Raw genomic sequence first — 115,343 nt, 5'->3', positions numbered from 1 at the left:
GCGCGGCGGACGCGGCCGGGTACCACGGCTCACCCGCCCGCAGCCGGGCGGTCTCCTGCCGGGTCTCGCCGCTGATGGCGATGCCGACGGCCCGGGTGCTGGGGGTGATCAGGGCGAGCCGGCCGACATGCTCCGGATGCCGGGCCACGTACTGGGCCGCCAGGTTGGCGCCGGCGCAGTGGGCGAGCAGGTCGATCCGCGGGAGCCCGAGGTGGGTGCGGAGCGCCTCGACGTCCTCGACCATGCGATCGCAGCGGTAGGAGGAGGGGTCGGCCGGCACCGCGGACCGGCCGGTGCCGCGCGGGTCCAGTACGAGCAGCCGGCGGTGCGCGGAGAGGCCGCCGAGCTCGCCGAGGTAGGCGGAGTCCGTGGGGCCGCCGGGGAGGCAGACGAGCGGCTCGCCCTCCCCGTGAACACGGTAGGAGAGCAGGGTGCCGTCGGGCGCGGAGAAGGTGGGCATGGCGTGGATCATGTCAGCGGCCTTCCCCGCCGGACAAGCGGATCCGGTCGGCGCCGTGTCCTATGCTGATCTCCGATTCAAGATCAACGGGGGATGTGCACGCCATGCTGACGAACTCTCTGCGCCGGACCATGCCACCGCTGGCCGCGCTCGCCGCGCTGGCCCTGGCACTGACCGGCTGCGGGCCGGACAACAACGAGCAGCCGGCCTCGAACGGGAAGGGCACGGGAACGTACGCCGACCCGTTCCCGTTGAAGTCGCCGGCCGACGCGACGGTGGCCGGGTACCTGAACGACAGGATCCAGGTGAGCGTCACCCCGGTCTCCGTCGTCAAGGGCGACAAGGCCGAGGTGGAGAAGCTCGGCATCGGGCTTCTCGCCGGAAAGACGCCGTACTACGTCACCGCCACCTACACCCACAAGGGCGGCCCGGAGGACATCGGCGCCTACGCCGCCAAGCTCTCACTGCACTCGGACGCCGAGCACGCCTACCAGAACGCGCCGGCCTGGGGTGCCGACTTCCCGCCCTGCCAGGAGGGCAGCGACGCCGCCCTCAAGCTGACCCCGGGCAAGACCGTCACGACCTGCGAGATCTTCCTCGTGCCGGAGACCGTCCAGCCGGTCTTCGTCGCCTACAAGGGCGACGAGAAGGCCGCGGCCGAGGTGGTCTGGAAGATCGGCTGACCGTCGGCCGTGCTTCCGTCGGCCGTGCTTCCCGTCGGCCGTGCCGCCCCGAGGTCGTTGCACGTGCCCTCGTCGGCGCCGGCGAAACCGATCGCGGATCGGAAAGTGGACGGGCCCGGCTCCACGGTGGAGACGCGAAAGCTCAGGGCAGCTCCTGCTCGGCCCAGATGGTCTTGCCCTGACGGGTGTAGCGGCTGCCCCAGCGGTTGGTGAGCTGGGCGACCAGGTAGAGGCCGCGGCCGCCCTCGTCGGTGAGGCGGGCGCGGCGCATACGGGGCTGGGTGGCGCTGGGGTCGGAGACCTCGCAGGTCAGGCACTCGGCGCGGATGAGGCGGACCTCGACCGGGCCCCCGGCGTAGCGGATCGCGTTGGTGACCAGCTCGCTGAGCACCAGTTCGGTGGTGAAGACCAGATCCTCCAGCCCCCAGGCGCGCAGCCGCTCCGTCGCCCGCTCGCGGACCAGGGCGACGGCGGCCGGGTCGGCGTCCACCGGCCAGGCGGCGGTGGCCTCCGCCGGCACCGCGCGGGTGCGGGCCAGCAGCAGGGTGACGTCGTCGGCGCGCGCGTTCGCGGGGCGGCCGGCGACGAGCGCCCGGCCCAGTTCGGGCAGCGGCGCGGTGACGGCGCCGGGGAGGGCGAGGCGGCGGCGCAGTTCGTCCATGCCGTCGTCGAGGTCGCCGCCGCGGCCGTGGATCAGTCCGTTGGTGTAGAGCGCGAGGAGGCTGCCGGGGGCCAGCTCGACCTCCGTCACCTCGAAAGGCAGACCGCCGACGCCCAGCGGCGGGCCCGGCTGTACGGGCACGTACTCGACGGTGCCGTCCGGGGCGGCGACGGCGGGCGGCGGGTGGCCGGCGGAGGCGATCGCGCACCGCCGCGACACCGGGTCGTAGACCGCGTACACGCAGGTCGCTCCGGAGGCGACGGCGCGGCGGTGGGCGGGCCACCCCTCGTCACCCGGCCTCCCGCCCGGTCTGTCGCCCGGCCTCGCGCCCGGCGTCTCGCCCGGGGGTCCGCCGGGGCTCCCGCCGTGCTCGTCGTCGGGGTCGGCGTCGGGGTCGGCGTCGGGTTCGTCGGTCTCGACCAGCAGCCGGGAGACCAGGTCGTCCAGGTGGACCAGCAGCTCGTCCGGTTCCAGGTCCAGGTCCGCTAGGGTGCGGACGGCGGTGCGCAGGCGCCCCATGGTGGCGCTGGCCTCCAGCCCGTGGCCGACGACGTCCCCCGTGACCAGCGCGACCCGGGCCGAGGAGAGCGGGATCACGTCGAACCAGTCGCCGCCGATGCCGGTGGCGGTGTCGGTGGGCAGGTAGACGCTGGCGGTGCTCACGGCGGCGGTCTCGGTCTGCGACGGCGGCAGCAGGCTGCGCTGGAGGCCGACGGCGGCGCGGCGCTCGCGGGTGTAGCGGCGGGCGTTGTCCAGGGCGAGGGCGGCGCGCGCGGTGATCTCGCGCAGGAGGTCCAGGTCGGCCGGCTCGTACGGAGGGCGGTGCGGGGCGCGCCGGACGGTCACCCGGCCGAGCAGGACGCCGCGGGCCCGGAGCGGGGCGGTCATGGCGGCGGGGGACAGGGCGGGGGAGAGGTCCGGGGGGAGGGCGGGGGCATCGGTGGCGGGGGGTTCGGCGGTCGGGGGTTCGGTGGTCGGGGGTTCGGTGGCGGGCGAGCCGGAGACCGGGCCACGCCGGTCCGGCTGCTCGGACGGGCCGGGCCGCCCGGGCGGGTCGAGCGCCTCGGACGGGTCGGACGGGTCGGGCGCGAGGTCATCGGGCCCGGTGGCGACGGCGGTCCGGCGGAGCGCGGGCCGGCCGTCGCGGTCGGGGGCGGATTCCTCGCCGCTGAACACCGCCTCGGCGATCTCGACCACGGCCAGGTCGGCCAGGCCGGGCGCGAGGACGGCGGCGAGTTCCTCGGCGGTGCCGGCGACGGAGAGCGAGCCGCCGACCGCCGCGGTGGCACGGTGCAGCACGGCCAGGCGTTCGCCCGAGCGGTGGAGTTCGGTGACGTCGGTGAACAGCGCGGTGACGCCGATCGTGTGCCCGTCGGGGGCCTGGAGCCGGAACGCGGAGACCGCCATCACCGCGCCGGTGCCCGGGTCCTCGATCGTCCGGACCACCTCCTCGGCCAGCACCAGCGGACGGCCGGTCTCCAGCACCTCGTGGAGGTGGCGTTCGACCGTCGCGGCGTCGTCGGGCTGGAGGAAGTCGCCCAGGCGGTGGCCGTTCAGGTTCGGCGGGAGGCCGGTGTAGGGGAGCAGGTGGGTGTTGGTCCTGACCAGCCGCAGCCGCTCGTCGAAGACGGCGAGGCCGACCCGGTCCTGGAGGAAGAGCTCCTGGGTGAAGGCCTGGTCCTGCCGCCACTGGGCCACCAGGCCGGCAGGGGCGGCGAGCACGAAGTACCGGGATGCGCCGTCGTCGCCGTTGTCGCTACTCCGGCCGTTGTCGTCGTTCGGACCGTTGTCGTCGTCGGGGCCGGTCCCGCTGGTCGGGCCGGTCCCGCTGGTCGGGCCGGTCCCGCCGTCCGCGAGCGGCAGCACCTGGAAGACGACCCTCAGCTCCTCGCCCCGCCCCGACCGCACCACGGCCCGCCCGGACCAGGCGTCGGCCGTCCGCCCCGCCAGCAGCGCGGGCCAGGTCGCCGGGTCGGCGAGCAGCTCCCGGGCCGGCCGGCCGCAGACCTCGTCGGCGCGCAGCGCGAGCAGTTGCTCGGCCGCCGGCGTCCAGCTGGTGATCCTGCCGTCCGCGGCGAGCAGGACCCCGGCCGCGCCGTCGACGAAGGGGAACCTCCGGCTGTCCATGTGCGCACCTCGGGTGTGTTCTCGCCGCCTCGGCCGTCGGCGGGCCTCTCACGTCCGCCCCCCGCCATCATCCCTCGGCCGTCATGACTCGGCCGGGCAGGGACGTCGGCCCCGGGCGGGTACGAGGTGCGGGTGCGGCGCGGGCACGGTGGGCGCGTGGCCGGGTGTGACCGAGTGCGAGGGGCGTGCGGGGCGGGCGTGCGCGAGGGCTTCTCGCCATGGAGCTCTTATTGTACTCTCCGTCTAATAAGCGGGGTCGGCGGGAACCCCGCGCAGGGCACGCACCTGGAGGCAGCCATGGCTCGGACCGGCGCGACGGGCTCGGCGACAGGAACCCACGGCCACCACAAGGCCCACCCCACCGAGGCCCACCCCACCGAGGCCCACACCACCAAGGCCCACGGCCACAGCCCGGCCGACGACGACGTCTCGCAGCGGCTGCTCGACTCGGCCGCGACCCTCTCCTACGACCCGGCGACCGAGATCGACTGGGACGCCCCGCTCCCCGCGGGCGAGTACGGGCTCAACCCCGAGTGGAGCACCCTCTACGGCACCCGGCTCTGGGACGAGATGACCGAGGAGCAGCGGGTCACCCTGACCCGGCACGAGGTCTGCTCGATCATGACCACCGGCATCTGGTTCGAGATGATCCTGCAGCAGATGGTGCTGCGCGACCAGTACCTGAAGAACCCGGCCGACGCCGGGTTCCGCTTCGCCCTCACCGAGATAGCCGACGAGTGCCGGCACTCGATCATGTTCGCCCGCGCCTGCGAGAAGATGGGCGTCCCGCAGTACCGGCCGAACAGCGTGATCGCGCAGGCCGGCCGACTCTTCAAGGCCACCGCCAAGGGCGAACTCGCCTACGGCGGCATCCTGGTGGCCGAGGAGGTGCTCGACGTCATGCAGCGCGACTGGATGCGGGGCGAGAACGTCCTCGACATCGTCCGCGGCACCTCCCGGATCCATGTGGTCGAGGAGTCCCGGCACATGAAGTTCGCCCGGCAGCAGATCCGTGAGCGGATGCGCCACGCATCGCCCGCACGCCGGCGGGCCGCCGCCACCGGTATCGCCGCCGGCGCCTTCGTCATCGTCAGCAGCATGGTGCACCCCGGCGTCTACACGGCCGCCGGCCTCGACCGCGAGCGGGCGGTCGCCGAGGTGCGCGCCAACGAGCACCGCAAGGCGATGATGCGCACCAGCTCGCGGCACCTGATGGCGTTCCTCGCCGAGTGCGGCCTGCTCACCAAGGCCTCCGCGGCGGTCTACCGCCGCGTCCACATGCTCTGACCTGCTCCCGACCGAACCCCCACGCAGCGAGGACCCCACCCCGGCCATGGCCTACGCGATCACCCAGACCTGCTGCAACGACGCCTCCTGCGTCTCCGTCTGCCCGGTCAACTGCATCCACCCCGCCCCCGGGGAGCCGGACTTCGGCAGCACCGACATGCTGTACATCGACCCGGCCGCCTGCATCGACTGCGGTGCCTGCGCCGACGCCTGCCCGGTCGACGCCGTCCACCCCGTCGACCGGCTCGCCGGGCCCGACGCCGTCTTCGGTGACCTCAACCGCGACTACTTCCGCGACCACCCGAACGACCACGCCTGGGGCGCGCCCGTCTTCCCCCGCAGCCTGCCGAACGGCCTCGGCACGCTGCGCATCGCCATCGTCGGGACCGGCCCCTCGGCGAGCTACACCGCCCAGTCGCTGCTGCGCACGACCGGCGCCGAGATCACCATGATCGACCGCCTGCCGGTCGCCGGCGGCCTGCTCCGGCACGGTGTCGCCCCCGACCACCAGGCCACCAAGCGGATCGCCGAGAGCTTCGCGTCCGTCTTCCACCACCCGCGCCTGACCGTCCACCTCAACGTCGAGATCGGCCGCGACCTCAGCCACGCCGAACTCGCCGCCCACCACCACGCGGTGGTCTACGCCGTCGGCGCCGCCGCCGACCGCCGGCTCGGCCTCCCCGGCGAGGACCTCCCCGGCAGCCTGCCCGCCACCACCCTCGTCGGCTGGTACAACGCCGACCCCACCCTGCCCGCCGACGCCGTCGACCTCACCGCCGAACGCGTCGTCGTCATCGGCAACGGCAACGTCGCCGTCGACGTCGCCCGGATCCTCGTCCTCGACCCCGGCACCCTCGCCGCCACCGACATCGCCGACCACGCCCTCGCTGCCCTGCGCGGCAGCCGGGTGCGCGAGGTGGTGCTGCTCGCCCGGCGCGGACCGGAGGACGCGGCCTGGACGCGGCCCGAGTTCCTCGCCCTCCGGTACCTCCCCGGCGTCGAGCTGGTCGTCGAGGACCACCCGGACGTCCGGGCCGCCATCGACGCCGCCGCCCCCGGCTCCAAGGCCGCGCTGCTCGCCGGGCTGCCCCTGGAGACCACCGACACCGGACGGCCGCCGCGCCCCGGCCGGCGGATCGTGCTGCGCTTCCTCGCCACGCCCACCGCGCTCGCCGGCGAGGACCGCGTGACGGGCGTCGAGACGGGCGGGACCACGATCGCCGCGGGCCTGGTCGTGCGGTGCATCGGTTACCGCGGTGTGCCCGTCCCCGGCCTGCCCTTCGACGAAGGCACTGCGGCCGTCCCGAGTCGCGACAGCCGCGTCCTCGACCCGTCCACCGGCCGCCCGCTGCCCGGCACCTACGTCGTCGGCTGGGCCAAGCGCGGCCCCTCCGGCGGCATCGGCGCCAACCGTGCCTGCGCCCGGGAGACCGTCGACGCCTTCCTCGACGACGCCACCGCCGGCACCCTCCCCGAACCCACCGGCACCGCCAAGGACTTCGCCCGCCTCGTCCGCACCCGCCGCCCGGACGCCATCGGCCTGCGGCAGCTCCGTGCCATCGACCGCGCCGAACGCAGCCTCGGCGAGGCCGCCGGCCGCCCCCGAGTCAAGTTCGCCACCGTGGCCGAGCTGCTGGCGGCGGCCCGCCGCTGAGCGCCGGCCCGGCCGGGCCGCAAGGGCTCGGACGCAGGACGCCGGGCCCCCGTGGCCGCCGCCGTGACCCTCGTGGCCGACACCATGACCCCCGTGCAGGGCGTCGACCCCGAGGCCACCGAGCAGGACCGGCAAGCAGTACCCGATGACCACCACCGGCGCGAAGGGGAGCAGCGCCGAAAGCCCCGCGCGGCTTCGACGGATCCCCCCGTCCCGCCACGCCCCCTGCCCACTCCGGCGGCACCGCTCTCCGGTGCCACGGAGATCGTGACAGTCCGGGGCCCGTTCGCACATTGCCAGGACCAGGCAATCTTGACGCCGTTATGACACCCGGGAACGCGCAGGGACTGCCGTGCGGACCGCCGGTCAGAGCGCCTGTTCGGGCCAGTTCAGCAGCCGGGCGCCCATCGCGGCGGTCTCCAGGGTGTACCGGTGCAGGGCGTCCGACGTGTCGTAGCCGGTCAGCGCCCGGATCCGCTCCAGCCGGTAGCCGAGCGTCCGCACACTCAGGCCCAGCCGGCGGGCGGCCTCCGCGTTGACGTACCCGGTCTCGGCCTGCACCGCGAGGGTGTCCAGCAGCGGCCGCGCCCCGCCCCGGGCCGAGGTCAGCGGGCCGAGCACGTTGCGCACCAGGTCGGCCATGGCTGCCCGGTCGCGCATCAGGACCGGGAAGACCAGCAGCTCCTCCGCCTTCAACTGCCGGGCGGGCAAGGCGAGCCGCTCCCCGTAGTCCAGCGCGCCGAGCGCCTCCTCGTAGCTGCGGGCCACACCGCCCGCGCCCGAGTGCCGGCGGCCGGTCGCCACCCGCAGCACCGGCCGGTAGCCGGGGCCGGGGCGCAGCGACAGCCCGGCGAAGGCCTCCAGGACGGCGCGGTCGTTGTCGGTCGCGATGCAGACCAGCCGACCGTCCTTGCTCGCCAGCAGCACGTCACGCTCGCCGAACCGGCCGACCAGCTCCCGTTCCACCCGGTGCACCAGCGGGTGGGCCTCCGGGTACGCCTCGTCGCCGACCGCCACGGCGACGGTGTACCCGCCGGCCAGCCGCAGCCCGAACCGCTCGGCGTGCTCGGCGAGCAGGCCGAGGTCGCTGCGCCCGTACAGCAGGTCGTCGATGAACTCCCGGCGGGCCGCCGCCTCCTGACGGGCGGCCGTCCGCTGCGCCCGCTCGTGCCCCTCTCCGAGCGCGGCGAGCGCGGCTTCGGCGGCGGCCAGCACGGCATCACCGGTGCGGCGCAGCTCGGTGACGGACGCGGCGGCGGTGACCCCGGGCAGGGTCTGCCAGGCCTGCCGGGTGACGCCGAGGCAGTACGCGACCAGTTCGCGCAGCCCGTGCCCGGCCTCGGCGCCGCGCTCGCCGAGCGCCCGCAGGCCCTCCAGCTCGGCGCGGCGCAGCAGCCGCCCGGTGCGGGAGACGTCGTCGAGCAGGTCGAGGCAGTGAAGGCCCAGTTCGGCGGGTATGCCCCGATCGTTCCCCGGATCGTTTCCCGTTGTCATGCCGATCTGCCCCGCCCCCGGTGATCATGGTGTTCCGGGGGCGGACTTTATCGGACTCATGACGCCGCGGATCGCCCGGGAGGCGGGGCGCGGGGCCACTCCGGCGGGTGCCGCCTGCCCGGCCGCCGAACGGCAGCAGTGGCGCCGGAGCTGCGGGGCCGGGCTGGGCTGCGGGACCGGGTGCCGGAGCTGCGGGGCCGGGCTGGGCGTGATCTTCGACAGCTGCCGCGCCCGACCGGGGCAGCCGTAGGGCGGTTCCGCCCGCGGCCGCGAAAGCCGTTCGCCCCGGGGTGCCCGGCACCGGCAGGCTGGATCCCCATGCAGCAGTCGAACCTTCGCGAGATCCGCGCCGACCACGACGCCGACACCATCGTCGTCTACCAGGCGTACGCCCCGGCCGTCGCCGCCGCCGCGCTCGCCGCCGGCCGCTTCGTGCCGCCGTTCTCCTTCGGGCGGATGACGTGGATCAAACCGTCGTTCCGCTGGCTCATGCACCGCAGCAACTGGGCGCAGAAGCCCGGCCAGGAGCGCGTCCTCGCCGTCCGGATCACCCGCGCCGGCTGGGAGGAGGCGCTCTCCCGCGCCGTCCTGACCACCGCGGACCCGGCCGCCGTCGCCCGCGCGGAGGTGCACGTCCAGTGGGACCCGGAACGCTCCCTGCGCGGCGCCGCGCTCAACCACTACAGCATCCAGGTCGGCGTCGGCCGCTCGCTGATCCGCGCCTACGCCGAGGAGTGGATCACCGGGATCATCGACCTCACCCCGCAGGTCCGGAAGATCGCCGCACTGGTGCAAGGCGGTCGGGCCGCCCAGGCCCAGCGCCTCCTGCCGCCCGAGCGCCCGTACTCCCTGCCGCCGGAGCTGGCCCGGCGGCTCGGCTGAGGGCCGCCCGGGGGCGCCTTACTGATCGTTTCAGAATGAGTTGAGCTGTGGGCGCATGCCAGCCGGTGAACGATGTCGGAAAGCCGTGTGAGCGAGAACTGCATGCACGGTTTGAAGCGGCGGGGACTGGAGACGGAGTATCAGCCACCGCGCCAGTCCCCGACCTACTGAGATGGTCACACCCACCTCCTGTTCGTGAACACAAGCCCAGCATGGGGTAGATCTGGAAGACTGCTGCACGGCGCGATCTGGCGTCAGGGCAGGGAAGCCAGAGGGGTGGGAGAGCCGCTGTGGAACCGATCATCATCGTTCTGATCATTCTGGTGGTGCTTGTCTTCATCGCCTTGATCAAAACGATCCAGATCGTTCCGGAGGCCAGCGCCGTAATTGTGGAGCGCTTCGGGCGTTACACCCGCACGCTCAACCCCGGTCTGAACATCGTCGTCCCGTTCATTAGCACCATCCGCTACCGGATCGACCTGCGTGAACAGGTCATGACGATTCCACAGCAGCAGGTGATCACGCAGGACAGGCTGGTCGTCGACATCGACACCGCCGTCTCCTACAAGGTGACCGATGCGAGGGCCGCCACCTACGACGTCGCCAGCTACACCCAGGCAATCGAGCAGCTCACCGTCGCCACGTTGCGCAGCATCGTCGACGACATGGACCTGGAACGGATCCTTACCTCCCGCGACGAGATCATTGCTGGCCTACGCGGTGTGCTCGACGAGAACACCGCCCGCTGGGGTATCCGCGTCCACCGCGTTGAGTGCAAGGTGGCGGCACCGCACACCTTCATCCAGGGCTCGATTGAGAAGCAGATGCACGCCGACCGGAACAGGCGCCCCGTCGTCCCGGCCGGCGGGACCGGAGGGACACGTAGCACACCGAAGCCGCTCGTTCAGGCTGGCCTCGCACCCGGACTCCGTCCGCTGCGGCAGGACGATCCTCGCCGTATCGGCCGGTACCGCCTGACGGCTCTGCTGGGTCAAGGGGGGATGGGCACGGTCTATCTCGGCAGGTCCCCCGGGCAGCGCCTGGTCGCGGTCAAAGTCATCCGGTCGGAGCTCGCAGCGGACCCAACCTTCCGGGCGCGGTTCATCCGCGAGATCGAAGCCGCAAGCCTTGTCGGCGGTTTCCACACCGCGCCAGTGGTCGATGCCGAGGCTCACGGCGACCCGCCCTGGCTGGCCACCGAGTACATCCCCGGCCCGTCGCTGCACGATGTCCTCGGACGGCAGGGTGCCCTGCCCCCAAGGACCCTGCACACCCTCGCTGTCGGCGTCGCCGAAGCACTTGAGCGCATCCATGCCTGCGGCATCATCCACCGCGACCTCAAACCCAGCAACGTCATCATCTCTAGCGCAGGTCCTCGCATCATCGACTTCGGAATCGCCCGAGCCCTCGACAGCACCGCACTCACCCGTACCAACTACGTCGTCGGCACGCAGGGGTTCCTCGCCCCGGAACAGCTCGCCGGCGCATCGATCACGCATGCCGCGGATCTCTACGCCTTCGGCATGGTGCTGTGCCATGCCGCTGGAGCCATGCCGCTCACGGACGGCGAATCCTTGGAGTCCGCGCTCAGCCTGTTGCCCTCTCGGTTCGTCGGCGTTATCACCCGGTGCCTTGACCCTGACCCGAGCGGCCGTCCGACGCCCGCTGAGGTACTCGAACTGCTTTCCCGGAACGACTCGTCGACCGAGAATTGGTTGCCGCCTCCCGTGCGCACAATGGTCGACCTCTACAACCCTCCTACTACCTAAGCACCTTGAGTCGCCTAACTGATCGTTTCAGAATGCCGCCCGGAGTCGTCGGAGGCAGATGATGCTGCAGGCGAGTTCGAGCAGGCCCTGGTGGAGGTCGGTGCGTCGCTCGTAGTGGGTGCGGAGTCGCTCCAACTGTTGCAGCCAGGCGAACGCGCGCTCTACCACCCAACGCACCTTCCCCAGTCCGGAACCGTGAGCGACGCCGCGTCGGACGATCAGCGGTTTGAGCCGGCCGACAGGCCCAGCAGCAGCTCGCGCAGCCGCCGCAGCGCAGCGCACGGAACGGCCGCCGGCAGCCCGATCACCAGCGTCGGCCCGCTCATGCCGGTCTGCTTCCGCCGGTGGCGAGCGCCTTGCCGTAGACGGTCGAGCTGCGCCGTACCGTCATCCCCACCCGCTGGTACAGCGACAGCGCGCCCGTCTCCGAGTGTGTCCACAGCGTGCACGTCTGCCGCCCGCGCCGGTGGAAGGCCCGGAAGGCCTCGTGCAGCAGCAGGCGGGCGATCCCCCGGTTGCGGTGGTCCCGCCGTACGGCGACCCGCTCGACGTAGCCCTCGCCGGTGTCCGGCAGGTCCAGCGACAGCACCGCGCCGACCATCTCGTCGCCCGCGAACGCCACCGGCGAGAGCGCGGGCGCGAACGTGTCCCGCCCGACCGTGTGCAGCGCCCACTCCTCGTACGGCTTGCGCCGCAGCTGCCACTCGTCGAACGCGTCCTCGGTGAGCCGGTACGCGGCGCGCTCGTCCCCGGGCCGGAACGGCCGCACGGTGACCCCGTCCGGGGGTGCGGGCACCCGGGCCGCGGCGGGCAGCGCGATCTCCAGCAGCCACTCGGTGACGAACGGCTCGTACCCGCGCGAGCGCAACAGCCCGGCGGCCGCCCGGTCGCCGTCCGGCAGCGTCTGCGAGAGCCGCTCGCTGCCGGCCTCCCGCGCCCGGCCCTCGGCCCAGTCGAGCAGTGCCCCGCCCAACCCCACGCCCCGGTGGGCCGGGTGGACGTCCACCTTGCTCCGCCGCCCGTACACCCACGCCCGCCCGACGACCTCGCCCGCCGCGTCCTCGACCAGCAACGTGTCGCGGGAAGGGTCCAGCCCGGGCAGTTCGAGGTCGGCGGCCACCGCGTCGGCCCCGCCCTCGGGCGCGCCTTCCAGCCCACCGAGCAGCTCCAGCGCCCGGGCGGCGACCAGCCGGTGGATCGCCGGAGCATCGGCAACGGTTGCTGCCCGGGCACGGTACCGGGCCGGGAGGGACACCAGAGGAGTACGAGGCATACCGCGACTCTGCGCCATCCACGCCCGCCCTGTCGACCTCCTTGCCCGACTTACCCGAAGCACGAGTTGGCGGCCGACCCACGCCGGAGTGGGAACGGGTCCGCGAATCCGGAACGCCACTCGCCCATCGTCACCGAGGAACTCCGCACTCGGCCGCGGCAAACGCATTTGACGTCCCATCAGCACGGGACGGGACGATACGCGCCCGCTCCGCCAGCCTGGGCGAAGCCGCCCCACCCGCCCAGGGCGGCAGCTCATCAGCGGAGCGGACGACCTCGACAGCACAGGGTCCTCGTTGCGACCTGGACCCGGTCCACAAGCCTGGACTTGCCACCTGTTTGCTGTGCACATCACGAGCCGCTGCTGCTGTCATGGCGGAATGGCCGGGCGGCGCCAGGGATGCACGGCGGACAAGCCACGCCCGAATAGCCCACTCGGAGCGCATGGCCAGTTGCCTGGAGTGAGCATGGATCTGTCGCCCCTTGCGTCGGGCGACTTCCTTCCCTCTCTCACAAAGGTGAGCTGATGAGTGAACGATCCAGGCGGGGCATATCCAGCCGGGTACGCCGTCAACGGCTTTGGGGTCTGGCCGGCGGAGTGACCATGGCAAGCGCCATTTTCGCGGGCACAGCAGGCGTAGGAGTGGCCAGCGCGGCAACGGGCGGGGCCAGCACCCCCGATGTGGCCGACCGGGCCCTGAACAGCCCGTGCCACGCGCGACCGCCTTGGTTTTGCGGCCCCGGAGACGGCACCTGGCTCCCCGGGCCCACGGGGCCCACGGGGCCCACGGGGCCGCAGGGCCCGACGGGTCCGACCGGCGCCACGGGTGCGACGGGCTCGACCGGTCCGACGGGACCCACGGGGGCCACCGGCCCGGCAGGGACTGACGGTGCCACGGGTGCCACGGGTGCGACGGGCTCGACCGGTCCGACGGGACCCACGGGGGCCACCGGCCCGGCAGGGACTGACGGTGCCACGGGTGCCACGGGTGCGACGGGCGCGACCGGTCCGACGGGACCCACGGGGGCCACCGGCCCGGCAGGGACTGACGGTGCCACGGGTGCCACGGGTGCGACGGGTCCGACCGGTCCGACGGGACCCACGGGGGCCACCGGCCCGGCAGGGACTGACGGTGCCACGGGTGCCACGGGTGCCACGGGTGCCACGGGTGCCACGGGTGCGACGGGTGCGACGGGTGCGACGGGCGCGACCGGCCCGACGGGACCCACCGGGGCCACCGGCCCGGCAGGGCCGACCACCACCCAGCAGATCGTGGGCACCCCCGCGACTGTGCAGCCTCTGCTCGGTCCGGTCACTGCTACCGCGACCTGCCCGACCGGAACTGTGCTCCTCGGCGGTGGATACACCCTTGGCGGTGCCGGTGTGCTACAGGTCACCGACTCGAGCAGGGATTCCGTCAACCTCAATCAGTGGAACGTGACGGCCTTCGTTGCCACCGGTGTTCTTTCCGGCACGGTAACGGCTGTCGCGGAATGCGCCCCCTGACGCGAAGGTACGACGCTGACATCCGCGTCCATTGAGTCTGCCGGCCTTGGCCTGAAGCCACCGCGCTTCGTGGCCGGGGCCGGCCCTTCCCGCACAACGAGGCCGCGTACTTGACCGCCTACGACAAAGCTGCTGACAGACCAGAATCGGGACCGGTGACAATATGAGGCCGTCGATCTGCCTGTGCATGATCGTCAAGAACGAGGCGGAGGTCATCGAGCGCTGCCTTGCCTCCGTGGCAGACCTGGTGGATACCTGGGTGATCTCCGACACCGGCTCCACCGACGGCACCCAACAGCTGATCCGCTCGGCGCTCGACGGCATTCCCGGCGAACTCCACGAAGAGCCCTGGGTCGACTTCGGCCACAACCGCACCGCGAACATCAAGCGTGCGCGGGGCAAAGCCGACTACCTGCTCCTGCTCGACGCCGACCTGGTGATTCGCCAGAACTCCGCCCTGCCCGTGCTGACCGCCGACGCATACATGCTGCGCCACGAGGGCTCCACGTCGTACCGCATCAAGCGCCTCGTCCGAGGCGATGTCTCCTGGCGCTACGAGGGTGTCACTCACGAATTCCTGACAACAGATCAGGTGACGGGGCAGGCGAACCTCGATTCTCTCGTGATCCAGGACTTCGCGGACGGCGGGTCGCGAGGCGACAAGTTCGAGCGCGACACGCGTTTGCTCACTGCGGAGCTGCGGCGGGATCCCGGCAACGCGCGGACCGTCTTCTATCTCGCGCAGACTCTGCGCGACATGGGGCGGACGGAAGAAGCGATCACCTTCTACGAGCAGCGCGCCCGCATGGGCGGCTGGGCCGAGGAGGTGTACTACGCGCTGTTGCAAGCCGGCATCCTCAAGGCGGAGGATGCCGACTGGCCGGGGGCCATGGACACGCTGGCTCGCGCGTGGGAGGTACGCCCGCAGCGCCTGGAGGCCTGCTACGAGCTGGTCTCCCGGCTGCGGACGATGGGCCGCCACCAAGCCGCGCACGCCCTCGTCTGTGCGGCGCTGGACAGGGACGAACCGGACGACCTGTTGTTCATCCAGCCCTGGGTGTACCGCTGGGGCTTGCTGTTCGAGTTCTCGATCACCGCGTACTGGACCGGCGACCTGAAGGCTTCCCTCCGGGCTTGCGACCGCCTCCTCGCCATGCCGGACCTCCCCGACCTCTACCGCCGCCAGACCCTGGCCAATCGCGGCTTCGCCGTTCGCGGCCTCGCCTCAGTGTCGGACGACCAACGTCCCGCTGTACGTATGAGCGTCGCCCCGTGACGTGGACACCCTGACACTTGGATCTTGTAGATCCAGGAAGGGAAGTCCAGGTGGGATGAAGTTCCACCCTGCGGTTGGACACTCTCCGTCTACGCCGCGAGGGTGTGACCTTGCCGATGCCGCTGGCGGATCTCGAGTGGCGTGAGGTAGCCCCACTCCGGGTGCTTGCGCAGGCGCCTGCGGTTATGGAAGGTCATCGCGAACATCCCGACGGCGAGCACGAGCCAGCGCCGCCGGTCGCCCTGTGAGTCGTCCATGCCGGGCAGCTCATCAGATGAATGAGGGATTCGGCAGAGCCGTCTGCCAGCCGGACGCCTGCGTGGTCATGGCTCACGTCCCCCGAGGCGTGGCCGGACGGCAGCATCCGCGTACACGCGGCGGCGCTGTCGGTTCCCGCCCCCGCCGGGCGTGCGGGCCCGGCGGGGGCGGAGCTCGGAAAGGGACCACCGGGGGGTCGGCAGCGGCTCGGCAGCGGGCCGGCCCGGAGCCGGGCGCGGGTCGCCGGGGGCTACGCCGCCATTCGCCGCGCCGGGTCGTAGGCCGCCCGCAGCCGCGCCTGCGCGGCGTCGCCCGCGCCGAGGTGGTCGAGGCCCAGCAGCGCCGCGCCCAGGACCGGCGGTGCGACGACGACGCGCGGCTCGGCGAGCGGGGCGGCCGCGGCCAGCCGGGCGGTCAGGTTGTCGAGCAGCAGCGGCTGCCGGGAGGAGAGCACGCCTCCGCCGAGCACCACCGGCGTGGGCTCGTCCAGCAGGTCGAGGCGGGCCAGCGCGACGACCGCGAGCCGGGTGATCTCGTCGGCCTGCCGGTCGACCAGCTCCAGGGCGACCGTGTCCCCGGTCTCCGCGACGGCGAAGAGCACCCGGGCGATCTCGTGCAGCCGGGCCCACGGCAGGTGCCCGAGGTGGATGGCCTCGGCGACCGCACCGGTGTTCGGCAGGCCGAAGTGCTCGGCGATGGCCCGGGCGAGGGCGGTGGGCCCGCCGCGGCCGTCCTCGGCGCGGACGGCGTGCCACATGCTGCTGAGGGCGAGGCCACTGCCGCCGCCCCAGTCGCCGGTGAGTTCGCCGAGGGCGGGGAAGCGGGCGGTGCGGCCGTCGGGGAGCAGGCCGACGCAGTTGATGCCGGCGCCGCAGACGACGGCGACGCCGCGCGGGCCGTCGGTGCCGGCCCGGAGGAGGCCGAAGGTGTCGTTGGCGACGGTGCTGGTGACGCCCCAGGGGTGGGATTCCAGGGCGGTGCGCAGGGCTTCCTCCTCCACCGGGAGATCGGCGTTGGCGAGGCAGGCGCTGACGTGGGTGGTGAGGACGCCACTGCGGAAGGAGAGGCCGGCCGCCGCGGCGGCCTCCTCGACGAGCGGGGCGAGCCCGGCGACCGCCGCCGCGCCGCCGACCTTCTGCGGGGCGAAGCCGCCGCCGCGGGCGGTGCCGCGGACGGTGCCGTCGGCGCCGATGAGGGCGACGTCGGTCTTGGAGTTGCCGGCGTCGATGGCGAGGACGCCGGGCAGGAGTGGTTCGGGCTGGTGGGTCATCTGGTCCCCGCGGCTCGTACGTGGCCCGGCCGTTGTCCCCGGCCGGGGATGGTCGGTCTCCTCGCGGCCCGGCCCGCCGGCGCCGACGGACGCGCGGCGGGCCGGACGCGGTGGGCGGGTCACGCCCAGGCGAGGTGCTCGCGGTTGTGGGCGAGCAGCCGGTCCGTGAGCCGGTCGGCGAGTTCGATCTGGCCGACCAGCGGGTGGGCGAGCAGGGCGTCGAAGACGCGGTCGCGGCCGCCGTGCAGGGCGGCGTCGAGGGCGAGGTGCTCGTAGGCGGTGACGCCCGCGATCAGGCCGGCGTAGAGCGGTTCGACGGGCCGCTGCGGCCGCGGGCGCACGCCGGCGGCGTCGACCTCGGCCGGGACCTCGATGACCGCGTCGTCGGGCAGGAACGGCAGCACGCCGTCGTTCCTCGTGTTCACCACCTGGACGGACGTGCTGCCGCCCGTCCCCAGCAGCGCGGCGATGAGCTGGACCGCGGCCTCGGAGTAGAACGCACCGCCGCGCTTGCCGAGCAGCTCCGGCTTGGTGTCCAGGGCGGGGTCGGCGTACAGCTCCAGCAGCTGCCGCTCGATCTCGGCGACCTCCGCGGCCCGCGAGCCCTTGGCCTTCAGCTCCTCGACCACCAGGTCGTGCTGGTAGAAGTACCGCAGGTAGTACGAGGGGACGACGCCGAGCCGCTCGATGACGCGCTGCGGCAGGCGCAGGTCCTCGGCGATCTCCTTGCCGAAGCCGGAGAGCAGCTCCGGCAGCACCTCGCGCCCGCCCGCCGCGCCGGGTGCGTCGAGCAGGGTGACGCCGCGCTCCCAGGTGAGGTGGTTGAGGCCGACGTGGTCGAGCCGGACCAGCTCGGGGTCGACGCCGAGGTGCCCCGCGAACCGCCGCTGGAACCCGATGGCGACGTTGCAGAGCCCGACGGCCTTGTGGCCCGCGGCCTGCAGGGCGCGGGTGACGATGCCGACCGGGTTGGTGAAGTCGACGATCCAGGCGTCGGGGTTGGTGCGGCGGACCTTCTCGGCGATGTCGAGCACCACCGGGACGGTGCGCAGCGCCTTGGCGAGGCCGCCCGCGCCGGTGGTCTCCTGGCCGACGCAGCCGCACTCCAGCGGCCAGGTCTCGTCCTGGTTGCGGGCGGCCTGGCCGCCGACCCGCAGTTGCAGCAGCACCGCGTCGGCGTCGGCGACGCCGGCCCCGACGTCGGTCGTCGTCGACACGACCGCGCCGTGCCCCTGCTTGGCGAAGATCCGCCGGGCCAGCCCGCCGATCAGCTCCAGCCGGTCGGCGGCCGGGTCGACGAGCACCAGTTCGCCGATCGGCAGGGTGTCCCGCAGCCGGGCGAAGCCGTCGACCAGCTCCGGGGTGTACGTCGAACCGCCGCCTACGATGGCCAGCTTGAGTGCGGACATCAGCCCTTGACCCCTGTCAGTGTCACGCCTTCGATGAAGGCCTTCTGTGCGAAGAAGAAGAGGATGATCACCGGAGCCATCACCAGCAGGGTGGCGGCCATGGTGAGGTTCCAGTTGGTGTGGTGGGCGCCCTTGAAGGACTCCAGGCCGTAGGAGAGCGTCCAGGCGCCCGGGTTCTCACTGGCGTAGATCTGCGGGCCGAAGTAGTCGTTCCAGGCGTAGAAGAACTGGAACAGGGCGACGGCGGCGATGGCCGGCCTGGCCATCGGCAGCACGACCTTGACCAGGGTGCGGAGGTCGCCGCAGCCGTCGATCCGGGCGGCCTCGATGTACTCCTTGGGGATGGTCAGCAGGAACTGGCGCAGCAGGAAGATCGAGAACGCGTCGCCGAAGGCCATCGGGATGATCAGCGGCCAGAGCGAGCCGGTGAGGTGCATCTGCTTCGACCAGAACAGGTACATCGGGATGACGGTGACCTGCGGCGGCAGCATCATCATCGCGATGACGGCCATCAGCGCCAGATTGCGGCCCCGGAAGCGGAACTTGGCGAGCGCGTACGCCACCGGGAGGCTGGAGGCGACGGTCAGCACGGTGCCGAGGCCGGCGTACAGCAGCGTGTTGCGCCACCAGGTGAGGAACCCGGGGGTGTCCCAGACCTTGGCGTAGTTGCCCCACTCCCAGGAGGCGGGCCAGTAGTCGGTGGTGAGGGCCTGGTTGTCCGTCATCACCGAGGTGAGGAAGGCGAAGACGAACGGCAGCAGGAAGAACAGCGTGGCGGCGATGGCCAGCGAGTGGACGGCCACCCAGTTGAGTGCGGCCCGCCGGCGGGCGGCCCGGGCGGCGGGGCTGCCGGGCCGGCCGGAGCCGGAGGTGCCGGACGTGCCCGCGGCGGCCTTGGTGAGCGTGGTGCTGAGAGTCATGATCGTGTCCTCACTGGTCCGCTAGTCGTCGCTCGCCATGAAGCCGGACTTGCGGCGCAGCAGGATCGAGGTGACGGCCATCGAGATGGCGAACAGCACCAGGGCGACGACGCAGGCCGCGCCGTAGTTGAAGCGCTGGAAGCCGAGGTTGTAGACCATCTGCGGCAGGGTCCAGGTGGAGCCCTGCGGGAAGCCGGGCTCGAACTGCTGACCGGAGTTGCCCGCGATGCCGCCGGCGACCTTTCCGGCGACGATCGCCTGCGTGTAGTACTGCATGGTCTGGATGACCCCGGTGACCACCGCGAACATGATGATCGGCGAGATGTTCGGCAGGGTGACGTACCGGAACCGCTGGAGCGGGCCGGCACCGTCGAGTTCGGCCGCCTCGTACTGCTCCCTCGGGACGTCCAGCAGGGACGCCATGAAGATGACCATCAGGTCGCCGATGCCCCACATGGCGAGCATGGTGAGCGCGGGCTTGGACCAGGTGGGGTCGGCGAACCAGCCGGGCTGGGGCAGGCCGATCTCGCCGAGGAAGTGGTTCACCGGACCGGTGCCGGGGTTGAGCAGGAAGGCGAAGGAGACGGTGGCGGCCACCGGCGGTGCCAGGTAGGGCAGGTAGAACGCGGTGCGGAAGAAGCCGGCGCCGGTCTTGACCTTGGTGATGAGCAGCCCGATGCCGAGGCCGAACGTCACCCGCAGCGCCACCATGACGACGACGAGCCAGAGCGTGTTGCGCAGGCCCTGCCAGAAGGACGGGTAGTCGTTGAAGACGTAGTCCCAGTTCTTCAGCCCGTTGAAGGTGGGGGCCGTGAAGCCGTTGTACTTCATCAGGGAGAAGTAGGCGGTGGAGATCAGCGGGTACAGGAAGAAGACGCCGAAGCCGATCAGCCAGGGGGAGAGGAAGGCGAGGGTGCGGGCCGCCTCCCGGCGGCGCTTCCGGCGCAGCAGGTGCTGCGTGGAGGGCGCCGCCGGGTCGGTCGATCCGGTGCCCTTGCGGGTGCCGAACGCGAGTGACATGGGAGCTCCGTGGGGCCCTGGCTACTTGGCCTGGGCGATGGCGGCGTCGATCTCCTTGGCGGTGGCCGCGAGGCCGCCCGCGAGATCCTTCTGCTGGCCGGACTCGTAGGCGTAGCCGAGGTTCTGCAGCGAGACGATGTAGGCGCCGCCGTTGACGCTCGCCGGGGTGGTGCCCGAGTTCGCGTTCTTGGCGATGTCCAGGAACGTCTTGAAGTTCGCGTCGCTGGTCAGCTTCGGCGAGTTGAGCGCCTCGAAGGTGCTCGGCACGTTGTGGATCGCGTTGGCGAAGCCGACCACCGCGTCGGTGTCGGTGGTCAGGTACTTGACCAGCTCCCAGGCGGCGGCCTGCTTCTTGCTGCTGCTGGCGATGCCGACGATGGTGCCGGTCTGGTAGCCGCGGCCCCAGGTGGCGGCCTGGTCGTCCGGCACCGGGAACGGTGCGGTGGCCCACTCGAAGTCGGGCTTGTTCTCGGCGAGCGAGGCGGTGCGCCACTCACCGTCGATGGCCATCGCGACCTGGCCGGTGTGGAAGGGGTTCTTGGCGCTGAACTCCTCGCCGAAGGCGGAGCGGAACCTGTCCAGCTTGTCGTAGCCGCCGAGCTTGTCGACCAGGCCCTTCTGCCAGGTCAGCATGGAGGCGACCTTGGGGTCGGTGGCGAGGCTCGACTTGCCGGAGCCGTCGAAGTAGGCGGGGCCGTACTGGCCGAGGAAATGCTCGGTGGTGGACTCGTAGCCGTGGTAGAGCGGCATGAAGCCGAGCTGCTTGTAGCCGTCGCCGTCGGCGATGGTCAGCCTGGCGGCGGCGTCGGCGAACTCGCTGAAGGTCTTCGGCGGGCTGGTGATGCCGGCGGCGGCGAAGGCGGCCTTGTTGTAGTACAGGCCGAAGGCGTCGCCGAGCAGCGGCAGGGAGCACTGGTTGCCCTGGTACTGCGTGTAGTCGAGCATCGCGGCCGGGAAGGTCTTGGCGGCGTCGATCTTGTCCTTCTCCAGGAAGGGCTTGAGGTCGGCGAAGGCCTTGGTCGAGCAGAACATGCCGACGTTGTTGGTGGTGAAGGAGGAGACCACGTCCGGGGCGTCGGCGCCGCCGGCCCGCAGGGCCTGGTTCACCTTGTCGTCGGCGATGTTGCCGACGGCCTTGACGTGGATGTTCGGGTGGGCCTTCTCGAAGGCGGCGATGTTGTCGTTGATCGCCTTCACCTCGGAGTCCTGGCTCCAGCCGTGCCAGAAGGTGATGGTGACGTCCTTGCCGCTCGCCGAGTCGTCGTTGCCGCCGGCGTCGTTGGTGCCGGTGCAGGCGGTGGCGAGCAGGGCCAGGACGGCGCTGCCGGTGACGGCGGCGAGCGTCCGGCGGCCTCTGCGGGAGGTGGTGGAGAGCACTTTCGAGGTCCTCCTGGGGGTGCGCGGGCAGGCGTCATTGCCTCTGGTCCCGCGTTGGGGGTTGGGGAGAGGTGTCAGGTGCGGTGCGGCGGGTGGTGCGCGGGGAGCGTCAGTGGGTGGAGAAGACCGCCTCGCGGGCGGCGGCCAGCGCGCGTTGCAGCGCGCCGGTCAGGACGGGCGAACCGGGCAGGGCACTGCTGCGGACTTCCGGCCGGGCGATCGAGATCTTGGCCAGCTCCTCCTCGACGAGTGCGCGCAGCCGTTCGCCGCCCGCACTCGGCACGCCGCCGGAGACCACCACGAGCTGTGGGTCGACGACGGCGACGATGACGGCCAGCCCGACGGCCAGCCGGCCGGCCAGCGCGGCGAGGAACTCGTCGCCGGCGCCCGGGGTCGCCAGGGCCTTCGCGAGCGACTCCTCCGCGGTGGGCGCGCCGAGCCCGTACTCCCGGGCCAGGGCGCGGACGGCGGGTGCGCCGACCAGCTCCTGGAACCCTCCCGAGTTGCGGCGGCGCACGTCCCGTACGACCGGTGAGCCGGGCACCGGCATGTAGCCGACCTCCCCGGCGCCGCCGGTGAACCCGCGGTGCAGCCGGCCGGCGATCACGATCGCGGCGCCGGTGCCCTCACCGGCCCAGAGCAGGACGAAGTCCTCGAACCCGCGCGCGGCGCCGGAGGCCTGCTCGGCGACGGCGGCGAGGTTCACGTCGTTCTCGATCGAGACCGGGGCGCCGACCGCCTCCGAGAGCTCCTGTACCAGCCGCGGCGAGTGCCAGCCGGGCAGGTGGGAGGCGTAGCGGAGCTTGCCGGTGACCGGGTCGGGCGCGCCGCCGACGCCGATCGCCACGGTGTGCAGGCTGCCCTCGGGGAGCCCGGCGGCGCGGACGGTCTCGGCGACCGCTGCGGCGACCCGGGAGACGGTTTCGGCGGCCGGCCAGCCCTTCGTGAGGGTGACGTGCTCGGCCAGCGTGGTGCCGGTGATGTCGGCGACGGCGACCCGGACGTGGCTGTTGGTGACGTCCAGTCCGGCGACGTGGCCGGCTGCCGGATTCACCTGGTACAGCTGCGCGTTGGGGCCCGGGCCGCCCGCGGTGGTGCCGACCGGCAGGACCAGCCCGGCCGCCTCCAGGCGGGCCAGCAGCTGGGATGCGGTGGGCTTGGAGAGCCCGGTCAGGGTGCCGATCTGGGTGCGGGAGAGCGGGCCGTTCTCCAGCAGCAGTTCGAGGGCGGCGCGGTCGTTGATGGCCCGCAGCAGGCTGGGGGTGCCGGCGAGGGGGGCCTTGGCGGTCGTCTTGGTCACGCGAAGATCCTCCTCTTCCTGCAGGTGGTGGCCGTCGCCGGGTGGGGCGCCGGCGGCCGCCGGGCGGGCCCGGCGCGAACTGTTAGGAAACTTTCCAGTCGCTTGAGACAGGACCGTACGGTCCTCGTCAGGAGGGTGTCAATGGTCGTCACGGCGGTGGATGCCGACTCGTTACCGGGCGGAACGAAGCCCCGCCCCCCGGGTGTCCGGGAGGCGGGGCTTTCATCCGTTTTAGGGTTGCTTCCCCGGCGGTCGGGGTGACCCGGGAGCGGCCGCCAGGGCGACTCGGCCCCGGCGTCAGGGCGACTCGGCCCGGCGGCCGGCGCGGTTTCGCCCCGGAGTCAGGGCGACTTGACTCCGGCGTCGTCGGCCGGCCTGACCGGTGCCGGTATCGGCGCCGTCGCCAGGTAGCGGGGCGAGGCAGGGTCGGCCAGCGCGGACGGCGGGGCGGCGTCGGTGGGTGCGGGCGCCGTGGCCGTTGTCAGGACCACCGCCGCCGCGGCCGTCCCGGCGGCCGCGCCCGCGGCGGCGCCGGCCGGCACGACCTCCTCCTTGACCTTGATCCCGGCCAGGTCGAACGCGGCCTTCAGCCGCTGCCGCAGCGCCCGCGCCACCGTCAGCGACTTGCCCGGCGCCGTCCGGGCCTCGACCCGCAGCACCACCGAGTCCGCCGCCACCGACTCCACGCCCAGGATCGACACGGGCGCCCAGACCAGCTCGTCGAACGGCGCCTCCTTGGCGAGCGTCTCCGCCGTCTCCTTGATCAGCGCCTCGACCCGGACGAGGTCCTCCTTGTAGCCGATCTGGACGTCCACCGAGGCGGTCGACCAGCCCTGGCTCATGTTGGCGATCCGCTTCACCTCGCCGTTGCGGATGTACCAGATCTCGCCGTTGGCCCCGCGCAGCTTGGTCACCCGCAGGCCGACCTCCAGCACCGTCCCGGTGGCCACCCCGGTGTCGATCTCGTCGCCCACGCCGTACTGGTCCTCCATGATCATGAAGACCCCGGAGAGGAAGTCGGTGACCAGGTTGCGGGCGCCGAAACCGATCGCCACACCGGCCACACCGGCGCTCGCCAGCAACGGGGCCAGGTTCACCCCGAGCGCCGCGAGCACCATCAGCGCGGCCGTGCCCAGGATGGTGAACGACGCGACGCTGCGCAGCACCGAGCCGATCGCCTCCGAGCGCTGCTGGCGCCGCTCGGGGTTGACCACGCCGGTGTTGGCCAGCAGCCCGCCGAGCCGGCCGGGCTCGTCCTCGCTCTCGTGCGGCCTGGTCATCCGCGCTATCAGCTGGGTGATCAGCTTGCGCACCACGGCCCGAAGCACCAGCGCCAGCACGATGATGAAGACGATCCGCACACCGCCGGCCAGCCACTCCTGCCAGTGCGAGTCGAACCAGCCGGCCGCCTGCCTGGTGGTGTCGCTGACCTCCTGCGCGCTGGTCGGGATTCTGAGGTCGAGCTGGGGCACTCCGGGGGCCGTCGGGCTCGGGGACGGGCTCGGGGGCGCGGCCGAGCCCGACGTGGCCGGGAGTGTCGTCGTGGACGTGAGCGTCGTGGACGCGTCGGCGAGGAGGCCGGCGGCACCGGACCAGAACACGTGCGGGACCTTCCTGCAGGGGGGTGTGGCACAGCCCGCCGGCGCGGAAGCACGCCCCTGGCCTGCGGACCGTCCGCCCCAGCCTATCGGCCGCCGGACCACCCGCCGGACACGCACGGGAGCCCCCGGGCCGGCGGGGAGGCGCCGCCGCCGGGCGTGCGGAAACCGTCCGGACGCCCCGTCAACGACCCGGCGCGCCCCCGATCCGCCCCCGAACCGCCCGCGCTTCGCCCCCGGCAAACGCCCCCGACCGGCGCCGCACCGCCCGCCGCTCCGGCTGCTCCGACCGGCCGAGCCGTCCCCCGGAAGGGCACCCGGGTGCAACCCGTCCGACGCCTGGGCATACCGGGTATGACAGAAACCACACCCGGAGTTCATCCCCGGTCCGTTACACAGGAGTGGTGGCGCCGTACAAAGGCGTAAGGCGACACTGGGGGAGATCACGCACCCGTTGCGTGGTCCAACCGCTCGTCCCGGCGCGAGCCACGCGCCGCAGGCGTCCAAGGAGGCATCCGTGCCGCATGTCCTGGTCCTCAACGCGTCCTACGAGCCACTCGGCGTCGTATCGATGCGCCGCGCACTCATCCTGGTCCTCAACCACAAGGCGGTCAGCCTGGAGGATTCGGGAGTCACTCTGCACAGCGCCACCAACGCCCTTCCGGCGCCGTCCGTCGTCCGTCTGACCCGCTTCGTCCGGGTCCCGTTCTGCGGGCCCGTCCCGCTCACCCGCCGGGCGCTGTTCGCCCGTGACCACGGCCGTTGCGTCTACTGCGGGGCCGCCGCCACCAGCGTCGACCACGTCATCCCGCGCAGCCGCGGCGGCCAGCACCGGTGGGACAACGTGGTGGCAGCCTGCCGCCGCTGCAACCACACCAAGGCCGACCGCCACCTGACCGAGCTCGGCTGGCGGATGAAGCGCCCACCGGCCCCGCCGAGCGGCCTGGCCTGGCGCATCATCGGCACCGGGATCAGGGACCCGCGCTGGCGGCCCTACCTGGAGCCGTACGGCGGCGGCGACCTGCTGCGCGCCCCGCAGTGGGGCGAGTACGAACATCACGACCATACCGAGGCCGGGCACACGGTGCCGCTCGGCCGGGCGCACGCCGCCCACCCAGCCCCCGTCCGCCGCGGTGAGCAGCCCGAACCGCTCTCCGCCTGACCCCGCTCCACAAGGGCTTGCCCGTCATCACCATCGGTACGCCTCATGGGCCGCCGCGCACCCCGCACCGGGGAGCGCGGCGGCCCGCCGTTCGTGGCCGGCCCGCTCGCCCCGGGACTGTGGTGCCCCGGGCGTCGCCGGGGCCAGCCTGCCGCCGAGCCGCGGGGCGTTACGGCTTCGGCGGCGTCGTGCCCGGTGCGGCCGGTGCGGTCGGCGGTGTGGCCGGGGCAGTGGCGGGCGGCGTGGACGGGGTGACCGGCGGCGGGGTCTGCCCGGCCGGCGGGGCCGCCGGGGTGACGGCGTACAGCTCGACGCCCCAGAGCGAGTAGCCGTACTTGGTGGCCCGGGCCACGCCCTGCACCCGCACGAACTTCGCCCCCGGCGCGTCGAAGCGCACCGTCTCGTTGCCGCCCTTGCCGTCCTCCACCGTCGCCACGGTGGTCCAGCCGACGCCGTCCGCCGAGGTCTGGATCTTGTACGCGGAGGCGTACGCCGCCTGCCAGTGCAGCACCGCCGAGCCCAGGTGCGCGGCCTGTGGCAGCTCCAGCCGGACCCAGGCGTCGTCCTTCGCCGGCGAGGACCAGCGGGTCTTCGGGTCGCCGTCGGCCACCGCCGAGGCGGGGAAGTTCGGCGTCTCGTCGGCCGAGGAGCTCGCCTGCGCGGTGGTGGCCAGGTCCGGCCCGCCGGTCGGCGGCACCACGTGCACCTGGAGCACCTGCCGGACGGTGGCCGACCCGGCCACGAACAGCACCGGCACCTGGTACGTCCCGGACGGCGTGTCCGGAGCGGCGCTGACCAGCAGCGGAACGCCGACCCGGCCGCCGCGCGGCACGTTCACCCCGGACACCGGGGCCACGGTCAGGCCCTTGGCGACGGCCGGCACCTCGGTGCGCAGCTCGCCGGTCACCCCCTCCGGGCGGCCCGCCTCGATCATCGCCCGGGCCTGCACCGGTGCGGTCGCTCCGGTCACCACGTCCACCGCCGCGTCGGCCAGGCTGAGCCGGGCCGCCGGGACGTCCGCGTACCAGGGGATCACCTGGTTGACCACCGGCGGCTCCCCGCCCGGCTTCCAGGCCAGCCGGAACGCGTCCGCGCTCTGGCCGCCGGCCGGCAGCTCGTTGTAGCCGGGCTGGACGGTGCCGATCTCCACCCAGGTGCCGTCCTCGCGGCGCAGCGCGACCGTGGCGGACGCCCGCACGTTCGGGTCGGTGAGGATGGTCAGCCGGTCCAGCGGCCGGGCCGCGCCCAGTTCGACGGTGAGCGGCTCGTCCGAGGCGGTCGGCGCGGTGGCCGCCCGGTAGGCGGTGTCCGGGTTGCCGTCCAGCACGGCGGTGGCCGAGGCGCCGGGCAGCGCGGCCGGACCGCCGGTGACGCTGGCCGGGGCCTCGTCGGGCGCGGTCACGGTGAACTCGCGCACCGCCACCGCGGTCTTCTGCGCGGCGGTGGCGCGCAGCCGCACCCCGCGGACCACCGTCCCGGCGGGCAGCTGGGCGGTGACGCTCTTCTGGTTCTTCACCTGCGTCAGCTGCTTCCAGCCGCCCTCGCCGGTGGTGTACTCCAGCACGCCGTCGCGGATGTAGTCGTCCACCGCGGTCCCGCCGTCCGGGCCGCTGCCCCAGGAGCCCATCAGCACGGTGACGCTGCCGACCGGGCGGCCGCCGCCGAGGTCCAGGCCGACCGAGTCGCCCGGCTGCGGCGGCGCCGAGCTCCAGTAGAACGTGTCGGCCACGCCGTCGGTCATCAGCGCCGGCAGGTGGTCGTGCGCGGTGCCGAGCGTGCTGGTCGCGGTGATCCCGCCGCCGACCACGCCGGCCCAGTTGTCGGCGGCCCGGACGGCGCGCTCCAGGAACGGGCCGAGCACGCCCGCGCCGACCGTCGCCGGGCTCTGGCCCAGCTGCTCACGCAGCTTGTTCAGCTCCACCCGGGCCTTCCAGGCGGCCGCGCCGTCGCCGCCGCGCTGCGCCAGCAGCATGTCCAGCGCGGCCTGGCCGGCGAGGCCGTAGTCGCGCAGCGGTGCCAGCCAGGGGCCGGCCTCGGCGGCCAGCGGCGCGGTGGCCGGGGTCGCGGCCAGGGTCTGCTGCGCGGCGGCCATCGCGGCGAAGGCGTCGCGCAGCGGGCCCGCCGCCTCTATCAGCTTGGCGAGGTCCGGCGCGGCCCCCGCGTTCGGCTCGGCGGTCGCCCAGAACCGCTCCAGCAGCGGGGCGATGTAGCCGGACTCCTGCTTGGACAGCGGCGAGGAGGAGCTGTTGCCGGCCAGCGCCGTGACGGCCGACAGCGCCGCCCCGGCCGGGGTGGTCGCCGCGCCGGTCGGACCGGCCAGCGACCGCAGCGCGGCCTGCCAGGACTCCTCCGGCTTGTACGCGGCGGGGTTCCAGGCGAAGTCTCCGGCGGTGGACAGCGCGATCCGGGAGGCGACGGGCTGCTGCATCGCGCCGGTCAGCATGACGGCCGACCTGGTGGCGACCTCCGCGTCCCGCCCGGTGTAGGCGCCGAGGAAGAGCCGGTCCGGGTCGGCGTCGTTGACCGGGTAGTTGTCCATGGTGACCAGCGGATGCCCGTACAGGCTGCCGGTGTCGGCGGTCTGAGCGCCCGTGATCTTCTCCGGGATCACGCCGACCCCGCTCCACGCCACCTGCACGCCCTCCGGCAGCGCCGCCGCCAGGGCCTTGCGGTACGGCGTGCTGCCCTGCTGGTGGTACTCGGTCGGCACCACGGAGAGCGGGGCCAGCACCGGGTTCCTGGCGATCAGCCGGTCGTGCACCTTGGCGACCAGCTCGGCCTGCGCCTTGGCGGCGGCGGCCGGCCCGGTGCCGTACTTGGACCGGTCCTCGCTGCAGTGCCACTCGTCGTAGGAGACGTCCAGGAACTGCAGCTGGAACGCGGTGAAGCCGAGCTTGCGCAGCCCGTCCAGCTTGGCGACCAGCGTGTCCGCGTCCTTGGCCGAGCTGTAGCAGAGCGACTGCCCCGGGTCGATCGCGTACCCGAGCCCCACGTGGTTCTTCCGGGCCCGGGCGGCCAGCGCCTTCAGCTCCTCGGCCCGTGCCTGCGGGTAGCCGTCCCGCCAGCGGGAGAGCCGGTACGGGTCGTCGCCCGGTGCGTACAGGTAGAAGTTCTGCTTCGACCGGCCGAGGAAGTCCAGCTGGTCCAGCCGCTGCTGCTGGCTCCACGGCGTGCCGTAGAACGCCTCCGCGGTGCCGCGCACCGGGGCGCCCGACGGCCAGTCGCGCAGCGTGATCCCCGGCAGCCCCAGGCCCGCCGCGCCCGGCGCCTGCCCCTGGCCGGCCGGCACCGCGGCCAGCAGCTGGCGCAGCGACTGCGCGGCGTAGAACGTGCCCGCCGCGTCCGTCCCGGCCAGCACCACCACGCCGTACGTCCCGCCGCCCTGCGCCGGCAGCTGGCCCGCCGACAGCACGTACCCGCCGGCCGGCATCCCGGCGGTGGACGGCGCGGCACCGTCCTTGCCGCCCGCGGCCGCGGTCAGCTCCCGCAGCACCCGGTCCACCTCGCCGCCCGCCCCCTCGGCGGGCCCGCCGATGTAGACCACCAACGACCCGGCGGCCGGCGTTCCGGCGTCCTCCTGCGGCGTCACCGACGTCGCCCCGGCCACGCCCAGCACCTCGTGGACGGCGTCCACCGCCCCGAGGTCCGCCTTCGGCGCGGGCACCAGCGTGACGGCGGCGGGCACCGCGACCGGCTTCCCGGCCACGCTCTGCTCCTGCGGCCGCGGGAACACCTGAGGGTTGGTGACACTCCCCAGCGGCGTCTGCGCCGCCGTGCTCACCACGTCCGGCCCCGGGCCGTACGCGTACGCCACCGGCCCGCTCACCAGCAGCCCCCCGACCACCGCGGCCGCCGACAGCGTCGCCGCGATCTGCAGCGTCCTGCGGCTGGGCGCCCCCGGCCGCTCGGCCAGCGCCCGCTCCGCCCGCACCGAGGCGAGCAGCGGCTGCGTCCCCTTGAGGTCGGCGATCAGCCGGTCGGCGGTCCTGGGGGCCAGTTGACGGCACGTCCGCGCCGTCAGCTGACGCGCCGCGATCGCGGCCGGGTGGTACAACACGTCGCGCAGCGCCGGGCTCTGCTCCAACTGCTGCCGCAACCGACGCCCTGCAGCGACGGACACTCGGGCTTGCACAGGAGCCTCCTCGCCAGGCAACGACCACATCGCGCCAAAGCCCACCAGTTGGCCCAGCCGGTGTCAACGCCGTCGACGGCTATGACTAGTTTGTCCGTTTTATTGCCGACTGAGGCCGCCACGCCCTATTCACGCGGCGGCCACCTGGTCACCACCGGGACCCCCGTCGTTCCGTCGTGGCCGCACACCCGGTACGAGGCCCGAAGCACTCCCGCCGTGCCGGTCCGGCGTCCCGGCCGCCCGCTGCCCGCGGCCGGCACCCCGCGGAGCCGTGGACCCGCACGCCGCCGCCCTCCTGATCCCGTACCGGTCCGCGTCGCAGCTCGCAGCCCCGCCGCCGGCCGCGCGCCCGGCCGCCCGTTCACCGTGTGTCGCGCGGGGTCACCGGGCCGTTACGCGGGTAGGACTGTGGCTGTTCTGACCGGGCTTTCCCGAGACATCGCAGGAGCCGCGAGTGGCCGCTTATCTCGACCGTGACGGAGCCGACGGCCTGGAGGTGCCCGCGCAGGACGCGCCGGCCCCTCCGGCCGAGCTGGTGGCGTTGGCGCAGGCGTACGGGGTGGACCAGGCGTATCAGCCGGGGGCACGGACGCTGGTGGCGGTGCTGGGTGCGTTGGGGGTGGAGGCGGGGACGCCGGAGGCGGCGCGGGCGGCGCTGGAGCGTCACCGGGCCGCGCAGCGGGCGCGGTTGCTGCCGCCGTGCGTCGTCGTGCGGCAGGGGCACAGGACGGCGCTGGACGCGCCGGCCGACGTGCGGTTGAGCGTCGAGCTGGAGGACGGCGGGGTCTGGGAGCTGCCGCGCGGGCACTCGCACTGGCTGCCGGCCGATCTGCCGCTGGGGCGGCACACCCTGAAAGCGGAGACAGCGGAGAAGGTGCAGCGCGCGCACCTGATCGTCGCCCCGGAGCGGCTGCCGCAGCTGCCCGGCCGCAGCTGGGGCTTCCTCGCACAGCTGTACTCCGTCCTCTCCGACCGCTCCTGGGGCATGGGCGACCTCGGCGACCTCGCCGAGCTGGCCCAGTGGGCCGGAGCGGGCCTCGGGGCCGGGTTCGTGCAGATCAACCCGCTCCACGCCGCCCTCCCCTCGACGCCCTCCGACCCGTCCCCCTACCGCCCCTCCTCCCGCCGCTTCGCCGACCCCGTCCACCTGCGGGTCGAAGCGGTGCCCGAGTACGCGTACCTGACGGGCGAGCAGCGCGCGGAGGCCGAGGAACTGGGCCGCCGGGCCGTGCGGCTGCGTGCCGAGGTGCTGGGCCACGACGGCCTGATCGACCGGGACGCGGTCTGGGCACTGAAGCGCCGTGCCCTGGAGCTGCTGCACGAGGTGCCGCGCGGCGCGGGCCGCCAGGCCGCGTACGACACCTATCGGGAGCGGGAGGGCGAGTGGCTGGAGCGGTACGCCCTCTGGAACGCCCTCGCCGAGGCGCACGGCGCCGACTGGCACGCCTGGCCGAAGGGGCTGCGCCACCCGGGGAGCCCGCACGTCACCCTCGCCGCCGAGGAGCACCGGGAGGCGGTCGAGTTCCACCGCTGGCTCGCCTGGCAGCTGGACCAGCAGCTCGCCCACGCCCAGCAGGCGGCCCGTACGGCCGGCATGCCGGTCGGCCTGATCCACGACCTCGCGGTCGGTGCGCACCCGGACGGCGCCGACGCCTGGGCGCTCCAGGACGTCCTCGCCACCGGTATCTCGGTCGGCGCCCCGCCGGACGCCTTCAACGCCCACGGCCAGGACTGGGGCCTGCCGCCCTGGCGTCCGGATGCGCTCGCCGCGGCCGGCTACGCCCCGTACGCCGAGCTGCTCCGGTCGGCCGCCCGGCACGCGGGGGCGATCAGGATCGACCACGTGATGGGCCTGTTCCGGCTCTGGTGGGTGCCGGAGGGCCATGCGCCGACCGAGGGCGCGTACGTCCGCTACGACGCGGAGGCGATGCTCGGCGTGCTGGCCCTGGAGGCGCACCGGGCGGGGACGGCGGTGATCGGCGAGGACCTGGGCACGGTGGAGCCGGGCGTCCGCGAGGAGTTGGCGGCGCGCGGCATCCTCGGTACGTCCGTGCTCTGGTTCGAGCGGGACTGGCAGGCCAAGGGCGAGATCCTCGCGCCGGAGCGGTGGCGGCCGGGCAGTCTGGCCACCCTGACCACCCATGACCTGCCGAGCACGGCGGCCCGGCTCTCCGGCGAGCACGTCGAGCTGCGGCACCGGCTCGGTCTGCTGGCGCGCTCGCTCGGCGAGGAGCAGGCGGAGGCGGCGGCCGACCTGGCCGACTGGCGGGCCGAGCTGGCCCGGCTGGGTCTGCTGGCCGAGGGCGAGCCGCTCTCCGTGCAGGCGCTGTACCGGTTCCTGCGGGCCACCCCGGCCGAGCTGGTGGGCGTCTGGCTGCCGGACCTGGTGGGCGATCCGCGCCCGCAGAACCTGCCCGGCACCTGGGACCAGTACCCGAACTGGCGGCTGCCGGTCGCCGACGGCGCGGGGTACCCGGTGACGCTGGACGCGATCGCCGCGGACCCGGCGGCGACTACGCTCGCCGCCGTGCTGGGGGAGCGTCCCGCGGGAGCAGCCCGAAAGGCCGACCCCGCCGCGCGCGGTGACGTAAGCGGCGGGTAAGTTGGGCGCCGTGGACAAGAGGAACGCTTTGCGAGCCGGTGCGGTCACCGCAACGGTCACGCTGATGATGCTGCTGTCGTCGCCCGCCATGGCCCTCACCCCGGACGACGGCGACGACCCGGGAGCCGGCCTGAGCGTCGCCCAGGTCCTCGGCCTGTACGTCTTCATCCCGATCGCGTCGTTCGTGATCATCGCGGCCCTGGCCGCGATGCCGTACGGCAGCAAGGGCGGCAAGAAGTAGCCGAGGGGGCTCTCTCCACCCACCCCGTACAACGCCCGAGGGGGCGCCGGACACCGTCCGGCGCCCCCTCGGGCGTTTCTCCGTGCCCCGGGGAGCGGGCGCGGGTACCGGGGGCCGCAGGCGGAACCCGCGCCCCCCGGCGGTGCGTCAGTGCCCCAGCTCCCGGGCGCCCGCCGCGCGGTCGGCCACCTGGGCCTTCAGCGCGCGCTCGATCCCGGCCCGCGCCTCGATGACCTGCCGCCGCAGCGCCGGCGCCGGCTCGGCCGAGGCCAGCCAGGCGTCGGTGGCGTCCAGCGTGGCCTGCTCGACCTGGACGGCCGGGTACAGGCCGACGATGATCTGCTGCGAGATCTCGTGGCTGCGGGTCTCCCAGATGCCCTTGACGGCCGCGAAGTACTTCGCGGTGAACGACGCCAGCAGCTCACGCTGGTCGGCCTGCTGGAAGCCGGCGATCACGGCCTCCTGGACGTAGTTGGTGAGATTGTCCGACTCCACCACGGAGGCCCAGGCCTCCGCCTTGGCCTCGGCGGTCGGCCGGGCGGCGCGGCAGGTGGCGGCGTGCTCCTGGCCGGCCGCCGTGTTGTCGCGCTCCAGCTCGGCCGCGACGGCGGCCTCGTCGGCGCGGCCGGTGGCGGAGAGCCGGCCCAGCAGCGTCCAGCGCAGCTCGGTGTCGACGGCCAGGCCCTTCAGCTCGACCGAGCCGTCCAGCAGGCCGGCGAGCAGGCCGAGCTGACCGTCGGTACGGGCGACCGAGGCCAGTGCGCGGGCCCAGGCCAGCTGGTGGTCGCTGCCGGGCTCGGCGGCGCGCAGCTGCGCCTCGGCGGCCTCGGCCCAGCGGGCCAGGCCCTGCTCGCGCCAGGCCGGGTCGGCGTAGGCGTCGAGGGCGAGCTTGACCTGGCGGTGCACCGACTGGACGACGCCGATGTCGGACTCCCGGCCGAGGCCGGAGACGGCGAGTGCCAGGTAGTCGCGGGTGGCGAGCTCGCCGTCGCGGGTCATGTCCCAGGCGGAGGCCCAGCACAGGGCGCGCGGCAGCGAGTCGGTGAAGCCGCCGAGGTGCTCGGTGACGACGGCCAGCGAGTCCTCGTCCAGACGGACCTTGGCGTACGAGAGGTCGTCGTCGTTGAGCAGGATGACGGCCGGGCGGTGCCGGCCGACCAGCTGCGGGACGTCGGTGCGCGGGCCGTCGACGTCCAGCTCGATCCGGTCGGTGCGGACCAGCGAGCCGTCCGTCAGCTCGTACAGGCCGATGGCGATCCGGTGCGGGCGGAGCACCGCCTCGCCCTTAGCACCGGCCGGCAGCGCGGGGGCCTCCTGGAGGACGGCGAAGGACTCGATCTCGCCGTCGGTGTTGAGGGTGAGCGCGGGGCGCAGCACGTTGATGCCGGCCGTCTCCAGCCAGGCCTTGGACCAGGCCTTGAGGTCGCGTCCGCTGGCCTTCTCCAGGGCGCCGAGCAGGTCGCTCAGGCGGGTGTTGCCCCAGGCGTGCTGCTTGAAGTAGGCCTGCACGCCCTGGAAGAAGGCGTCCTGGCCGACGTACGCCACCAGCTGCTTGAGCACCGAGGCGCCCTTGGCGTAGGTGATGCCGTCGAAGTTGACCTGGACGTCCTCCAGGTCGTTGATGTCGGCCATGATCGGGTGGGTGGACGGCAGCTGGTCCTGCCGGTACGCCCAGGTCTTCATCTGGTTGGCGAAGGTGGTCCAGGAGTGCGGCCACTGCGAACCGGGTGCCTCGGCCTGGCAGACGGCCTCGGCGAAGGTGGCGAACGACTCGTTGAGCCAGAGGTCGTTCCACCACTCCATGGTGACGAGGTCGCCGAACCACATGTGGGCGAGCTCGTGCAGGATGGTGGCGGCCCGCGCCTCGTACGCGGCGTCGGTCACCTTGGACCGGAACACGTACTGGTCGCGAAGGGTGACGGCGCCCGCGTTCTCCATCGCGCCGGCGTTGAACTCCGGGACGAACAGCTGGTCGTACTTGGCGAACGGGTACGGGTAGTCGAACTTCTCCTGGAAGTAGTCGAAACCCTGCTTGGTGACCGCGAAGATCGCCTCGGCGTCCAGGAACTCGCGCAGCGAGGGGCGGCAGTAGACGCCCAGCGGCACCTTCTGGTCGCCGTTCTCGTAGGTGTCGAAGACGCCGACGTAAGGGCCGGCGACGAGCGCGGTGATGTAGCTGGAGATCCGGCCGGTCGGCTCGAAGTTCCAGACCTGGGTGTCACCGTCGCCGACCGGGGCCGGGGTGGGGGAGTTGGAGACGACGACCCAGCCCTTGGGGGCGGTCACGGTGAAGGTGAACGCGGCCTTGAGGTCGGGCTGTTCGAAGGCGGCGAAGACCCGGCGGGCGTCCGGCACCTCGAACTGGGTGTACAGGTACGTCTCGCCGTCGACCGGGTCGACGAACCGGTGAAGGCCCTCACCGGTGTTGGTGTAGGCGCAGTCGGCGACGACGCGCAGCTCGTTCTCGGCGGCCAGGTTCGGCAGCGCGATCCGGCTGTCGGCGAAGTTGGCGTTGTCGAGTCGCTCGCCGTTGAGCGTGATCTCCTGGACGCTCGGGGCGACCAGGTCGATGAAGGTGGCCGCGCCGGGGGTGCGCGAGGTGAACCGGACCACCGTGGTGGACCGGAAGGTGCCTCCCTCGCGGGCCGAGCCGAGGTCGAGCTCGATGTCGTACGCGTCCACGTGCAGGAGGGCGGCCCGGGTGCGGGCCTCCTCACGCGTCAGGTTGGTGCCGGGCACTCGCAGGACTCCTTCGTCAGGCTTGATGCCTCGCATCCTCCCATGTCCGGTCGTCCGCGCCGGGGGAATTCCCGGGGGAACGCCACCGGGCGGGGCAGGGGCGGGCCGGTGGGCCCGCTCCCGCCCCGCCCGGCCGTGCCGACGGGTGGTCAGCCCCTCAGGGCCGGCGCGTCACTTCTTGACGAACTTGATCACCGGGCTGTCCGAGCCGGAGCTGCGGGAGAAGCCGTACAGCGAGCCGTCGGACTGCACCACGTACTCGGTGGAGCTGGCGTACATGCTGTCGGCGGCCTTGTTCTGGGTGAGGTTGCCGAGCTCGCTCACCGAACCGTCGGCCGGCGAGAGCGTCACCAGCTTGGAGTCCTTGTTGTAGCCCATGTCCAGCACGGCGCGGATCTTGCCGTCCTTGTCGGTGCCGGAGACCAGCCGGATGCCGTCGCTGGCACTGCCGGTGGACGACCAGAGCCGCTTGCCGCTGGTCAGGTCGTAGGCGTTGATGGCGGGCTTGCTCGGGTTGGTCTGGACGTACAGCGTGGTCCCGCTCACCACGCTCTGGGTGAACGCGTCGGCCTGGCCGGAGAGGCGCAGGCTGTCGGCGCCGGCCTCCTTGACCGACATCGGGTTCATCGGCTTGTTGCTCTTGTCGAACGGCAGGATGTAGTCGCCGTTCGGGCCGCTGGTGACCAGCAGCACCAGCGGCTGGTCCGAGACGACCTTGTCGACCCGCTCGATGCTGCCGGTCAGCGGGATCGGCGCGCCGCTGGTGGTCTTGCCGGTGTCCGTGTCGACCAGGACCAGCTGGGACTTGGTGGTGGTGTTGAGCCCGTAGCAGCGGTCGCTGACCGCGATCTGGGCGCCGGCCGCCTTGCCGTAGACGCTGCAGTCCTTCTCGCGCGGCTGGAACTGCCAGGCCGGCGAGCCGTCGCTGATGTTCACGGCGCCGACCATGTTGCCGCCGATGCCGATGACCTTCTCGGTGACGCTCAGGGTGGGCGAGGACATCCGGTCCTGGCTGACCTTGGCCGTCCAGAGCAGCTTGCCGGTGCTGACGTCGACCGCGCCGACGGTGGAGCAGTCGCTGTCACCGGTGTTGAGCGCGACCGCGGCGATGTGCTTGGAGTTCACGCCGTACGAGGCGGCGCAGAACTCCTTGCTGCCGGCCGGCGGGGCGATCGTCCACAGCTCCTTGCCGTCGGCCGAGTTGAGGCCGCGGATGCCGTAGCTGTCGGCGCGCACGATGGCCTTGTCGGCGCCCCAGATGCCGAGCATCTGCGAGCCGCTGGTCGCGTTGGCCGGCTTGGCGGCGGCCCAGGCGAGGTTGTAGGCGCCTGCCTTGCCCGCGGTACCACCGGTGGTACCGCCCGGGCCGTTCGCGGTGGTGGGGTCGGTGGTGTTGCCGCCGGTGACGCCGCCGGCACTGGTGGTGCTGCTGCCGCCGGGGTCGTCGGGGTTGCCCTGGAACAGCACGATCAGGCCGGCGACGATGGCGATCGCCAGCACACCGCCGATGATGCCGCCCCAGAGCATCACCGGGTTGCGCTGCTTGGGTGCCGGAGCCACCGGCGCACCCGGGTAGGTGTACCCGGCCTGCTGCTGCGGGTAGGCGTAGCCGGTCCCGCCGCCGTCGGTGGGCGGGGCGGTGTAGCCGTACTGCTGGCCGCTGTTGGGGGCGGCGAACGGGGGCTGGGCCGGGTCGTACGGGCCGACCGGTGCGCCGGGCGGGGGTGGCGGCGTGCCCTGCGCGGGGAAGGCTGCGGCGGTGGGCGCGTAGGCGTAGTCACTGCCCGGCGGCTGGGCCGGGGGCTGCCCCGGCGGCGTGCCGGGCGCGGCCCCCGGCCCAGCCGGTCCACCCTGCCCGGGGACCGGTGCCCCGTCGAGCTGTGTCATCTGGTCCGCCATGGCGGCCGGGTCGGGCGCGCCGCCGGGCGTGCGCCCGAGCGAGACGCCCCGGTTGTCCTGCGGACCGCTGCCGGTCGTGTCGCCTGCCCCCGGCGTAGGGTGATCCCCTGCCATCTGATGCCCCGTCATGTCTGGAAGCGTCCCCCGGCCGGTCACGTCCGAGGCCGGTGGGACGGGTGAGATTGGGCACCATCGTACGGGTGGCCCGTTTTGGCCCGGCTCCAGGAGCCCCGAACCCCGCGCACCGCACCCCTGAGCTGCCCGGCCTTCCCGCAGCCCACCGCCGCCCCCCGCCCCGGCGTGTCGAAGCCCCCCACCTCACCCGCACGGACACTGCGCCACCCCCTCACCTGCCCTCCCCGCCACGCGCGCCCCTCCCGACGCCCGTCGCCGCCTCCCCGACCCCCGCCGTCCGACCCCCGCCGCGCCCTGCCGTGCCGCCGCCGGCCGCGCCACCCGGACGCCCTCGCGCCGCCTCCCCGTCACCCGCCGTTCCACCCACGTCGCCCGTCGCCGCACCCCCGACCCCCTTCAGGGCCTAGGCTTCAGGAGTTGAAGGGATCGCCCGGCGGAGGGGTTCCCTCGCCCTTGGGAGGGTGGATCATGTCGACGGACACACCGGGCTCGCAGTCCTCACTGCACCGGGCGAACCTGGAGCGCGTGCTCCGGGCGGTACGGATGGCCGGCTCGCTGACCCAGGCCGAGATCGCCCGCGGCACCGGGCTCTCCGCGGCCACCGTGTCCAACATCGTCCGGGAACTCAAGGAGAGCGGCACCGTCGTGGTCGCCGACACCTCCTCCGGCGGCCGCCGCGCCCGCAGCGTCTCGCTCAGCGGCGACGCCGGCATCGTGGTGGGCATCGACTTCGGCCACACCCACCTCCGGGTCGCCGTCGGCAACCTCGCGCACCGGGTGCTCGCCGAGGAGAGCGCCCCGATCGACGTGGACGTCTCGGCCGCCCAGGGCTTCGACCGCGCCGAGGCGCTGGTGGAGCGGCTCCTGGCCCAGGCCGGGTTCCGCCCGGACAAGGTGATCGGGGTGGGGCTCGGGGTCCCCGGCCCGATCGACGTGGAGACCGGCGCGCTCGGCTCCACCGCGATCCTGCCGGGCTGGACGGGCATCGCCCCCGGCCGCGAGCTGGCCGAGCGCCTGGGCATGCCGGTGCACGTGGACAACGACGCCAACCTGGGCGCGCTGGGCGAGCTGGTCTGGGGTGCGGGCCGCGGCCTGAGCGACCTCGCCTACATCAAGGTGGCCAGCGGTGTCGGTGCCGGCCTGGTGGTCAACGGCCAGATCTACCGCGGCCCCGGCGGAACCGCCGGTGAGATCGGGCACATCACCCTGGACGAGGCCGGCCCGGTCTGCCGCTGCGGCAACCGCGGCTGTCTGGAGACCTTCGTCGGCTCCCGCTACCTGCTGGGCCTGCTCTCCACCACCCTCGGCCCGGACCTCTCGCTGCCCCGGGTGGTCGAGCTGGCGCACCAGGGCGATCTGGGCTGCCGCCGGGTGATCGCCGACGCGGGCCGGCAGATCGGCACCGGCGTCGCCACCCTCTGCAACCTGCTCAATCCCCGCCGGGTGATCCTCGGCGGCGACCTCGCCGACGCCGGTGAGCTGGTGCTGGCCCCGATCCGGGATTCGGTGGCCCGCTACGCCATCCCGAGCGCGGCCCGCCAGCTGTCGGTGGTCCCGGGCACCCTGGGCGGCCGGGCCGAGGTGCTGGGCGCGCTGGCGCTGGTGATGAGCGAGATGGACGACTCCGGGACGCTCGGCAGATCCGTACAGGCGTCCGTCGCCCGACCGTGAGTACCCGCCGGGGGACCCTCCGTGGCCGTCTGCGCGCCCCGTACGGCGATTGCCGGCGGGTGGTGGTGGGCGCCCCGCTCGGCGTCCGGTAAGTGGACATTAGACTCGACCGGTCGGCACCGACCGAGTTCGTCGGACCGCGCCGGCACACCGGGCAGCGACGCCCGTCGGACCGCCCGCGGTCCGCGACTTTGAACGAGGAGGAACGGGTGGCCCTGCTGACCCGCATTCGGGGACCGCGCGATCTCGACCGGCTCACGCCCGGACAGCTGGCCACCCTGGCCGAGGAGATCCGGACCTTCCTGGTGACGGAGGTCTCCAAGACGGGCGGCCACCTCGGCCCGAACCTCGGCGTCGTGGAGCTGACTGTCGCGCTGCACCGGGTCTTCGACTCGCCGCGCGACCGCATCCTCTTCGACACCGGCCACCAGAGCTACGTCCACAAGCTGCTCACCGGCCGCCAGGACTTCTCCCGGCTGAAGATGAGCGGCGGCCTCTCCGGCTACCCGTCCCGCGCCGAGTCCGAGCACGACGTGATCGAGAACTCGCACGCCTCCACCGTCATCTCCTACGCGGACGGCCTGGCCAAGGCCAACAAGATCAAGGGCAAGACGGACCCGGTCGTCGCGGTCATCGGCGACGGCGCGCTCACCGGCGGCATGGCCTGGGAGGCGCTCAACAACCTCGCCGACGCCAAGGACCTGCCGGTCGTCATCGTCGTCAACGACAACGAGCGCTCCTACTCGCCGACCATCGGCGGCCTCGCCAACCACCTCGCGACGCTGCGCACCACCCAGGGCTACGAGCGCTTCCTCTCCTGGGGCAAGGACGCCCTGCAGCGCACCCCGGTGGTCGGCCAGCAGCTGTTCGACACGCTGCACGGCGCCAAGAAGGGCCTGAAGGACTTCATCGCCCCGCAGGGCATGTTCGAGGACCTCGGCCTCAAGTACATCGGCCCGATCGACGGCCACGACCTCACCGCCCTGGAGTCGGCGCTCACCAAGGCGCGTGGCTTCGGCGGCCCGGTGATCGTCCACTGCCTCACCGAGAAGGGCCGCGGCTACCACGCGGCCGAGAACAACGACGAGGACCGCTTCCACGCGGTCGGCGTGATCCACCCGGACACCGGCCTGCCGGTCAAGAGCTCGGGCAAGGACTGGACCTCGGTCTTCGGCGAGGAGATGGTCGCGCTCGGCCACGAGCGCGAGGACATCGTCGCCATCACCGCCGCGATGCTCCACCCGGTGGGCCTGGCCCCGTTCGCCAAGGCCTTCCCGGACCGGATCTTCGACGTCGGCATCGCCGAGCAGCACGCCGTCACCAGCGCGGCCGGCCTGGCCACCAACGGCCTGCACCCGGTCTTCGCGGTCTACGCGACCTTCCTCAACCGCGCCTTCGACCAGGTCCTGATGGACGTCGCCCTGCACAAGCTGGGCGTCACCTTCGTCCTGGACCGGGCCGGTGTCACCGGCACCGACGGCGCCTCGCACAACGGCATGTGGGACATGTCGATCCTCCAGGTCGTCCCGGGCCTGCGGCTGGCCGCGCCCCGTGACGCCGACCAGGTCCGTGCCCAGCTGCGCGAGGCCGTCGAGGTCACGGACGCCCCGACGGTGGTCCGCTACTCCAAGGGCACGGTCGGCCCGGCCGTCGCCGCGGTGGGCCGGATCGGCGGCATGGACGTGCTGCGCGAGACCGCGGAGGGTTCGGGGCCGGCCGACGGCCGCCGCGCCGACGTGCTGGTCGTCTCGGTCGGCGCGATGGCCCCGACCAGCCTGGAGGTGGCCGACCTGCTGGCCGCCCAGGGCATCAGCGCGACCGTGGTGGACCCGCGCTGGGTCAAGCCGGTGGACGCGGCCCTGCCGGGCCTGGCCGCCGAGCACCGGGCGGTCGTCACGATCGAGGACAACGGCCGGGTCGGCGGCGTCGGCGCCGCGATCGCGCAGGCGCTGCGCGACGCCGAGGTGGACGTCCCGCTGCGTGACTTCGGCATCCCGCAGGAGTTCCTGGACCACGCCTCCCGGGGCGAGATCCTCGCCGAGATCGGGCTCAACGCGCCGGACATCGCCCGCCAGGTGACCGCGCTGGTCTCCCGGCTCGCCAAGCTGGACGTGGCCACCGTCGAGGCCTGAGCCCGGCCCCGGGCCACCCCGGCCCGCTCCCACGGCGTCCGTTTGCGACAACTTCGCAACAGTCCACCCGGGGGCAAGGCGATAATCGCACCGAAAGGCGGGACCGGCGCTGCCCGCGCCGGTCCCGCCCGGTAGGTTGTCATCCGTGCCGACCCCCACCCGCCCCCGCCTCGCCGGGCTAGCCGAGCGCCTGCCCGACCGCGTCCGTACTGGGCTCCTCCTGCCCGTCGGCGGGCAAGGAGGGCGTTACTGGGCGAGGCTGGTGCCGGTGCTGGCCCTGGTCGCGCTCACCACGCACATCCCCTCCTTCGTCCGGCCGGTCTGGAGCCCCGACGAGGGCTTCCTGGCCACCCAGGCCCGGATGCTGGCCGACGGGGGCGTCCTCTACGACACCGTCGTCGACCGGAAGCCCCCGCTGCTGCCCTGGCTCTACCAGGCCTGCTTCGCCGTCTTCGGCTCCGCCTCGCTCTGGCCGCTGCGCACCCTGGCGGTCGTCGCGCACCTGGGCACCGCGATCCTGCTGGCCTCGATCGCCCGCGGACGCTGGGGCAACCGGGCGGGCGCCGGCGCCGGCCTGCTCTACCTGCTGGTCTCCATCGGGCTCTCCCCGGAGGACACCCAGGCGGCCACCTTCGAGGTGTTCATGCTGCCCGCCATGGTGGCGGCCTTCCGGTACGCCGAGCGGCGCCGCTGGCTGGCCGCGGGCATCGCGGTGGCACTCTGCTCGCTGACCAAGCAGACCGGCGGCGCGGTGCTGCTCCCGGTGCTCTGGATGCTGTTCCAGGACGCCCGCCGGCGCGGCGTCCGCTGGCCGCCCGCGCTGTTCAAGATCGGCTTCGGCTTCACGCTGCCGATAGCGCTGGTCGCGGTCATCCTCACCAAGCCCAAGGGCTTCCTGTTCTGGGTGGTCACCGGCAGCGGCGACTACGCCTCGTTCGGCGGAGCCTGGCTGCAGATGACCGGCCGGGCGCTCGGCAACTCGGCGATCCTGGTCGGGGCCGGCCTGGGCTTCCTGCTGCCGGTCGGGCGCAGGCTCTGGCTGAAGTACCGCCACCGCCCGCTGCCGGTCGCGGGGGAGGAGCACGGCTCCACCGCCGACCTCTGGGTCTGGCTGCTCTCCTCGGTGGTCGCGGTCAGCGTCGGCTTCCACTTCTTCGGCCACTACTACCTCCAGCTGATGCCCCCGCTGGTCCTGCTGGGCACCGGCGCGGTCGCCACCTCGGCGATCCGCTGGAAGCCCGTCCTGGCGTACACGACGGCTGCCGCCACCGTGTTCTGGGCGCTGGCGCTGGCCTGGCCGGGCGAGCGGCTCAACCAGACCACCGAGGTGGCCACCGCCGTCGCCGCGCAGACCACGCCGAAGGACACCGTGCTGGTCTGGGGCATGCACCCGGAGCTGTACTGGCTGGCCGACCGCAAGCCGGCCACCCGCTACCTGACGGCCGGCTTCCTGACCAACTACAGCGGCGGCAAGGACAGCAGCCCCAACGTCGGCGAGCAGTACAGCGTCAGCAACGCCTGGCAGACCTTCGACAAGGAGCTGCTCGCCAACGGCCTCCCGGAGGTCGTGGTGGACGACTCGGGCCTGGCGCCGTACCAGCCGACCCAGATCCCGCGGATCGAGAACCTGCTGGACACCCACTACGAGATGGTCGGCGTCTTCGCCGACACCGTGGTCTACCGCCTCAAGCACTGAGCCCCGGCGCCCCTCCCCGCGCGGACGCCCCGGCCCGTGAAGAGCCCGGCCCGTACGGCCCCCTCCCCGCGCGGCACATACGGAAGAGCCCCGGTGACCTCCAAGGTCACCGGGGCTCTTCGCGTCACTGCTAGGCGGGCACCGAGGCCACACCCGGGGCGAGGAACCGCTTGCCGGTCACCCGCTCCGAGACGCCCTCACGGTCCAGGTACGGGGTGATCCCGCCCAGGTGGAAGGGCCAGCCGGCACCGGTGATCATGCAGAGGTCGATGTCCTGCGCCTCGGCGACGACACCCTCCTCCAGCATCAGGCCGATCTCCTGCGCGACGGCCTCCAGGGAGCGGTTGAGCACCTGCTCCTCGGTCAGCACGGTGTCGCCGAAGGAGAGCAGCTCCAGCACCTCGGGGTCGAGGACCTGCTTGCCGTCCACCCAGGTGTAGAAGCCGCGCTTGCCGGCCTTGACCACCTTGCCGAGGTTCTCGGAGACGGTGAACCGCTCCGGGAAGGCGCCGTGCAGGGTCTCCGAGACGTGCAGCGCGATGGCCGGGCCGACCAGCTCCAGCAGCACGATCGGGGACATCGGCAGGCCGAGCGGCTCGACGCCCTTCTCGACCGTGGCGATCGGGGTGCCCTCGTCGATGATGTTCTGGATCTCGCCCATGAAGCGGGTCAGGATCCGGTTCACCACGAACGCCGGGGCGTCCTTGACCAGCACCGAGGTCTTCTTCAGCTTCTTCGAGACGCCGAAGGCGGTGGCCAGCGAGGCGTCGTCGGTCTGCTCGCCGCGGACGATCTCCAGCAGCGGCAGAATCGCGACGGGGTTGAAGAAGTGGAAGCCGACGACCCGCTCGGGGTGCTTCAGCTTCGAGGCCATCTCGGTGACCGACAGCGAGGAGGTGTTGGTCGCCAGCACACAGGTCGGCGAGACCACGTTCTCCAGGTCGGCGAAGACGGTCTGCTTGACGCCCATCTCCTCGAACACGGCCTCGATCACGAAGTCCGCGTCGCCGAAGCCGACGGCCTTGTCGAGCGAGCCGGTGACCAGGCCCTTGAGGCGGTTGGCCTTGTCGTTGCCGATCCGGCCCTTGCCGAGCAGCTTGTCGATCTCGGCGTGGACGTAGCCGACGCCCTTGTCGATGCGCTCCTGGTCGATGTCGGTGAGGACCACCGGCACCTCCAGCCGGCGCGCGAAGAGCAGCGCCAGCTGGGAGGCCATCAGACCGGCACCGACGATGCCGACCTTGCTGACCGGGCGGGCCAGCGACTTGTCCGGGGCACCGAACGGGCGCTTGGCCCGGCGCTGCACCAGGTTGAAGGCGTAGATGCCGCTGCGCAGCTCGCCGCTCATGATGAGGTCGGCCAGGGCCGCGTCCTCGGCGTCGAAGCCGGCCTGCAGACCGGCCGCGTCCGTGAGGCCGGCGTCCTTGACCAGCTGGATGATGTCCAGCGCCTTGTAGGCGGCCGGCGCGGCGCCGTGCACCTTGGCGTCGGCGACCAGGCGGCCCCAGGCGACGGCGTCGTCCCAGGCCTTGCCGCGGTCGATCGCCTCGCGCTCGACGACGACGTCGCCCTTGAGGACCTTGGCGGCCCACAGCAGCGACTGCTCCAGGAAGTCGGCCGGCTCGAAGATCGCGTCGGCGATCCCCAGCTCGAACACGTCCTTGCCCTTGAGCTGCTTGTTCTGGCTCATCGAGTTCTCGATGATGACCTTGATCGCCTTCGAGGGGCCGATCAGGTTCGGCAGAATGGTGCAGCCGCCCCAGCCGGGGACGAGGCCCAGGAAGACCTCCGGCAGCGAGAACGCCGGGACGCCCGCGCTGACGGTGCGGTAGGTGCAGTGCAGGCCGACCTCGACGCCGCCGCCCATCGCCGCGCCGTTGTAGAACGCGAAGGACGGGACGGGCAGCGCGGCGATCCGCTTGAAGACCTCGTGGCCGCCCTTGCCGATGGCCAGCGCGTCCGCGTGCTCCTTGAGCAGCTCGACGCCCTTGAGGTCGGCGCCGACCGCGAAGATGAACGGCTTGCCGGTGACGGCGACACCGACGATCTTGCCCTCGGCGGCCTCGGCCTCGACCTGGTCCAGCGCGACGGACAGCTTCAGCAGCGAGCCCGGGCCGAAGGTGGTCGGCTTGGTGTGGTCGAAGCCGTTGTCCAGGGTGATCAGGGCCAGCTTGCCGGCCTGCAGCGGCAGGTCCAGGTGGCGGACGTGGGCCGTGGTGACGACCTCGCCCGGGAACAGCTCGGCGCCGTGCTGCAGCAGCTCAGTAGTGGTGCTCATGCTCACTTACCACCCTCGAAGTGCGGGTTCTCCCAGATGATGGTGCCGCCCATGCCGAAGCCGATGCACATCGTGGTGAGGCCGTAGCGGACGTCCGGGCGCTGCTCGAAGCGGCGCGCCAGCTGGTTCATCAGGCGCACGCCGGAGGAGGCCAGCGGGTGGCCGAAGGCGATCGCGCCGCCGAACGGGTTGACCCGCTCGTCGTCGTCCGCGATGCCGTAGTGGTCCAGGAACGCCAGCACCTGGACGGCGAAGGCCTCGTTGACCTCGAAGGCCTGGATGTCGTCGATCGTCAGGCCGGCCTTGGCCAGGGCCTTCTCGGTGGCCGGCACCGGGCCGATGCCCATGACCTCGGGCTCGACGCCCGCGAAGGCGTACGAGACCAGGCGCATCTTGACCGGGAGGCCGAGCTCCTCGGCGACGTCCTCGGCGGCCAGCAGCGACGCGGTGGCGCCGTCGTTCAGGCCGGCCGAGTTGCCCGCGGTGATGTTGCCGTGCGGGCGGAACGGGGTCTTCAGACCCGCCAGGCTCTCCATCGTGGTGCCCGGGCGCAGCGGCTCGTCCACGGTGGCCAGGCCCCAGCCGGTCTCGCCGACCGCGGGGTTGGTGTTGCGGATCGAGATCGGCACCAGGTCCGGCTGGATGTCGCCGTTGGCGTAGGCCTTGGCGGCCTTCTCCTGCGAGCGCACGGCGTAGGCGTCGCAGCGTTCCTTGGTGATGTGCGGGAACCGGTCGTGCAGGTTCTCCGCGGTCATGCCCATGAACAGGGCGGACTCGTCGACGAGCTTCTCGGAGACGAAGCGCGGGTTCGGGTCGACGCCCTCGCCCATCGGGTGGCGGCCCATGTGCTCGACGCCGCCGGCCACGACGATGTCGTACGCGCCGAAGGCGATGCCGCCGGCGGTGGCGGTGACGGCGGTCAGCGCGCCGGCGCACATGCGGTCGATCGAGTAGCCCGGGACGGACTTCGGCAGGCCGGCCAGCAGGGCGGCGGTGCGGCCGATCGTCAGACCCTGGTCGCCGATCTGCGTGGTGGCCGCGACGGCGACCTCGTCGATGCGTTCGACGGGCAGGTTCGGGTTACGGCGCACGAGTTCCCGGATGCACTTGACGACGAGGTCGTCGGCGCGCGTCTCGTGGTAGATGCCCTTCGGGCCGGCCTTGCCGAACGGGGTGCGGACGCCATCGACGAAGACGACGTCCCTCGCGGTACGAGGCACGGGGGCTCTCCTCCCAGGGACCAACAGGTTGAGGTGGGCAGGCTGCCGCCGTCCGTCGCAGAGAGGACGTGAGCGGCGCCGCTTCACCGCCATGCTACCGGTCGGTAACCAACCTGCCCAGGCCCGACGGCCCGATCTCCACGTGTGTCCCGCGACACGTCGCCCCGTCCGGGTACGACGAAGGGGATGCCGTCGTCGAAACGGCATCCCCTTCCGTGTCCTGCTGCTCAGCCCTGCTGCGCGGCCCCGCCGCCCAGGCCTGCCCGAGGCTCGGCCCTACTGCTCGGTCCTGGCCGGGCCCGGCTCCGTCGCCGCCTTGACGAACGCGGCGGCGACCACCGGCGCGACCAGGTCGACCTGCCACTGCCGGGCGCCGAGCCGGCGCAGCGCGGCGGCCACGTTGGCGGCGCTCGCGTCGGCCGGCGGCTCCCAGGAGACCCGGCGGACGAGGTCCGGGGTGATCAGGTTCTCGGCCGGCAGGTTGTGTGCCTCCGCCAGCTCGCTCACCCCGGCCCGCGCCCCGGAGAGCCGGGCGGCCGCCACCGGGTCCTTCTCGGCCCAGGCGCGCGGCGGCGGCGGTCCGTCGTGCGGCGCGGAGGCCGGCGGCAGCTGGTTCTCCGGGACCTCCCGGCCGCGCTGCACGGCCGCCAGCCACTGCTCCAGCTGACGGCGGTGCACCCGCGGCCCGAAGCCCTGGACGGCCTGCAGAGCGGCGATGTTGAGGGGCATGGCCAGCGCGGCGTTGACGATCGCCGCGTCCGGGAGCACCCGGCCCGGCGAGACGTCCCGCTCCTGCGCGAGGCGGTCCCGGGTGAGCCAGAGTTCGCGCACCACGGCCAGCTGGCGGCGCCGGCGGACCTTGTGGAGCTGCGAGGTGCGGCGCCAGGGGTCGGTGCGCGGTGCCGGGCGGGGCGCGGCGGCGATCGCGGCGAACTCCTCCAGTGCCCAGTCCAGCTTGCCCTGGGCGTCCAGCTCCTGTTCGAGTGCGTCGCGCAGCTCGACCAGCACCTCGACGTCCAGAGCGGCGTAACGCAGCCACGGCTCGGGCAGCGGGCGGGTGGACCAGTCGACCGCGGAGTGCTCCTTGGCCAGGCTCAGCCCGAGCACGCTCTCGGTCATCGGCCCGAGGCCGACCCGGGCGAACCCGGCGATCCGGCCGGCCAGCTCGGTGTCGAAGAGGCGCTGGGGCCGCATGCCGACCTCGGCCAGGCAGGGCAGGTCCTGGGTGGCGGCGTGGACCACCCATTCGGTGTCCGCGAGGACCGCGCCCAGCCCGCTGAGGTCGGGGCAGGCGATCGGGTCGATCAGCGCGGTACCGGCGCCGGCGCGGCGCAACTGGATGAGGTACGCCCGCTGGCCGTAGCGGTAGCCGGAGGCCCGCTCGGCATCGACGGCAACCGGTCCGGTACCCGCGGCGAAGGCGGCGACGACGGCCGCCAGCGCCCGCTCGTCCGCCACGACTGGCGGGATCCCCTCCTTCGGTTCGAGGAGCGGGACCGGGGCTGCTTCTTCTGGGATGGCTGCTACGGCGTCGGTCACTCACCAAGGGTACGACGGACCTCGCAGCCGGGAGTGTTGTCGGACTGGTCAGACCGGGTCGGTGAATATGCCCGTATGACCGCCCGCTCACCTCCGGGGCGCTCGGGGCGGGGTGCCCGCTCGTGTCCGGCCCGCTCGGGGCGGGGGCGCCGCTCGCCGTGGTGCGGCGCCGGAAGCGGCTGCGGCGGTCCTGGAGGAACGTTCCTCCAGGACCGCCGCAGCGGTCGCACCGACAGGTCAGTGGATGATGCCCGTGCGTAGGGCGACCGCGACCATGCCGGCCCGGTCGCCGGTGCCCAGCTTGCGGGCGATCCGGGCGAGGTGGCTCTTCACGGTGAGTGCGGAGAGGCCCATCGCGACGCCGATCGCCTTGTTGGACTGGCCCTCGGCGACCAGTCGCAGCACCTCGACCTCGCGGCCGGAGAGCTCCCGGTACGCGGCCTGCTGCGTGCCCGGCGCACCGGGGGCCCCGGGGGCGCCCGGCGCACCGGCCGCACCCGGCACGCCCGGCATGCCGGGACGGCGCATCCGGCCGGCCAGGCCGCCGGCGCCGATCGGCAGGCCGGGTCGGCCCGGCATGGCGACGTTGGTCCTGGTCCCGGTGACCACGTAGCCCTTGACGCCGCCGGCCAGCGCGCTGCGGACCGCGCCGATGTCGTCGGCGGCCGAGAGGGCCAGGCCGTTGGGCCAGCCCGCGGCGCGGGTCTCGGCCAGGATGGTCAGCCCGGAGCCGTCCGGGAGGTGGACGTCGGCGACGCAGATGTCGCGCGGGGTGGAGACCCGGGGGCGGGCCTCGGCGATCGAGGACACCTCGATCACGTCGCGGACGCCGAGCGCCCAGAGGTGCCGGGTGACGGTGTTTCGGACGCGGGGATCGGCGATGACCACCATGGCGGTGGGCTTGGTCGGCCGGTAGGCGACCACGTTTGCGGGGTGCTCAAGAAGGACCGACACCAGGCCTCCTGCGGGGAGTGGCGGACGGAACCCCGATGGGGGCGGTCGGAGTGTTCCGCGTTTGGAAAGGGTCACAGTCTGCTTCGGCAGCAACCGTGCCCGGCTTTAGCGAAAGATCACGATCTAGTGAGTAACAATACGGACAAATCGCGCAGGCGACTGATTGCGACATGCCTTGAAATCGCACAAAATCGATCAGATCCAGCGCAGATCGGTCTGTTTCGACCGGTTAATTGACGCAGAGCGGATCCGAAGTCACACTCCGTCAGTCCTGGGGGTGGTGTCGGCCCGCCGGGGCCGACCGGCCCCGACACCACTCGTCAGTGCGAACGCGGGCGTCGGCGGGCGGGCATCGGGACCACCCCACCGAGTGACGGGACGTCGGCCGGCGGCTGCGGCGCCGGAGCGGCCGGCGGTAGGCCGGCGCTGATGCAGAGCAGGTCCCCCCAGGCCGCGAGGTGCCGCTCGAAGCGGCCGTCGGCCGGCGTCCAGGACGCCCGGATCTCGATCTCGGTGGACGACGCGCGGTCCGCCAGCGCGCCGAAGTACTGCGAGGCGCACCTGGTCACCGTCCCGGACGGCTCCACGTACCCGGCGCCCTGCGCCTGCAGGGCGTCCAGCAGCCAGGCCCAGCCGACCTCCGAGAGCATCGGGTCGCCGGCCATCTCGGGCTCCAGCTCCGCCCGGGTCATCGTCACCACGCGGAAGTCCCCGTTCCAGGCCTCCTGCCCGGCCGGGTCGTACAGCAGCACCAGCCGGCCGTCGGCCAGCTCCTCGCCGTCCACCTCCACCGAGGCGGTCAGCGCGAAGGCGTGCGGGGCGAGCCGGCGCGGCGCCGGGGCGGGGGAGAGTTCGAGCTCGGGGCGCAGCCGCGCCCCTGTCAGGGCCTCGACCGCGGCACGGAACTCACTCGGCGCCGCCTCCCGATTCGTTCCGCCACCTGTTCCGCCACCCTGTGCGGGGTGCCCGCCGACCGCTGCCATGACCCGAAGACTAGGTCGAAAACCTGGGTAATCGCCGTAACTTCTGCCTGCGCGGCGTGCCGGGACGGCAAACCGGCCAGATCTTGGAGGAACCGACGAGCCCGCCCGGGGAGTCCCGTCCGGAGCGCGTGCGAAGATTTGAACCGTGAGCGAGACTACGGCAGACACCACGGCAGCCACCCAGGCTGGTAGCACCCCCGGTCAGCAGTCCCCCGTGCGCCGCGGGGCCGCGCACGACTCCGCCTTCCTGCGCGCGTGCCGGCACGAGCCGGTGCCGCACACCCCGGTGTGGTTCATGCGCCAGGCGGGCCGCTCGCTGCCCGAGTACCTGAAGGTCCGCGAGGGCATCCCCATGCTGGAGTCCTGTATGCGGCCCGAGCTGGTCAAGGAGATCACCCTCCAGCCGGTGCGCCGGCACAAGGTGGACGCGGCGATCTTCTTCAGCGACATCGTGGTGCCGCTCAAGGCCATCGGCATCGACGTCGACATCAAGCCCGGCATCGGCCCGGTGATCGCCGACCCGATCCGCACCGCCGAGGACCTCAAGCGGCTCCGCCCGCTGGAGCCCGACGACGTCCCCTACATCACCGAGGCGGTCGGCCTGCTCGTCGACGAGCTCGGCTCCACCCCGCTGATCGGCTTCGCCGGCGCCCCCTACACGCTCGCCAGCTACCTGGTCGAGGGCGGCCCGTCCAAGAATCACGAGAACACCAAGGCCATGATGTACGGGCAGCCCGAGCTGTGGGCCGCCCTCGTCGACCGCCTCGCCGACATCACCTCGGCCTTCCTCAAGGTGCAGATCGAGGCCGGCGCCTCCGCCGTCCAGCTCTTCGACTCCTGGGTCGGATCGCTCGCCCCCGACGACTACCGCCGCTCGGTGATGCCGGCCAGCACCAAGGTCTTCGACGCGGTCGCCGGCTACGGCGTGCCGCGCATCCACTTCGGCGTCGGCACCGGCGAGCTGCTCGGCCTGATGGGCCAGGCCGGCGCGGACGTCGTGGGCGTCGACTGGCGGGTGCCGCTGAACGTCGCCGCCGAGCGGGTCGGCCCCGGCAAGGGGCTGCAGGGCAACCTCGACCCGGCGGTGCTCTTCGCGCCCACCAAGGCCGTCGAGACCAAGGCCCGCGAGGTGCTGCACGCCGCCCAGGCGCTCGGCAGCAGCGGCCACATCTTCAACCTCGGCCACGGTGTGCTGCCCAGCATGGACCCGGACGCGCTCAGCCGGCTGGTCGCGTTCGTGCACGAGGCCAGCGCGCGCTGACCCCGGCGCAGGACTTCGCGGCGGGCCCCCTTCCGGGCGGAAGGGGGCCCGCAGCCTGTCCGGTCAGTCGTCCTGCACCTCCCGGCCGGCCTGCTCCTGATCCTCGGCCTGCTCCTCGCCTCCCTGCCGCCGGGAGGGCGGACGGACGGGCATCGGCGGCACCGGGGTACCGGGCCCGGCGGTCCGGCGCCGCCGGACCAGCCGGAACACCAGCCCCGCCGGGGCGAGCACCAGCAGGAACGGCGTCACCGCCGCGATCGCCACGGCGACCGCGCGCAGGACCGCGACCAGCCCGTCCCAGCCGCCGCCCAGCGCGGAGCCGACCGACCCCCAGAAGCCCTCGTCCTTCTTCTCCCGGGCGTCCGGCCGGTCGTCGACGGGCTTCGGCTCCCGCCGCACGTCCAGCGTGACGGTCGAGAGCGACGTCCGCGCCGACAGCTCCTTCAGCTGCTTCTGCAGCGACTCCAGATCCGCCTCGCGCCGGCTCAACTCGCTCTCCAGGCTGGTGATCTCGCCCAGCGACTTCGCCTGCGCCATCAGCGCCCGCACCCGGTCCACGCTCGCCTGCTGGGTCTGCAGCCGGCTCGACACGTCCGCCACCTGCTGGGTCAGGTCGTCCGCCTGGCTCCTGCGCGACAGCACCTCGCCGAGCGCGGCGAGCTGGTCCAGCGTCTGCGGGAAGGCCGCCGACGGCACCTTGACGGTGATCTGGCCGCTCTGCCCGGCGTTCTCGTCGCCCCCGCCGCTCACCGTCTCCGCGCCGACGTAGCCTCCTGCCGAGGACGCCAGCTCGCGCGCCTTCGCCAGCACCCCGGGCACGTCCTTGCTCCGCAGCGACAGCTGCGCCGTGTAGGCGATCAGCCTGGTGTCGGCCACCGGGACGGCGCCCGGCTGCCCCGCTCCGCCGGTCGCCGGCGCGCCGCCCGGCTTCTCTGCGGCCGAGGGCTGGGCGGGGGCCGCGCCCACCGCGGGCGCACCCGCCGCCGGGGCGGCCGCGTCCCGCTTGGCCGCCGCCGCACTGTCCGCACCACGCTCGGCGCCGCCGGCGCCGCACCCCCCGACCAGCACCACGGCGGCGGCGACCACCGCCGCGGCCCCCGCTCTGCGCCCTGCTCCGCGCCGTCCTCGCACCACGATCGATCCTCCCCAAGTCCCCTGTGTGGCACCCGGATCGGGATGCCACGACCATGGGACGGCGGAATCTCCGGATCGGACCCTCCCCGGAGATCGCAACTCGATCACGGCTCGGCAGCGGCCCGGACAAGGCGCTATCCGGCCTGCCCAGCCGTCACCTCGATGCCCGCCCGCCGCAGCAACGCCGCCGTCACCCCGTCGCCGGCGCGCAGCCGCCCGCCGAAGCCGCCGTCGTAGATCCGACCGCACCCGCACGACGGACTGCGCGCCATCAGCAGCGCCCGCCGCACCCCGGCCGCCTCGGCCGTGGCCAGCGCCTGCCGCGCCCCGTCCAGGAACTCCTCCGTGCAGTCCGCCCCCGTCGCGTCCACCACCCGCGCCCGCCCGTCCAGTACGTCCGCCCCGTCCCCGCCGACGATCTCCGCCGCCGCCCGCGGGGTCGCCAGCCCGCCCGCCACCTCCGGACAGACCACCACCGCCCGTCCGTCCGCCACCAGCCCGACCGCCGCCTCCGACGTCTTCGCCCGCCCGTCGTACCGGCACGGCACCCCGGCCAGACAGGCGCTCACCAGGATCTGTTCCATGCCGAGGAGCCTAACCAGGGGCCGACGGCACCGCGGCCTCGCTACTGTGGGGCCATGAGTGAGCTGCCGGACTGGATGTACGCACCCCGAGCAGAGGGGTGGATCGCCGACGACCTCGACCACCTTTCGCAGGCGCCGCGGCACACCGAACTGATCGATGGAGCACTGGTCTTCATGATGTCCCCGCAGCGCTCCTGGCACAGCCGGGTTGTCACGACCCTGACTGCCCTGCTGGAGGGCCTCGTGCCGGACGAGTACCTCGCCGAGCGGGAGATGGCGATCAAGCTGGACCGGATCAACCGCCCCGAGCCGGATCTCCTGGTCGCGGCCACCGAGTACGACCCGGATCGCACCTGGTATGCCCCGGCCGATGTGGCGCTCGTCGTGGAGGTCGTCTCTCCGGAGTCCGCGCACCGCGACCGCACCGTCAAGCTGCGCAAGTACGCCGAGGCCGGCATCCCGCACTACTGGGTGATCGAGGAGGAGGACGGCTTGCCGGTGGTGCACGTCTATGAACTGGACGTTCCCACCACGGCGTACGTCGCCGCCGGGATCTTCCGGGGCCGGTTGGAGCGGCCCGTCCCGTTCCCCGTGGACATCGACCTCGACGCGCTCGTACCGGCGCCGAATCGGTCGAAGCGGGCGGATTGAGGCAACGGTGTAAGGACCTGCGAGACTGCGGGGCATGGCGCAAGCACAGGTCGTGGTGATCGGCGGGGGTATCGCGGGGCTGGCCGCGGCCGCGTTTCTCGGTGGGGCGGCGGGGGAGCCCGCGAAGGCGCGGGTGACGCTGCTGGAGGCGTCGGAGCGGTTCGGCGGGAAGCTGCTCGGCGGGGAGGTCGGCGGGGTCCGGGTGGACCTGGGGGCCGAGTCGATGCTGGCCCGGCGGCCGGAGGCGGTCGAGCTGGCGCGGGCCGTCGGGCTGGGCGCGGAGCTGGAGCCGCCGACCACCGCCAAGGCCGCGATCTGGACGCGCGGCGCGTTGCGGCCGCTGCCGGGCGGCCAGGTGATGGGCGTCCCGGGTGACCTGGAGGCGCTCGCCAAGGCCGGGGTGCTCACCGCCGAGGGGCTGGAGCGGGCCCGGCACGAGGGGGCCGGCGAGGGTGTGGCGGACGACGTCGCGATCGGCCGGTACGTCGCCGACCGGCTGGGCCGCGAGGTGGTGGACCGGCTGGTGGAGCCGCTGCTGGGCGGCGTCTACGCCGGACACGCGGACGAGATCTCGCTGCGCGCCGCGGTGCCGCAGCTGCTGTCGATCGCCCGTGGCGGCGGCTCGCTGGTCGAGGGCGTGCACGAGCTGGCCACCCGGCCGCAGACCGTCTCCACGCCCGTCTTCCAGGGCCTGCGCGGCGGTATCGGCACCCTGCCCGAGGCGGTTGCCGCGGCCTGCGCGAAGGCCGGTGTCGAGCTGCGCACCCGCACCGCCGTCGCGGAGCTGCACCGCACCGCCGGGGGCTGGCGGGTGGTGACCGGTGACGGCGGGACCCTGGAGGCGGACGCCGTGGTGCTGGCCGTGCCGGCGCCCGTCGCCGCCCGGCTGCTGCGCACCGAGGCGCCGGGGGCCGCCGCCGAGCTGGACACCGTCGAGTACGCGGGGATGGCGCTGGTGACCCTGGCGTTCCGGCGCGCCGATCTGCCGGAGCCGCCGGCCGGCAGCGGCTTCCTGGTGCCGCCGGTGGACGGCCGCCGGATCAAGGCGTCCACCTTCTCGTCCAACAAGTGGGGCTGGCTGGAGCGTTCGGCCCCCGAGACCTTCGTGCTGCGGACCTCGCTGGGGCGGCTGCGCGAGGAGCAGCCGCTCGAGCTGGCGGACGAGGAGCTGGTGGCGCAGTCGCTGGAAGACCTGCGCGAGGCGATCGGCCTGACCGCCCGGCCGTACGACACGGCCGTCACCCGTTGGCGGGCCGGCCTGCCGCAGTACCCGGTGGGCCACCTCGACCGGGTGGCGCGGATCCGGGCGGCGGCCGGCCGGGTGGGCGGGCTGGCGCTCTGCGGGGCCGTGTACGACGGGGTGGGCATTCCGGCGTGCATCGCGAGCGCACGGGCGGCCGTCGCCGCGCTCGACAAAGTGTTGACCCCGCCGACCGGGGAGAACGTCACGGAGAGGACAATGGGCGCATGACTGAGACCGTTGAGCAGCAGCCGGAGCAGCAGCCCGAGAAGAAGAAGGCGCGCGACCTGAACCAGGTCATCCGCTACACCATGTGGTCGGTGTTCAAGCTCAAGGGCGCGCTGCCCGAGGACCGCACCGCCCTGGCCGCCGAGGTGGACGGGCTGTTCGCGCAGCTCGCCGCGAAGGACGTCACGGTGCGCGGCACCTACGACGTGTCCGGTCTGCGCGCGGACGCCGACATCCTGGTCTGGTGGCACGCGGAGGACTCGGACGACCTCCAGGAGGCGTACAACCGCTTCCGCCGCACCGGCCTGGGCCGCGAGCTGGAGCCGGTCTGGTCGAACATGGCGCTGCACCGCCCGGCCGAGTTCAACAAGTCGCACATCCCGGCGTTCCTCGCCGACGAGCGCCCGCGCGACTACGTCTGCGTGTACCCGTTCGTCCGCTCCTACGAGTGGTACCTGCTGCCGGACGCCGAGCGGCGCGCGATGCTCGCCGAGCACGGCCAGATGGCGCGCGGCTACCCGGACGTGCGGGCCAACACGGTGGCCTCGTTCGCGCTCGGCGACTACGAGTGGCTGCTCGCCTTCGAGGCGGACGAGCTGCACCGGATCGTGGACCTGATGCGTGACCTGCGCCCGTCCCGCGCCCGGCTGCACGTCCGCGAGGAGGTGCCGTTCTTCACCGGCCGCCGCAAGCCGGTGAGCGAGCTCCTCAACGGCCTGGTCTGAGCGACGGTCCGATCTGCCGCAGGGCCGGCTCCCCGGACGGGGAGCCGGCCCTGCGTGTGTTCCGGTGGCACGGTCAGTGCCGGTGGCGCAGGGCCGCGCGGAGGCGAGGGTCGGGGACGGCAGCGGGGCCGATCATGGCGACGGCGGTGAGGAGTTCGCGCTCGTCGTCGTCGGTGAGGCCGTGCTGGCGGGGCAGCCGGACCTCGCGGAGCACCTCCTGGCCGACCGGGGAGGCCCAGCGGGTGTGCGGGTAGACGTCGACCCGGGCCATCAGCAGCGTGCCCGAGGTGAGCACCAGCGGGAGCGAGAACCAGGCGAGCGGCGCGAGCGCGTCACCGTCCGAGATGCCGCCGACGGCGACGGCGGCGGCCATCAGCACCAGGGAGAGCAGCAGTGCCTGCCGGACCTGGCGGATCACCAGGACGGTCTGCTGCTGGACCGGCGCGGGGGTGGCCAGGCCGGCCAGGGCGAGCCGGCTGCCGATCTCCAGGACGGTGGGGTGGGCGGCCATCGCCCGGCGCAGGTCGTCCGTGCGGCACTGGCCGTCCGGGCCGACGGCGGCGATGACGGCCCGCTCCAGCCGGCTGCGGCCCTTGGGGTCCACCACCGTGGTCCAGCCGGTGTGGGCGAGGTGCAGCCGGCTGCGGGAGGCCATCAGGACGAGGGCCAGTTCGACCACCCGGTCCGGGCCGCCCGCCAGGTACGCCGTCTCGTACAGGCCGATCCCGACCGCCTCGGGCGGCCGGGGCCCCTCCTGGCCGGCGAGCGCGTCGGCGGTGGCGGTCATCCGGACCAGCCGGATGCAGGAGAGCACCGCGGCGGCGCAGGCCGGTATCAGGAAGAGCAACCACATGGGCTTGTTGTAGACCCGCCTTCACACTGGGCGGAACGGATTCCCGGACCGCGATACCGAACTGTGACTCGGGAGACCGGTGGCCTCAGGACCCGCAGGAGCTGCCGCCGCCGCAGCTGGACGACGACGAGCCGCAGCTGGAGGAGGACCCGCAGCTGCTGGAGGAGGAGCCGCAGCCGGAGGACGAGGACGAGCCGCAGCTGCCGGAGGACGAGCCGCAGCTGCTGCTGCCGCAGCTCGAACCGGAGGAGCCGGAGTCGGAGGACCCGCCGCACCAGGTGGCCGCGGAGCTGCAGGAGGAGCCGGACGAGGACGACGAGGACGACGAGTACGAGGACGCGCCGACCGCCGCCCTGGCCTGCTCGGCCGCGGCCGCGGCGAGCATCGCCTCCTGCAGCTCCGCGTCGGCCAGCCCGGACGCGGCCAGCCCGCTGAGCGCGACCGCGCCCAGCAGCGCGCCGCCGGTCGACCCCGATGCCAGGCCGTCGCTGGGCTTCCACGGGCTGCCGGTGGTCATCAGGGCGAGCTGGCGGCGCCCGGCCGGGGTGATCCGGCCCTTGAACGGCCAGGTCACGATCATCGAGACCAGCCAGACGGCCAGCAGGACCAGCGGGATCCAGTTCGCCGGACGGTCCGCGTCCGCGTCGCCGTTGTCGAGGACGTAGGCGAGGACGGTGCTCACCACCACGGCCGGCAGGGCGAGCCAGAGCAGCCGGCGCGCCACCCTGGCCCGGTGCAGCCGGACGGGGTTGCGCATCAGCCCGCGGTCGGCGAGCTTGTCGCCCAGCTCCTGGACGGCGGGCGAGCGCATCACGTCACGGCGCAGCCCGGCGAGCTCCCGCTGCCTGCCCGGTCCGCAGGCCTCGATGATCGCCTGGTCGACGGCGTCGTACGGCTGCTCGGAGGTCAGCGTGACCAGGCCGGCCCGGTTGACGACGGCCCGGCCCGCCTGGTGCATCCGGACGAACGCGGTGTCGAAGACCCGGCCGGGACCGCCGGAGAGGAAAGCGGTGTCCAGCAGCGGCAGCCCGCGGCCGGGCAGGCCCTTGGCGTGCGGGACCTTCTTGACCAGCTGCTTGGTCTGCGACGCGTAGAGCGCGGCGGCGACCAGCAGGACGGCAGGGACGAGGAAGTACGAGTTGTGCCACATGGGCGGTTCCCCCGGGTGGTGAATGGGCGGAGAGAAGGTCAGTGGGGCCGGCGGGCGGGCACCAAGGCCCGGCACAGGCGGGTGAGCGGGCCGGGCGACTGCCCCGGGGCGGGGCCGCGGAGCCACTGCTCCAGGGCCCGGCGCTCGTCCGGGCCGAGCCCGCTGCCGTCCCGGGGCGGGTCGTTGTCCAGCGCCCAGGCGGCGAAGGCCCGGGCGTCGGCGCGGTAGCCGCCGGTCTGCGGGCGGGTGCCCGCGTAGGCGAGGAAGAGCGGTCCGTACTGCCGGCCGAGCAGCCGGCGCAGCTCCGGCGCCACCTTGGCGGCGGTGTCCCGGCGCTTGGCGGCCAGGCCGGCGGACTGGGCACGGACCTGGGCCGGGTCGAAGCCGGGCGGTACCGGCCCGCCGGCCACCAGGGCGGCCAGCAGCTCCTCCTGGCGCCGGGCCAGCCGGGCGCGGGCGGCGTCGGGCTCCACGGGCTCGGACCGGTCAGCCATCGCGCCGGGCCCCGTCCAGCACACGCCGGATGGCGTCCAGTTCGGCGGCCAGTTCGGCGGGCGGCGGGAAGTCGGCGTCCCGTTCCAGCAGGACGCCGGGCGGTGCGACCCGCGCGCACAGCTCGGCCAGCACCTCCAGCACCGGCTCGGTGACGGGGTGGGCGTGGGTGTCGTGCCAGACGCCGTCCACCAGCTGTCCGCCCGCCACGTGGACGTAGGCGAGAGCCTCCAGCGGCAGGCGGTCCAGCTCGGCGGCCGGGTCCACGCCGAGGTTGACCCGGTTGGTGTGCAGGTTGGCGACGTCGATCAGCAGCCGGACGCCGGTGCGTTCGACCAGTTCGGCGAGGAACTGCCCCTCGGTCAGCTCGTCGTCCGGCCAGGCCAGCTGGGCGGCGATGTTCTCCAGCGCCAGCGGCACCGGCAGCTGGTCCTGGGCGATCCGGACGTTCTCGGCGATCACCTTCAGCGCGTCGCGCGAGCGTGGTACCGGCAGCAGGTGCCCGGCCTCCAGGCCGCCGGCCCGGACGAACGCCAGGTGCTCGGTGACCAGCGGCGAGCCGAGCGCGCCGGCGGCCTCGGCGAGCCTGCCGAGCCGGGCCGGGTCGGGCCGGTCGGCGCCGCCCAGGCCCAGCGAGACGCCGTGCGGGATCACGGTGACGCCGCGCGCCCGCAGGATCCGCAGCGACTCGGGCAGGTGGCCGGCGCAGACGTTCTCCGCGACCACCTCGACCCAGTCCAGGCCCGGCTGGCGCTCGACCACGACGTCGATCTCGCTGCGCCAGCCGAGGCCCACGCCGAGCGTGGTGGCCCGGGTGCCGCCGCCCCGGGCGGCGAGGTCACCCCAGGCGGGCGCGGTGCCCTTCACGGGCGCTTTCAGGGCAGGGGAGGTCATCGGTGCGCCCCCTTCGGAGGGCTGGGCGGGGAGCCTTCGGTCGGCGCGGACGTCGTCGGCAGGGCCGGACCGGGCTGTTCTGCTGAGGATGTCCCCGGGCGCGGCGGCTGCCAAGCCTCACCCGGTCTTCTCAGAGCATTATTTGAGCTTGCCGGCCCGGTGGTGAGGGACCTTGGTCCCCTCCGGAGCACGGACCGGCAGGTGGGGGCGGCATTACGGAGGCGAACCGCCCTTGTGGGGAGCTACCGTGACGCACCCTATGAACACGCTGACGATCCGTGACTTCCGCCCCGCCGACGCCGAGGCCGTGGCCGCCGCCCACCAGCGCGGGCCGTGAGCACCTGGTGCTCACCCCGGAGGTGTTCCGGTGGATGGACGCCAACACCCCGCCCGGGCAGCACCACCGGACCTTCGTCGCCGAGGTCGACGGCCGGGTGGCCGGTGCACTGCGCTGCGGCCTGGTCACCGGTACGACGACCAGGGGAGTCGGCTACGCCAACGGCAGCATCCTGCCCGCGTACCGGCGGCGGGGCGCGTTCACCGCGCTGCTGGCCGCCGCCGAGGCGCACCTGGCCGAGCACGGCGTCGCCGAGGTGCACAGCTGGGTGGACGAGGAGCCGGGCTCCCTGCGGTTCGCCGCGAACCGGGGCTTCACCGCCGGGCGGACGGCCCACTTCGCCGGCCGTGACCTCTCGCTCCCGCTCCCGGCCGCCCCCGCGCTGCCGGCCGGTGTCGACCTGCGCCCGGCGGGCGAGTGGGCGGACAACCCGTACCCGATCTTCGTCGTCGAGGCGGACGCGGTCCGCGACGAGCCGGGCGAGGTCGAGATGGACGCCGCCGACTACGAGGAGTTCCTCAACGGCGCCTGGGCCCGGCCGGACTTGGACCGCGAGCTGACCGTCGTCGCCGTCCTCGACGGCGAGCCGGTCGCGTTCAGCGCGGTGCAGACGGACGGCGTGGACCGCTACTGGTCGGCGTTCTCGGCCTGCCGGCGGGACTCGCCTGGTGTTCTACGGGGCATCACCTCACGGCAGACAGTTCGTGCCCGAGTCGTCCGTGCGGGGGATGGTATGGAGATCCTGCTTCAGGTCCTGGTCGGGTTCGTACCGGCTGTGATCGGTTTTCTCGCAGCCCGTTCCCTCGCCCGCGCCCGGCTCTTTCTCCGCTACGGCTTCCTCCGTGCGCTGCTGGCGCCGTACAGCCGGGTGCAGATCATCACCCCCAGCATCGAGGTGGCGGAGTTCGCCTTCGCCAAGGACGGCCGACGGCTGACCAGCCGGGGGCCGAAGAACGTCCTCTTCATGCCGATGGCCGAGGCGCGGGCGATCGCCCAACTCATCGACCTGCTGCGGAAGGTCAACCGGAAGGCGACGATCGAACTGGTCGCGGCCGGTTCGCAGGACCCGAGGATGCCGACGTTCTCGATCGGCGGCCCGAGCGTCAACCCGTACTCGGCGACCGTGCTCGGCGCCGCGTTCCCGGACTTCTGCATCGAGTACCCGGAGGCGGCCCGGGCCCGGTGGGGCGGGATGACCTTCGAGGCGCAGTACAACGCCGCGGACGAACTGATCCGGGACCACGGCTTCGTCTTCGTGACCCGCACCTCCCGGCACGCGCCGTGCATCGTGGTGTGCGGGGTCTTCGCCTTCGGCTCGGCGATGGCGGTGGAGGCGCTGGCGGCCGCGGGCCGGAAGTCGCCGCTGGCGGCGCTGTTCCGCAGCGGGGAGAAAGGATTCGTCGCGGTGGAGGGGCGGGTCATCGGCCTCGACACCGTGGACGTGACGGTGGAGGTCTGCCGGATCCTGCCGGCGGCGTGACGGAGAGCCGTGCGGGCGCGGCGGGAGGATGACCGGCCTCCTGCTTCGCCGGCTGGCCGGCCTGGCCGGCCTCCTGCTTCGCTGGCCGGCCCCGTCCTGCCTCGAGACGAAGCGGCCCAGGACCGTGCCGGTGCGAAGTCGGACAGGTCGGGACGCTCCGGGGCGGGAAATGGCTTGAATCGCAGGGGTTTTGCTCCACACCTGTCACATCATCGGCATAATCGCGCACATGACGACCAGCCGCGCGAACGTGAGCGCGATTGCCGAGGACCTGTACGTGTGGCTTCCGCCCAAGCGCGGCTGGGGGCTGGCCAACTGCGGGCTGCTGGCCTCGCCGAGGACCGCGCTCTGGATCGACACGCCCTACGACCCGTCCCTCGCCGCGGAGTTCCTCGCGGAGAGCCGGCAGCGGCTGGCCGACGGCGTGACCGTCGACCGGGTCGTCGTCACCCACGCCAACGGGGACCACCTCTGGGGCGCGGGCGTGCTCCCGGACGCCGAGGTGATCGCCACCCGCGAGGCGCTGGGCCACATCCACTACGAGCCGACGCCGAAGCAGCAGCACGCGCTGGTCTCGGGCAGCGACCCGGGGTCGCTGCTCGGTGGCTACCTCCGGCGCCACTTCGGCCAGTTCGACTGGTCGGCGACCGAGCCCGTCCACCCGCACACCGTCTTCAGCGGCGAGCTGGAGCTCCGGGTGGGGAAGTACCCCGTGCAGATCACCGCGCTGGCGTCCGCGCACACCGGCGGCGACCTGATCGTCCACCTGCCGCACCAGCGCGCGGTGTTCACCGGTGACGTGATCTTCGGCTCGACGCCCGAGCAGCCCGGCGACCACCCCTCGCACTGGGCCGGCCCGCTGGAGAACATCGTCGGCGCCTGCGAACAGGCCCTGGCCACCGGCGCCGAGATCTTCGTCCCCGGCCACGGCCCGGTGCTGGACCGCGCCGGGGTCCGGGACCACATCGCCTACCTCGCCCACGTCCGCGAGCGCGCCCACGCGCTGCACGCCGCCGGGATACCCGCGCTGGACGCCGCCCGGCGGATCATCGCCGAGCAGCGCCACTCCGAACTCGGCCTGCCCGAGCGGCTGGTGCTCACCGTCGCCGCCGAGTACCGGCACCTGGACGGCAGCGAGGTGCCGAACGTCCTGGAGGCGATGAGCCAGGTCGCCCTGGTGGCCAAGGAGCTGGACGAGGACGCCGGCCGCCCGCCGCGGCCCCGGCAGGACGCCCCCGCCCCCGTCTGACCCGGCGCCCGCGCCGATCCGCCCCCAGCCCCCTTCGTACGAGGACGTCCGAGGACTTCGATGATGCAGATCGCGCTGCTCGCCCTGGCAGTGCTCGCGGTCGCCGCGCTCGCGGCTGCCGGTGTCCTGGCCCGCCTACGGACCCGTGCGCTCGCCCGGGCCGCCGCCGCCGAGACGGCCGCCGCCCACGGCGAGGAACGTGCCCGCGCCGCCGACGGCCGGCTGGCCCGCGGCGAACAGCAGCTGCGCGAGGCGCAGGCGGTCACCCGCCGGGCCACCGAGGAGGTGCAGCGCACCGAGACCCGGGCGCTGGCCGCGGAGGGCCGGGCCCGCGAGGCGGACCAGCGCACCGCCGAGGCGGAGCACCGCGCGGCCGAGGCCGACCTGCACGCCCGCGCGGCCGAGGACCGCACCGCCGAGGCCGTCCGGCGGGCCGCGGAGGCCGACGAGCGGGTCCGTGCCCTGCTGGCCGAGGTCGGCCACCTCGCCGCCGAGCGGGTGAGCGCCGCCGCGCTGCGGCTCATCCACCCCAACGCGCCCGCCGACGGCGCGCTGGACCCGCAGGCCGTCGGACCCGAGGCCGTGCGGGTGCTCCAGGCTGTCCTGGACGCCGCGACCACCGCCGTCACCGACGAGCGCGAGCGGGTCGACGCCGCCGCCCGGGCCGCGATGCGCGGAGCCACCTCCAAGATCCAGACCCTGCTGTACCAGATCCAGAGCCTGGTCCAGCAGCTCCAGCACGACAACGACGACCCCCGGCTGCTGGAGCTCGACTTCCGCAACGAGGTCGCGCTGCGCCGGATCCAGACCATCGCCGTGCTCTGCGAGGCCTGGCCCGGCCTGGCCCGGACGGACTCGCCGCTGGCCGAGGTGGTGCTCGGCGCGCTCTCCCGGGTGCCCGGCTACGCCCGGATCAAGGTGGCCAACCACCTGCGGGAGAACCGGCTGGCCGTGGCAGCCCGGGCCGCCGAGCCGCTCGCCATCACCATCGCCGAGCTGCTCGCCAACGCCACCGCGTACTCGCACCCGGAGACCGACGTCCCGGTCACCGTCCAGCAGGGCGGCCGCGGGGCGCTGGTGATCATCGACGACAGCGGCATCGGCATGGAGGAGGACCAGCTGCGCCGCGCCCGCCGGCTGCTGGCCGGCCCGCCCGAGGTGCTGCTCACCGAGCTGGGCAACCCGCCGAAGACCGGCTTCGCGGTGGCCGGCAAGCTGGCCCGTCAGTACGGCTTCGCCTGCCACATCGAGCCCTCGCCGTACGGGGGCATGCGGACCATCGTGCGGATCCCGGCCGGGCTCCTGACCGTGGTGGACGAGGAACAGCAGCTCTCGGTGCTCACCCCGCTGCCGCTTCGTGCCGGGACGGGGCCGGCGCCCGCGCCGACCGTCCAGGTGGTGCCGGCGCCGCGCGCCGAGCCCGGTGGCCGGACCGGGCACGACGTGCCGGCTGGGCACGGGCTGCCGCCTCGGCACGCCGCGCCGGCCATGCACGTGGTGCCGCCGGTGCACGACGTGCCGTCCGACGGCAGCGGCCTGCCCAGCCGGCGCCGGCGCCAGCCGCTCGCCCAGCAGCCGGCCGGCGCCCAGGCCGGCGGGGCCGTCGAGGGCGTGCCGGACGACACGCTCACCGGCCCGGCCGGCCGGACCCCCGAAGAGGCCGCCGCCCGCTGGCAGGCGCTGCAACAGGGCACCGGCTCCGGACGGGCCGCCGTCGCCCGGGCGGCGGCCCCCGACGGCGGGCAGCCGGACGCCCCGCACCCGGACGCCCCGCACCCGGACGCCCCGCACCCGGCCGCCCCGCACCCGGACGCCGAGCGTGCGGACGGCCCGGCCCCCGCCGCCGGCACCGCCGACCGCACCGGCCCCGGGGCCGCCCGCACGGGCCCGACCGGCCACCGCCCCGCCCAGCCCTCCGAAGGAGCCGAGCAGTGAGCAGTACGCCCAGCCCTACCGCCAGCGATGAGATCTCGTGGGTACTGACCCCGTTACTCGAGCTGCCGGGTGTCCTGCACGCGGTCATCGCGACCGGTGACGGCCTCGTCGAGGGCGCCTCGGACGGCCTCGGCCGCGCCTCCGCCGAGCGGGTCGCCGCGATGACGGCCACCGTGCACGCCGCCGCCCGCGCGTTCACCACCGCGTTCACCGACACCGAGCAGCCGCGGCTGGCGCAGACCGTGGTCGAGTCCGACCTGGGCTTCGCCATCGTCGTCCCGGCCGGCGAGAACACCTCGCTGGCCGTGTTCACCACCTCGGAGGCCCAACTCGGCAACGTGGCCTACCAGATGCAGGTCCAGGTCGCCGCCCTGGGCCACGCCCTGGCGAGCCCGGCCAGGCGGCAGGACGCCAGCGCGCGGTCATGACCGCCGTACCCCGCAGGCGGATGGTCCCCGCCTACCTGGCCACCGGAGGCCGGACCCGCCCCGGCACCGAGGGCTTCGAGCGGCTCACCGTGCTGCACGCCACCGGCGCCGAACCGCCACCGGCCCTGCAGGACCTGGAGGGCGAGCACCGGCGGCTCTGGGAGCTGCTGCAACCCGGCGCACTGACCGTGGTGGAGGCCGCCGCCCACCTGAGGCTCCCGGTCAGCGCCACCGTCTTCCTCGCGGCCGACCTGGTCGAGGCGGGCTGTCTCCGCGCCCGCGCCCCGATCCCCCGTGCCCAGCAGACCGACCGCTCCATCGTCGAGAGGCTCCTCGTTGGACTCCGCACACTCCGGTAGCGCCGGGGGCCCCGGCACCCCGGTCGGCGGCTCCGGCACCCCGGCCGGCAGCCCCGGTGGCCCCGTCGGCGGCCAGGCAGACAGCCGGTCCCGGACGGGCCGCGTGGGCTACCTGCCCGACCGGGACCAGACGCTGATGAAACTGGTCGTCGCCGGCCCGTTCGGCGTCGGCAAGACGACGCTCATCCGCACCCTCTCGGAGATCCCGACCCTCCACACGGAGGAGGCGATGACCGAGACCGGGGCCCCCGTCGACAGCACCGCGCTGCCACCCGGCAAGGCCACCACCACGGTGGCGGTGGACTTCGGCCGCCTCACCCTGCCCGGCCAGGTGGTGCTCTACATGTTCGGCACCCCCGGCCAGCGCCGCTTCTTCCCGCTCTGGCAGGACATCGCCCGCGGCGCCGTCGGCGCCCTCGTCCTGGCCGACACCCGCCGGCTGGCCGACTCCTTCGAGATCATGGACATGGTCGAGGAGCAGGGCCTGCCGTACGCGGTCGCCGTCAACCGCTTCCCCGACGCGCCCGCACACCCCGTCGAGGTGCTCCGGGCCCACCTCGACCTGCACGCCGACACCCCGCTGGTGCTCTGCGACGCCCGCGACCGCGGCGCCAGCCTGGACGCGCTGATCGCGCTGGCCGAGCACGTCCTGCACGGCCTGCCCGCAGCACCCGACGCCGCCCCGGAGCAGCCGTGACCAGAACCGACACCACCAGCAGCACCACCGGCACGGACGCCGACACCGCCAGCAGCACCGACACCGGCGCCGCCACCGCCGTGCGTGCCACCGCCACCGCCGTACGCGCCACCGGCACCGGCCCCGTGCGCGCCGCAACCGCGCCCGCCGACAGCGGCCCCGTCCCGATCCACGGCCCGGCGTTCGCCGCCGACCCGCAGCTCGTCTACGACCGGCTGCGCCGCTACGGCCCCGTCGCCCCGGTGGAGCTCGCCCCCGGCGTCGAGGCCCTGCTGGTCACCGACTACCAGGCCGCGCTGGACCTGCTCCGCGACACCGACACCTTCTCCAAGGACCCGCGGGCCTGGCAACAGACCGTCCCGCCGGACTCCCCGCTGCTGCCGATGCTCGGTTACAGCCCCAGCGCCTTCTTCACCGACGGCGCCGAGCACGCCCGCTACCGCCAGGTGATCACCGACGGGCTCGCCCTGCTCGAACCGCACCTGCTCCAGCGCCGGATCACCGAGGTCGCGCACCTGCTGATCGACGCTTTCGCGGCCACCGGCTCGGCCGACCTGATCGCCGAGTACGCGCGCCGGCTGCCGCTGTTCGTCTTCAACACCTGGTACGGCGTGCCGGAGGAGCACAGTGCCCGGCTGGTGGCCGGTATCGCGGACATGGTCGGGTCGTCCGAGAAGTCGGTCGCCGCCTACATGGACCTCGTCTCGGTGGTCACCGCGATGGTCGCCGAGCGCCGCGTGCGGCCCCGGCACGACCTGACCTCCTGGTTCCTCACCCACCCGGCGGGGCTGGACGACGACGAGGTGATCCGCCAGATCACCCTCATGATGATCGCCGGGCACGAACCGACCGCCAACCTGATCGGCAACGCGCTGCTGCGGCTGCTCACCGACGCCCGCTACGCCGGCTCGCTGTTCGGCGGTGCGATGACCGCGCACCAGGCGATCGACGAGGCGCTCTGGCACGAGCCGCCGATGGCCAACCTGTCCGCCCACTACCCGCGCTACGACGTCACCTTCCACGGCCGCGAGATCCCGGCTGGTTCGCTGGTGCTGGTCTCCTACGCGGCCGCCAACTCCCAGGCCGCGCCGCCCATCGACGGCACCGAGCTGGGCAGCGGCCACTCCGCCCACCTGGCCTGGTCCGCGGGCCCGCACGCCTGCCCGGCCCGCGACCCCGCGCTGCTGATCGCGATCACCGCCATCGAGCAGCTGACCAGCCGCCTCAGCGACCTCGAACTCGCCACCCCGGCCGAGCACCTGCTCTGGCGCCCGGGCCCCTTCCACCGCGCCCTGGTCCACCTCCCGGTCCGCTTCCAGCCGGTCCCCGGGTAGCGCGGAGGCCCGGGAACCGGACCGGTTCCCGGGCCTCCGGCACGCGGGGTCAGGCCTCCTCGGCCGGCTTCAGCGTCAGCGAGATGCTGTTGATGCAGTAGCGCTGGTCCGTCGGCGTCCCGTAGCCCTCGCCCTCGAAGACGTGCCCGAGGTGCCCGCCGCACGTCGCGCACCGCACCTCGACACGGCGCATGCCGAGCGTGGTGTCCTCGATGTACTGGACGCGGTCCCCGGCGAGCGGCGCGTAGTAGGACGGCCAGCCGCAGTGGCTGTCGAACTTGGTCTCCGAGCTGAACAGCTCGGTGCCGCAGGCCCGGCAGCTGTAGACGCCGACCGTCCTGGTGTCGGTGTACTCACCGGTGAAGGGGCGCTCGGTGCCCGCCTCGCGGAGGACGTGGTACTCCTCCGGCGTGAGCTGGGCGCGCCACTCGGCGTCGGTCTTCTCGATCTCGTAGCTCATGACAGCGCACTCCCGGAGGCGGTGGACTCAGACGTTGGTGGCAACGTTCGCGAGGTGCCCGAGGCTCCCCTTCAATTCTTCCAGGATGGCCGGCCCGAGGTTGGTGACGTCCCCCGCGCCCATCGTCAGCAGCAGGTCGCCCGGGCGGGCCAGGCCGGCCAGCAGGGCGGGGGCGGCGTCGAACGCGTGCTCGGCGGTGACGTCGGCACCGGCCCGCTTGGCCGCGTCGATGATCAGCTCGCTGGTGACGCCGGGGATCGGGTCCTCGCGGGCCGGGTAGATGTCGAGGACGACGGAGGCGTCGGCGAGGGCGAGCGCCTGGCCCATCTCCTCGGCGAGCTGCTGGGTGCGGCTGAACAGGTGCGGCTGGAAGACCACCAGCACCCGGCCCGCGCCCTCCAGACCCTCGCGGATCGCCTCCAGGTCGGCGGTCATCTCGGTCGGGTGGTGGGCGTAGGAGTCGATCACCTGGACGCCGCCCGCCTCGCCCTTGAGCTGGAGCCGGCGCCGCACGCCGGTGTAGGCGCCGAGCGCCTTGGCGAGGTCGGCGGCCGGGACGCCGAGCGCCACGCCGGCGGCCAGCGCGGCGACCGCGTTGTGGGCGTAGTGCCGGCCGGGCACCGAGACGGTGAAGGCGAGCTCGTCGCCGTCCAGCAGGACGGTGACCTCGCTGGTCATGCCGTGGGCGACCACCGACAGGACGCGGACGTCGGCGTCCTCGGCGGCGCCGACGGTGACGACGTTCAGGCCCTCGCGGCCGGCCACCCGGGAGGTCAGCTCGCGTGCACCGGAGTGGTCGGCGGAGACGACCAGGGTGCCGCCGGGGGTGATCCGGCCGACGAAGGTCTCGAAGGACTCGTAGATCTCGTCGATCGAGGCGTAGTTGGCGTGGTGGTCCAGCTCCACGTTGAGCACGATCGCCACCTCGGGCGCGTACTTGTGGAAGCTGCGGTCGCTCTCGTCGGCCTCGGCGACGAAGATCTCGCCGGTGCCGTGGTGGGCGTTGGAGCCGGGCGCGTCGAGGTCGCCGCCGATCGCGTACGAGGGGTCGAGGCCCAGCTCGCCGAGGGCGACGGCGAGCATGCTGGTGGTGGTGGTCTTGCCGTGGGTGCCGGCCACGGCCAGCGCCCGGCGGCCGCCCATCAGCGCGGCCAGCGCGTCGGAGCGGTGGACGACGGGGATGCCGCGCTCGCGGGCGGCGGCCAGCTCCGGGTTGTCGGCGCGGATCGCGCTTGAGACGACGACGCTGCTGACGCCCTCGGGCAGGTTCTCGGCGGCGTGGCCGATGTGTACGACGGCACCGAGCGCGCGCAGCGCCAGGACGGTCTCGGACTCCTTGGAGTCGCTGCCGGAGACGCCGGCGCCGCGGACCGCGAGGATCTTCGCCAGGCCGGACATCCCGGCGCCGCCGATGCCGATGAAGTGCGGGGCGTGCAGGTCGTGCGCGGCGTCGTTCAAGGCGGGGCTCCGTACGGGCGGGGGCAGGAACAGGGGACAGCGGGGTCGGACGTGCGAATCGTCCTCGCGGACGGGCCGCAAGGACGATTCTGCACCACCGGTGGCGGCCCCCTCGTGCCCGAGGGCGGGCAGGCAGGGAGGCTCAGGAGTCGCTGGCGAACAGTCGCAGCACCGGGACACCCACCTTGTGCCGGGCCTGGGAGGCCCAGTCGCGGTGGAAGAACTCCTCCACGAAGTGCGGCGAGGTGAGCACCACCACCTCGTCGGCCCGGTGCTCCTCGACCACCGTGCGCAGCCGGTCCAGCGGCTTCTCCTCGACCAGCTCGCCGACCGCCTCGGCCCCGGCCCGGCGCAGGTGGCGCAGGCTGTGCTCCAGCGACTCGCCGGCCACCGTCGGCTCGTCACCGGACTCGTCGTGCTCGCGCACCACCTTGTCGAGGTGGCCGAGCGCGACGTCGTCCAGCGCCCGCAGCAGCTCGTCCTGCTTGCCGCGCGGCTGCATCAGGACGACGAAGGACACCTTCTCGTCGCTGTGGAGCGTGGTGACCAGCTCCACATCGGCGTCGGAGAGCGCCTTTTCGATCATCAGTACCGTCTTGAACACGTGAATCCCTTCCAGTGGCCGGCCCCCGGGCCCCGGCATCGCATCCCATACTGCCCGGCGGAAGCTTTCCGCACGCTGCCCACCCGTCACACGGGCCACGCGGACGAAAGCTCCCGAACGGGATCGGGATCACGCTCCGGGGATCACGGGGTCGGCGAGGCCGAGTGCGGGTGAAGACGCAGGTAGCGGGTGAAGAGGAATCCTTTCTGCTCGATCAATGAGACCAGTCGCATCCGCTGCACGTCAGGCATTTCCGCATCGTGGATGATGCGCGGCGCGTCGCCGGCCGTGATCAACGGAGCCAGCGACAGGCACAGCTCGTCCAGCAGCCCCTGGGCCGCCAGCTGTCCCAGCAGCCGCGGGCCGCCCTCACTCAGCAACCGCGTCCAGCCCCGCCCGGCCAGCGCCGCGACCGCCGCCCGCAGGTCCACCGAGCCCTTGCCGGCCACCACCACGTCGGCCACCTCGGCCACCGCGCGCCGGCTCTCCGCCGGGGCGTCCTCCGTGGTGATCACCACCGTCCGCACCAGCGGCTCGGTGAACAGCGGCGCCGCGAGGTCCAGCCCCAGGGAGCGGCTGACCACCGCGATCGCCGGGGCCGGGGCCTGCCCGGCCGCCCGGCGCGCCGCGGCGAACTCGGCCCGTGCCCGGCCCGGGCGGTAGCCCTCGGCGCGGACCGTCTCGGCGCCCACCAGCACCACGTCCGACAGCGCCCGCAGCACCCCGAAGATCCGCTTGTCGGCGTCCCCGGAGAGCCCCTCCGAGAGCCCGTCCAGCCCGGCCCCGCCGTCCAGGCCGGCCACCATGTTGGCGCGCAGCCACGGGCGGCCGTGATTCACCTGGTCGGGGTACGCGTAGACGGCGGCGAGCGACTCCAGCGAGGCCGGATCGGCGAACGGCTGGGCCAGCGGGCTGATCAACTGATGCATACCGCCAGTCTTCCACCGGGCTCCACCGACGGCCCCGCCCTGAGCCGTGCAGGACCAGGCGTACCCTCTACTAACGTGCCCGCAGCAGCCCCACACCCCGACGCCGCGACCGTGACCGGGTCGATAGCCACCGCCCCCGTCGCGCTCACCGACCGGCGCCCCGTCGTCCCCGCCGAGCGCCTGGTCGCCGAGATGGTCCCCCCGCCTCGCTTCTCCGACGTGAGCTTCGGGACGTACATCCCGGACCAGACCCAGCCCAGCCAGTACGAGGCCGTGCAGGTGCTGGAGCAGTTCGCCGGCACGCTCAACAGCGGCAACGGCTCCGCCCCCCGGCGCAGCTGGTTCCGCCGCAGCGCCCCCGCGCCCACCGGCCCGGCCGGCGTCTACCTGGACGGCGGCTACGGCGTCGGCAAGACCCACCTGCTCGCCTCGCTCTGGCACGCCGCGCCCGGCCCCAAGGCCTTCGGCACCTTCGTCGAGCTGACCAACCTGGTCGGCGCGCTCGGCTTCCAGCAGGCCGTGCAGACCCTCTCCGGGCACAAGCTGCTCTGCATCGACGAGTTCGAGCTGGACGACCCGGGCGACACCGTCCTGGTCTCCACCCTGCTCGGCCGCCTGGTCGAGAACGGCGTCAAGCTCTGCGCCACCTCCAACACCCTGCCGGAGAAGCTCGGCGAGGGCCGGTTTGCCGCCGCCGACTTCCTGCGCGAGATCCAGGGCCTGTCCGCCCACTTCCGCCCGATGCGGATCGACGGCCAGGACTACCGCCACCGCGGCCTCCCGGACGCCCCGCCGCCGTACGCCGACGCCCACGTGGACGCCGTCGCCGCCCGCACCCCGGGCGCCTCGCTGGACGACTTCGACGCGCTGCTGGCCCACCTCTCCGCCGTCCACCCCAGCCGCTACGGCGCGCTGCTGGACGACGTGCGGGCGGTCTGCCTGCGCGGGGTGCGGCAGGTCGACGACCAGTCCACCGCGCTGCGCCTGGTCGTCCTCGCCGACCGGATGTACGACCGCGAGCTGCCGATCACCGCCTCCGGGATCCCCTTCGACCAGGTCTTCCCGGAGGAGATGCTGCGCGGCGGCTACCGCAAGAAGTACCTGCGGGCCGTCTCCCGCCTGGTCGCCCTGGCCCGGGACAGCGCCAAGGCCGGCGCCGGGGACCGCGCGGAGTAGGCACCGGCTGTCAGTGAGGGGTCGTACGGTGGACACGTGCGACCCATCACGAGTATTGAGCGGTCAGAGACGCCCTTCGAGGTCGTCAGTCCCTTCCAGCCCAACGGCGACCAGCCCGCGGCCATCGCCGAGCTGGAGCGCCGGATCCGCGCGGGAGAGAAGGACGTCGTCCTGCTGGGCGCCACCGGTACCGGCAAGTCGGCCACCACGGCGTGGATGATCGAGAAGCTCCAGCGCCCCACCCTGGTGATGGCGCCGAACAAGACGCTCGCGGCCCAGCTGGCCAACGAGTTCCGCGAGTTGCTGCCGAACAACGCGGTCGAGTACTTCGTCTCGTACTACGACTACTACCAGCCCGAGGCGTACGTCCCGCAGACGGACACCTACATCGAGAAGGATTCCTCGATCAACGAGGAGGTCGAGCGGCTGCGCCACTCCGCCACCAACTCGCTGCTCACCCGCCGGGACGTGGTGGTGGTCGCCTCCGTCTCCTGCATCTACGGCCTCGGCACCCCGCAGGAGTACGTCGACCGGATGGTGCGGCTCAAGGTCGGCGAGGAGATCGACCGCGACGTCCTGCTCCGCCGTTTCGTCGACATCCAGTACACCCGCAACGACCTCGCCTTCACCCGCGGCACCTTCCGGGTCCGCGGCGACACCATCGAGATCTTCCCGGTCTACGAGGAACTGGCCGTCCGGATCGAGATGTTCGGCGACGAGATCGAGGCGCTCTACACCCTGCACCCGCTCACCGGCGAGATCATCAGCCAGGACGACTCCGTCCACGTCTTCCCTGCCTCGCACTACGTGGCCGGCCCGGAGCGGATGGAGCGCGCCGTCAACGGCATCGAGCAGGAGCTGGAGCAGACGCTCGCCCGGCTGGAGAAGCAGGGCAAGCTGCTGGAGGCCCAGCGGCTGCGCATGCGCACCACCTACGACATCGAGATGCTCCGCCAGATCGGCACCTGCTCCGGCGTGGAGAACTACTCGATGCACTTCGACGGCCGCGAGCCGGGCTCCCCGCCGAACACCCTGCTCGACTACTTCCCGGAGGACTTCCTCCTGGTCATCGACGAGTCGCACGTCACCGTGCCGCAGATCGGCGCGATGTACGAGGGCGACGCCTCGCGCAAGCGCACCCTGGTCGAGCACGGCTTCCGGCTGCCCTCCGCGATGGACAACCGCCCGCTGAAGTGGGAGGAGTTCCTGGAGCGGACCGACCAGACCGTCTACCTCTCGGCCACTCCCGGCCCGTACGAGCTGTCGCGCGGTGACGGCCAGGTCGAGCAGATCATCCGCCCGACCGGCCTGATCGACCCCGAGGTGATCGTCAAGCCGACCGAGGGCCAGATCGACGACCTGGTGCACGAGGTCCGCAAGCGGGTGGAGAGGGACGAGCGTGTCCTGGTCACCACCCTCACCAAGAAGATGGCCGAGGACCTCACCGACTACATGCTCGGCCTGGACATCCGGGTCCGGTACCTGCACAGCGACGTCGACACGCTGCGCCGGGTCGAGCTGCTGCGCGAGCTGCGGGCCGGCCGGTACGACGTGCTGGTCGGCATCAACCTGCTCCGCGAGGGCCTCGACCTGCCCGAGGTCTCCCTGGTGGCGATCCTGGACGCCGACAAGGAGGGCTTCCTGCGCTCCGGCACCTCGCTGATCCAGACCATCGGCCGTGCCGCCCGTAACGTCTCCGGCCAGGTCCACATGTACGCGGACCGGATCACGCCCTCGATGGAGAAGGCGATCGAGGAGACCAACCGGCGCCGGGCCGTCCAGCAGGCCTACAACAAGAAGCACGGCATCGACCCGCAGCCGCTGCGCAAGAAGATCGGCGACATCCTGGACACCCTCGCCCGCGAGGACGTGGACACGGACGAGCTGCTCTCCTCCGGGTACCGCGGTGCGGCGTCCAAGGGCAAGGCCCCGGTGCCGGCGCTGGGCGCGGACCGCAAGCCGGCCAAGTCCCTGCCGGCCGCCGAGCTGGCCGAGCTGATCCAGTCGATGACGGACCGGATGCACGCGGCCGCGACCGACCTCCAGTTCGAGGTCGCGGCCAGGCTGCGTGACGAGGTCAAGGAGCTGAAGAAGGAGCTGCGGCAGATGCGGGAGGCGGGCATCGCCTGATTCCCCCGGGAGTGCGGGCCCACGCCGGGCCTGGCCGGTTCTGGCACCGGTCAAGCCCGGCGGTGTCTCAGGCTCGCCACAAACGGGTAGGCGCTGGCCGGTGCGTCCCACCGCAGGCCCTAGGCTGGCCTGCGGTGCCGCCCCCGGGACGGGGCGGTCGCATCAGGGGGCCTCAGCCGGGGGACGGCAACGGGGTGTTCCACCGTGGAGCCGGCGCGGGGACCGACCGCGCGGCTGGGCAGAGAGGACAACGCCGTGTCGGTGAACCTTGCCAAGGGGCAGCAGGTCAGCCTGCAGAAGGGTTCGGGCGAGTCGCTGACCGTCGTCCGGATGGGGCTGGGGTGGAAGGCGGCGCCCAGGCGCGGTCTCTTCGGCAGCCGCACCCGGCAGATCGACCTGGACGCCTCGGCGCTGCTGTACGCCGAGAAGACCCCGTCCGACGTGGTCTTCTTCCAGCACCTGGAGAGCAACGACGGATCCGTCCGGCACACCGGCGACAACCTGGTCGGCGGCAGCGGAGCGGGCGAGGACGACGAGTCGATCCTGGTCGACCTGGTGCACGTGCCGGCGCACATCACCCAGGTGGTGTTCACCGTCAGCTCGTACACCGGGCAGACCTTCGCCGAGGTGCAGAACGCGTACTGCCGGCTGGTGGACGAGTCCACCGGGCTGGAGCTGGCCCGGTACGAGCTGGCCGGCGGCGGCCCGCACACCGGGCAGATCATGGCCAAGGTGTTCCGCGAGGCGTCCGGCGGCTGGGGCATGGAGGCGATCGGCGCTCCCGCCCGGGGCCGGACCTTCCAGGACCTGCTCCCGGCGATCGAGCCGTTCCTGTAGCGAGCCGCTCCCGCAGGAAGGCCGGAAAGCACCCCGGGAGGGGTGCGCACGGGGCGGTTCTTTACCTTCTTTACCTTTCTTTGGACTTCCTGTTACTCTCGATGGCAGCGGAGGGGAGTATTCCCTCGCAGTCGTCCCGTCATCACGGGCGCCCTCGAAGCGGCGCCCCGGGGCACTGGTCCGCGGACGCGCCCCAGCGGGTCCGACGGGCGGAAGAGACCTCCGGCAGTGACGATGACTGTCTCGCCTACCTGCCGGAGGAGCAGTAGTGGACGTTTCCGTAAGCATGTGGGTCGGCACGATCGGTGTGCTGGTGGCGCTGATCGTGGCCGACTTCTTCATCGGCGGGCGCAAGCCGCACGAGGTGTCGGTCAAGGAAGCCGGAATCTGGACCACGGTCTGGATCGTGCTGGCTGCGGTCTTCGGCGGGTTCCTCTGGTGGCACTCCGGTTCGCAGCCGGCCGGTGAGTTCTTCGCCGGGTACATCACCGAGAAGTCGCTCAGTGTCGACAACCTGTTCGTGTTCATTCTGATCATGGGCAAGTTCGCGGTGCCGAGGATCTACCAGCAGCGCGTGCTGATGTTCGGTGTGATCATCGCGTTGGTGCTGCGCGCGGTCTTCATCGCCGGTGGCGCGGCGCTCGTGGCGCAGTTCTCCTGGGTGTTCTTCATCTTCGGCGGCTTCCTGGTGTGGACCGCCTGGAAGCTCATCAAGGAGGCCCGGGCCGAGGAGGAGGACGACGAGTTCGAGGAGAACCGCCTGCTCAAGTCGATCGAGCAGCGCTTCCCGTCCACCGACAAGTACCACGGCACCAAGCTCTTTGTGAGGGAGAAGAGCAGCATCCGGGAGAACGGCCGTCGGCTGATGACGCCGATGCTGATCGTGATGCTGGCCATCGGCACCACGGACGTGCTGTTCGCGCTGGACTCGATCCCCGCGATCTTCGGCCTCACCCAGGACCCGTACATCGTGTTCACCGCCAACGCCTTCGCCCTGATGGGCCTGCGCCAGCTGTATTTCCTGATCGGCGGCCTGCTGAAGAAGCTGGTCCACCTCTCGTACGGCCTGTCGGTGATCCTCGGCTTCATCGGCGTGAAGCTGGTGCTGCACGCGCTGCACGAGCAGGGTGTGCACGTCCCCGAGGTCGGCATCCCGTTCTCGCTGGGCTTCATCGTGGTGGTGCTCGCTATCACCACCGTGACCAGCCTGATGGCCTCGAAGAAGCAGGAGCGGGAAGCGGTGGAGCCGGAGAAGATCGACGCCTGACCGGAATAGAGCAGATTGTGGCCCCGCCGCCGGATTCGCCGTCCGGCGGCGGGGCTCAGCTCTGTGGGCGCCGACCGTACTCGGCCACCCGGCGCGAGCCGAGACGCACGATGTCGGCGGTCTCGACTGGGCGGCTGGTGCCATGGTCGTAGTAGGTGCGCTCGATCGCCATCACAGGGGCGGCGGGCGCAACGCCGAGAGTCTGTGCCTCGGATCGACTGGCCTGGCGGGCAGTGACCCGCTCGACCGGCACCCCGACCTCGATGCCGATGAGCGCCATCCGGTCGGCGACGCCGATGCCCGCGTGCGGACCGGCCTCCGGCAGGACGACCAGGCTGCCGCCCGTGGCGGCCATCGGCTCCCGACTTTCGGCCAGTTGAGCCGGCTCGCCGTCGGCCAGGTAGACGTAATTGGTATGCACGACCGGGTCGCCGGGCTGGATTTCCAGCCGGGCCGCGATCCGGGTGTCGGCGGCCTGAGGCTGTGACTCGTGGCGCCAGGTGCCGACGACACCCTGTCGAGCGAAGGCGGCCTCCGTTGGTGATCCCTCGCCGGCTGCCACGCGCTGTCGCCGCACGAGAACGGCCGGCGGCTCCTGGGACCTGACGTATGGTCAACGTCGCCAAGGCCGCCGGACTGGCGGTGACAGCCTGTGGAGCGCAGGTAAGACCGGGGCCCTCCCGGCGCAGCGCGTCGAAGCAGGAACCCACCGAGACGGTCGGATGACCGTGGTAGGAATCCCCGCCCCTCCAACAAGCTCAGGGGCGGGGAGCGGAAGTCACCAGCCGCGCTCGCGCCACTCCTGGAGGTGCGGGCGCTCGGCGCCGAGGGTGGTGTCGTTGCCGTGGCCGGGGTAGACCCAGGCCTCGTCCGGCAGGACGTCGAAGATCTTCTCGTTGACGTCCCGGAAGAGGCTCTCGAAGGCCGCCTCGTCGCCCCAGGTGTTGCCCACGCCGCCGGGGAAGAGGCAGTCGCCGGTGAAGACGTGCTGGTGGCCCTGGGGGTCGTCGTAGACCAGCACGATCGCGCCCGGCGTGTGACCGACCAGGTGCCGGACGGTCAGCTCCACCTGGCCGACCCGCAGGGTGTCGCCGTCCGCCAGCAGCACCTCGGTGGGGACGTCGATGCCCTCGGCGTCGTGCACGCCGGCCGCGGTGCGGGCGCCGGTGGCCGCGACCACCTCGGCGAGCGCGCCCCAGTGGTCGTGGTGGCGGTGCGTGGTGACCACGGTGGCCAGGTCCTCGCCGACGGTCTCCAGCAGCACCGGCGCGTCGGCGGCGGCGTCGATCAGCAACTGCTCGTCGGTGGCCCGGCAGCGCAGCAGGTAGGCGTTGTTGTCGTACGGCCCGACGGCCACCTTCGTGATGATCAGATGGGCCAGCTCGCGCACGTCCGGCGGTCCGCCGACCTTGACCGCTCCGTGGTACGTCATCCGTCCGCTCCTCGAATCGTGGATGGATTGCCTGGGGGCGAGTCCTCGCAGTCCTGCCCTGACAGCATCGTCCCGCCGTCAGCCCAGCGGGGGAAGCGGGGGCAGCGCGGCGCGGCCGTCGGCGAGCTGGACGCCGCCCCGGTGGACCTGGAGGCCGTCGCCGTCGGAGCGGCCGGAGAGCCAGGCGGTGAGCGCCCGCACGGGGCCCTCGGCGGTGAGTTCCGCGGTGCCCCCGGCGCCGATCCCGGCCCGGTCCTCGGTGTCGTCGGCGACCAGCTCGATCGCGGGCAGGCCCTCGGCGCCGGCCAGCTTCTCCGCCAGGCGGCGGAACTCGGCCACCGCGAACGCTTCGGGCCAGTGCGCGGGGGTGTAGCCGGCGTCCAGGTCGACGTGGTGGTACTCGACCTCCATCAGCCGCTTCCAGGGGAGGTCGTGCGCGGGGAAGGTGTAACCGCTGCGGTGCCGCAGTGTGGCCGTCCAGGCCTCGTCGGGCAGCAGAGCGGCGGCCGCGGCGAACCGCTCGGCCGAGGCGCGCAGGTCGTCGAGCTGGACGTCCAGCGGGCGCGGCGCGCCGGCCTCGATGTCCTGGTCGCGGGCCTCGTTGCTGGCGTACTGCGGGATGTCGGTGCCGGTGCGGGCGCCGTTCAGCAGGTTGACCAGGGAGTCGGCGTTGCGGGCCACGTGGGCCAGGACGTGGCCCCTGGTCCAGCCGGGCAGGGCGGAGGGCTCGGCGACGGCCTCCGGCTTGAGTCCGGAGACGCCGTGCAGCAGGTGCCCGGTGCTCTGGACGACCAGGCGCAGCCGCTCGTGGGCGAGCGCGGCGGCGGCGGTGGCGGTCTGGGGGGTGGTCATCGGGTGCGGCCTCCGGTGGACGGTCCTGCGAGCGTTGCCCGGGCAGGCCCTCGCTCGTTGACGAGGTTGACGCTATCGCCGATGTCATGGCTGAGCAGGGCTTTTCTCGAACTGCCGGGGTCCGCGTCCCATGAGCGCTTCACTCGTTCGGGTGGACCGGGCTGGACAAGCTCGATAATCGAACGCGTGAGCTAGTAGGCTGGCTGCCGCATCCTGGAAGAAGTACGCATCACTTTCACCAGCCATCTCGCCCCGGAGAAAGGCGCCAGAAGCAGTGGCCGACCGCCTCATCGTCCGCGGTGCTCGCGAGCACAACCTCAAGAACGTCTCGCTCGACCTGCCCCGCGACTCCCTCATCGTCTTCACGGGCCTCTCCGGGTCCGGCAAGTCCTCGCTGGCCTTCGACACGATCTTCGCCGAGGGGCAGCGCCGGTACGTCGAGTCGCTGTCCTCCTACGCCCGCCAGTTCCTCGGGCAGATGGACAAGCCCGACGTCGACTTCATCGAGGGCCTCTCCCCGGCCGTCTCGATCGACCAGAAGTCCACCAACCGCAACCCGCGCTCGACCGTCGGCACCATCACCGAGGTCTACGACTACCTGCGCCTGCTGTTCGCCCGGATCGGCAAGCCGCACTGCCCGCACTGCGGCCGCCCGATCGCCAAGCAGTCCCCGCAGGCCATCGTGGACAAGGTGCTGGAGCTCACCGAGGGCACCCGGTTCCAGGTGCTCAGCCCGGTGGTGCGCGAGCGCAAGGGCGAGTTCGCCGACCTCTTCGCCGACCTCCAGTCCAAGGGCTACGCCCGCGCCCGGGTGGACGGCGAGACGATCCAGCTCGCCGAGCCGCCCAAGCTCAAGAAGCAGGAGAAGCACACCGTCGAGGTGGTGATCGACCGCCTCACCGTCAAGGAGAGCGCCAAGCGCCGCCTGACCGACTCGGTGGAGACGGCCCTGCGGCTGAGCGGCGGCATGGTCGTGCTCGACTTCGTCGACCTCCCGGAGGGGGATCCGGAGCGCGAGCGGATGTACTCCGAGCACCTCTACTGCCCGTACGACGACGTGTCGTTCGAGGAGCTGGAGCCGCGCTCGTTCTCGTTCAACTCGCCGTTCGGCGCCTGCCCGGACTGTTCGGGCCTGGGCAACCGGATGGAGGTGGACCCGGAGCTGGTCGTCCCCGACGACGAGAAGTCGCTGGACGAGGGTGCCATCCACCCGTGGTCCGGCGGCCACACCAAGGAGTACTTCCAGCGGTTGATCGACGCCCTCGCCGGCGAGCTGGGCTTCCGTACCGACATCCCCTGGGCCGGGCTGCCGGCGCGTGCCAAGAAGGCGCTGCTGTACGGGCACAAGCACCAGGTCGAGGTGCGCTACCGCAACCGCTACGGGCGGGACCGCTCGTACACCACGGGCTTCGAGGGCGCCGTCCCGTTCATCCAGCGCCGCCACACCGAGGCGGAGAGCGACTCCAGCCGCGAGCGCTTCGAGGGCTACATGCGCGAGGTGCCCTGTCCGACGTGCGAGGGCACCCGGCTCAAGCCGGTGGTACTCGCCGTCACCGTCGAGGGCCGGTCGATCGCGGACGTCTCGGCGATGTCGATCAGCGACTGCTCGGACTTCCTCGGCGCGATGAAGCTCAACGCCCGGGACAAGCAGATCGCCGAGCGCGTCCTCAAGGAGGTCAACGAGCGGCTGCGCTTCCTGGTCGACGTCGGCCTGGACTACCTCTCGCTCAACCGCGCGGCCGGCACCCTCTCCGGCGGCGAGGCCCAGCGGATCCGGCTCGCCACCCAGATCGGCTCCGGCCTGGTCGGCGTGCTCTACGTGCTGGACGAGCCCTCCATCGGCCTGCACCAGCGCGACAACCACCGCCTGATCGAGACCCTCGTCCGGCTGCGGGACATCGGCAACACCCTGATCGTCGTCGAGCACGACGAGGACACCATCAAGATGGCCGACTGGGTGGTCGACATCGGGCCCGGCGCCGGCGAGCACGGCGGCAAGGTGGTGCACTCCGGTTCGCTGAAGCAGCTGCTCGGCAACAAGGAGTCGCTGACCGGCCAGTACCTCTCCGGCAAGAGGTCCATCCCGATTCCGGCCGCCCGCCGCGACCGGGACAAGAAGCGCCAGCTGACCGTCCACGGCGCCCGCGAGCACAACCTCAAGGACGTCACGGTCGGCTTCCCGCTCGGCACCTTCACCGCGATCACCGGCGTCTCCGGCTCCGGCAAGTCGACGCTGGTCAACGACATCCTGTACACCCACCTCGCCCGGGAGCTGAACGGCGCCCGCAGCGTGCCGGGCAGGCACACCCGGATCACCGGCACCGACCTGGTGGACAAGGTGGTGCACGTCGACCAGTCGCCGATCGGCCGCACCCCGCGCTCCAATCCGGCCACCTACACCGGTGTGTTCGACCACGTCCGGCGGCTCTTCGCGGAGACGCAGGAGGCCAAGGTCCGCGGCTACCTGCCCGGCCGGTTCTCGTTCAACGTCAAGGGCGGCCGCTGCGAGAACTGCTCCGGTGACGGCACCATCAAGATCGAGATGAACTTCCTGCCCGACGTCTACGTGCCGTGCGAGGTCTGCCACGGCGCCCGGTACAACCGGGAGACGCTGGAGGTCCACTACAAGGGCAAGTCCATCGCCGAGGTGCTGGACATGCCGATCGAGGAGGCGCTGCACTTCTTCGAGGCCGTCCCGGCGATCGCCCGCCACCTGAGGACGCTCAACGACGTCGGCCTCGGCTACGTCCGGCTCGGCCAGTCCGCGCCGACGCTCTCCGGCGGCGAGGCGCAGCGCGTCAAGCTCGCCTCCGAGCTGCAGAAGCGCTCCACCGGGCGGACGGTCTACGTGCTGGACGAGCCCACCACCGGTCTGCACTTCGAGGACATCAGCAAGCTGATCAAGGTGCTCTCCGGCCTGGTGGAGAAGGGCAACACGGTGATCGTCATCGAGCACAACCTCGATGTGATCAAGACCGCCGACTGGATCGTCGACATGGGCCCCGAGGGCGGCTCCGGCGGCGGCATGGTGGTCGCCGAGGGCACCCCGGAGCAGATCGCGGCCGTCCCGGAGAGCCACACCGGCAAGTTCCTGCGGGACATCCTCCCGGGCGAGTTCACCGACGCCCCGGTCGCGGTCAAGGCCCCGCGCAAGCGGGCCGCCGCGAAGAAGTAGCCCCCGGAGCAGCACCGCGCGAGCCCTCACCGGCCGCCCCCGCCCCAGGGGGCGGCCGGTGGGGGCCGCATAGACTTCCCGGCGACCGCAGCAGCCGAGCCCGCCGCCAGACCAGGAGCGAACCCATGTCCGAGGCCCCCGAGAGCCCGCAGGCCGAGAGCCCCGCCACCTCCCGCCGCACCCTGCTCTGCGGGGCCGCGGCCGTGCTCGCCGCCGGCGGCGGCGCCCTGGCGGTTTCCGGCTGTTCGTCCTCCTCCGGCTCGTCCGGCTCCTCCTCCGCCAAGACCCCGGTGGACGTCGGCCCGGCCTCCGCCGTGCCGGTCGGCGGCGGCACCGTCTACCGCGATCAGAAGATCGTGGTGACCCAGCCGGCCGAGGGCCAGTACAAGGCGTTCAGCGCCAAGTGCACCCACGCCGGCTGCATCGTCGACCAGGTCAAGAACCAGAAGATCCAATGCCCCTGCCACGGCAGCATGTTCGGCATCACCGACGGCGCGGTGCTGGACGGCCCCGCCCCCACCCCGCTGCCCCAGTACACGGTGGCGGTCGAGGGCGGCAACCTCAAGGTGACCCCGAGCTGAAGCAGTTGATCTCCGCCCAGTTGATCTCCCCTCCGCAGGCCCGGCCCGACTCGGTACGGTGGACCCATGGCTGACCCGTCCACCTACCGCCCGGCGCCGGGCGCGATCCCGACCTCGCCGGGTGTCTACAAGTTCCGCGACGCCCACGGCCGGGTCATCTACGTCGGCAAGGCCAAGAGCCTGCGCCCCCGGCTGTCGTCCTACTTCCAGGACCTCGCCGGGCTGCACCCGCGTACCGCGACGATGGTGACCACTGCGGCCTCGGTGGAGTGGACGGTGGTCGCCACCGAGGTCGAGGCGCTCCAGCTGGAGTACTCCTGGATCAAGGAGTTCGACCCCCGCTTCAACGTCAAGTACCGCGACGACAAGAGCTATCCGGAGCTGGCGGTCACCCTCGACGAGGAGTACCCGCGGGTCCAGGTGATGCGCGGGGCGCACAAGAAGGGCGTGCGCTACTTCGGCCCGTACGGGCACGCCTGGGCGATCCGCGAGACGGTCGACCTGCTGCTGCGCGTCTTCCCCGTGCGCACCTGCTCCAACGGCGTCTTCAAGCGCGCCCGCCAGGTCGGCCGGCCCTGTCTGCTCGGCTACATCGGCAAGTGCGCCGCGCCCTGCGTCGGCAAGGTCTCGGCCGACGAACACCGGGCGCTCGCCGAGGACTTCTGCGACTTCATGGCCGGCCGCACCGGCAACTACCTGCGCCGGCTGGAAGAGCAGATGCAGGAGGCCGCCGCGGAGATGGAGTACGAGAAGGCGGCCCGGCTGCGCGACGACATCGGGGCGCTCAAGCGCGCGATGGAGAAGAACGCCATCGTGCTCGCCGACGCCACCGACGCCGACCTGCTCGCCCTCGCCGAGGACGAGCTGGAGGCCGCCGTCCAGATCTTCCACGTCCGCGGCGGCCGGGTCCGCGGCCAGCGCGGCTGGGTCACCGACAAGGTCGAGGACGTGGACACCGCGGGCCTGGTCGAGCACGCCCTCCAGCAGCTCTACGGCAGCACCAGGGGGGACGAGCGGAACGAGTCCGTCCCGCGCGAGGTGCTGGTGCCCGCGCTGCCCGAGCCGGCCGAGCCGGTGAAGGAGTGGCTGAGCAGCCTGCGCGGCGCCCAGGTGGACCTTCGCATCCCGCAGCGCGGCGACAAGAAGGACCTGATGGCCACCGTGCAGCGCAACGCCCAGCAGGCGCTGGCGTTGCACAAGACCAAGCGTGCCTCCGACCTCACCACCCGCAGCCGCGCCCTCCAGGAGATCGCCGACGCGCTGGAGCTGGACTCCGTGCCGCTGCGCATCGAGTGCTTCGACATCTCGCACCTCCAGGGCGAGGACGTGGTCGCCTCGATGGTGGTCTTCGAGGACGGCCTGGCCCGCAAGAGCGAGTACCGTCGCTTCCAGATCAAGGGATTCGAAGGCCAGGACGACGTCCGCTCGATGCACGAGGTGATCAGCCGGCGGTTCCGCCGTTACCTCCAGGAGCGCGAGGAGACGGGGGAGTGGGCCGTCCCCGAGGCCGACGACCCGGGCGCCGCGCCCGCCGCCGACGGCGCCCCGGAGACCCCCGCCGAGGGCGGCTCCGAGATCCCCGCCGGTCCGATCGACCCGGACACGGGCCGCCCCCGCCGCTTCGCCTACCCGCCACAGCTGTTGGTCGTCGACGGCGGCCAGCCGCAGGTCGCGGCCGCCAGGCGCGCCCTGGACGAGCTGGGCATCGACGACGTCGCCCTCTGCGGCCTGGCCAAGCGCCTGGAGGAGGTCTGGCTGCCCGGCGAGGACGACCCGGTGGTCCTGCCGCGCAGCAGCGAAGGCCTCTACCTGCTCCAGCGGGTCCGCGACGAGGCGCACCGCTTCGCCATCACCTACCAGCGCAACAAGCGTTCCAAACGACTCACCGCAGGGGAGCTGGACTCCGTCCCCGGCCTCGGCGAGACTCGCCGCCAGGCGCTGCTCAAGCACTTCGGCTCGCTGAAAAAGCTCCGTGCGGCCACGGTCGACGAACTCTGCGCCGTCCCCGGCATCGGACGCCGGACGGCGGAGACTGTTGCGGCAGCGTTGTCGTCCCGTACACCCGCGGCACCGGCTGTGAACACCGCCACCGGCGAGATCATCGATGACAGCGCCGACGCGGCCGGCCCAGCGGCCGCCGCAGCGCCCCAGACCGCACCGTCCCAGGAGACGCCATGACGGCCGACGCCGCCCGTCAGCCGGCGCGCCCCGCGCTCACTCGCCCGAGTGAGCCGGGGAAGCGTACCCGCGCGACGCGCGTTCTCCTCAGCAGAACCATCGAGAGCGGGGAAGCGAAGTGACCATGTCCGACCATGGGGGTACCACCCGGCCGGAGGCTGGGGGAGAGAACGCCCCGGAACTGGTGATCATCTCCGGCATGTCCGGAGCAGGCCGCTCCACCGCGGCCAAGTGCCTGGAGGACCTCGGCTGGTTCGTGGTGGACAACCTGCCGCCGGCCCTCATCCCGACCATGGTCGACCTCGGCGCCCGCTCCCAGGGCAACGTGGCGCGGATCGGTGCCGTGGTGGACGTCCGCGGCCGGCAGTTCTTCGACGACCTGCTCACCTCGCTGGACGAGCTGGAGAAGCGCGGCGTCCGGCTGCGCGTCGTCTTCCTGGACTCCTCCGACGACGCCCTGGTCCGCCGCTTCGAGAGCGTCCGCCGCCCGCACCCGCTCCAGGCCGACGGCCGGATCGTCGACGGCATCGCCCAGGAGCGCGACCTGCTGCGCGAGCTGCGCGGCGAGGCCGACCTGGTGATCGACACCTCCAACCTCAACGTGCACCAGCTGCGCGCCAAGCTCGACGCCCAGTTCGCCGACCACGACGAGCCCGAGCTGCGCGCCACCGTGATGTCCTTCGGCTTCAAGTACGGCCTGCCGGTCGACGCCGACCTCGTGGTGGACTGTCGCTTCCTGCCCAACCCGCACTGGGTCCCCGAGTTGCGCGCCCGCACCGGCACCGACGCCGACGTCGCCGACTACGTGTTCCAGCAGCCCGGCGCCAACGAGTTCCTCAACGGCTACACCGAGCTGCTGCGGATCGTGACCGAGGGGTACCGCCGCGAGGGGAAGCGCTACATGACGCTTGCCGTAGGCTGCACCGGTGGCAAGCACCGCAGCGTCGCGATGTCCGAGCGCCTGACGAAGCGTCTCATCGCGGACGGAGTGGAAACCGTGCTCGTCCACCGTGACATGGGACGGGAGTAGCCGCCGCGCCCCTGCCGGGGCCGCCGGCGGAGGGCCGGCGGCGGGCAAGAGGAACGCGAGGTAGGTGTGACGGGATACGTGCCCGGGCGGCAGCTCCAGAACAAGACCGCCGACCGGACGGGGGGCCCGGCGCGCGCCGCGACCCCCGTCCGGTCCCGGACCGGGCAGGCCCGGACCAGCCCGGCCCGCCCCGGCCCCGCCCGCACGAGCCAGGCCCCCCGGTCCAACCAGGCGCCCAGGATCACGGCCCTCGGCGGAGGCCAGGGGCTCTCCGCCTCGCTCTCCGCCCTGCGCCGGCTCACCACCGACCTCACCGCCGTGGTCACAGTGGCCGACGACGGCGGCTCGAGCGGCCGGCTGCGCGAGGAACTCGGGGTGCTGCCCCCGGGGGACCTCCGCAAGGCGCTGGCCGCGCTCTGCGGCGACGACGACTGGGGCCGCACCTGGTCCGAGGTGATCCAGCAGCGCTTCACCGGCACCGGGGGGCTGGGCGGCCACGCCGTCGGCAACCTGCTGATCGTCGCGCTCTGGGAGAAGCTCGGGGATCCGGTGGCCGCCCTGGACTGGGTGGGCCGGCTGCTGAACGTCCAGGGCCGGGTGCTGCCGATGTCGGCGGTGCCGCTGGACATCGAGGCGATAGTCCGCGGCCACGACCCGGCCCACCCCGGCGCGGTCTCCGCCGTCCGTGGCCAGGCCAGCGTGGCCGTGACGCCGGGCACCGTGGAGTCGGTCCGGCTGCTGCCGGACGAGCCGCCGGCCGTCCCGGAGGCCGTCACCGCCGTCCGCGAGGCGGACTGGGTGGTGCTCGGCCCCGGCTCCTGGTTCACCAGCGTGCTGCCGCACCTGCTGGTGCCCGAGCTGGCCCAGGCGCTCACCGAGACCCGCGCGCGCCGTCTGCTCACCCTGAACCTCGCCCCCCAGCCCGGCGAGACGGAGGGCTTCACCCCGCAGCGTCACCTGGAGGTCATCGCCGACCACGCCCCCGCCCTTGCGGTGGATGCGATCCTGGTGGACGAGCGCGCCGTCACCGGCGGCGCCTTCGGCCAGGCGGACCTGGCCGGCCTGGAGAAGGCCGCCGAGCGGATGGGCGCAGCCCTGGTGCTCGGGCGGGTCGCCCGTACCGACGGCACGCCGCGACACGACCCGGAGCTCTTGGCAGCCGCGTACGACCGGATTTTCCGGACACATGGAAGGATCGGGCCATGGCGATGACTCCAGCGGTGAAGGACGAAATCAGCCGGCTCCCGGTCACCCGGGCCTGCTGCCGCAAGGCGGAGGTCTCGGCGATCCTGCGTTTCGCGGGCGGGCTGCACATCGTGAGCGGCCGCATCGTGATCGAGGCGGAGCTGGACACCGGCGCGGCGGCGCGCCGTCTGCGCAAGGACCTGCTGGAGATCTTCGGACACTCCTCGGACCTCGTCGTGATGGCGCCCGGCGGCCTGCGCCGCGGCAGCCGCTACGTGGTCCGGGTGGTCAAGGACGGCGAGCTGCTGGCCCGCCAGACCGGTCTCGTGGACGGCCGCGGTCGGCCGATCCGGGGCCTGCCCCCGGCCGTCGTCTCCGGCGCCACCTGCGACGCCGAGGCGGCGTGGCGCGGGGCGTTCCTGGCGCACGGCTCGCTCACCGAGCCCGGCCGTTCCTCCTCCCTGGAGATCACCTGCCCCGGCTCCGAGGCCGCCCTCGCGCTGGTCGGTGCCGCCCGCCGGCTCGGCATCCCGGCCAAGGCCCGCGAGGTGCGCGGCGTGGACCGGGTGGTGATCCGCGACGGCGACGCCATCGGCGCGCTGCTGACCCGGCTCGGCGCCCACGAGTCGGTGCTGGCCTGGGAGGAGCGCCGGATGCGGCGTGAGGTGCGGGCCACCGCCAACCGCCTGGCCAACTTCGACGACGCCAACCTGCGCCGCTCGGCCCGCGCCGCGGTGGCAGCCGGCGCCCGGGTGCAGCGCGCGCTGGAGATCCTCGGCGAGGAGGTGCCCGAGCACCTGGCCGCCGCGGGGCAGCTGCGGATGCAGCACAAGCAGGCCTCGCTGGAGGAACTGGGCGCGCTGGCCGACCCGCCGCTGACGAAGGACGCGGTCGCCGGCCGGATCCGCCGGCTGCTGGCGATGGCCGACAAGCGCGCCTCGGAGCTGGGCCTGCCGAGCACCGAGGCCAATCTGACCGACGAGATGGCGCTCAACTAGCGATCACGGTCCGTGAGTACGAGCGGCCGGTGTCCGGATTCCGGACACCGGCCGCTCTGTGTTCGGACGCCAGCGAACAGGGGTTGACAACGTGCTCCTCAGGCCTGGAGCAACTCTCGCGACGGCAAGGGGAGAAGGCCTGTTCGTGAGCTCTTGACACGCCACGCCAAGGCGTCCGACCCGGGCTGATGTGCCCTCTCAGGCCTCGGAGGGGTAGGGTCATAGGCGGTCGGGGACATCCCAAATTCCACCCCGTCGGCATAGTTCCGGCGTACCTAACGAGGAGATCGGTTCGTGACGATCCGGGTAGGCATCAACGGATTCGGCCGCATCGGCCGCAACTTCTTCCGTGCGGTCAAGGCCCAAGGCGCGGACATCGAGATCGTCGGTGTCAATGACCTGACCGACACCAAGACCCTGGCGCACCTTCTCAAGTACGACTCCATCCTGGGCACCTTCCCCGGCGAGGTCTCGCACACCGAGAGCAGCATCACCGTCGACGGCAAGACCTTCAAGGTCATCGCCGAGCGTGACCCGGCCAACCTGCCCTGGGGCGAGCTGGGCGTGGACATCGTCATCGAGTCCACCGGCATCTTCACCAAGGCCGATGCGGCCAAGAAGCACGTCACCGCCGGCGCCAAGAAGGTCATCATCTCGGCGCCCGCCACCGACGAGGACGTCACCATCGTGATGGGCGTCAACGACGACAAGTACGACGCCGCCAAGCACACCGTCATCTCCAACGCCTCCTGCACCACCAACTGCGTGGCGCCGCTGGCCAAGGTGCTGAACGAGAACTTCGGCATCGTCAAGGGTCTGATGACCACGGTGCACGCGTACACCAACGACCAGGTCACCCTGGACTTCCCGCACAAGGACCTGCGTCGCGCCCGCGCCGCCGCCCTCAACATCATCCCGACCTCCACCGGTGCCGCCAAGGCCACCGCGCTGGTGCTGCCGGAGCTGAAGGGCAAGCTGGACGGTACCTCGCTGCGCGTCCCGGTCCCGACCGGCTCGATCACCGACCTGGTCGTCACCCTGGAGCGCGACGTCACCGTCGAGGAGGTCAACGCGGCCTTCCAGAAGGCCTCCGAGGGCTCGCTCAAGGGCATCCTGCAGTACACCGAGGACCCGATCGTCTCCTCCGACATCGTGAACTCGCCGTTCTCCACGATCTTCGACTCGCTGATGACCATGGTCCAGGGCAACCAGGTCAAGGTCTTCGGCTGGTACGACAACGAGTGGGGCTACTCGAACCGCCTCGTCAACCTGACCACCCTCGTCGGTGAGCAGCTCTGACGCAGCGGGAGCTGACGTGAAGTAAGGGGGAGGGCCCGGAAGGCTTCGACGCCATCCGGGCCCTCGTCTGCGCACCCTCAACTCCCCTCTGACGGCCCGCCGTTGTGCCGTCCTTGCTCCACCCCCCAGGAGACGGAAGACCGTGAAGACCATCGAAGACCTCGACGTCGCCGGCAAGCGCGTATTCGTCCGCGCGGACCTGAACGTGCCGTTGTCCGGCGCCACGATCACCGACGACGGCCGGATCCGTGCCGTTGCCCCGACCATCGCCAAGCTCGTCGAGCGCGGCGCGAAGGTCGTCGTCGCCTCCCACCTCGGCCGCCCCAAGGGCGAGCCGGACCCGCAGTTCTCCCTCGCGCCGGTGGCCGTCCGCCTCGGCGAGATCCTCGGCAGGCCGGTCGCGTTCGCGACCGACACCGTGGGCGAGAGCGCGAAGGCCACCGTCGCCGCCCTGGCCGACGGCGAGGTCACGCTGCTCGAGAACCTGCGCTTCAACGCCGGCGAGACCAGCAAGGACGACGCCGAGCGCGGCGCCTTCGCCGACGAGCTGGCGCAGCTGGCCGACCTGTACGTGGGCGACGGCTTCGGTGCGGTGCACCGCAAGCACGCCTCCGTCTACGACCTGCCGGCCCGCCTGCCGCACGCCGTCGGCGACCTGATCGCCACCGAGGTGGGCGTGCTCAAGCGCCTCACCGAGGAGGTCGAGCGCCCGTACGTGGTCGTGCTCGGCGGCTCCAAGGTGTCCGACAAGGTCGGCGTGATCGACAACCTGCTCGGCAAGGCCGACCGCATCCTGATCGGCGGCGGCATGGCGTACACCTTCCTCAAGGCCCTGGGCCACGAGGTCGGCATCTCGCTGCTGCAGGAGGACCAGATCCCGGTCGTCCTGGAGTACCTGGAGCGGGCGAAGGCGAACGGCGTCGAGTTCGTGCTGCCGGTGGACGTCGCGGTGTCCGCGAGCTTCCCCGACACCAAGACCCACAAGCCGGTCGAGGACTACGAGGTCGTGGACGCGGACAGGATCCCCGCGGACAAGGAGGGACTGGACATCGGCCCGAAGACCCGCGAGCTGTTCGCGGCGAAGCTGGCCGACGCCAGGACGGTGTTCTGGAACGGTCCGGTGGGCGTCTTCGAGCACCCGACCTTCGCCGAGGGCACCAAGGCAGTCGCGCAGGCACTGCTGGACAGTGCCGCGTTCACCGTGGTCGGTGGCGGCGACTCCGCCGCGGCCGTCCGCATCCTGGGCTTCGACGAGACGAAGTTCGGGCACATCTCGACCGGCGGTGGCGCCAGCCTTGAGTACCTGGAGGGCAAGACCCTCCCCGGTCTCGCCGCCCTGGAAGGCTGAGGCAATGACTGAGCGTCTCCCGCTGATGGCGGGCAACTGGAAGATGAACCTCAACCACCTTGAGGCCATCCAGCACACCCAGAAGCTGGCGTTCGCGCTGGCCGACAAGGACTACGAGGCCGTCGAGGTCGCCGTCCTGGTGCCGTTCACCGACCTGCGGTCGGTGCAGACCCTGGTCGACGGCGACAAGCTGAAGATCAAGTACGGCTCGCAGGACATCTCGCAGCACGACTCCGGTGCCTACACCGGCGAGGTCTCCGGCCCGATGCTGTCCAAGCTGAAGTGCACCTACGCGGTCATCGGTCACTCGGAGCGCCGGCAGTACCACGGCGAGAACGAGGAGATCGTCAACGCCAAGGTCAAGGCCGCCTACCGCAGCGGGGTCACCCCGATCCTCTGCATCGGCGAGCCGCTGGACATCCGCAAGGCCGGCACCCACGTCGAGTACACGCTGGCCCAGCTCGACGGCGGCCTGAAGGACGTCCCGGCCGCGCAGGCCGAGTCCATCGTCGTCGCGTACGAGCCGGTCTGGGCCATCGGCACCGGCGAGGTGGCGACCCCCGAGGACGCCCAGGAGGTCTGCGCCGCGATCCGCTGGCGGATCGCCGAGCTGTACGACGCCGCGCTGGCCGAGAAGGTCCGTGTCCTGTACGGCGGTTCGGTCAAGTCGTCGAGCGCGGCCGGCCTGATGGCCAAGCCCGACATCGACGGCGGCCTGATCGGCGGTGCCTCCCTGGACGCCGACGAGTTCGTCAAGATCGTGCGGTACCGTGAGCAGGCAGTAGGCTAACGCCGCCGCAGCAACGTAGGCTTTGGGGCCGGACCGCTCAGTGCGGCCCGGCCCCTTCGCCGAAGATACGAGAGAGTTGGTCCCGTCGTGGTTATCGGGTTCTCGATTGCCCTGATCATCTTCAGCCTGCTGATGATCCTCCTGGTGCTGCTGCACAAGGGGAAGGGCGGCGGCCTGTCCGACATGTTCGGTGGCGGCGCGATGTCCACCGGCGGCGGCTCGGCGGTGGCCGAGCGCAACCTGGACCGCATCACGATCATCGTCGGTGTCGCCTGGTTCGCGTGCATCATCGTGCTCGGCCTGGTGCTCAAGTACCAGAGCTGACGTATCTCTGACGCCCCGTCGCCCCGCGGCCTATGCTGGAACGGTCCGGGTCGGAGCCGGTGGCGGTGGATCCTTAACTCCTGCTTACACTAGGACGACTTTCGCCACCGACGCGTACCGCGGCGGGTCGGCGCACCAGCACGCAGGGAGTCAGACCGTGGCAAGTGGCAACGCCATCCGTGGCAGCAGGGTCGGAGCCGGCCCGATGGGGGAGGCGGAGCGCGGCGAGTCCGCCCCGCGCAGCCGGATCTCCTTCTGGTGTGCCAACAAGCACGAGACCCGCCCCAGCTTCGCCGCGGAGGCGGTCATCCCGGAGACCTGGGACTGCCCGCGCTGTGGCTTCCCGGCCGGCCAGGACGAGCACAACCCGCCGGCCCCCTCGCGCAACGAGCCCTACAAGACCCACCTCGCCTACGTGCGCGAGCGGCGCACCGACGCCGACGGCGAGGCGATCCTCGCCGAGGCGCTGGCCAAGCTGCGTGGCGAGATCTGAGGGCCGGCAACACGAAGGGCGCCACCGTTTCGAACGGTGGCGCCCTTTCGCGTAGCCGGGGCCTAGGCCGAGGCCGGCGGGTAGAGCTGCGGCGGGAGCTGCGCCGCCGCGGCCCGGTCCAGCAGCCAGAGCGTGCGGCTGCGGCCGTACGCGCCCGAGGCGGGCGCCTGGAGCTCGCCCGGGCCGGAGAGGGCCAGCGCGACCGCGCCGGCCTTGTCCTCGCCCGCCGCCAGCAGCCAGACCTCGCGGGCCGCCCGGATCGCCGGGAGGGTCAGCGAGACGCGGGTCGGCGGGGGCTTGGGCGCCCCGCGCACGCCGACCACCGTCAGCTCGGCCTCCCGCACGCCCGGGTGCTCGGGGAAGAGCGAGGCGACGTGGGTGTCCGGGCCGACGCCGAGCAGCAGCACGTCGAAGGCGGGCACGCCGAGCCGGTCGCCCGGCCCGGCTGCCTCGGCCAGCTCCTCGGCGTAGCGGGCCGCGGCGGCCTCCACGTCCGAACCGTCCACGCCGTCCGAGGCGGGCATCTCGTGCACCCGCGCCGGGTCGAGCGGGACGGCGTCGAGCAGCTCCGCCCGGGCCTGGACGGCGTTGCGGTCCGGATCGGCGGCGGGCACGAAGCGCTCGTCGCCCCACCAGAGGTCCAGCCGGGCCCAGTCGACCGCGTCCCGCGCGGGGGAGGCGGCGATGGCGGCCAGCAGCGCGTTGCCGTTGCGCCCGCCGGTGAGTACCACCGAAGCGGTGCCGCGGGCGGCCTGGGCGTCCACGATCCGGGTGATCAGCCGGGCCGCGGCCGCCTGGGCCATCAGCTCCTTGTCCCGGTGGACGACCAGCTGCGGGGTCGCCGCCGTCACGATCCCGCCTTCTTGCTCGCGCGCTTGGCCGGGGCCTTCTTCGCGGCGGCCTCCTCCGGCGCGGCGGTGCCCGGCACCTTGGCGGTCACCCGGGACGGGTTGGCCACCGCGGCCTCGGAGACCGACTGGGCGACCTCCTCGGCCGCCGCCGTCTCGGCGTTGACCGGCTCGTGCAGCCGCTCGACGGGCGTACGCACGGCCGACGCGTAGATGTCGTCCGGGTCGAGCCGGCGCAGCTCCTCCGCGATCAGCTCGGACGTCTCGCGCCGCTTGAGCGCCACCTGGCGGTCCGGCGAGCCGGGCATGGAGAGCGTGCCCATCAGGCCGTCCGGGCGGTCCAGGGTGATGTCCCCGTCCGTGGTGCGCAGGTGCACCGCGGTGATGCCCGGGCCGCCGGTGACGACCCGCTCGACCGGCACGTGCAGCCGGTTGTGCAGCCAGAGGCCGAGCAGCTCGACGCTGGGGTTGTACGACTCGCCCTCGACCACCGCGGAGATGATCTTCGACGGCCGCTGGTCCAGCGCCGCGGCCAGCATCGAACGCCAGCCGGTGATCCTGGTCCAGGCCAGGTCGGTGTCGCCCGGGGTGTAGCTCTGGGCCCGCTGGGCGAGCTGGCCGACCGGGGACTCCGCGGTGACGGCGTCGGTGATCCGGCGCTGGGCGATCGAACCCAGCGGGTCCTGCGCCGGGTGCAGCGGCGCGTTCTCCGGCCACCAGACGACCACCGGGGCGTCCGGGAGGAGCAGCGGCAGGACGACCGACTGGGCGTGCGCGGCGAGCTCGCCGTGCATGCGCAGCACGACCGTCTCGCCGGAGCCGGCGTCGGTGCCGACGAGGATCTCGGCGTCCAGGCGGGTCTCGGCGCGGGCCCGGGGCGAGCGCCCGGCGCGCTTGATGACCGCGAGGGTGCGCGAGGGGTGCTCGCGGGAGGCGTCGTTGGCGGCCTTGAGGGCGTCGTACGCGCTGCCCTCGTCGGTCACGATCACCAGGGTGAGCACCATGCCGGCGGCGGTGGAGCCGCTGGCCCGGCGCGCCTCCATCAGCGCTGCGTTGATCTTGCTGGACGTGGTGTCCGTGAGGTCGATCTTCATGGCCGGCGCCAGCTCCTGCCGTCTCGTGCGAGCATCTCGTCAGCCTCGACCGGTCCCCAGGTGCCGGCCGGGTACTGGGCGGGCTTGCCGTGGGCGTCCCAGTACTTCTCGATCGGGTCGAGGATCTGCCAGGAGAGCTCGACCTCCTGGTGGCGCGGGAACAGGTTGGCGTCGCCGAGCAGCACGTCGAGGATGAGCCGCTCGTACGCCTCCGGGCTGGACTCGGTGAAGGACTCGCCGTAGGCGAAGTCCATCGTGACGTCCCGGACCTCGAAGGAGGTGCCCGGCACCTTGGAGCCGAACCGCACCGTCACGCCCTCGTCCGGCTGGACCCGGATGACCAGGGCGTTCTGCCCCAGCTCCTCGGTCGCGTAGGAGTCGAACGGCAGGTACGGGGCGCGCTGGAAGACCACCGCGATCTCGGTGACCCGGCGGCCGAGCCGCTTGCCGGTGCGCAGGTAGAACGGCACGCCCGCCCAGCGGCGGTTGTTGATCTCCAGCTTGATGGCCGCGTAGGTGTCGGTCTTGGAGTCCGGGTTGATGCCGTCCTCGTCGAGGTAGCCGCCGACCTCCTCGCCACCCTGCCAGCCGGCCGCGTACTGGCCGCGCACGGTGTGCTTGCCGAGGTCGGCCGGGAGCTTGACGGCGCTGAGCACCTTGAGCTTCTCGGCGACCAGCGCCTTGGGGTGGAACGACGCCGGCTCCTCGATGGCGGTGAGCGCCATCAGCTGGAGCAGGTGGTTCTGGATGACGTCCCGGGCCGAGCCGATGCCGTCGTAGTAGCCGGCACGGCCGCCGATGCCGATGTCCTCGGCCATGGTGATCTGCACGTGGTCGACGTACGACCGGTTCCAGATCGGTTCGAACATCTGGTTGGCGAAGCGGAGCGCCAGGATGTTCTGGACGGTCTCCTTGCCCAGGTAGTGGTCGATCCGGAAGACCTCGTCCCGGGGGAAGACCTCGTGGACGATCCGGTTGAGCTCCTGGGCGCTCTCCAGGTCGTGGCCGAAGGGCTTCTCGATGACGGCGCGCCGCCAGGAGCCCGAGGGCGGGTCGGCCAGGCCGTGCTTCTTCAGCTGCTGGACGACGGTCGGGAAGAACTTCGGCGGCACCGAGAGGTAGAAGGCGAAGTTGCCGCCCGTGCCCTGGGCCTTGTCGAGCTCCTCGATGGTCGCGCGGAGCTTGTCGAAGGCGTCGTCGTCGTCGAAGGTGCCGTGGACGAAGCGCATGCCCTTGGCGAGCTGCTGCCACACCTCCTCGCGGAAGGGCGTCCTGGCGTGCTCCTTGACCGCGTCGTGGACCTCCTTGGCGAAGTCCTCGTCCTTCCACTCGCGGCGGGCGAAGCCGACGAGCGAGAAGCCCGGCGGCAGCAGACCGCGGTTGGCCAGGTCGTAGATGGCCGGCATCAGCTTCTTGCGGGACAGGTCGCCGGTGACCCCGAAGATGACCAGGCCCGACGGCCCCGCGATGCGCGGGAGCCGTCGGTCTGCAGGGTCACGAAGCGGGTTGACGGGAGCCGGCGGGGTGTCGGCCGCGTCCGAGTCCGACGTCAACTCAGGGAAATCAGTGCTCACTTGATGGGCTCCGCTTTCGTGCGCTGGCTGTGAGCAGGAATCACTTCTCGTCGGCGAAGGAGGCGAGCGAGGCGGTGACGGTGTCGAGCAGCTCGTTCCAGGACTGCTCGAACTTCTCCACGCCCTCGTCCTCGAGCACCTGGACCACGTCGTCGTAGTCCACGCCGGCGGCGGCGATGGCGTCCATCACGGCCTTGGCGTCGGCGTAGTTCGGGACGATGGTGCCGCCGGTGATCACGCCGTGGTCGCCGGTGGCGTCCAGGGTGGCCTCGGGCATGGTGTTGACGGTGCCCGGGGCGACCAGCTCGGTGACGTACAGGGTGTCCGGCAGGGCCGGGTCCTTGACGCCGGTGGAGGCCCAGAGCGGACGCTGGGGCTTGGCGCCGGCGGCCTCCAGGGCCTTCCAGCGGTCGCTGCCGGCGGCCTTGCCGTCGACGCTGCCGAAGACCTCCTCGTACGCCTGGTAGGCGAGGCGGGCGTTGGCCAGCGCGGCCTTGGAGCGCAGGTTCCTGGCGTCGCCGCCGACCTTGTCCAGGCGCTTGTCGATCTCGGTGTCCACGCGGGAGACGAAGAACGAGGCGACCGACTCGATCTGGGAGAGGTCCAGGCCCTTGGCCTTGGCGGCCTCCAGGCCGGTCAGGTAGGCGTCGATGACGGCGCGGTAGCGCTCCAGCGAGAAGATCAGCGTGACGTTGACGCTGATGCCCTTGCCGATGACCTCGCTGATCGCCGGCAGGCCGGCCTTGGTGGCGGGGATCTTGATGAAGACGTTCGGGCGGTCGACCAGCCACCACAGCTGCTTGGCCTCGGCGATGGTGGCGGCGGTCTCGTGGGCCAGGCGCGGGTCGACCTCGATGGAGACCCGGCCGTCGCGGCCGTTGGAGGCGTCGTAGACCGGGCGCAGCACGTCGGCGGCGTCGCGCACGTCCGAGGTGGTGATCATGCGGACGGCCTCGTCGGTGGTGACCTTGCGGACGGCGAGGTCGCGCAGCTGGCCGTCGTACGAGCTGTGCCCGCCGCCGATGGCCTTCTGGAAGATGGTGGGGTTGGTGGTGACACCCACCACGTGCTTGTTCTGCACCAGCTCGGCGAGGTTGCCGGTGTTCAGCCGCTCGCGGCTGAGGTCGTCCAGCCAGATCGCCACGCCTTCGTCGCTGAGGCGCTTCAGTGCGTCAGTCATGGTGCTTCAGTCCTTTTTTCTTCTGTCTTCGTGGGGTCGTCAGAGGGGCCGCGTACTCGCGTGCGGGCGAGTACGCGGCCCAAGGGGCTAGCGGTTGACGGCTTCGAGCGAGCGCAGCGCGTTGTGGGCCTCGGCGACGACCCGCTCGGAGGTCAGGCCGAACTCCTCGAACAGCACCTTGTAGTCGGCGGAGGCGCCGAAGTGCTCCAGCGAGACGATCCGGCCGTGGTCGCCGACCAGCTCGCGCCAGCCCTGGCCGATGCCGGCCTCGACCGAGACGCGGGCCTTGACCGACGGCGGCAGCACGCTGTCGCGGTAGGCCTGGTCCTGCTCCTGGAACCACTCGAAGGACGGCAGCGAGACCACGCGGGTCGCGATGCCCTCGGCCTCCAGGACCTCGCGGGCCTTGACGGCCAGCTGGACCTCGGAGCCGGTGCCGAGCAGGATCAGCTGCGGGTCGCCGTTGGACGCCTCGGCCAGGATGTAGCCGCCCTTCGCGGTGCCCTCGGCTGAGCCGAAGACCTTGCGGTCGAAGGTCGGGACGTTCTGGCGGGTGAGCGCCAGGCCGACCGGGCCGGGGTGGGTGGTCTGCCGCTCGATCACGGTGCGCCAGGCGACGGCCGTCTCGTTGGCGTCGGCCGGGCGGACCATGGCCAGGCCCGGGATGGCGCGCAGCGAGGCCAGGTGCTCGACCGGCTGGTGGGTCGGGCCGTCCTCGCCGAGGCCGATCGAGTCGTGCGTCCAGACGTAGGTGACCGGCAGCTTCATCAGCGCGGCCAGGCGGACGGCCGGGCGCATGTAGTCGGCGAAGACCAGGAAGGTGCCGCCGAAGACACGGGTCCTGCCGTGCAGCGCGATGCCGTTCATGGTCGAGCCCATGGCGTGCTCGCGGATGCCGAAGTGGATCGTCCGGCCGTAGGGGCCGGCGGACTTCAGCGGGTTGCCCTCGGGGAGGAAGGAGCTCTCCTCGTCGATGGTGGTGAGGTTGGACTCCGCGAGGTCGGCCGAGCCGCCCCACAGCTCCGGGATCACCGCGCCGATCGCCTTGAGGGTCTCGCCGGAGGCCTTGCGGGTGGCGACGTCCTTGCCGGCCTCGAAGACCGGGACGGTCTTCTTCCAGCCCTCGGGCAGCTCGCCGGCCTCGATGCGGTCGAACTCGGCGGCGCGGTGCGGGTTGGCGGCGCGCCAGGCGTTGAAGGACTGCTGCCACTCGTCGCGGGCGGCCTTGCCGCGCTTGATCACCTGGCGGGCGTGCCCGATCACCTTCTCGCTGACCTCGAAGGTCTTCTCCGGGTCGAAGCCCAGGACCTTCTTGGTGGCGGCGATCTCGGCGGCGCCGAGCGCGGAGCCGTGCGCCTTGGCGGTGTTCTGCGCGTCCGGGGCCGGCCAGGCGATGATGGTGCGCATCGCGATCAGCGACGGGCGGCCGGTCTCGGCCTTGGCGGTGGCCAGTGCGTCGGCCAGGGCGGCCACGTCGATGTCGCCGTTGGACTTCGGGGTGACCCGCTGGACGTGCCAGCCGTACGCCTCGTAGCGCTTGAGGACGTCCTCGGAGAAGGCCGTCTCGGTGTCGCCCTCGATCGAGATGTGGTTGTCGTCGTACAGGGCGACGAGGTTGCCCAGCTTCTGGTGGCCGGCGAGCGAGGAGGCCTCGGCGGAGATCCCCTCCTCCAGGTCGCCGTCGGAGACGATGGCCCAGATGGTGTGGTCGAACGGCGACTCGCCGGCCGGGGCGTCCGGGTCGAAGAGGCCGCGTTCGAAGCGGGCCGCCATCGCCATGCCCACCGCGTTGGCGATGCCCTGGCCCAGCGGACCGGTGGTGGTCTCGACGCCCGCGGTGTGACCGTGCTCGGGGTGGCCGGGGGTGCGGCTGCCGGCGACCCGGAAGGCCTTGAGGTCGTCCAACTCCAGACCGTAACCGGAGAAGTAGAGCTGGGTGTAAAGGGTCAGGCTGGTGTGCCCGGGAGAGAGGACGAAACGGTCGCGGCCCACCCAGGCCGGGTCGGTCGGGTCGTGGCGCAGGAAGCGCTGGAAGATCAGGTACGCCGCCGGGGCCAGCGACATGGCCGTCCCGGGGTGTCCGTTGCCGACCTTCTGGACCGCGTCCATGGCCAGGACGCGGGCCGTGTCGACAGTCCGCTCGTCCAGTTCGGACCACTCGAATGCATTCGTCGGCGTCGTGCTCACCCTGTCTCAGGGCTCCTTCCGTTGTGAAGAGTGACCCCGTGAGGGGGACCGGGTCGGCCACGTCGGTGGGGCCGGACGCTTGGGTGGTGCCGGTCACGGAGGGTAGATCCCGCTTCTCGTGGCGAGCCTACCGTCCGGGCCGGGGCTCACCCTCCGTGCTGAGACAACGGGGAATTCGATATGGCGATTCCCACGAGGGATCGATGGGCTGTTTTGTCACAGGCTCTCCTGGTTTCGAGGGCTCTGCCCCTCCGGGGGGCAGGACGGGGGACCGATGCCGCACGGGCCCAGCTTCGTGGGTTCACCCAGGGGTGTGCGTTCCGCCTCGCCGGGGGACCCCGGAGCCGGTGGGGAGATATGGAGCGTCTAAGGTGGCGTGGTACGCGCAGAGCGGACGATTCGGGACCCTTCGTTCCTGTATCCGCCTGTGAGGATTCATCTTCAGTTGGGGTGTTAGTGACCGCCGTCGAATCCCGTCCCGCCGGGGTCACCGGGGCGACGCCTGCGCACCGGCCGTTCGGGGCCCGTGTCGGCGCATTCGTCGCACTGACCAAGCCTCGGATCATCGAGCTGCTGCTGATCACCACCGTGCCGGTGATGTTCCTGGCGCAGCGCGGTGTTCCGGATCCGCTGCTGGTGCTGCAGGTGGTCATCGGCGGCTACCTCTCGGCCGGCGGCGCCAACGCCCTCAACATGTACATCGACCGCGACATCGACGCGGTGATGTCGCGGACCGAGCGGCGGCCGATCGTCACCGGCATGGTGTCGCCGCGCGAGGCGCTGGTCTTCGGCATCGCGCTGGCGATCGGCTCGACGATCTGGCTGGGCGCCCTGGTCAACGTGCTGTCCTCGCTGCTGGCGCTGTCGGCACTGCTCTTCTACGTGTTCGTCTACACGCTGGGGCTGAAGCGGCGGACCGCGCAGAACATCGTCTGGGGCGGCATCGCCGGCTGCATGCCGGTCTTCGTCGGCTGGGCGGCGGTCACCAACTCGGTGTCCTGGTCGGCACTGGTGCTCTTCCTGGTCATCTTCTTCTGGACGCCGCCGCACTACTGGCCGCTGTCGATGAAGGTGCGCGAGGACTACGAGCGGGCCGGCGTGCCGATGCTGCCGGTGATCAAGGGCAACCTGGCGGTCGCCAAGCAGATCGTCGTCTACTCGTGGGTCATGGTGGCCGTCTCGCTGGCCCTGTGGCCGCTGGCCGACACCAGCTGGCTCTACCCCGTCTCGGCCGTCGTGCTGGGCGCCGCCTGGCTGAAGGAGGCGCACGGGCTGTACGCCCGGGCCAAGGCCGGGGTGGTCGGCGCCAAGCTGAAGGAGATGCGGCTGTTCCACTGGTCGATCACCTACCTGACGCTGCTGTTCGTGGTGATCGCGGTGGACCCGTTCGTGAAGTAGAGCTGCTGAGGAAGGGCCCCGGTCTTCGGACCGGGGCCCTTCCCCTTTTCGCGCTCCGCCTCAGCGGTTCTCGCGCTCCGCCTCAGCGGGGCGGCAGCTCGGACGGCCCGACGTGGCCCTCCAGCCAGTCCCGGAGCGGCTGGGAGGCCCGCAGGAAGCCGGTGATCCGCTCGTAGGCGGTCCGGGTGCCGAGCCACGGCCCGGGCGGCCACTCCTGCCAGGCGATCAGGCCCTTGTGGCGGAGCAGTCCGATCCGCGGGTGGTCCTTCGGGTAGCCGCGCGGGGCGGATTTCAGGCTGTCCCGGCCGACCACCTCCGGGCCGGCCTTGCGGACCCGGGCGGCCACCCGCTCCAGCTCGGCGCCGCTCACGTCCTCGGCGACGGCCGCGCGGTAGCGTTCCAGCTGGTCGGGGGCGAGCCGGTAGAGCCCGTTGCCGCAGGCCAGGCCGTCGGCGGAGAGCTGGACGTACCCGCCGGCCGTCAGGTGGGCGCCGATGTGCGTCTTGTACGGGGACTTGTCGGCGCTGAACCGCACGTCGCGGTTGGGACGGAAGATCTTGCCCGGCCCGAACTCCGGTTCCAGCTCGGCGAGCAGCTGCTCCATGGGCTCTCGTACGGCGTGCTCGTACCGGTCCTTGTGGGTCTGCCAGAAGGTCCTGGAGTTGTCGGCCTCCAGGTGCTCGTAGAAGTCGAGGGCCTCAGCGGGCCAGCCTTGGAAGGTCACCCCTCCAGTATGTGGCCCGGTGCACAGCCCGCTCCCGTCGCCAGCTCCGCTACCGATGGGTAGCATGCGGGCATGAGCAGCGCAGAGACCGCCACCCCCGCCGCGCCGGACGCCCGCGTTGAGCGCCGCGCCAAGCGCATCGCCAAGCACCTCTCCAGCTTCGCCCGCCAGCACGGCGGCAGCGCCGACGCCGTCGTCGAGTATGTCGGCGCCGTGGCCACCCGGATCGTCGTGGTCGGCGCGGACGGCACCTGGGGCGACCAGGTCGCCCCGAGCTACGCCGTGGGTCGCCGGGCCGCCGAGCTGGCCGGGGTCACCCTGCACGACGACTTCGAGGGCGAGCTGGGCCTGAAGGTGAAGACCGGCCCGTACGAGTGGAAGCGGATGGCCGGAATCCAGATCGGCGGCTGACGCCGGTCCCGGACATGCGGAAGGGGCCCCGGGTGATCCCGGGGCCCCTTCGCGTGCGGGCTCAGACGGCGGCGGCCTGCGGCTCGCGGGCCGGCAGCGGCGCGGCGGGCGCGTCCCCGTCCGTGCGGACCCGCAGCGCGAGCGGGATGCGCAGCACGGCGATCCAGGTGAGCGTGGCGCCCAGCATGTGCAGGCCGACCAGGATCTCCGGGACGTCCGTGAAGTACTGGACGAAGCCGAGCACGCCTTGGAGCAGCAGCACCACGAGCAGCTCGCGGGCCCGGGCCCGGGCGGCCGGCGGGGCCTTCACCGCGGCGAAGACGAAGAGGACGGCGACCGCCAGGCCGACCGAGACGAACGCCAGGTCGGCGTGCACCTGGGCCAGACGGTCGTAGTCGATCGGGATCCGCGGCACGATCTTGTTGTCCCTGGGCGTCCCCGGGTGGTGCCCGGCGCCGGTCACCAGCGTCCCGGCTGCCACCAGCAGGCCGATCACGGTGACCAGGACGTACGAGAGCTGCACGATCGGACGGGCCACGGCCGGCTGCGGCGGGCCGTCGCCCTCCTTCGACCGCTCCCACATCAGCAGCGCGACCCAGACCAGGGCCATCGCGGAGATCAGGTGCACCGCGACGGTGTACGGGTTGAGGCCGGTCAGCACGGTGATGCCGCCGATCACGGCGTTGCTCATCACCAGCCAGAACTGCGCCCAGCCCAGCCTGGTGAGGCCGCGCCGCCACGGCCGGTGGCAGCGGGCAGCCAGGATGGCCCAGCCGACCGCGGCGCTCAGCACATAGGTGAGCATCCGGTTGGTGAACTCGACGATGCCGTGGAAGCCCATCTCGGGCGTCGGCGTCAGGCTCTGGTCGGTACATCGGGGCCAGGTGGTGCAGCCGAGGCCGGAGGCGGTGAGCCGGACGGCGCCGCCGGTGACCACGATGACCACGCTCATCACCAGCGCGGTGAACGCGGCGCGCCTGACCATGGCGGCGGACGGCTGCCAGCGCTCGGCGAGCAGGGAGAAGGGGGTACGCACGGGGTCAATCGTAGGCGGCCTTACAGCCGATCTTGGGGCGGGGCGGCTGCGCGCCGCGCGGGCCCCGGAGGGTTGCCGCTCCGGGTGTCCCGCCGGCTGCCGCTCCGGTTGCCGCTCCGGCAAGAGCGCCGGCGAAAACGGGACTGTTGGGGCATGGCGGTCATTGGTCCTGACCAGTTGCCCGACCGGCCGAAAGAGTGCGGATTGGTCCGTACCTTTTTCGGGGCCCCCGGCCGAGTTCGCCAAGCTGCGCTCCGCCTCCACCGCGCTCGCCGCCGCGCCGCGGACCGCCGGTGCCACGGTCGAGGCCAAGGGCGCGAACCTCCACCTGAGCGGCGCCGACGCCGGGCTCGACAGCTTCACCGTCGGCGCCGCGACGCTGCAGGGCGCCACCGACGTCTTCCTGAAGGTGCCGGCCGGCGCGGTCACCGTGATCAACGTGGGTGCCTCCGGCACCCCGTCCGCCTCCGCCCCGGCGGCCGCGCCGGGCGCCTCGGCCGGCCCGACGGCCACCGCGACCGGTGGCGGGAATCTCGCGCACACCGGCTCCGGCCCGGTCGTCCCGCTGGCGATCGGTGGGGCGGTCGTGATCGCCGCCGGTTGCGCGATCGTGGTGGCCACCCGTCGCCGGGCGGCGAGGAAGGCCTGAAGGTTCGTCGACCGACTGAACGGGCGCCCCCGGTGATTGAACCTGATCACCGGGGGCGCCGTTCTTCATGGCAGTGTGACGAAGTCCATTCAAGTCTGCCGAATCCGCGTCCTCCGAGGTCGCGGGTGTGATGGGCTGGCGATGCACATCCGAGGCCGGACGGACAGACGAAATCCGGTCGTCAGCGGGGTGTAGAGCGGGACGGGAGTGCCGGTAGAGTCCCCCGGACAGTCGTAGCGGGCCACCGTCAAACACTCAACATGCCTGCTGCACAGGACCGTTCGGAGGGGACAACGAAATGGCGCGACAGCAGCGGCAGCTCGGCATCAGGGGCGCGGCACTGGCCGGCGCGGCGGCAGCAGCCGTCCTGCTCCCGATAGCCATGGCCACCAGCGCTTCGGCGCACGTGCCCACCTGGCACACGACCTGCGACAAGATCGTGATCGACCTGACCAACTACAGCGACGCGTCGGGCGTGAAGAACGCCGTCAGCCTGACCGTCGACGGCGAGAAGGTGCTCGACCAGAAGCAGTTCGGCAAGGAGTTCCACGGGACGTACCCGGTCAAGGAGCACAGCAAGCCGGTCACCGCGACCTTTGTGGTCACCACCACCGAGGACCCGAAGAACCACGACTGGAACAAGACCGAGACCAAGACGATCGAGGTCTGCCAGACCCCGACCCCGACCCCCACGGCCACGCCGACCAAGACGGCGACGCCGACTCCCACGGCGACGCCCACCGCCACGCCCACCAAGACGGCGACCCCGACCCCGACCCCGACCGGGACGGCCTCGCCCACCACGACCGCCAGCCCGACGGCGGCGGTCTCCACTCCGCCCAAGGCGACGAGCCCGGCGACGAGCACCGCGACCCCCGGGCCGGCGCTCGCCCAGACCGGTGGTAACGACTCCACCCCGATCATCGCGGCGGCCGGCGGCGCCGTCGTGCTGATCGGCGGCGCGCTCGTCGTGGTCGCCCGCAAGCGCCGGAGCAGCAGCGAGAGCTGACGCACGCGCCCGGCAACCCGGCGGCCCCTCGCTCGCACCGTCGAGCGGGGGGCCGCCGTGGTGGTGCTCCACCCGTCGAGGGCCGTGACCCGGGTAGCGGCTACGAAGCGGCCCGCCGCCGACAGGCTCCCGCCGGCTCGGGCGGCACCGATCGGACGGTGATCCTCAAGGTTCGCTCAACTCCATACGGCGCAGCGGGCATCCGTGAAAGGGTTTGCCCGGCTGCAGAAGCAGTCCACAGTGGGGGCGCGGCCGTCTCTCCTCCAGTTCGGAGAGCGGGCCGCGGGTTGTACGGGCCATCCCTTCGATGGTCACTTCACGGGGGAATTTCACATGGTTGACCTCGACTTCGAGCGGCGGATGAACCCGTGGCTCTTCGACAGTTCCGGAAATCTGACGGAAGCGGCAAGAAAGCAGTTCCCGGACCTCGCGGCCGCCGCGTCCGGCGCGCCCGCACCGTCGTGGACGCCCGTCACGCCGGGCACGCCGGGGCCGTCGGGCCCGACACTGGCGGTCAGTCCGGACGCGCTGCGCAAGGCTGCGAACAACACGACCACCTTGCAGACGAAGTTCACCCAGGCATGCCGGAAGCCCTTCGAGCACCTGTCCGAGGCAACGGAGGACCTGCCGCGCAGTTGGGCGCTGGTAGGCGCGCTGTGGACGGCGGACGAGGTCTGGATGGCGCAGGTCAATTCGCTCGACGCGACGCTCGGGAGGGTCGCGGAGTACCTGGGCAGCAACGCCGACTCCTACGCGCGCGCCGAGCAGTTGAACGCACAGAACTTCGGGAAGAGCTGAGGCGACTCGTCATGGTGGAATTCAGGGAACTGCGATACGCGCCGCTCTCCGGTATCGACCGGGTGGCAGGCGCCTTCGAGTCGCTCGTCCGAAGTTGGGAGTTCTCCTCCGAGCTGACCGGTGACGTGATCACCCCCCTCCAGGGCTCGGGCTGGCGCGGCATCGCGGCCGAGCAGGCGGCCGGCGGCATCCAGAAGGTCCGTACCGAGATCGACGCGGCCTTCGAGGAGGCCAGTGCCATGGCCCGGGCCCTGCGGGATGCCCACACCGAACTCGCCGGGGCCCAGGCCGACTTGAAGGCGGCCATCCAGTCGGCCGCCGACCGGGGGCTGACGGTGGACGACACCGGTGGCGTCCACTGGCCGCCGGCGACGAACCCGGCGGACAAGAATGACCCGGACTACGCCAACAGTTATCGGCAGAAGGCGACGGACGTGGCCGACGCGATCGCCAGGGCGGTGGCCCGGGCCGCCGCGGCCGACGCCGCCGCAGCCGGCGCCCTCGCGGCGGACACCGGCGCCGACCGTACGTCCTTCAACGCGAAGCCGCTCGGCGGGCAGCCCGAGGAGGAGGCCAAGAAGGCGGCGGACCTGCTGCGGCTCGGGGACAAGGCGACGGAGGCCCAGGTCCTCGAACTCAACCAGCTGGTGAAGAGCCACTCCGGGGACCCCCGCTTCGCCACCGCGTTCTACACCTCCGCCGGGCCGGACGGCTTCCTGAGCTCCTACGGCGCGCTGAGCGAGTTCGGCGGCTACTACGGCAGCGACGCGACCAAGAAGGCGCTCCTCGAACTGCAGGGCAACCTCGGCCGCACCCTCGCCACGGCGACGGACGGCGCCAAGGTGCCCCATCTGTCCGAGGCCTGGCAGACCGGGCTGCGCAAGGCCGGCGCCGCCCAGTACCAGCTGCTGCCGGACCGGCTCCAGGGCGGAAACCCGTACGGCTACCAGATCCTCTCCAACATCCTGCGGACCGGCACGTACGACCCGCACTTCCTCAACCCGGTGGTCGAGCACATCACCCAGCTCAGTGCGCAGAACCCGGGCCGGTGGGAGGACGCCGTCAGCAAGGCCAACCCGATCGGCCAGGTGTTCTTCCTCGGCAAGGACGGCTCCGGCATCAACCCGATGTCGGGCGCGCTGGAGGCCCTCGGCCACAACCCGACGGCGGCGACGAAGTACTTCCACGACCAGGCCACCGTCTACAACGACGACGGCACGGTCAAGGCCACCGGCCAGCCCAACACCTACCTGAAGCAGCTGACCGGCACCGGCTTCAACTCCATCCTCCAGGACTACCAGCCCGACCACGGCCCGCACGGCAAGGCCGCGCCGATGGAGGCCGGCGCGCTCGGCCACGCCCTGGAGGCCGCCACGACCGGCCGGGCGTACGACGCGACCGACGCGCCCCTGCCGCCGCACACGCCGGAGATGGCGGCCGTGGCGGCGCAGGTGGTGGACCGCTTCGGCAATGGCGACGGGCCCAAACTGCTCCGCAAGGGCGAGCTGTTCGCGGACCTTGCCCCGAGCCTCGGCCATGCGACGGCCGCCTACATGGGCGACGTGCAGGCGGCGCTGAGCCCGCAGGACCGGACGCTGCCCAGCTACGGCGCCCCGGCGCACCTCGGCCAGGAGAGCACCGCGAAGCTCCTGGGCGCGCTGGGCCGCAACCCCGAGGCCTTCGGTGCCATCGCCCAGGCCCAACAGGCCTACACGACGGCGCACATCCAGGACGTGATGCTGCACCGGGACACGTACGGCGACCAGTTCGGCCAGGCCGTGAACAACGCGGCGCATCCCGGCGGCGAGGTGGCGGGGATCCTCACCGCGGCCCGGACCTCCGCACTGGTGGGCGAGATGAAGGACCAGGCGGACGCGTACAACAAGTCCATCGACCAGAACGCCATGTGGGGGAAGTCCGTCTGGGCCATGACGGGCGGCAAGGCGCTGGGGCAGGTTCCCGTCGTCGGTGCGGGCCTGTCGCTGCCGGTGAACTACTTCATCGACCAGCTGGCCGCGAACTACCACATCGAAGCGAACACCGCGGACCCGGCCACGGCCGCGGACGTCGCCGGACTCAACGGGTCGGCCGAAGCCGCCAAGCGGGCGGTGGAGCAGGCCGCGCAGGGGACCGGGCTGAACCCGCAGCAGATCGAGGCCCTGTCCACGGCGGCCGCGAACCAGGTGAGGGCCGGCGCGGCCGACAGCTCGGGGCTCTTCACGCGGGCCGTCAATGGCTGAGGGAAAGCGGCTCCGGCGGCGGTGGCTCGCTGGCGGGGTCGCGGCAGTGGTGCTCGCCGGGGCCGGGTTCGGGTGGTGGCGGTCGGCCCACGCCCCGGCGGAGCTGCCGGCCAGCGCTTGCTGGTCGGTGCTCACCCGGGCCGACCTCGCACCGTTGGCGGATGACCTGCACGGGACGTTCGTCGAGCGTAATTCGTCGGACGGCAGCCACGAGCACCTTCAGCCGATCCGCGGCGACCAGGATTGCAGGGTTGAGAGGAATCCGGCGAACGGCCTTCTGTGGATCCAGGTGTGGTCGATGGACGAGCTCACGATGAAGATCAAGTACGGCGCGGGTTCGGAGGTTTCCCACCAGGGTGAGAGCAGGCTGGACTTCGGCGCGGACGTGCAGGGGTGGACTGGGTCGAGGCAGGTGGGGTTGGCATTCCGGTGCGACAACCCGGAGAACGCCCGCATGGGCCGGCCGTACGTGGCAGTCGGGGTCGCGGCCGGGGACGTCACCGATCCGAGGTCGGAGAAGGTCCACCGGGCCGTCCTCGACATCGCGCTGAAGTACGCCAAGGACGTCGTGGCCGGCTATCCGTGCGCGAACCCGGTGAAGCTGCCGGACACAGTCCCCGGGACGGTGAGGAGCTGACGCGTCGACGTCGTCCCCGGCCGGCGGAGCCGGGCGCAGGTGGGCTGGTACCGCCGGCACCGGCTGCTGCTCGCCGCCGTGTCGGCCGCCGCCGTTGCGGCAGCCGGCGGCGGGCTGTGGTGGTGGTCCGCGCGCGAGCCGCTGAGCCTGCCCGCGACCGCCTGCTGGCCGGTGCCCGACCGGAACGACCTGAAGCCGTTGACCGACAGGGATAGCGGGACGTTCGGTGTGCACTACGGGAGGCCCCGACGACGGGAGCGGCGGGTCGGCCTCCGCGCGGGCGGGCACGACCAGACGTGCCTGGTGCAGCGGGATCACCCGGTGCTGCTGGACCTGAAGGTGGGGCTGCTGACCGACCTCTCCTACCACGTGGACTACGCCGGACGCCGTTCCGGTGACCGAGTCCGTGCCGCGGAGGCTGGACCTCGGCCAGGACGTCCAGGGGTGGATGTGGCAGGACGGTACGGTTCATCTGGCGTTCCGGTGCGAGAACCCGGTGGCCGCCGACCTGGACCGCCCGTACGTGGAGATCCACGTGTGGGGGGATTTCCGGCTCACCGATCGGACGCTGCCCTCGATGCACCGGGCCCGGCTGGACATCGCGTTGAAGGCCGCCAAGGGGGCCGTCACCGCCTACCCGTGTCGCAACCCGATCGCCTTCCCGTCGGCGGAGGTCCTCAAGGAGGCCGGTCGCTGACATCCCACCGTCCGGCTGGTCGGGGTGCTCGAAAGGCAGCGATCCACCCGGAGCCCGCACCCGCACCAGCCACTTTGCAGTACTCCGCCCCGCCGAGCCGGTGCTCGGCGGGGCGAAGTGATCAGGACCTCGCGTTGTGGTCAGGATCTCGACGTGACCGACGGCGCCCTCGGATGAGCGAGGGGCCGCCGTGGTGTGTGAGGTGAGGTGGCGAAGTCGCCGGCCTGCCCTGTGCGGCGATCGTGATCGTCTAGTGCCGCATCAGGCAACCTTTGCCCTGTTGTGACGCACCGTCTGGATGGTGATCGCCGCTGCGGTGGCGGCGGCGGTTCTGGCACGCGTATGAAGCTGCGCATAGAGGGTGACTGTCCGTCGAGCCTGCGTCGGTACGGCCGGGCTGTGCGTGGATGTGCGGGTGCGGTGTCAGATGTGGCGCTGTCGCCGGTTGTGTCCATTCGCGCTCAAGGGCAGTAGTTCTCCAACTACCCTTTCAGTGCCGGATATGGGGTGCGGCGGACAAGGGGTCAGGGCTTTGGATGTTTCCGAGGGGACCGTGATCGCTGGACGCTACCGGCTGGCCGAGCGTCTGGGCGGTGGCGGAATGGGCGAGGTGTGGAAGGCGAGAGACCAGCGGCTGCAGGTCGAGGTCGCGGCCAAGCGCCTGATCCTGGATCCGTACGCCACACCTGAGGAGCGCCGGACCGCACTGGCCTACGCGGTGAAGGAGTCCCGGCACGCCGCCGCGCTGCGAACCCATCCCAATGTCGTTGCCGTCCACGACGTGGTCGAGGACGAGGACGGGATCCCGTGGACGGTGATGGACCTGATCGCAGGGCGGTCCCTGGCGCAGGCCGTCGCCGCAGGCCAGCACTTCGGGCCAGCACAGGCCGCCCGGATAGGCATGCAGGTCTTGGCCGCCCTGGCCGCGGCGCACGAGATCGGAATCGTCCACCGGGACGTTAAGCCCGGGAACATCATGCTGGCCGATGACGGCCGCATCCTGCTGGTCGACTTCGGTATTGCCAAGCACCACGCGGACACCAGGATCACCCGGACGGGTCTGGCGGTCGGAACCGTGGAGTACATGGCTCCCGAACGGTTCGACAACGCTGACGGGCCGGCCGGGGATCTGTGGGCCCTGGGCGTGACCCTGTACGAGGCGGTCGGCGGCGGATCGCCGTTCCGCCGCGACTCGTTGATGGCCACGATCCGTGCGATCGGAATGGACGATCCGCCCGCGCCGGCCTCGGCCGGGTGGCTGGCCGAGGCCATCCTGCGTCTGCTGGGCAAGGACCCCAACGCCCGCCCCACCATCGAACAGACGAAGGCGCTGCTGGAACACAGCCAGGATCCGGGCACCGTGGTCCTGTCGCAGACGGTCGAGCACCCGCCCACGCAACTGGCAACCGGCGGCCAGGTGCCCAAGGCCATGCCGCCGCTCACCACCGCGCAGGCGGAACTGTTCGACCGCGCCGTGCGGCTTGCCGACTCCATCGATGACCCGGATGAGAGAGCGGATGCGTTGTTTCAGGTGGGCTGGAGAGCCCCCTGGCTCCACGACGAGATCATGCGGCGTCTGCCCTCGGATAAGCGCATCGATTTTCAGTTTGGACTGGCCTTCGACGCGGGCGATGTCGGCCTGACCCGGCGCCTGCTCGAACAGTCCGAACCACTCATCGCGCTGATTCCCGATCCCGTCGAGCGGGCACGCCAGCAGTATCACCGCATCGTAAGCCTGAGCCAGATGGCCGAGCTGATGGCCGAGGGCGACCCTGGCGGGGCCCGTAAGTTGATGGAGCAGGTCGAGTCGGCCGCCCGCGACCTGCCCCTCGATCCCGACAATCCGTGGTTCCTGCCTCTCCGCCTGGTGCAGACCGCCAACGCCGGCCGCCGCGCCGACCCGCACGCATCCCGCCGCCTGACTGACCTCGCCGAGCAGCGCGCGCTCAGCCTGGCCGAAGAGCACAACAAGCAGACGGCACTGGCGTTCGTCAGTGCGGAACTGGCGCCCGTCGATCCCCACCGGGCCGAACGGCTAATCGGCATGATCACCGTCCGCTGTAGCCAGGCCGGGGCATGGAAGAGTGCCATCGACAAGGCGGTCTCCGCCGGCTGCGGACATGTGCCGGACCTGATCGACGCCGCCGAGCTGGCTCTCGTCGGACCGGCGCTGACCGCCAAGCCGGCCCCTGTCGCGTCACCAGTACGGCCTGAGGAGCACGCGCCTGGCGGGTGGTGGCGCTTGCGCAAATCCCGCCGGCCCGATCCGGTTGCGGAGGAGGTCGAGGAGGAGCCGGACGGCACCGACGATCTTGTGGGTATCGCGGTCTCCGCTGCCGCTGCAGACACGGCCCGGGCCCAGCGGCTCGCGTATCGGATCACCGATCACGTCGCTCGGGCCAAAGCCTTCCTCGGTATGGCCGGCCAGGTGGCCGCCTCCAACCGTGCCCAGGCACGGCATTGGCTCGTAGCCGCACACAGGGCGGCGCTTCAGATCCCGCCGTATGCCTTCACTCACCGATCCGCAACCATCGGAGAGATCGTCGCAGTGGCTGCGATGGTCGATCTTGAGTATGCCGCCAAGATTGCTGAACGCCTCGTCTCCGACGACCTCGGGCATGACATATCGCTTTGGACGTTGATCGGGGTCGCCGGGAACATCGCCGCCGTAGACCCGGCTCAGGCGGTGCGGCTCGTTGACCGGGCCGAGCTGCACCGCGACGCGCGCACCACGCCGCTCGACAGGATGCAGCGGAGTTATCTCGCTCATGCCCTGGTCACCGCCGCCGTGACGACGGTCGGCCGGGATCTGCAGCACGCGAAGGACCTGATACGTCGGGCTTGGGAGACCGTTCACCGGCCTCCGGCAGTCAACGACACCAAGCTGACGTGGCGGGCCCTGGAGGACCTGATCGGCAGGGACCTGCACGCCGCCGAGCAACTCCTTGGCCAGCTGCCCGGCTCAGGCCAGGATCCGCTGCTGGTCTGCGTCGTCACGGCGCTCACCGAGACCGACCCCCTCCGCGCCGAACAGACGGCCCGCCGAATCACCAACGACACACTGCGCAGGCAAGCCCTGCTGGGGGTCACGCTCTCGATCGCAGCAAGCGCCCAAGGCTCCGACGCGGGCCGTGAGTTCTAGGGCCGAGTCAAGTCACGTTCGCCCCGTCGTGTAGTGCCGCACGGGTGCTGTTCGGAGCGCCGCCACAATGATCACGTGGCTGAACGTGTGCAGGTCCGTGAGATCGATGATGACGAGGGCGGACGGCTGCTGCGGATCGTCCGCAGAGGTACCGAGTCGGTGGTGACCTGGCGACGCGCCCAGATGGTCCTGTTGTCCGCGCAGGGCATGCCGGTGGCGAGGATCGCCGAGGTCACGTTCACCAGAGCGGACCGGGTCCGGGACGTGATCCACAACTTCAACGCCGACGGCTTCGACTCCTTGTACCCCAAGTACAAGGGCGGTCGACCGAGGACGTTCACCCTGCCCGAGCGCCGGGAGATCAAGAAGATCGCGAAGTCCAAGCCGGCCGAGCACGGCCTGCCGTTCTCGACCTGGAGCCTGGCCAAGCTGGCCGATTTCCTGGTCGCCGAGGGGGTGGTCGACGACCGCCTACACCCCGACCAACAGCTCCTGGCTCAACCGGATCGAGGCCCAGTCCACCGCCCTGCGCTACTTCGCCCTCGACGGCACCGACCATCCCAGCCACAAGTAACAGGGCAGCATGATCCGCCGATACATCATCTCGCGAAACAAGCACGCCGCCGACAAGCGACTCCGCGACGTAGTCGACAAGGCGAACGTTGCTTGATGCGGCACTAGCCCTGCGGTCGTGCCCGCTCCTGGACGGTGGCGACGTAGCGGTTGGTGAACACCATCGGGATCACGAAGCCGGCGACCTGAACCAGGGTGGCGGTGGTCGAGTGGCCCTGGTCGGCGTGGCCGAGGGCGGCCAGCACGGCGGCGGTCGCGGCGAAGGCGGTGGCCCAGACGCCGGTGAGGACGCGGTTGGTGCGCACGAAAAGCGGCTGATGCCAAACCTCGCGCGGAGTGGACTGCTTGGCGATGCCGAGGGTGAACGGCTTGCCGATCGCCAGCGAGGCGCCGGCGATCAGGGCGAGAACACAGGAGGACAGCGCGGCCGAGTACGCGTGAACGGCCGAGTCGGGCTTGGCGAAGGCCACGGCGGCCAGCACGGCGAAGAAGCCCGCCGACCCGGTCTCGATGATCAGCGCGTCAAAGCCGCTTCCCGTCGAACGCCGCTTGACGATCACTCCCACGGCCACGACCAGGCCGGCCAGCGCGGCCCACTGCCAGCGGTCGGACGGCAGGACGGCGTAGACGATCCACGGCAGGAACGTGAGGACGTAGGTCATGGTGAATCTCCCCCTGGATCGGCATGACGACGGCCCAACGTAGAACCTCCTCTGACGACATGTCAATTGTGGAAGCTAGGCTGCGGGCATGAGTCTTCGACACGCCTTGTTGGGGTTGCTGGTGGACCGGCCCGCCAGCGGCTACGACCTGTTGAAAGAGTTCGAGAGCTCGCTCGCCCTCGCCTGGCCGGCCACCCAGAGCCAGGTCTACACGGAACTGACCAGGCTGGACGACAGTGGTCTGATCACCGTCAGCGCCCACGGACCTCGAGGCCGCAAGGAATACGCCCTGACCGCCGAGGGCCTGGCCGAACTGCAGCACTGGCTCACCGAGACGACACCCACCCAGCATGCGCGCAGCGACCTCCTGCTGCGGGTCTTCTTCCTCGGCGTGCTCACCCCCGCCCAGGGGCGCGACTACCTGCGGTGGCTGGCCCGGATCTCCGAACGCCACCAGGAACGACTGCAGGCCGCCGAAGAGGAGATCGGCCGGGGCGACGGAGACCCCGCCGTCCACAGCAGGATCGCGCTCGAGTACGGCCTGCGGTTCAACGCGATGCGCCGCGAGTGGGCCGAGTGGGCCGAAGGGCAGATCCGGGACGGCCACTGATCGCCCGCGGACCCCTGCCAAAGTCTGCTCTTCTCGGCCTCGTCCGGTCGGGGGAGGTTCGGCAGCGCAGGGCAGCTTGGAGGCGGTGGGCGAGGGGGTCTTCCTCGGCCCGGCCGCCGGTCGCCGTGCCGGGACGCGTTCGGCCCGAGCGCCGCGGTGCCTTGGGCGCTCGGGGGGAGCGGGGAGTCGGCGGGTCCGACTTCCCACGCCGGGGGGCGCGTGGTGTCGACTGTCCCGAGTCAGCGGGGCCTACTGGCGGGGGAACGAGGTGGCTTCCGGTGATCGCGCGCCAGCGGTTCCGGGCGGACTCGACGAGCTTGAACACCATCGCGAGGGCGGCTGCCGGGCTGCCGGCGCCGCGGGTGACCTTGGTGCGGAGCTTGACGGTGGAGTCGGACCACTGCGCCCGAGCCCTGGATTCCGCCTCGAACAAACGGCTTGCCGCCCGTGTGGGGGTGTGTCACTGTTCGCCTGGATCAAGATCACTGACGGGGTGTTGGACGTATGGGAATCGGTGCCATGGGTAGTCGCAGTCAGTACGAGGACGAGTGTCGCCGGGCGTTGGCCGGAGAGCAGGCGAGGAGCCTTGCCGAGACCAACGACTGGGCGCACGTGGACAGAGAGCAGGTCCACCAGGACTGGGACGTGCTGTACAGGGAGATCGCGGCCGTTCTGGACGCCTCCCTGCCCGGGGATCGACAGATTCAGGAGCTCGTCAGCAGGCACTTCGACATAATCTGCCGATTCTACGTCCCCAGCAGGGAGGCCTATGTGGGCATGTCGCTCTTCTACGGAGAAGACGACGGCATGAGGGAGTTTCACAACTCCTACCACCCCAGGATGGTGGAGTTCCTGGGTGATGCGATCAGTGTCTTCGCTGAACGCGGGGTTGGTTTCGCCTCGTAGGCGCCGAAGCTGCGCAGGCAGCTCAATTCCCCTTCCTGGAAGGGCATCCAGCTTCAAGGACGCCATCCCCGCTGCTCCCTTGCACTCCCCGGCCTCGGAGGATCACAGAGCGGGAGTCACGCGACTGCGCCGAAGCCCTGAGGGGGTGGCGAACTCGGTGGGTCCGGGGGAGGGAGTCAGGGAATCGGTACGGTATTCCAGACGGCGATACGTCCATCGCGCGAAAAGCGCCGATCTGGTCCCGCACCGTAGTCCGCAGCTGGCCGGCGGGTAGGCAGCGGGTAGGCAGCGGGTAGGCATTGGCGGGCGTTGCCGCGAGCGGGGTCAACCCGCATGCCAGGACCATGACGCCGGCCAACTTCAGGAGCGTTCCCCTGCTCGGTGTGCGCCTGCTCAAAGCCGTCCCCTCCCTTGAGGACGTGGAGATTCTCAACGGGCATTTCCGGCCCGGTGGACCTTGAGGCGACGTCGGAGGCCGGTGGGTCGATCACCGGGCGGCTTGGGCACGCGCCTCCGTGGCAGTCCTTGGCACCTGCCGTCCCATTCACCGTAGCGCCGATCCGGCGGTGCAGCGCGGGGTATCCCCGGTGCGCCGCGGCGGCCCTTTGCGAGGAGCAAGGGGCCGCCGGAACGATTCGCTACGCGTTGGCGGTGTGGTGGTCGAACTCGCCTGCCTTGGCACCGCGGAGGAAGGCGGCGAACTTGGCGGGGGAGGTGCGGATGACGATGTTGCCGTCGTCGGATTCGCGGAGTTCGACCCGCCCGTGGGCGGTACGCACCTCGACACACGCGTTGCTCGATCCGGAGTAGCTGGACTTCTGCCATATGGGGCTACTCATACTGACTCTCGATCTCCTTCTTGATGGATCGGATGAAGTCTCGCGACCCCTCTTCCGTGAGGGCCACAGATGCCATGCGGGTGAGGATTTCGCGGTAACTCGCCAGGTCCGAGGGAGTATCGAAAAGTGGGCAGCCAAAGCTAATGTCGATCTGCACGGTGTCCAGTTCGGGGACCGGGCCCTCGGTGTAGACGAAGTTCTCGCTGGGGCCGGGCAGAGATTCGATGTCGAAGGGCACCACTCGAACTGAGATTCCGGCGCTCTCGGAGTCCTTGATGAGAGCGCCGAGTTGCTCGGCAAGCACCTCCGGCCCACTGAACTGCATGCGGAGCGCGGCTTCGTGGATGAACGCCGTGTAGGGCGTCGCGCCGGACCGGACGATCTGTTGCCTCTGGAGGCGGAAAGCCATCCTGAGATCGACATCGACGCGCGGCAACGGTGGGATCGCACGAGCGAACACCGAAGTCGCGTATGCCGGGGTCTGGAGCAGTCCCGGGACGAAGGTGATCGAGTATGTGGAGATCCTCCGTGCATGACCCTCGATCGCGGCGACATCGAGCAGGTCCGTGGTCAGACCATGGCTGTAGTTCTCCCACCAGCCTGTCTCTCGTTCCTCGATGATGTTGGCGAGTGCGTCGATCAGGGGTTCGTTTCCGCATCCGCAGGCCGTGGCGATCGCGCGCAGGCGCTCCATGCTGACGGCCGACTTCCCGTTCTCCATCTGGGTCACCAGGGCTGGAGTCACCCCGAGCAAGCGGGCAAGGTGGCTGCCTCCAAAGCCGGCTTGCTCTCGCATCCTTCGCAGTTCGGCGCCGAGGCGACGCTGGCGAAGGGTTGGTTTCGGGCGAAGGGCCATGACGTCCTCTCTGCAGGTACGGACGCCAGTGTCCCGCGCCCCTCGCTGGCGGTGCTACTTGGGTGCAGGGCAGCGAGCGTCGCACTGGA

Annotated in this window: 90 protein-coding genes and 5 pseudogenes (1 of these 95 cut by a window edge); 51 read left to right on the top strand and 44 right to left on the bottom strand. The window is 72.2% G+C overall.

Annotation, left to right across the window (positions count from 1 at the left end; genetic code table 11):
• A protein-coding gene (locus tag OG286_RS12945; protein ID WP_396325033.1) for an alpha/beta fold hydrolase crosses the window boundary here: on the bottom strand, positions 1-460 show its 5' portion. It extends 368 nt beyond the left edge of the window; 460 of the gene's 828 nt are visible here — the first part of the coding sequence; the start codon lies at positions 458-460; the stop codon falls past the left edge of the window.
• A gap of 104 nt (positions 461-564) precedes the next feature.
• On the opposite strand from OG286_RS12945, the gene OG286_RS12940 reads away from it, so the two are divergent.
• On the top strand, positions 565-1,143 hold the full coding sequence (locus OG286_RS12940) for a hypothetical protein (RefSeq protein WP_396325034.1): 579 nt from the start codon (positions 565-567) through the stop codon (positions 1,141-1,143).
• 142 nt (positions 1,144-1,285) lie between these two features.
• On the opposite strand, the gene OG286_RS12935 is transcribed toward OG286_RS12940, so the two are convergent.
• Positions 1,286-3,931: a SpoIIE family protein phosphatase gene (locus OG286_RS12935; RefSeq protein ID WP_405365256.1), complete on the bottom strand. Its 2,646-nt coding sequence runs from the start codon at positions 3,929-3,931 to the stop codon at positions 1,286-1,288.
• 297 nt (positions 3,932-4,228) lie between these two features.
• Here OG286_RS12935 and OG286_RS12930 point away from each other — a divergent pair, with 297 nt between their 5' ends.
• Complete coding sequence (locus OG286_RS12930) at positions 4,229-5,218, top strand: diiron oxygenase (protein ID WP_405365254.1); 990 nt, start codon at positions 4,229-4,231, stop codon at positions 5,216-5,218.
• Between the two features lie 46 nt (positions 5,219-5,264).
• Positions 5,265-6,872 (top strand): FAD-dependent oxidoreductase, encoded by a 1,608-nt coding sequence (locus tag OG286_RS12925; RefSeq protein WP_396325037.1) that lies wholly within the window; start codon positions 5,265-5,267, stop codon positions 6,870-6,872.
• 366 nt (positions 6,873-7,238) lie between these two features.
• On the opposite strand, the gene OG286_RS12920 is transcribed toward OG286_RS12925, so the two are convergent.
• A complete protein-coding gene (locus OG286_RS12920; protein WP_396325038.1) occupies positions 7,239-8,366 on the bottom strand; it encodes a PucR family transcriptional regulator in 1,128 nt (375 codons plus the stop codon).
• 318 nt (positions 8,367-8,684) lie between these two features.
• Here OG286_RS12920 and OG286_RS12915 point away from each other — a divergent pair, with 318 nt between their 5' ends.
• From OG286_RS12915 to OG286_RS12905, 3 genes and pseudogenes are all read left to right on the top strand, one after another.
• The gene (locus tag OG286_RS12915; RefSeq protein WP_396325039.1) at positions 8,685-9,248 is read left to right on the top strand and encodes a DUF4291 domain-containing protein; all 564 of its coding nucleotides are present in this window, start codon (positions 8,685-8,687) and stop codon (positions 9,246-9,248) included.
• Between the two features lie 290 nt (positions 9,249-9,538).
• Positions 9,539-10,105 (top strand): annotated as a pseudogene (locus OG286_RS12910) (SPFH domain-containing protein); the annotation flags it as partial.
• Positions 10,106-10,183: 78 nt separating this feature from the next.
• Positions 10,184-11,017, top strand: coding sequence for a serine/threonine-protein kinase (locus OG286_RS12905; protein WP_405366050.1), 834 nt, complete (start codon positions 10,184-10,186; stop codon positions 11,015-11,017).
• 27 nt (positions 11,018-11,044) lie between these two features.
• Here OG286_RS12905 and OG286_RS12900 read toward each other — a convergent pair.
• Together OG286_RS12900 and OG286_RS12895 are read right to left on the bottom strand one after the other, a co-directional pair.
• Positions 11,045-11,248 (bottom strand): annotated as a pseudogene (locus OG286_RS12900) (transposase); the annotation flags it as partial.
• A gap of 91 nt (positions 11,249-11,339) precedes the next feature.
• Positions 11,340-12,290: a GNAT family N-acetyltransferase gene (locus OG286_RS12895; RefSeq protein WP_396325040.1), complete on the bottom strand. Its 951-nt coding sequence runs from the start codon at positions 12,288-12,290 to the stop codon at positions 11,340-11,342.
• 1,693 nt (positions 12,291-13,983) lie between these two features.
• Here OG286_RS12895 and OG286_RS12890 point away from each other — a divergent pair.
• Complete coding sequence (locus OG286_RS12890; RefSeq protein ID WP_396325041.1) at positions 13,984-15,072, top strand: glycosyltransferase; 1,089 nt, start codon at positions 13,984-13,986, stop codon at positions 15,070-15,072.
• An 89-nt stretch (positions 15,073-15,161) separates the two neighbouring features.
• Here the strand turns inward: OG286_RS12890 and OG286_RS12885 are convergent, their stop codons facing one another.
• The 8 genes from OG286_RS12885 to OG286_RS12850 all read right to left on the bottom strand — a co-directional run bounded on the left by OG286_RS12885 (position 15,162) and on the right by OG286_RS12850 (position 24,227).
• Positions 15,162-15,329, bottom strand: a complete 168-nt coding sequence (locus tag OG286_RS12885) for a hypothetical protein (protein WP_396325042.1) — start codon at positions 15,327-15,329, stop codon at positions 15,162-15,164.
• A gap of 251 nt (positions 15,330-15,580) precedes the next feature.
• Entirely contained in the window at positions 15,581-16,600 is a 1,020-nt protein-coding gene (locus OG286_RS12880) for an N-acetylglucosamine kinase (RefSeq protein ID WP_396325044.1), read from the bottom strand.
• Positions 16,601-16,719: 119 nt separating this feature from the next.
• Complete coding sequence (locus tag OG286_RS12875; RefSeq protein WP_396325045.1) at positions 16,720-18,009, bottom strand: 6-phospho-beta-glucosidase; 1,290 nt, start codon at positions 18,007-18,009, stop codon at positions 16,720-16,722.
• Positions 18,009-18,929 carry a carbohydrate ABC transporter permease gene (locus OG286_RS12870; RefSeq protein ID WP_405361575.1) on the bottom strand — a complete coding sequence of 307 codons (921 nt, stop codon included), beginning with the start codon at positions 18,927-18,929 and terminating at the stop codon, positions 18,009-18,011. The genes OG286_RS12875 and OG286_RS12870 overlap by 1 nt, the downstream gene beginning before the upstream one ends.
• A gap of 21 nt (positions 18,930-18,950) precedes the next feature.
• Positions 18,951-19,949, bottom strand: a complete 999-nt coding sequence (locus OG286_RS12865; protein WP_396325047.1) for a carbohydrate ABC transporter permease — start codon at positions 19,947-19,949, stop codon at positions 18,951-18,953.
• Positions 19,950-19,970: 21 nt separating this feature from the next.
• Positions 19,971-21,326 (bottom strand): ABC transporter substrate-binding protein, encoded by a 1,356-nt coding sequence (locus OG286_RS12860; protein ID WP_396325048.1) that lies wholly within the window; start codon positions 21,324-21,326, stop codon positions 19,971-19,973.
• A gap of 109 nt (positions 21,327-21,435) precedes the next feature.
• Positions 21,436-22,626 carry an ROK family protein gene (locus OG286_RS12855; RefSeq protein WP_396325049.1) on the bottom strand — a complete coding sequence of 397 codons (1,191 nt, stop codon included), beginning with the start codon at positions 22,624-22,626 and terminating at the stop codon, positions 21,436-21,438.
• A gap of 341 nt (positions 22,627-22,967) precedes the next feature.
• A complete protein-coding gene (locus OG286_RS12850; protein WP_405361580.1) occupies positions 22,968-24,227 on the bottom strand; it encodes a mechanosensitive ion channel family protein in 1,260 nt (419 codons plus the stop codon).
• Between the two features lie 514 nt (positions 24,228-24,741).
• On the opposite strand from OG286_RS12850, the gene OG286_RS12845 reads away from it, so the two are divergent.
• Positions 24,742-25,386 (top strand): HNH endonuclease, encoded by a 645-nt coding sequence (locus OG286_RS12845; RefSeq protein ID WP_405365251.1) that lies wholly within the window; start codon positions 24,742-24,744, stop codon positions 25,384-25,386.
• Positions 25,387-25,555: 169 nt separating this feature from the next.
• Here OG286_RS12845 and OG286_RS12840 read toward each other — a convergent pair whose 3' ends face one another.
• Positions 25,556-29,506, bottom strand: a complete 3,951-nt coding sequence (locus tag OG286_RS12840; RefSeq protein ID WP_405365249.1) for a beta-N-acetylglucosaminidase domain-containing protein — start codon at positions 29,504-29,506, stop codon at positions 25,556-25,558.
• Between the two features lie 508 nt (positions 29,507-30,014).
• Between OG286_RS12840 and malQ the strand changes: the two genes are divergently transcribed.
• On the top strand, positions 30,015-32,120 hold the full coding sequence (gene malQ, locus OG286_RS12835) for a 4-alpha-glucanotransferase (protein ID WP_396325058.1): 2,106 nt from the start codon (positions 30,015-30,017) through the stop codon (positions 32,118-32,120).
• 10 nt (positions 32,121-32,130) lie between these two features.
• Entirely contained in the window at positions 32,131-32,361 is a 231-nt protein-coding gene (locus OG286_RS12830) for a hypothetical protein (RefSeq protein WP_396325053.1), read from the top strand.
• 147 nt (positions 32,362-32,508) lie between these two features.
• On the opposite strand, the gene pepN is transcribed toward OG286_RS12830, so the two are convergent.
• Both pepN and OG286_RS12820 read right to left on the bottom strand, forming a co-directional pair.
• Positions 32,509-35,100, bottom strand: coding sequence for an aminopeptidase N (gene pepN / locus OG286_RS12825; RefSeq protein ID WP_405361584.1), 2,592 nt, complete (start codon positions 35,098-35,100; stop codon positions 32,509-32,511).
• Between the two features lie 171 nt (positions 35,101-35,271).
• Positions 35,272-37,113: a PQQ-binding-like beta-propeller repeat protein gene (locus OG286_RS12820; protein WP_396325055.1), complete on the bottom strand. Its 1,842-nt coding sequence runs from the start codon at positions 37,111-37,113 to the stop codon at positions 35,272-35,274.
• Positions 37,114-37,602: 489 nt separating this feature from the next.
• On the opposite strand from OG286_RS12820, the gene OG286_RS12815 reads away from it, so the two are divergent.
• The 3 genes from OG286_RS12815 to OG286_RS12805 all read left to right on the top strand — a co-directional run bounded on the left by OG286_RS12815 (position 37,603) and on the right by OG286_RS12805 (position 42,633).
• A complete protein-coding gene (locus tag OG286_RS12815; RefSeq protein WP_396320558.1) occupies positions 37,603-38,805 on the top strand; it encodes an ROK family protein in 1,203 nt (400 codons plus the stop codon).
• A 209-nt stretch (positions 38,806-39,014) separates the two neighbouring features.
• Positions 39,015-40,937 carry a 1-deoxy-D-xylulose-5-phosphate synthase gene (dxs, locus tag OG286_RS12810; protein WP_396320557.1) on the top strand — a complete coding sequence of 641 codons (1,923 nt, stop codon included), beginning with the start codon at positions 39,015-39,017 and terminating at the stop codon, positions 40,935-40,937.
• 145 nt (positions 40,938-41,082) lie between these two features.
• Positions 41,083-42,633, top strand: a complete 1,551-nt coding sequence (locus tag OG286_RS12805) for an ArnT family glycosyltransferase (RefSeq protein ID WP_396320556.1) — start codon at positions 41,083-41,085, stop codon at positions 42,631-42,633.
• A gap of 130 nt (positions 42,634-42,763) precedes the next feature.
• On the opposite strand, the gene OG286_RS12800 is transcribed toward OG286_RS12805, so the two are convergent.
• The 5 genes from OG286_RS12800 to OG286_RS12780 form a co-directional block, all read right to left on the bottom strand.
• Positions 42,764-44,911 (bottom strand): 3-hydroxyacyl-CoA dehydrogenase NAD-binding domain-containing protein, encoded by a 2,148-nt coding sequence (locus OG286_RS12800; RefSeq protein WP_396320555.1) that lies wholly within the window; start codon positions 44,909-44,911, stop codon positions 42,764-42,766.
• A 2-nt stretch (positions 44,912-44,913) separates the two neighbouring features.
• Positions 44,914-46,131, bottom strand: a complete 1,218-nt coding sequence (locus OG286_RS12795) for a thiolase family protein (protein ID WP_396320554.1) — start codon at positions 46,129-46,131, stop codon at positions 44,914-44,916.
• A gap of 276 nt (positions 46,132-46,407) precedes the next feature.
• On the bottom strand, positions 46,408-47,670 hold the full coding sequence (locus OG286_RS12790; RefSeq protein WP_396320553.1) for an HRDC domain-containing protein: 1,263 nt from the start codon (positions 47,668-47,670) through the stop codon (positions 46,408-46,410).
• Between the two features lie 237 nt (positions 47,671-47,907).
• A complete protein-coding gene (locus tag OG286_RS12785) occupies positions 47,908-48,624 on the bottom strand; it encodes a LuxR C-terminal-related transcriptional regulator (protein ID WP_405361588.1) in 717 nt (238 codons plus the stop codon).
• 320 nt (positions 48,625-48,944) lie between these two features.
• On the bottom strand, positions 48,945-49,607 hold the full coding sequence (locus OG286_RS12780) for a DUF3000 domain-containing protein (protein WP_396320552.1): 663 nt from the start codon (positions 49,605-49,607) through the stop codon (positions 48,945-48,947).
• 214 nt (positions 49,608-49,821) lie between these two features.
• Here OG286_RS12780 and hemE point away from each other — a divergent pair, with 214 nt between their 5' ends.
• Positions 49,822-50,868 (top strand): uroporphyrinogen decarboxylase, encoded by a 1,047-nt coding sequence (gene hemE / locus OG286_RS12775; protein WP_396320551.1) that lies wholly within the window; start codon positions 49,822-49,824, stop codon positions 50,866-50,868.
• 63 nt (positions 50,869-50,931) lie between these two features.
• Here the strand turns inward: hemE and OG286_RS12770 are convergent, their stop codons facing one another.
• Both OG286_RS12770 and OG286_RS12765 read right to left on the bottom strand, forming a co-directional pair.
• Complete coding sequence (locus tag OG286_RS12770) at positions 50,932-52,002, bottom strand: DUF4349 domain-containing protein (protein ID WP_396320550.1); 1,071 nt, start codon at positions 52,000-52,002, stop codon at positions 50,932-50,934.
• 134 nt (positions 52,003-52,136) lie between these two features.
• Positions 52,137-52,586, bottom strand: coding sequence for a DUF523 domain-containing protein (locus OG286_RS12765; RefSeq protein WP_396320549.1), 450 nt, complete (start codon positions 52,584-52,586; stop codon positions 52,137-52,139).
• A gap of 54 nt (positions 52,587-52,640) precedes the next feature.
• On the opposite strand from OG286_RS12765, the gene OG286_RS12760 reads away from it, so the two are divergent.
• Genes OG286_RS12760 through hemQ form a run of 3 tightly spaced genes read left to right on the top strand, consistent with a single transcriptional unit; the run spans position 52,641 to position 55,430 of the window.
• On the top strand, positions 52,641-53,237 hold the full coding sequence (locus OG286_RS12760; RefSeq protein ID WP_396320548.1) for a Uma2 family endonuclease: 597 nt from the start codon (positions 52,641-52,643) through the stop codon (positions 53,235-53,237).
• Positions 53,238-53,271: 34 nt separating this feature from the next.
• A complete protein-coding gene (hemG, locus tag OG286_RS12755; protein ID WP_396320547.1) occupies positions 53,272-54,708 on the top strand; it encodes a protoporphyrinogen oxidase in 1,437 nt (478 codons plus the stop codon).
• Positions 54,705-55,430 carry a hydrogen peroxide-dependent heme synthase gene (gene hemQ, locus OG286_RS12750; RefSeq protein ID WP_396320546.1) on the top strand — a complete coding sequence of 242 codons (726 nt, stop codon included), beginning with the start codon at positions 54,705-54,707 and terminating at the stop codon, positions 55,428-55,430. Before hemG ends, hemQ begins: the two co-directional genes overlap by 4 nt.
• A gap of 73 nt (positions 55,431-55,503) precedes the next feature.
• On the opposite strand, the gene OG286_RS12745 is transcribed toward hemQ, so the two are convergent.
• The 3 genes and pseudogenes from OG286_RS12745 to OG286_RS12735 form a co-directional block, all read right to left on the bottom strand.
• Positions 55,504-56,283, bottom strand: coding sequence for a TIGR04222 domain-containing membrane protein (locus tag OG286_RS12745; protein WP_396320545.1), 780 nt, complete (start codon positions 56,281-56,283; stop codon positions 55,504-55,506).
• An 85-nt stretch (positions 56,284-56,368) separates the two neighbouring features.
• The gene (locus tag OG286_RS12740; RefSeq protein WP_396320544.1) at positions 56,369-57,433 is read right to left on the bottom strand and encodes a TIGR04222 domain-containing membrane protein; all 1,065 of its coding nucleotides are present in this window, start codon (positions 57,431-57,433) and stop codon (positions 56,369-56,371) included.
• Between the two features lie 38 nt (positions 57,434-57,471).
• Positions 57,472-58,819 (bottom strand): annotated as a pseudogene (locus OG286_RS12735) (DUF692 family multinuclear iron-containing protein).
• 371 nt (positions 58,820-59,190) lie between these two features.
• On the opposite strand from OG286_RS12735, the gene OG286_RS12730 reads away from it, so the two are divergent.
• From OG286_RS12730 to OG286_RS12700, 7 genes are all read left to right on the top strand, one after another.
• Complete coding sequence (locus OG286_RS12730) at positions 59,191-60,636, top strand: GNAT family N-acetyltransferase (RefSeq protein WP_396320543.1); 1,446 nt, start codon at positions 59,191-59,193, stop codon at positions 60,634-60,636.
• Between the two features lie 229 nt (positions 60,637-60,865).
• A complete protein-coding gene (locus OG286_RS12725) occupies positions 60,866-61,885 on the top strand; it encodes an MBL fold metallo-hydrolase (RefSeq protein WP_405361592.1) in 1,020 nt (339 codons plus the stop codon).
• A gap of 60 nt (positions 61,886-61,945) precedes the next feature.
• Positions 61,946-63,820: an ATP-binding protein gene (locus tag OG286_RS12720; protein WP_405361594.1), complete on the top strand. Its 1,875-nt coding sequence runs from the start codon at positions 61,946-61,948 to the stop codon at positions 63,818-63,820.
• Positions 63,817-64,248 (top strand): roadblock/LC7 domain-containing protein, encoded by a 432-nt coding sequence (locus tag OG286_RS12715; RefSeq protein ID WP_396320540.1) that lies wholly within the window; start codon positions 63,817-63,819, stop codon positions 64,246-64,248. The genes OG286_RS12720 and OG286_RS12715 overlap by 4 nt, the downstream gene beginning before the upstream one ends.
• Entirely contained in the window at positions 64,245-64,607 is a 363-nt protein-coding gene (locus tag OG286_RS12710) for a DUF742 domain-containing protein (protein ID WP_396320539.1), read from the top strand. Before OG286_RS12715 ends, OG286_RS12710 begins: the two co-directional genes overlap by 4 nt.
• Positions 64,608-64,743: 136 nt before the next feature.
• Positions 64,744-65,304 (top strand): GTP-binding protein, encoded by a 561-nt coding sequence (locus OG286_RS12705; RefSeq protein WP_396320575.1) that lies wholly within the window; start codon positions 64,744-64,746, stop codon positions 65,302-65,304.
• A 125-nt stretch (positions 65,305-65,429) separates the two neighbouring features.
• On the top strand, positions 65,430-66,638 hold the full coding sequence (locus OG286_RS12700; RefSeq protein WP_396320574.1) for a cytochrome P450: 1,209 nt from the start codon (positions 65,430-65,432) through the stop codon (positions 66,636-66,638).
• Positions 66,639-66,687: 49 nt separating this feature from the next.
• Here the strand turns inward: OG286_RS12700 and msrB are convergent, their stop codons facing one another.
• The 4 genes from msrB to OG286_RS12680 all read right to left on the bottom strand — a co-directional run bounded on the left by msrB (position 66,688) and on the right by OG286_RS12680 (position 70,089).
• Positions 66,688-67,098: a peptide-methionine (R)-S-oxide reductase MsrB gene (gene msrB, locus OG286_RS12695; RefSeq protein WP_396320538.1), complete on the bottom strand. Its 411-nt coding sequence runs from the start codon at positions 67,096-67,098 to the stop codon at positions 66,688-66,690.
• 27 nt (positions 67,099-67,125) lie between these two features.
• Positions 67,126-68,556, bottom strand: a complete 1,431-nt coding sequence (gene murC / locus OG286_RS12690) for a UDP-N-acetylmuramate--L-alanine ligase (protein WP_396320537.1) — start codon at positions 68,554-68,556, stop codon at positions 67,126-67,128.
• A 142-nt stretch (positions 68,557-68,698) separates the two neighbouring features.
• Positions 68,699-69,160 (bottom strand): indole-3-glycerol phosphate synthase, encoded by a 462-nt coding sequence (locus OG286_RS12685; RefSeq protein ID WP_396320536.1) that lies wholly within the window; start codon positions 69,158-69,160, stop codon positions 68,699-68,701.
• Positions 69,161-69,303: 143 nt separating this feature from the next.
• A complete protein-coding gene (locus OG286_RS12680) occupies positions 69,304-70,089 on the bottom strand; it encodes a dihydrofolate reductase family protein (protein ID WP_396320535.1) in 786 nt (261 codons plus the stop codon).
• Positions 70,090-70,164: 75 nt separating this feature from the next.
• Between OG286_RS12680 and zapE the strand changes: the two genes are divergently transcribed.
• From zapE to OG286_RS12660, 4 genes are all read left to right on the top strand, one after another.
• The gene (zapE, locus tag OG286_RS12675; RefSeq protein WP_396320534.1) at positions 70,165-71,265 is read left to right on the top strand and encodes a cell division protein ZapE; all 1,101 of its coding nucleotides are present in this window, start codon (positions 70,165-70,167) and stop codon (positions 71,263-71,265) included.
• A gap of 36 nt (positions 71,266-71,301) precedes the next feature.
• The gene (gene uvrB / locus OG286_RS12670) at positions 71,302-73,395 is read left to right on the top strand and encodes an excinuclease ABC subunit UvrB (protein ID WP_396320533.1); all 2,094 of its coding nucleotides are present in this window, start codon (positions 71,302-71,304) and stop codon (positions 73,393-73,395) included.
• Positions 73,396-73,650: 255 nt separating this feature from the next.
• The gene (locus OG286_RS12665; protein WP_396320532.1) at positions 73,651-74,232 is read left to right on the top strand and encodes a TerD family protein; all 582 of its coding nucleotides are present in this window, start codon (positions 73,651-73,653) and stop codon (positions 74,230-74,232) included.
• 268 nt (positions 74,233-74,500) lie between these two features.
• Positions 74,501-75,499 carry a TerC family protein gene (locus OG286_RS12660; protein WP_396320531.1) on the top strand — a complete coding sequence of 333 codons (999 nt, stop codon included), beginning with the start codon at positions 74,501-74,503 and terminating at the stop codon, positions 75,497-75,499.
• A gap of 55 nt (positions 75,500-75,554) precedes the next feature.
• Here OG286_RS12660 and OG286_RS12655 read toward each other — a convergent pair whose 3' ends face one another.
• The 3 genes from OG286_RS12655 to OG286_RS12645 form a co-directional block, all read right to left on the bottom strand.
• Positions 75,555-76,061 (bottom strand): UTRA domain-containing protein, encoded by a 507-nt coding sequence (locus OG286_RS12655; RefSeq protein ID WP_405361599.1) that lies wholly within the window; start codon positions 76,059-76,061, stop codon positions 75,555-75,557.
• A 216-nt stretch (positions 76,062-76,277) separates the two neighbouring features.
• Positions 76,278-76,931 carry an MBL fold metallo-hydrolase gene (locus OG286_RS12650; protein ID WP_396320529.1) on the bottom strand — a complete coding sequence of 218 codons (654 nt, stop codon included), beginning with the start codon at positions 76,929-76,931 and terminating at the stop codon, positions 76,278-76,280.
• A 78-nt stretch (positions 76,932-77,009) separates the two neighbouring features.
• The gene (locus OG286_RS12645) at positions 77,010-77,783 is read right to left on the bottom strand and encodes a maleylpyruvate isomerase family mycothiol-dependent enzyme (protein WP_396320528.1); all 774 of its coding nucleotides are present in this window, start codon (positions 77,781-77,783) and stop codon (positions 77,010-77,012) included.
• A 274-nt stretch (positions 77,784-78,057) separates the two neighbouring features.
• Between OG286_RS12645 and uvrA the strand changes: the two genes are divergently transcribed.
• The 11 genes from uvrA to OG286_RS12590 all read left to right on the top strand — a co-directional run bounded on the left by uvrA (position 78,058) and on the right by OG286_RS12590 (position 91,184).
• Positions 78,058-80,958: an excinuclease ABC subunit UvrA gene (gene uvrA / locus OG286_RS12640; protein WP_396320527.1), complete on the top strand. Its 2,901-nt coding sequence runs from the start codon at positions 78,058-78,060 to the stop codon at positions 80,956-80,958.
• A 125-nt stretch (positions 80,959-81,083) separates the two neighbouring features.
• Positions 81,084-81,539, top strand: a complete 456-nt coding sequence (locus OG286_RS12635; protein WP_396320526.1) for a Rieske (2Fe-2S) protein — start codon at positions 81,084-81,086, stop codon at positions 81,537-81,539.
• A gap of 66 nt (positions 81,540-81,605) precedes the next feature.
• Entirely contained in the window at positions 81,606-83,717 is a 2,112-nt protein-coding gene (uvrC, locus tag OG286_RS12630) for an excinuclease ABC subunit UvrC (RefSeq protein ID WP_405361602.1), read from the top strand.
• Between the two features lie 124 nt (positions 83,718-83,841).
• Positions 83,842-84,747, top strand: a complete 906-nt coding sequence (gene rapZ, locus OG286_RS12625) for an RNase adapter RapZ (protein ID WP_396320524.1) — start codon at positions 83,842-83,844, stop codon at positions 84,745-84,747.
• A gap of 66 nt (positions 84,748-84,813) precedes the next feature.
• Positions 84,814-85,959, top strand: a complete 1,146-nt coding sequence (gene yvcK / locus OG286_RS12620) for a uridine diphosphate-N-acetylglucosamine-binding protein YvcK (RefSeq protein WP_396320523.1) — start codon at positions 84,814-84,816, stop codon at positions 85,957-85,959.
• Complete coding sequence (gene whiA, locus OG286_RS12615; RefSeq protein ID WP_148642545.1) at positions 85,950-86,930, top strand: DNA-binding protein WhiA; 981 nt, start codon at positions 85,950-85,952, stop codon at positions 86,928-86,930. Before yvcK ends, whiA begins: the two co-directional genes overlap by 10 nt.
• A gap of 294 nt (positions 86,931-87,224) precedes the next feature.
• On the top strand, positions 87,225-88,229 hold the full coding sequence (gene gap, locus OG286_RS12610; protein WP_396320522.1) for a type I glyceraldehyde-3-phosphate dehydrogenase: 1,005 nt from the start codon (positions 87,225-87,227) through the stop codon (positions 88,227-88,229).
• Positions 88,230-88,371: 142 nt separating this feature from the next.
• Entirely contained in the window at positions 88,372-89,577 is a 1,206-nt protein-coding gene (locus OG286_RS12605; protein WP_396320521.1) for a phosphoglycerate kinase, read from the top strand.
• A gap of 4 nt (positions 89,578-89,581) precedes the next feature.
• On the top strand, positions 89,582-90,367 hold the full coding sequence (gene tpiA, locus OG286_RS12600) for a triose-phosphate isomerase (protein WP_405365247.1): 786 nt from the start codon (positions 89,582-89,584) through the stop codon (positions 90,365-90,367).
• 87 nt (positions 90,368-90,454) lie between these two features.
• A complete protein-coding gene (gene secG / locus OG286_RS12595; protein ID WP_396320519.1) occupies positions 90,455-90,691 on the top strand; it encodes a preprotein translocase subunit SecG in 237 nt (78 codons plus the stop codon).
• Positions 90,692-90,848: 157 nt separating this feature from the next.
• On the top strand, positions 90,849-91,184 hold the full coding sequence (locus OG286_RS12590) for an RNA polymerase-binding protein RbpA (protein ID WP_104818705.1): 336 nt from the start codon (positions 90,849-90,851) through the stop codon (positions 91,182-91,184).
• Positions 91,185-91,246: 62 nt separating this feature from the next.
• On the opposite strand, the gene pgl is transcribed toward OG286_RS12590, so the two are convergent.
• The 5 genes from pgl to tkt form a co-directional block, all read right to left on the bottom strand.
• Positions 91,247-92,035 carry a 6-phosphogluconolactonase gene (gene pgl / locus OG286_RS12585; protein WP_396320518.1) on the bottom strand — a complete coding sequence of 263 codons (789 nt, stop codon included), beginning with the start codon at positions 92,033-92,035 and terminating at the stop codon, positions 91,247-91,249.
• Positions 92,032-93,126 (bottom strand): glucose-6-phosphate dehydrogenase assembly protein OpcA, encoded by a 1,095-nt coding sequence (gene opcA, locus OG286_RS12580; protein ID WP_396320517.1) that lies wholly within the window; start codon positions 93,124-93,126, stop codon positions 92,032-92,034. Before opcA ends, pgl begins: the two co-directional genes overlap by 4 nt.
• Complete coding sequence (gene zwf, locus OG286_RS12575; RefSeq protein WP_396320573.1) at positions 93,123-94,679, bottom strand: glucose-6-phosphate dehydrogenase; 1,557 nt, start codon at positions 94,677-94,679, stop codon at positions 93,123-93,125. Before zwf ends, opcA begins: the two co-directional genes overlap by 4 nt.
• A 61-nt stretch (positions 94,680-94,740) precedes the next feature.
• Positions 94,741-95,880, bottom strand: coding sequence for a transaldolase (gene tal, locus OG286_RS12570; protein WP_396320516.1), 1,140 nt, complete (start codon positions 95,878-95,880; stop codon positions 94,741-94,743).
• Positions 95,881-95,967: 87 nt separating this feature from the next.
• Positions 95,968-98,067, bottom strand: a complete 2,100-nt coding sequence (gene tkt / locus OG286_RS12565; RefSeq protein ID WP_396320515.1) for a transketolase — start codon at positions 98,065-98,067, stop codon at positions 95,968-95,970.
• A 456-nt stretch (positions 98,068-98,523) separates the two neighbouring features.
• On the opposite strand from tkt, the gene OG286_RS12560 reads away from it, so the two are divergent.
• Positions 98,524-99,465, top strand: coding sequence for a heme o synthase (locus OG286_RS12560; RefSeq protein WP_396320514.1), 942 nt, complete (start codon positions 98,524-98,526; stop codon positions 99,463-99,465).
• A gap of 82 nt (positions 99,466-99,547) precedes the next feature.
• Here OG286_RS12560 and OG286_RS12555 read toward each other — a convergent pair whose 3' ends face one another.
• Positions 99,548-100,189 (bottom strand): DUF2461 domain-containing protein, encoded by a 642-nt coding sequence (locus OG286_RS12555; RefSeq protein WP_396320513.1) that lies wholly within the window; start codon positions 100,187-100,189, stop codon positions 99,548-99,550.
• A gap of 72 nt (positions 100,190-100,261) precedes the next feature.
• On the opposite strand from OG286_RS12555, the gene OG286_RS12550 reads away from it, so the two are divergent.
• Positions 100,262-100,600 (top strand): hypothetical protein, encoded by a 339-nt coding sequence (locus OG286_RS12550; protein WP_396320512.1) that lies wholly within the window; start codon positions 100,262-100,264, stop codon positions 100,598-100,600.
• A gap of 61 nt (positions 100,601-100,661) precedes the next feature.
• On the opposite strand, the gene OG286_RS12545 is transcribed toward OG286_RS12550, so the two are convergent.
• Positions 100,662-101,636: a heme A synthase gene (locus OG286_RS12545; protein WP_396320511.1), complete on the bottom strand. Its 975-nt coding sequence runs from the start codon at positions 101,634-101,636 to the stop codon at positions 100,662-100,664.
• Positions 101,637-101,799: 163 nt separating this feature from the next.
• Here OG286_RS12545 and OG286_RS12540 point away from each other — a divergent pair, with 163 nt between their 5' ends.
• The 8 genes and pseudogenes from OG286_RS12540 (at position 101,800) to OG286_RS12505 (ending at position 111,478) form a co-directional block, all read left to right on the top strand.
• Entirely contained in the window at positions 101,800-102,285 is a 486-nt protein-coding gene (locus OG286_RS12540) for a choice-of-anchor A family protein (protein ID WP_396320510.1), read from the top strand.
• A 298-nt stretch (positions 102,286-102,583) separates the two neighbouring features.
• Positions 102,584-103,294, top strand: a complete 711-nt coding sequence (locus tag OG286_RS12535; RefSeq protein WP_405361609.1) for an LAETG motif-containing sortase-dependent surface protein — start codon at positions 102,584-102,586, stop codon at positions 103,292-103,294.
• A 333-nt stretch (positions 103,295-103,627) separates the two neighbouring features.
• Positions 103,628-104,092 (top strand): WXG100 family type VII secretion target, encoded by a 465-nt coding sequence (locus OG286_RS12530; protein WP_396320508.1) that lies wholly within the window; start codon positions 103,628-103,630, stop codon positions 104,090-104,092.
• Between the two features lie 11 nt (positions 104,093-104,103).
• Entirely contained in the window at positions 104,104-106,332 is a 2,229-nt protein-coding gene (locus tag OG286_RS12525; protein WP_396320507.1) for a hypothetical protein, read from the top strand.
• A gap of 46 nt (positions 106,333-106,378) precedes the next feature.
• The gene (locus tag OG286_RS12520; RefSeq protein ID WP_405361612.1) at positions 106,379-106,969 is read left to right on the top strand and encodes a hypothetical protein; all 591 of its coding nucleotides are present in this window, start codon (positions 106,379-106,381) and stop codon (positions 106,967-106,969) included.
• Between the two features lie 394 nt (positions 106,970-107,363).
• The gene (locus OG286_RS12515) at positions 107,364-107,666 is read left to right on the top strand and encodes a hypothetical protein (RefSeq protein ID WP_396320505.1); all 303 of its coding nucleotides are present in this window, start codon (positions 107,364-107,366) and stop codon (positions 107,664-107,666) included.
• A gap of 532 nt (positions 107,667-108,198) precedes the next feature.
• Entirely contained in the window at positions 108,199-110,808 is a 2,610-nt protein-coding gene (locus tag OG286_RS12510; RefSeq protein ID WP_396320504.1) for a serine/threonine-protein kinase, read from the top strand.
• 75 nt (positions 110,809-110,883) lie between these two features.
• Positions 110,884-111,478 (top strand): annotated as a pseudogene (locus tag OG286_RS12505) (transposase).
• Between the two features lie 7 nt (positions 111,479-111,485).
• Here OG286_RS12505 and OG286_RS12500 read toward each other — a convergent pair.
• Positions 111,486-112,043 (bottom strand): hypothetical protein, encoded by a 558-nt coding sequence (locus tag OG286_RS12500; protein WP_396320503.1) that lies wholly within the window; start codon positions 112,041-112,043, stop codon positions 111,486-111,488.
• 88 nt (positions 112,044-112,131) lie between these two features.
• Between OG286_RS12500 and OG286_RS12495 the strand changes: the two genes are divergently transcribed.
• Positions 112,132-112,653: a PadR family transcriptional regulator gene (locus OG286_RS12495; protein ID WP_396320502.1), complete on the top strand. Its 522-nt coding sequence runs from the start codon at positions 112,132-112,134 to the stop codon at positions 112,651-112,653.
• A gap of 262 nt (positions 112,654-112,915) precedes the next feature.
• Here OG286_RS12495 and OG286_RS12490 read toward each other — a convergent pair.
• Positions 112,916-113,044, bottom strand: a pseudogene (locus OG286_RS12490) (IS256 family transposase); the annotation flags it as partial.
• 113 nt (positions 113,045-113,157) lie between these two features.
• Here OG286_RS12490 and OG286_RS12485 point away from each other — a divergent pair.
• Positions 113,158-113,559: a TipAS antibiotic-recognition domain-containing protein gene (locus OG286_RS12485; protein ID WP_405361617.1), complete on the top strand. Its 402-nt coding sequence runs from the start codon at positions 113,158-113,160 to the stop codon at positions 113,557-113,559.
• A 638-nt stretch (positions 113,560-114,197) separates the two neighbouring features.
• Here the strand turns inward: OG286_RS12485 and OG286_RS12480 are convergent.
• Positions 114,198-114,398, bottom strand: a complete 201-nt coding sequence (locus OG286_RS12480; protein ID WP_405365245.1) for a DUF397 domain-containing protein — start codon at positions 114,396-114,398, stop codon at positions 114,198-114,200.
• Positions 114,391-115,254: a helix-turn-helix domain-containing protein gene (locus OG286_RS12475; RefSeq protein WP_405365243.1), complete on the bottom strand. Its 864-nt coding sequence runs from the start codon at positions 115,252-115,254 to the stop codon at positions 114,391-114,393. Before OG286_RS12475 ends, OG286_RS12480 begins: the two co-directional genes overlap by 8 nt.
• Positions 115,255-115,343: the final 89 nt, after the last annotated feature.

The sequence above is a fragment of the Kitasatospora sp. NBC_00039 genome, from assembly GCF_045160625.1.
In the GTDB taxonomy this organism is placed as follows: Bacteria; Actinomycetota; Actinomycetes; order Streptomycetales; family Streptomycetaceae; genus Kitasatospora.
The sequence above is the reverse complement of the archived record's forward strand: the minus strand, read 5'-3'. Positions and strand labels throughout refer to the sequence as shown.

Excerpts from the sequence above, each read along its gene's own strand:
- OG286_RS12710 (WP_396320539.1), top strand. The coding sequence starts at position 64,245 with ATGACCGCCGTACCCCGCAGGCGGATGGTCCCCGCCTACCTGGCCACC.
- OG286_RS12815 (WP_396320558.1), top strand. The coding sequence starts at position 37,603 with ATGTCGACGGACACACCGGGCTCGCAGTCCTCACTGCACCGGGCGAAC.
- OG286_RS12730 (WP_396320543.1), top strand. The coding sequence starts at position 59,191 with ATGGACGCCAACACCCCGCCCGGGCAGCACCACCGGACCTTCGTCGCC.
- OG286_RS12650 (WP_396320529.1), bottom strand. The coding sequence starts at position 76,931 with ATGACGTACCACGGAGCGGTCAAGGTCGGCGGACCGCCGGACGTGCGC.
- OG286_RS12475 (WP_405365243.1), bottom strand. The coding sequence starts at position 115,254 with ATGGCCCTTCGCCCGAAACCAACCCTTCGCCAGCGTCGCCTCGGCGCC.
- OG286_RS12800 (WP_396320555.1), bottom strand. The coding sequence starts at position 44,911 with ATGAGCACCACTACTGAGCTGCTGCAGCACGGCGCCGAGCTGTTCCCG.
- OG286_RS12645 (WP_396320528.1), bottom strand. The coding sequence starts at position 77,783 with ATGACCACCCCCCAGACCGCCACCGCCGCCGCCGCGCTCGCCCACGAG.
- OG286_RS12880 (WP_396325044.1), bottom strand. The coding sequence starts at position 16,600 with ATGACCCACCAGCCCGAACCACTCCTGCCCGGCGTCCTCGCCATCGAC.
- rapZ (WP_396320524.1), top strand. The coding sequence starts at position 83,842 with ATGTCCGACCATGGGGGTACCACCCGGCCGGAGGCTGGGGGAGAGAAC.
- OG286_RS12820 (WP_396325055.1), bottom strand. The coding sequence starts at position 37,113 with ATGGCAGGGGATCACCCTACGCCGGGGGCAGGCGACACGACCGGCAGC.
- OG286_RS12740 (WP_396320544.1), bottom strand. The coding sequence starts at position 57,433 with ATGTGGCACAACTCGTACTTCCTCGTCCCTGCCGTCCTGCTGGTCGCC.
- hemG (WP_396320547.1), top strand. The coding sequence starts at position 53,272 with ATGGCGCAAGCACAGGTCGTGGTGATCGGCGGGGGTATCGCGGGGCTG.
- OG286_RS12495 (WP_396320502.1), top strand. The coding sequence starts at position 112,132 with ATGAGTCTTCGACACGCCTTGTTGGGGTTGCTGGTGGACCGGCCCGCC.
- msrB (WP_396320538.1), bottom strand. The coding sequence starts at position 67,098 with ATGAGCTACGAGATCGAGAAGACCGACGCCGAGTGGCGCGCCCAGCTC.
- OG286_RS12760 (WP_396320548.1), top strand. The coding sequence starts at position 52,641 with ATGAGTGAGCTGCCGGACTGGATGTACGCACCCCGAGCAGAGGGGTGG.
- OG286_RS12550 (WP_396320512.1), top strand. The coding sequence starts at position 100,262 with ATGAGCAGCGCAGAGACCGCCACCCCCGCCGCGCCGGACGCCCGCGTT.
- OG286_RS12915 (WP_396325039.1), top strand. The coding sequence starts at position 8,685 with ATGCAGCAGTCGAACCTTCGCGAGATCCGCGCCGACCACGACGCCGAC.
- OG286_RS12765 (WP_396320549.1), bottom strand. The coding sequence starts at position 52,586 with ATGGAACAGATCCTGGTGAGCGCCTGTCTGGCCGGGGTGCCGTGCCGG.
- OG286_RS12875 (WP_396325045.1), bottom strand. The coding sequence starts at position 18,009 with ATGTCCGCACTCAAGCTGGCCATCGTAGGCGGCGGTTCGACGTACACC.
- OG286_RS12500 (WP_396320503.1), bottom strand. The coding sequence starts at position 112,043 with ATGACCTACGTCCTCACGTTCCTGCCGTGGATCGTCTACGCCGTCCTG.
- OG286_RS12725 (WP_405361592.1), top strand. The coding sequence starts at position 60,866 with ATGACGACCAGCCGCGCGAACGTGAGCGCGATTGCCGAGGACCTGTAC.
- OG286_RS12635 (WP_396320526.1), top strand. The coding sequence starts at position 81,084 with ATGTCCGAGGCCCCCGAGAGCCCGCAGGCCGAGAGCCCCGCCACCTCC.
- OG286_RS12885 (WP_396325042.1), bottom strand. The coding sequence starts at position 15,329 with ATGGACGACTCACAGGGCGACCGGCGGCGCTGGCTCGTGCTCGCCGTC.
- OG286_RS12925 (WP_396325037.1), top strand. The coding sequence starts at position 5,265 with ATGGCCTACGCGATCACCCAGACCTGCTGCAACGACGCCTCCTGCGTC.
- OG286_RS12940 (WP_396325034.1), top strand. The coding sequence starts at position 565 with ATGCTGACGAACTCTCTGCGCCGGACCATGCCACCGCTGGCCGCGCTC.
- OG286_RS12535 (WP_405361609.1), top strand. The coding sequence starts at position 102,584 with ATGGCGCGACAGCAGCGGCAGCTCGGCATCAGGGGCGCGGCACTGGCC.
- OG286_RS12935 (WP_405365256.1), bottom strand. The coding sequence starts at position 3,931 with ATGGACAGCCGGAGGTTCCCCTTCGTCGACGGCGCGGCCGGGGTCCTG.
- hemQ (WP_396320546.1), top strand. The coding sequence starts at position 54,705 with ATGACTGAGACCGTTGAGCAGCAGCCGGAGCAGCAGCCCGAGAAGAAG.
- OG286_RS12680 (WP_396320535.1), bottom strand. The coding sequence starts at position 70,089 with ATGCATCAGTTGATCAGCCCGCTGGCCCAGCCGTTCGCCGATCCGGCC.
- OG286_RS12745 (WP_396320545.1), bottom strand. The coding sequence starts at position 56,283 with ATGTGGTTGCTCTTCCTGATACCGGCCTGCGCCGCCGCGGTGCTCTCC.
- OG286_RS12705 (WP_396320575.1), top strand. The coding sequence starts at position 64,744 with ATGAAACTGGTCGTCGCCGGCCCGTTCGGCGTCGGCAAGACGACGCTC.
- OG286_RS12930 (WP_405365254.1), top strand. The coding sequence starts at position 4,229 with ATGGCTCGGACCGGCGCGACGGGCTCGGCGACAGGAACCCACGGCCAC.
- OG286_RS12780 (WP_396320552.1), bottom strand. The coding sequence starts at position 49,607 with ATGGCAGCGGTCGGCGGGCACCCCGCACAGGGTGGCGGAACAGGTGGC.
- OG286_RS12920 (WP_396325038.1), bottom strand. The coding sequence starts at position 8,366 with ATGACAACGGGAAACGATCCGGGGAACGATCGGGGCATACCCGCCGAA.
- OG286_RS12895 (WP_396325040.1), bottom strand. The coding sequence starts at position 12,290 with ATGCCTCGTACTCCTCTGGTGTCCCTCCCGGCCCGGTACCGTGCCCGG.
- tpiA (WP_405365247.1), top strand. The coding sequence starts at position 89,582 with ATGACTGAGCGTCTCCCGCTGATGGCGGGCAACTGGAAGATGAACCTC.
- OG286_RS12485 (WP_405361617.1), top strand. The coding sequence starts at position 113,158 with ATGGGAATCGGTGCCATGGGTAGTCGCAGTCAGTACGAGGACGAGTGT.
- OG286_RS12525 (WP_396320507.1), top strand. The coding sequence starts at position 104,104 with ATGGTGGAATTCAGGGAACTGCGATACGCGCCGCTCTCCGGTATCGAC.
- OG286_RS12720 (WP_405361594.1), top strand. The coding sequence starts at position 61,946 with ATGATGCAGATCGCGCTGCTCGCCCTGGCAGTGCTCGCGGTCGCCGCG.
- uvrC (WP_405361602.1), top strand. The coding sequence starts at position 81,606 with ATGGCTGACCCGTCCACCTACCGCCCGGCGCCGGGCGCGATCCCGACC.
- opcA (WP_396320517.1), bottom strand. The coding sequence starts at position 93,126 with ATGAAGATCGACCTCACGGACACCACGTCCAGCAAGATCAACGCAGCG.
- whiA (WP_148642545.1), top strand. The coding sequence starts at position 85,950 with ATGGCGATGACTCCAGCGGTGAAGGACGAAATCAGCCGGCTCCCGGTC.
- OG286_RS12890 (WP_396325041.1), top strand. The coding sequence starts at position 13,984 with ATGATCGTCAAGAACGAGGCGGAGGTCATCGAGCGCTGCCTTGCCTCC.
- OG286_RS12530 (WP_396320508.1), top strand. The coding sequence starts at position 103,628 with ATGGTTGACCTCGACTTCGAGCGGCGGATGAACCCGTGGCTCTTCGAC.
- tal (WP_396320516.1), bottom strand. The coding sequence starts at position 95,880 with ATGACTGACGCACTGAAGCGCCTCAGCGACGAAGGCGTGGCGATCTGG.
- OG286_RS12865 (WP_396325047.1), bottom strand. The coding sequence starts at position 19,949 with ATGTCACTCGCGTTCGGCACCCGCAAGGGCACCGGATCGACCGACCCG.
- OG286_RS12870 (WP_405361575.1), bottom strand. The coding sequence starts at position 18,929 with ATGACTCTCAGCACCACGCTCACCAAGGCCGCCGCGGGCACGTCCGGC.
- OG286_RS12480 (WP_405365245.1), bottom strand. The coding sequence starts at position 114,398 with ATGAGTAGCCCCATATGGCAGAAGTCCAGCTACTCCGGATCGAGCAAC.